Genomic DNA, 115,343 nt, shown 5'->3' with positions numbered 1-115,343 from the left:
AGCGGCCCTTTCCGTCGCCTATTGGCCCCAGCGGTTCGGCCTTCCGCGGCGTTGGATCCTGTCAGCGGCGCTCATGGCAATACTGGCTGTGCTGCTGCTGGTGCCGTCCTCACTGGCAGGCATGGTGGTGGTCCTGCTCGTCCTGGGGCTTCCGGTGGGCCCGGTCATGGTCACGGTCTTCGCGGCCGGCGGCGTGTTGGCGCCGGCAGGCCGGCTGGGCACGGTCATGACTGCTTTAGCCAGTGGCATTGTGGCGGGCACAGCGCTCGGCTCCTCCATCGGCGGCCATCTTGCAGAGGCCGGCGGCCATCCCGCAGCCTTCGTTGTTCCTGTCTGTGCCGCCGCGGTGCTGGCGCTGCTCGGAGCAATTGCCGCGTGCCTCCTGCGGGACCGGACTGCAGGAAACTGAGTCCTGGCGCTAGGCGAGCTGGCGCTCGATCCGGGCGGCGCTTTCGGCGAGCGCCGCCCCCACCGTTTCCGGATCATGGGCAGAACGGATATAAACGACGGCGAGCGCGGCCGGACGTCCGCCAGGCACCCGGACGGGGGATGCCAGTGAGGACACGCCGGCGATGACTTCGTCGTGGCTGGCTGAGTATCCCTTCGTTCGGGCCTCGCCCGCCTCCGGGCGGTAGGGGACGCCCGTGTTCAGCCGGTCCCATTCCGCTTCGGTAAGCGCTGACTGGATGGCGATGCCGGGTGCTCCGGCGTTGACCGGGTGCCGGGTGCCTGGATGCTGCGCAACCGTTGCCCCTGAATGCCTTGGCTCCACCGTGACCAGGGTGATGCAGTCGTGGTGGTCCCACACGGCCACGAAGGCCGTCATGTCGAGGGTATTGGCGAGGTGGGTCAGCTCGGGCAGCGCCGCGGCCTGGAGGTTCCGCGAAACACCCCGCGCCAGGACGGCCAGTCCGGGCCCGGGCTGGACCTTGCCGGCATCATCCCGCACCAGGAGTGAATGGTCTTCGAGGGTACGCAGGATCCGGTAGGCCACCGAGCGGTGCACCCCCATGGCATCGGCCAGCTCGGCAATGGTCAGCGGTCCGGGGGCGGCCGCGAGGATTTCAAGGGCGCGGATTCCCCTGGACAGCGTCTGGGAGGGAGAAGCCTGTGCCTGCGCTGCTCCGGCTGGGGCTGCGGCGGTGGGAGTCATGGTTTCCATCCTAGGTGGCGTGCCGCCGGGTGCAGCGATCTGTGGGTTTCCCGGAGCTGACCCGGTCTGTTCCGGAATGTGAATCGCAAGTTCCAATATAGAACTGAGGTCAGGCAAGCGTCCAACGCACAAACTTCACGCCTGGCGTGTCGCCCCTCACATTTTCGTAGTACCCTCTAACTAACTGACCGTTCTGTCGGTAATACTGAAGGCGTCCAGGCGGCCCAGCTGCCACTAAACAATGGAGTTTCGATGACCACACCGTCCAAGGTGGACACCCTTGCCGGCCCCAGCACACGCCGGGAGGAACGCAAGGTCCTCGCCGGCACCCTCGTGGGAACCACCATCGAGTGGTACGACTTCTTCATCTTTGCCCAGCTGACCGCAACTCTGCTGTCACCGCTGTTCCTGGCACCGTTGAACGAATCCAACCCCGGCCTGGCCCAGATTCTCTCCTTTGCCCTGATCGGCATCAGCTTCCTGTTCCGGCCGCTCGGCGCCGTCGTGGCCGGCCACCTGGGCGACCGGCTGGGACGCAAGGCCATGCTCGTCTTCACGCTGGTCATGATGGGCGCCGCCACGGCGCTTATCGGCATGCTGCCCACGTACGCCCAGATCGGTGCGTGGGCACCGGTCCTGCTGATCCTCCTCCGGATCGCCCAGGGCTTCTCAGCCGGCGGCGAATGGGGCGGGGCCGCGCTGATGGCTGTTGAGCACGCGCCCCTGAACAAGCGCGGCCTGTTCGGTGCCTTCCCGCAGATTGGCGTTCCGGTGGGCATGATCCTGGCCACCGGCCTGCTGTTCTTACTCAACAGCAGCATGTCCAGGGAAGACTTCGCCGCCTGGGGTTGGCGGATGCCGTTCCTGCTGTCCATCGTGCTGATCGTGGTGGGCTACCTCATCCGGCGGGCCGTGGCCGAGAGCCCGGTCTTCCAGGAAATGGCCGCCCGCAAGGAGGAAAGCAAGGCGCCCCTGGGCGAACTGGTCCGCAGCCACAAACGCCCGGTGCTCTATTCCACGATGATCTTCATCGCGAACAACGCCGCTGGCTACCTGCTGATCGCGTTCTTCATCTCCTACGCCACCCGCATTCTGCAGATGCCCGCCCCGCCGGTCCTCCTTGCCACCACCCTGGCCTCCTTCGGCTGGCTGATCTTCACGATGGTGGGCGGCTGGCTGTCGGACCGGATCGGGCGCGTCAAGACCTTCCTCACGGGCTATGCCATCATCTTCGCCTGGATGATCCCCATGTTCGCACTGATCGACACGAAGGACATCCTGCTCTACGGCGTTGCACTGTTCGTCCTCACCATCGGCCTGGGCCTCTCCTACGGCCCGATGTCCGCCATGTACGCCGAGATGTTCCCCGCCAACGTGCGCTACTCGGGCATCTCCATCGGGTACGCGTTCGGTGCGATCCTGGGCGGCGCCTTCGCGGCGACCATCGCCGAGTTCCTGCTCCAGGTCACCAAATGGGCGGGCTCCATCGGCATCTACATCATGGTCCTCTGTGTCATCTCCGCCATCGGCGTGCTGCTGGCCAAGGAGACCAAGGGCCGGCCGCTGGGAGTCAGCCACCACCACTAATCCCCATCGTCCCCCTGGTCTCGCTTCGCTTCGGCCAGGGGACCGGGGCGGCGTGGCCCATTCGGCAGCAGGCCCGGACCGGTTCGGTCCGGGCCTGCTGTTTGCGCGTTCCGGTCTTTCTTGCTCCGGGCGCGCCTACGACTTCAGGAAGCGGATGGCGTCGTCGTCAGTCAGTTGTTCGAAATGCCGGTAGAAGCTGCCCACCGCACGGAACTTGCCCGGCAGATGAAGGCACAGCACGGCGTCGCAGACCCGCTCCACGGATGCTTCGGCATCGATCGAACCTACCGGGGCAGCGGCAACCACGGCGGCCGCGCCGCCCTCGCGGACTGCCTCGACGGCGGCGCGCATGGTTGCGCCGGTAGCCAGGCCGTCGTCCACCAGCACCACTGTCTTGCCTGCAACGTCATGGTCCGTGCCGGGGTACAGGTCCACGCGGCGGAGCAGTTCGGCACGCTCGCGCTGCTCCACCTCATTTAGCCACTCACGGCGGACGCCGTGCTCCAGGACGCGGTCCAGGAGAGGCTTGTTGATGAGCCGGACGGTACGGCCGCGTGCCCAGGCCAGTGCTCCGTAGGCTGTCTCCTCGTGTCCCGGGATGCCGAGTTTGCGAACCAGCACCGTTCCCAGCGGAAGGTAGAGCGCCTTGGCGGCGGCGGCAGCCACCGGGATCCCGCCGCGGGCCAGGCCCAGGACGAGGGTGTCCGGCCGTTCCCGGAATTGGGGAAGTACCGCGGCCAGGCGCTCGCCGGCCTCCGTGCGGTCTTCGAAACGCGTACCCATCTGCTCCTCCAGGCTTCCCTGCACCTGGTTTCAGCCTACCGCCAGCCCCTGCGGGAAGGTGCACGGGAGGATGGAATGGAAGACCGGACCCTACACCGACAGGAAGGCGATGGCGGCCTGCTTGAAAGCCCTGCTGGTGACAGCGTTGGTGTGGTTGCGTCCCGGCAGGACCAGCTGCTCGGCCGTTGAACCGGCACTTTCGGCCAGCTGGGCGAGCTTTGGAAGACTGGCGATCCTTTCATCCTGGTCGCCTGAGACCAGGAGCACCGGTACGTGGGGGACCGCTTCGGAGGGGTCGTAAGGCTCGGCCTTTATGGCTTCCACCAGGGAAAGCAGGGCGAAAATGTTGTTGCTGGGCAGCAACAGGGCCATCTTCAACAGCCGAGCCGTGGATTCGTCAGCAATCGGGGTGCCGTCGGCCAGGTAGTCCTGGGCCGCCACGAGGTCGAACTCGGCCAGCGGGTCGGCGGTGTTCGGTCCGCCCAGGACCAGCCGGTGGACAATCTCCGGCTGGGTGGCGCCAAACTCCCAGGCGAGCCGGGAACCCAGTGAATACCCCACGATGTCTAGTCCGCTGGAAGGGTCATCCGCCTGCAGGGGCCGCACGCCGGCGTCGAACGCTGCCTGGAGCAGGTCAGCGCGGATCCTGCTGGGGGAGTAGGAATCGCGGTCTTCGGGCGCGCCGCTGCGGCCGTGCCCTGGCAGGTCCACAGTGATCACCCGGCGTCCTGCCTGCAGCAGGGAGGACACCCATCCGGTGTCTTCCCAGTTGAGTTTGGACGAGGAGGAAAAGCCGTGCAGCAGCAGCACAGGCCGGAGCCCTGCGTCGTCCGCGGGTTCGTGCACCCCCACATACAGCTGCGGGTCGGTGCCCTCTACGGTGTGCGTTTGCTGTTGGCCGGTGTGCCTGCCGCTCATGGTCCCAGTCCTCGTCAACTCATGCGGCCGGGAGGACCCGGCGCGTCGGTGCCTGGCATCACTCTACCTGCCCGGCCGGGACGGACGTGCGGCGCGTAAACCGGGCCCCCAGCGCGCAGGCAAGGGCGATCCCGGCGATCAGCGCAAACGTGCTGAAGAGCTGCACGCGGCTGCTGTCGGCGCTGAAACCGACGGCAAAGATCAGTCCCAGCAGTACCAGGCCCAGAATGGTGAGCCCCGGGAAGCCCCTCATCCGCAGGGGAAGGTCGGTGCCGTCCCGGTCCGCCCGGCGGCGCAGCACCAGCTGGGACACCAGTGCGCTGCCCCACACCACCAGGCACGTGGACCCCACGAGCTGGAAGAGGGCCGGAAGGATCCGCTCCGGAAACAGGAGTTCCAGGACCGTGGCGATGAAGCCGAAGGCCACGGAAACTGCGACCGCCAGCATGGGCACGCTTGCACCGCCCAGCCGGGCCAGGACACGCGGTGCCTCCGCCCGCTCCGCCAGCGAGTACACCATCCGCGACGCGCCGTACAGGTTTGCGTTCAGCGCGGAGAGGAGGGCGACGACGGCCACCAGCGTAATAGCGGTTGCGGCACCCGGGATGCCGGCAACGTCGAGGACGCCGGCAAAAGGCGAGGCCAGGCCTTCCGAGCCGGCCGGAAGCACGGCGGCGATGACAAACACGGAACCGATGTAGAAAACCAGGATGCGCCACACCACGGTGCGGATGGCCCTGCCCACGCTGCGTTCGGGGTCTTCGGTTTCCGCCGCTGCTACCGAGACGATCTCCGTGCCGCCGAAGGCGAATATCACCACGAAGAGCGCTGCGGCAATGCCGCCCAGGCCCTGCGGGGCGAAATCTGTGGTGAGGTTCGACAGGCCTGGCGATGCAACGTCAGGCAGGATTCCAAGGAGGAGTGCGGTGCCCACCATCAGGAACAGGACGATCGCGGCGACCTTGAGGATGGCAAACCAGAACTCGAACTCACCGAAGTTCCGGACACCCGCCAGATTGATGCCGGTGAACACCACCATGAACACCAGTGCCAGCGCCCAGGCCGGGATGACCGGCCATACGGAAAACAGCAGCCCTGCCGCACCAAGGGCTTCGGCAGCGATGACCACCACCAGTTGCAGCCACCAGAGCCAGCCGATGGTGGCTCCCGCGGTCCTGCCCAAGGCCCTTTCGGCATAGACGGAGAAGGCCCCGCTGTTCGGGTTCGCCGCCGCCATCTCACCGAGTGCCCACATCACCAGGATGATGAGCGTCCCTGCCACCAGGTAGGAAATCAGCACGGCGGGGCCTGCGGCCTGGACGCCGGCACCGGAACCCAGGAACAGCCCGGCCCCGATGGCACTTCCCAGCCCCATCATGGTGAGCTGGCGGGGTTTCATGCTGTGGCCGAGGTGCTTTTCCGGGCGTGCCGGGGCGGACTTCGTCGTCATGAGAATGAACCTTCTTGGGGTCTGGGCGTTTGATCCTCTTGGGACCACTCGAATTTACCGCCTGGTTACCGCGCGGCTGAACTTGCGCCCTGCCCGTGCTCGCGTCGGCTCCCGCCACGCCGGCGGACTGCGCCGGGATCCCGCCGCCGGACACATTTCCTGTTTGTGCCCCGCTGGCCGTAGAATGAGTTATGGTCAAGGTGACCATAACTAGAGCCCCGGCAGGGGCCGGACCGGCACCAGGAGGTGGACGCGTGTACTACAGCTCAGCTAACGTCTCGGAGCGCCGTGCCGCGCCGCCCTTGCTTGCCATCTCCACCGTAATTTTCGCGCTCCGCCCCAGCGAAACCTCCGGGCGGCCCACCCTGTGGCTGCCGCTGGTGCGCCGCATCCGCGAACCCTTCAAGGGGCTGTGGGCACTGCCGGGCGGACCCCTCAGCCACGACGAGTCCCTGCAGGACGCTGCCTCGAGGAACCTCCGGGAGACAACCGGCCTGGCCCCCAACTACCTGGAGCAGCTGTACGCCTTCGGCGGCCTGCACCGCTCACCCAGCCAGCGCGTGGTCTCCATCGTCTACTGGGCCCTGGTCCAGCCGACGGAAGCGGCGCTGGCGGACGTTTCGGAGAATGTGCGGTGGTTTCGGGCCGACCGCCTCGGTGACCTGGCGTTCGACCATAACGCCATCGTCGACTACGCCCTCTGGCGCCTGCGGAACAAGCTGGCCTACGGCTCGGTGGCTTACCACCTCCTGGGCGAGTACTTCACCCTCGCCCAGGTGCGCGAGGTTTACGAGGCCGTGCTGGACCGCCAGCTGGACCCCGCCAACTTCCGCCGCCAGCTCAAATCCACCCCCGAAATCGAAGAAACAGACCAATTCCTCCAGGGCGGTAAACACCGCCCGCCCCGCCTCTACCGCTTTACCGGCCGGCCCGGCCTTGACCCAGACAACAGGAGCACAGCATGAGCAGCGTCAACACAGCAATCCAGCTGATCACACGTGAACAGGCCGAAAAAGGCGCAGCCGCCAAAGGCAGCACCTGCAGCCCCGCCCTCGCCAAGGGCCCCTGGGACTACGACCTGGCCGAGGCGCTCGCGGGGATCCCCGCCTACGGCCCCGGAGCCTCCAGCGCCGACGTCGCCCCGGCAGCCACTCCCCGCCAGGGACAGCTGCCCGATGAGTACAAGCTGGCCAGCGACGCCGAGCTCGCGGAACGCATCCTCGCCGCCAAGGCAGCACTGGGGGAGCGGGCCGTCATCCTGGGGCACTTCTACCAGCGGGACGAGGTGGTCCGGTTCGCGGACTTCGTGGGCGACTCCTTCCAGCTCGCCAACGCCGCCCTGACCCGGCCCGATGCGGAGGCGATCATCTTCTGCGGCGTCCACTTCATGGCCGAAACCGCCGACATCCTCTCCAAGCCCGACCAGGCCGTCATCCTGCCCAACCTCGCCGCGGGCTGCTCCATGGCGGACATGGCCGACGCCGATTCCGTCGCCGAATGCTGGGAACAGCTGGAGGAGATCTTCGGCACCGAGCCCGACGCCGACGGCCGGGTTCCGGTCATTCCCGTCACCTACATGAACTCCTCCGCAGCCCTCAAGGCTTTCTGCGGCGAGCACGGGGGCATCGTCTGCACCTCATCCAACGCCAAGACCGTCCTGGAATGGGCCTTCCAGCGGGCGCAGCGGGTCCTGTTCTTCCCCGACCAGCACCTCGGCCGCAACACCGCGAAGGCACTGGGCGTGCCGCTGGAGCAGATGCCCATGTGGAACCCCCGCAAGGACCTGGGCGGCAACGGGGAGCAGGCGCTGCTGGATTCCCGGGTGATCCTGTGGCACGGGTTCTGCTCAGTGCACAAGCGGTTCACCACCGCCCAGATCGACAAGGCACGCGCCGACTTCCCCGGCGTCCAGGTCATCGTCCACCCTGAGTGCCCCATGGAAGTGGTGGACGCCGCAGACTCAGCCGGTTCCACCGACTTCATCAAGAAGGCCATCGCGGGCGCCACTGAGCCCACCACTTTCGCAATCGGCACCGAGATCAACATGGTGAACCGCCTGGCCGCAGAGTACCCGCAGCACACCATCTTCTGCCTGGACCCCGTCATCTGCCCCTGCTCCACCATGTACCGGATCCACCCGGGCTACCTCGCCTGGGTGCTTGAGGAACTGGTTGCCGGCCGGGTGGTCAACAGGATCACCGTGGATGACGCCGTGCAGGCCAATGCCCGGACCGCGCTCGAGCGCATGCTCGCCGCCAGGCCATAGTGGAACGGCGGCGGAACGTGGCTGCCCGGGTAACGGACGTCCCCGGGTTCAGCGCAGGAAAGCCCGCACGGCGGCGGCTGATCGTCGTCGGAAGCGGCATTGCCGGCCTGTACGCCGCCCTCCTGGCGGCCGACGCCGGTGCTGACCCTGTCCTGGTGACCAAGGGCCGGCTGGACGAGAGCAATACCTGGTTCGCCCAGGGCGGGATCTCGGCCGTGCTTCCGGACCCGGCGCCAGGGGACACCGTTGCCGCCCACATCGCGGACACGCTGCAGGCCGGGGCCGGGCACTGCAATGAAGAAGCGGTCCGGCTTATGTGCACGGAAGCCCGGCTGGATATCGCAGGGCTGCGGCGTTTCGGCGTCCGCTTCGACATGGGGGACGACGACGGCCCCGCCCTCGGCCTGGAAGCGGCCCACAGCGCACCGCGCATCCTCCATGCAGGCGGTGATGCCACCGGGGCAAGGGTTGCCGAAGCGCTGATCCGTGCCGTCCTGGCAGCGCAGGCGGAAGGAAACCTCCTGGTTCTGACCGGCGCCTACGCCACAGCCTTGCTGCAGGATGGAAGCGGCAGGGTAAGCGGCCTGGAGTACCTGCAGAACGGCCGCACATCCAGCATTGAGGGAGACGCCGTCCTGCTGGCCACCGGGGGCGCCGGCCAACTGTTCGCCCAGACAACCAACCCAGGCGTGGCCACCGCCGACGGCCTGGCGCTCGCCGTGCGCGCCGGGGCTGCCACCGCCGACCTCGAGTTCTTCCAGTTCCACCCGACGTGCCTGGTCGCAACCGCCACGCACCAGCCCGCCACCCTGTCGGGGCCGCTGCTGATCTCGGAGGCAGTCCGCGGGGAAGGTGCCATCCTGGTGGACGCCAGCGGGCGCCGCTTCATGCGTGCCTACCACCCCGACGCGGAACTCGCCCCGCGCGACGTCGTCTCGCGCAGCATCGCCCTGCACCTGGCCAAGCTCGGCGACCCCAACGGCCACGTCTACCTGGACGCCCGGGTCATCGAGGAAACCCGGGGTGCGGGTTTCCTCGAGCGCCGCTTCCCCACCCTTACCCGGAAGACCCGTGACGCCGGCATCGACTGGACCCGCGAACCGGTGCCCGTGGCACCCGCGGCCCACTACTGGATGGGCGGGGTAGCCACCGATCTTTCCGCCCGCACCAGCATCCCGGGGCTCTATGCCGCCGGGGAGGTCGCCTGCACAGGGGTCCAGGGGGCTAACCGCCTGGCCAGCAACTCCCTCCTCGAAGGACTTGTCTTCGGCCGGCGCGCTGTTGAAGCCTTCCTATCTGGTGATGACGACGGTGCCTGGGTGGCGCCCGCCGGCACTCCGCCGCGTACCGTCCCGGCTGGGAGCCGGTTGTCCGGCTTCGGCGTGGGAGATGAGCCGTTCTCCCGGGATGCTCTGCGCCGGTTGATGACTTCCCATGCCGGGGTTCTCCGCAGCGGGGAGCTGTTGGCCCAGGCGGCGGCAACCCTGCAGGGGTGGGCCTGCGCCGTTTCTCCTGGAACTGTTGATGCCGGCGGGCAGCCCGACGCCGTAGCCGCGCACGAGGACCGGAACCTGCTGCTGGCTGCCCGGCTGCTGGCCGCGGCCGCGCTGGACCGCCAAGAATCCCTTGGTGCCCACTACCGCAGCGACAGCCCGCCTGATGCCGCAGACATTTCCCTAGACACTTTCTCATTCCGCCCGAAAGCGAGCCTTCTCCATGAGTGAAAACCTGGTGGCCGATCCGGCCGCCCCCGCCCGCCGGGCGTCCGGCCTGACCCTTCCCGCCGCACCCGTCCGGGAGATCCTGGAACGCGCCTTCGCCGAGGACGCACCCGCCGGCGACATCACCTCGCAGCTGCTCATTCCCGACGGTGCACGCGCCACGGCGGTATTGAACGCCCGCGTTCCCGGCGTCCTGAGCGGGGCAACGGTGTTCCGCGATGCCATGCAGCTGGTGGATCCCGGCATCGACGTTGAATTGCTGGTGGCGGACGGGGAAAGGTTCGACGCCGGCACCCACCTCGCCCGGGTCAGCGGCCCCGCCAGGTCGGTGCTGCTCGCGGAACGTGTTGCGCTCAACCTTGTCCAGCGGATGTCCGCTATCGCCACCCGGACCGCCGAGTTCGTGCAGCTCACGGAGGGCACGCGGGCACGGATCACCGACACCCGCAAAACCACTCCGGGACTGCGGATCCTCGAGCGCTTTGCCGTGCGCTGCGGCGGCGGGGCCAACCACCGCTACAGCCTTTCGGACGCCGTTCTGGCCAAGGACAACCACCTGGCCGTCATGACCGGCGGGGACCCCGGCAAGCTCACGGAACTGCTGCTCGCGGCCAAGGCCCAGCTGGGGCACACCACCCACTTCGAAGTGGAAGTGGACCGGATGGACCAGATCGAACCCGTCCTGGCGGCAGGGGTGGACACCATCATGCTGGACAACTTCACCATCGACGGATTGAAGGCCGGCGTGGCCATGGTGGCCGGACGGGCGCAGGTGGAAGCGAGCGGAAACGTCAACCTCCATACCGTCGCCGCGATCGCCGCCACGGGAGTGGACGTGATCTCCGTCGGTGCCCTGACGCACACCGTCGCCGCCCTGGACCTCGGCCTGGACGTGGAACTGACCATCGGGTGAATGCGCCATGATCTTCCTTGACGCCGCCGCAACCACCCCCGTCCGCCGGGAGGTGCTCGAGGCAATGTGGCCGTACCTGACCGGAGAGTTCGGCAACCCCTCCAGCCACCACACACTGGGGGAATCGGCCGCGCGGGCGCTCGCCGGCGCCAGGGCCTCCGTGGCCGCTGTGCTTGGCTGCCGGCCCGGGGAAGTGACGTTCACGTCCGGGGGGACCGAAGCGGACAACCTGGCTGTGAAGGGCATTGCCCTGGCCCGGCAGGCCGCAAACCCTGCCATGAACCGGGTGGTGGTCAGCGCCGTCGAACATCCCGCAGTGGAGGAATCGGCCAGGTACCTGGAACGTTTCCACGGCTTCACGGTGGATGTGGTGCCCGTTGACAGCACCGGCCAGGTCACGCCGGAGGCGCTTCAGCAAGTCCTCCGGCCTGAAACAGCGCTGGTCAGCGTGATGTATGCCAACAACGAGGTGGGCACTGTCCAGCCCATTGCGCCGCTTGCCGCATTGGCCGGGGAGCGCGGCATCCCCTTCCACACCGACGCCGTCCAAGCGGCGGGCTGGCTGCCGCTGGACACTAAGGCACTCGGCGTGGACGCCATGAGTATCTCCGGTCACAAGCTGGGTGCCCCCAAAGGGTGCGGCGTGCTGTTTGTCCGTAACCGCACCAGGGTGGAGCCGGTCATTCACGGTGGCGGGCAGGAACGGGGCCGCCGCTCCGGGACAGAGAACGTTGCCGGAGCGGTTGGCCTGGCCACAGCCCTGGCGCTGTCCCAGACCTGCCAGCAGGATCAGCAGGCGAAGGTCACGGCGTTGCGGGACATGTTCATCACAGCTGTGCTGTCCGCCGTCCCCGGGGCTGTCCTGACCGGCCATCCCACGGACCGGCTCCCGTCCGTCGCCTCCTTTTGCTTCCCGGGCACGAGCGGCGAATCTGTGCTCCTGGAACTGGAACGACGCGGCGTGGTGTGCTCAAGCGGTTCAGCGTGTGCCGCCGGTTCCGATGCACCGTCACCCGTGCTGACTGCCCTCGGCATCGCCGCGGATGTTGCCCGGACGGCTGTCCGGTTCAGCTTTGAGGCCTCCATCATGGCGGAGGACCTGGACGCCGCCGCAGCAGCGGTCGGTTCCGCCGTCACGAGGGTGAGGGCCCTGGGCGCGGGCTGACGTTCCGCGACGGGCGGCGGGGTGTCAGCAGCCGGCGGCTTTCAGTAGAGCTCGCCCACGGGGATCTCCACGGCCAGCCGGTTGGCCGGGCCCGGCAGCGGACACGCCCACGCTTCGTTGTAGGCGCACGACGGGTTGTAGGCAAAGTTGAAGTCCAGCACGAAGGCCGCATCAGGGCCACTGCCCTGGACACCGTGGAAGGCCCCCTTGATGGTGTCCAGCAGATACCTGCCGGAGCCATAGCTGCCGCCCGGCTGGCCGGCGGTCGCGTCCCGGAACGGCACGAAGATGCCGCCGCCGTACCCATGCACCTTCCACACCGCGAGCTGCCCCATCTCCGGCAGGTCGAACGTGCCCAGCCGGATGAAGTGGACCACGCCGTCAGTCCCCGTGTCCACGGTCATCTCCCGGCCGGCACCTTCCTGCGTCAGGGGAACATGGAAACGGTAGATGGGGTCGTAGTCGGCCGTTTTAAGCCCCGAGAACAGCGCTTTGCCTTCGCCGGTAAGCGCTGACGCCGGATGGGTGGCAAACATCAGGTCCCGCTGGTGCCGCCAATAGGAATGTGCCTCCGCGGGATTGTCTGCGGAGATCTTGCGGACGTTTTCGTACAGGGCAAAGGTCCGCAGCCGCCAGTCAGCGATGTCGACGGCGGAAATGTCCGCGGGGTTATCTTCGGCCGTGCCGTGCTGTTCCGCCATAGCACCCAGCCTAGTCCCCGGCGCCCCGTGCCTGTCCGAAGGCGACACGCCCTGCGGGTGCCCGCACCCGGCAGAACCCGGGCCGGCAGGAAACACCTGCGGAAAACACCCCGCCACCCACGGCCCCGGGCGGGGCAGCGCGGCTAGGCTGGCTCCATGAGAGGCAAGGCACCGATTCCAGTCCTGTCCCGGGCTTCCCTGCTGGCCGCCGTCGTCGTCCTGGCCGGATGCGCAGATCCGCAAGGGAACGGTCCTGCCTGGACGGCCCAGCCTGAAATCACGTCCGGGCCCGCCGGTGCCACCAGCGGCAACCCGTCACCGGCACCTGCCTCCGGTGACCCTTCCGCCACCGCTTCAGGGCAGACCCCGGCAGCCACGGCGTCTGCCTGGAAGACCTTCTCGGACCCGGGCAAGACCGTAAGCTTCGAGTTGCCGCAGGACTGGATTGCCCAGTCCGTGCCGCCCGGGGAAGGCACCCTGCCCGGCGCACTGAAGATAGAAGTAAAGAAGCCCGACGGCACGTTCATGGCCGCCCTGCGGACGGGACTGCCGCCGTCGTCCAGTGAATGTCCGGACGGCTCACGCCGGGCGTATACCGTGATCAGCAGCGTCCCCGTGGAGGTCTCCGCCCAGGGCGGAGAGGGAACTATCCCGCCCCGCGTGGTCTTCCGGGTGATCCAGGGCTACAAGTACTTCGGCTCCTACGGCATCACGAACGTGGTTGGCGGCGCAGGCAACCAGGCATGCGAGCTCCGGAACATCGTGCGCGGACCGGCCGGCAAGGGGGACTGGTCCTTTGGCGACCTGGTGTCGCTGAAGGCGCTCGCCCTGACGAGAAGGTGGCCCCTGCCAAGGCATTCGACACCCTCGGCCAGGCGGCGGAGTACGCGGGCGACAGCCCCGACTTCGCCAATGTCCAGCGGATGCTAATGTCTCTGGAGATCAAAAACTAGTCCCGATGCCGGGTCCTACAGGTGCCAGGCAAGACGGCGGCTTTTCCTTCCCACGCCGACACCCCCGGAGATTCATGGAACGCTCTGTTTCCGCACGCCTGGCCTTCCGCACTGTAGCCAACACCAAGGTGGCCATGGCTGTCGCAGTGGCGCGGAACAGCGGCTACTCATCCTTCGAAGAATCCCTGTCCGTCATGGCCGGCGGGGAAGAGGTCCCGCTGACCGAGATCGGCGACAACCACGGCGGCCGCTTCCACTACATGGAGTTCCGTGAGCCCTCCGAGGTAACGGTCGAGTACACGGCCACGGTGGCCGGCAGGGGGGAACCGGAGGAGCCCGGCCTGGCCGACCGCATCCGCTACGTCCGTCCCAGCAGGTACGCGGAATCGGACCGGCTGCTGCCCACCGCCTACGCCGAATTCGACAACTTCTCCGGCGCCGACCTGCTGCATGCGGTGCGCAACTGGGTCCACGGCGAACTCCGCTACCTGAGCGGCTCGTCCCGCGGCACGGACGGCGCCGTGGAGACACTCCTCAGCAGGCGCGGCGTGTGCCGGGACTTCGCGCACCTGGCCATCGCACTGCTCCGGTCGAAGGACATCCCGGCCCGGCTGGCGGCTGTGTACGCCCCCGGCCTCAGCCCCATGGACTTCCACGCCGTGGCCGAGGCGTACATCGACGGCGCCTGGCACGTCATCGACCCCACGGGGCTTGCCCCGCGCGAGTCGATGCTGCGCATCACCGCCGGCCGGGACTCCTCCGATACCGCTTTCCTCTCGACGGTGGGCGGCAGCCTGGTCCTCAACCAGCTGAAGGTCACCGCCGTCGTCAACGGCGACCTGCCGGTTGAGGACGCCAGCAGGCTGGTGCAGCTGGGCTAGCGTTTCCCCAGCGACTCCCGGAGCTTGTCCGTCAGGCGCCGAAGCTCCTTCTGTTCCGCCGGGGTCAGCGCGGGACCCACCAGCGCGGAAATGTCGCGCACATGCTCGCGGCCGATCTCCTTCTGGAGTTCCCGCCCTTCGTCCGTGAGTTTGAGTAGGATTCCCCGGCCGTCGTCCGGTGCGGGCGTACGGGCCACCAGCCCGCGTTTCTCCAGCCGCTCCACCAGCCGGCTCAGGCTGGACTGGCTCAAAAGGACGTTGTCATTGAGCTCGTTGAGCCGCAGCCAGCCGGACGGGCAGCGGGAGAGCGTGAACAGGACGTCATACTCATTCACCGCCAGCTTCCGGAAGGCCGGGCCCGACTGCAGCTTGCGCATGACAGCCACCTGGGCCCGGAACAGCGACTCCCAGGTCTCCGCCGCCAGGCGGACGGGCGATTCCGATCCTCCGCCAGCCATCACGCCTCCGCAGACGTCTTCTCGGCGTCCCCGGAAGCCAGCAGCGCGGCCGCGCGGGCTGCGTGCGTCGGCGGCTCGGGGACATGGGCGGGCTTGCGGGCAGCGTACTCCTTGCGCAGGACGGGCAGGACTTCCTCGCCGAACAGGTCCAGCTGCTCCAGCACGGTCTTGAGGGGCAGGCCAGCATGGTCAATCAGGAACAGCTGCCGCTGGTAGTCGCCGAAGTATTCGCGGAAGGTCAGGGTCTTTTCTATGACCTCCTGCGGGCTGCCGACCGTGAGGGGCGTCTGTGCGGTGAAGTCTTCCAGCGACGGTCCGTGCCCGTAGACGGGTGCGTTGTCGAAGTAGGGCCTGAACTCGCGCACTGCATCCTGCGAGTTCTTCCGCATGAAGAACTGGCCGCCCAGGCCGACGATCGCCTGGTCCGCCTTGCCGTGCCCGTAGTGCTCGTAGCGCTCGCGGTAGAGGCCGATCAGCTGCTGGTAGTGCTCCTTCGGCCAAAAGATGTTGTTGGCGAAGAAGCCGTCACCGTAGTAGGCGGCCACTTCCGCGATCTGCGGGGTGCGGATGGAACCGTGCCAGACGAAGGGGGCGACGCCGTCGAGCGGGCGGGGCGTGGAGGTGAAGTTCTGCAGCGGGGTGCGGAACTTCCCGGTCCAGTTCACGGTGTCCTCGTCCCAGAGCCGACGGAGCAGGCTGTAATTTTCGATGGCCAGCTCCACACCATCCTGGATGTTCTTCCCGAACCACGGGTACACCGGTGCTGTGTTGCCGCGGCCCAGGACCAGGTCCACCCGGCCGTCCGCGAGGTGCTGGAGCATCGCGAAGTCCTCGGCGATCTTGACGGGGTCGTTCGTGGTGATCAGCGTGGTGGCCGTCGACAGCGTGATCCGCTCGGTCTGCGCAGCGATGTAGGCGAGGGTGGTGGTGGGGGAGGACGAGAAGAAGGGCCGGTTGTGGTGCTCGCCCAGGGCGTAGACATCCATGCCGATTTCTTCGACCTTCCTGGCGATGGCAACCGAGGCCTTAATCCGCTCATTCTCGGTGGGGGTGCGGCCCGTGGTGGGGTCCGTGGTGATGTCGCTGACGCTGAAAACACCGATCTGCATGATGTGCCTTTCCGTTCCTGGACTTGCTGGCTTGGTTTGAGTGTAAACCAAATTAGATGCATTTGCATCTATCGCGGGGTACAACACAGCAATGCGAAGAATATTCCCTGTCCTGGTCGGGGCTACCCGGGGGATGCGCGGCGTCCGCTGCCCTTTGGCACCACACCGGTGGTCCAGTCGTTGAATTCATCATCCACGTGGGTTGCAACGGCGAACTCAGGGCGCTCCTGCAGCTCCCGGAGCAGTGCCTTCTTCTCGCGCCGGCCCTCCACCAGCCGGTACAGGACCGGCACCAGGACGAGCGTCAGGGCAGTGGAGGAGACCAGCCCGCCGATCACCACCACGGCCAGCGGCTGCGAGATGAAGCCGCCGCCGCCCGTGAGGCCCATTGCCATGGGGGTGAGCGCAAAGACCGTCGCCAGTGCAGTCATCAGGATGGGCCGGAGGCGCTGCCGTGCTCCGTGGGTGATGGCGTCGGCAACGCTCATCCCCGGCCTGCCGTCACGCGGCTGGCGGTACTGGTTAATGAGGTCGATCAGCACGATGGCGTTGGTGACAACAATGCCCACCAGCATGAGCATGCCGATCAGGGATGGCAGGCCAAGCGGGACGCCCGTCACCAGCAGCAACGCCACTGCTCCGGTGGCCGCAAAGGGAACGGAGACCAGCAGGATCAGCGGCTGGACCAGCGACTTGAAGGTGGCCACCATGATCACGTAGACGATGGCGATTGCCGCCAGCAGGGCCAGGCCAAGCTGCCGGAAGGATTCCGCCTGCTGCGTGGTTGCGCCGCCAATTTCGGCCGTCACCCCTGGCGGCAGCTGCACATCGGACAGCCGCTTCTGGACTTCGGCGCTGACGGCACCCAGGTTGGAGCCCGACGGCGTCACTGACACGCGTGCGGTCCGCTGGCCATTGCTGGCGGTGATGGAGACGGGAACGTCCACCTGTTCCACGGAGGCGATGCTGCCCAGCGTCAACGGGCCGCCGGCTCCGGGCAGCGGGATGTTCCGGACTGCGTCGATGCTGGTGAACCGGGTGCCTTGGCCGATCTGCACTGGGAAGTCATCGGTCTCGATCCGGACTTCGCCGGCGGGAATGGGACTGATCGTGGACGCGAGTACTCCGGCCACCTGTTCCTCGTTCAGGCCTGCCGCCACCGCCCTTGCCCTGTCCACTTTCACTTGCACGACGGGCTGGGTGGCGGCAAGGTTGGTCGCCACCTCGCTGCTGCCCGGGACACCGGCCATGGCTGAAACCATTGCGTCGCTGGCTTCCTGGAGGTCGGCGGTGCTGGCGGCCTTGAGGGTGATGTCCACCGTGGAGGACGTGCCAAACCCGCCCTGCTGGGTCCCCACGGAAACCTTGCCGGAGTCCGGCACCCTGGCCAGCACGGAACGTACGGTGTCCTGCAGCTTCACCTGGTCCGCCTTCTCGTCGGTCACCACCGTGAACGTCGAATTCGAGGATCCGGTGGAGATGAGGGCGGCGAACCCGGCCTGGGCGTTGCCGGACGTCACCTGGACGTCCCTGACGCCGTCGATACCGCGGAGCACCTCCTCAAGGCGGACGGCAGCCGCGCTGGTGTCCGCCAGGCTGGTTCCGGCCGGGAGTACCTGGCGGACCGTCAGGCTGTTCTGGCCGGAATTGCCCAGGAGGTTGGTGGCCAGCAGCGGAGCCATGGCAGCGGTTGCGCCGAGCACCAGGACCGCCGCCACCAGTGTGATGACGGGGTGTTTCTGCGTTGACGTGAGGATGGGCAGGTAGCCCCGCTGCAGCCGGCTTCGCTGCTCGGCTTCCTGTGCCTTAGCCCGCGCTTCGGCCGCAAATGCCCGCGCCGTGGGTGAATCCGCCTGTAGCCTTCCGGGCGCCGCGCCGGTATTCCGGAGGAACCAGTAGGCCAAGACGGGAACGATGGTCAGTGAGACCAGCAGCGAGGCCAGGAGCGCCATGGTGACCGTGAGGGCGAAGGGCCGGAACAACTCCCCGGCCAGCTCGCCTACGAAGGCAATGGGGAGGAACACGGCAACAGTGGTCAGGGTGGATGCGGTGATGGCACCGGCTACCTCCCTGATGGCGGTGAGGATGGCCGTGACCTTCTCCTCCCCGTACGTGAGGTGGCGCTTGATGTTCTCGATGACAACAATCGAATCGTCCACCACCCGGCCGATGGCGATGGTGAGCGCACCGAGCGTCAGGATGTTCAGCGAGTAGTTGGTGGCGGACAGCCCGATGAACGTGATCAGCAGGGACAGCGGAATGGAAACCGCGGTCACCAGGGTGGAGCGGGTGGACATCAGGAACACGAGGATGATGGCCACTGCGAAGCCCAGTCCCAGCAGGCCTTCTACGGTCAGGTCCTTGATGGATTTTTCGATGAACGGTGCCTGGTCGAAGACCGGGGTGAACTTGGCGTTGGCGCCCAGTTCGGCCTCCAGGTCGTCCAGCACATCCCGCACAGCGTGCGAGATGGCCACCGTGTCACCCTCGGGTTTCTTGGTGACCGAGACCGCAAGGGTTTCAGCGCCGTTGGTACGGGTGATAGACGTCCGCTCGTCGTCCTGCAGCGACACATCCGCAACGGAGCCAATCGTGGCCGCACCCTTTACTCCCGACAGCGGAAGCGCCTTGATGGCATCGAGTGAATCCACCGGGCTGCCGATCTGCAGGGAGAGCGTCCTGCCCTGGTCCTCCAGCGTTCCGGCCGGCACCAGTGCACCGTTGTTCCCGAGGGCATCCCGGATGGAGGTGATGCTGGCGCCTGCGGCAGCCATAGCGTCAGGGCGGGGAAGTATCTCGATGTGCTGGCTGGCCCCGCCGGTGACGTCGGCGCCCCGGACACCGTCGATCTTCTGCAGCCGTGGCACACTCAGCCGCTGCAGGTCGGCATTGAGCTCGCTGAGCGGTTTATCCGAGGACACAGCCAGGAAAACGATGGGGAAATCGCTGATGCTGCCGGCAATGGCCTGCGGCTGGACGTCCTCCGGCAGGGACCTTTTGGCGTTGGAGATGGCGCGGTCGATCTGGGCGCGCGCCCGGTCCAGGTTCGAACCGTAGGTGAACACCATGGTTATCTGCGAGACGCCGTTGCGCGACGTGGAGGAGGTGGACTCCAGCCCCTCCACGCCGTTCAGCGCAGTCTCCAGCGGCCCGCCCACCTGCTTGTCCACCACCTCCGGGGAAGCTCCAGGCATGGCAGTCAGCACGGTGATCTGCGGGAACTCAATCGAAGGAATAAGCTCCTGCTTCAGCGACGACATGGTGATCACGCCAAAGACGGACGCAAAGACAGTGATCAGTGCGATCAGCGCCCGGTTCGCCAGGGAAAGGTGGGCCAGCCGGAACATCGCATGAACTCCTGGAGGATTGAGGAACTGGTGCGGTGCCGCTGGTGCCGGCCGGCGGTCCTGGCGGGATCAGCGGCCGGCGGAAACGCTCTCCAGCTGGAGGGACTTGGCGGTTGCCTGCTCCAGCGCGATGGCGAGGTCCGGATTCTCATCCAGCTTCACCCCGTAGCCGGGCATCATGTCCTTGAGCTTGGACTGCCAGCCCTTGAAGTTCTTCGGGAACGTCTTCTGCAGCAGTTCGATCATGATGGGAACAGCGGTCGATGCTCCAGGGGACGCACCAAGGAGCGCACCGATGGAGCCGTCACGTCCGGCGATCACTTCAGTACCGAATTGCAGGACACCGCCCTTGTTCGGGTCTTTCTTGATGATCTGTACACGCTGGCCGGCGGTGATCAGTTCCCAGTCGCCGTCCTTGGCTTCAGGGTAGTACTCGCGAAGTGCCTCCACCTTTTCCCCGTGGCGCTTGGCCACTTCCTTGATCAGGTAGGCGGTGAGGTCCATGTTGTCCTTGGCAACGGCGAGCATGGGGATGATGTTGCTTGGACGGATGGACAGTGGAAGGTCCAGGTAGGAGCCGTTTTTGAGGAAGTTGGTGGAGAACCCGGCGTAGGGGCCGAACAGCAGGGAGCGCTTGCCGTCGACGTAGCGGGTGTCAAGGTGCGGGACGGACATCGGCGGAGCGCCCACGGACGCCTGGCCGTACACCTTGGCGCTGTGCTGCGCCGCAATGGTTTCGTCGGTGCAGCGGAAGAACTGGCCGGACACGGGAAAGCCGCCGTAGCCCTTGCTTTCCGGGATTCCGGAGGCCTGGAGCAGGTGGAGGGCGCCGCCGCCGGCACCGACGAAGACGAACTTGGCGTGGATCTTGCCGTGTTCGCCGGACTTCGGATACTTCAGCGACAGGTTCCAGCCGCCGTCGGAAGCGCGCGAAATTCCCGTGACGTCATGGCCGTAGTTGATTTCGACGCCGTTGTTCCCCAGGTAGGTGGTCAACTCGCGGGTCAGTGCCCCGAAGTCGACGTCGGTACCTTCGGCGGCACGCGTGGCGGCAACGCGCTGCTTCGGGTCGCGTCCCTTGACGATCAGGGGTGCCCACTTGGCAATCTGGGCGTGGTCCTCGGAGTACTCCATGCTCCTGAACAGGGTGTGGGGCTTCAGCGCCTCATACCGGGTCTTGAGGAAGCGGGCGTGGTCCTCGCCGATCACGAAGCTCATGTGCGGCACAGTGTTTATGAAGCCCTTGGGTGAACCGATCAGGTTCTGGTCCACCAGGTGCGACCAGAACTGCCGGGAGAGCTGGAACTGTTCGTTGATGAGCAGCGCCTTGGCCGGGTTCACTGAGCCGTCTTTGGCTGCAGGGGAGTAGTTGAGTTCGCAGAGGGCGGCGTGGCCCGTTCCGGCGTTGTTCCACGGGCCCGAGCTTTCCAGGCCGGGCTGGTCCAGCCGCTCGAACAGGGAGATGGTCCAGTTCGGCTCCAGCTGCTTGAGAAATGCCCCCAGGGTGGCGCTCATAATGCCGCCGCCGATCAGGACGACGTCGGCATGTGGGGTCTTGGAAATGAAGGTCACGATCAGTCTCCGATTGCAGCGGCTCTGGCTGTCACAGAATATCCCCGGGCAGCCGACATACTGAAATTGGAACGGCCCGTCAAGGCTTTAGTTGCACCTTCGTGAAAACTTCATTTAAGACCGGTGACGCCGGGTAGCTCAGCACCCGGTCTGACAGGGCCAGCGCGGAGATGGGGAAGGCGATGGGGACAGCCGGAACGGTGGCCGCGATCTGGGCATTAATGGTGTGATATTGCTCATCCCGCTCCTGGCCCTCCGGCATGCTCCGGGCACGGTTGATCTTCGAAAACACCTGCGGATCCTGGTAGCCGAACTCGCCGTTCTTTTCGCCGAACAGGGGGCCCACGAAGTTGTCGGCATCGGAGTACGAGCCGTTCCAGCCGAGGAGGTGGAGGGCATGGTCACCGGGTGACTGGACCTTCTGGAGGTAACCTTCGGACCATTCCACCGGAACCGGCCGGATGTTGAGTCCCGCCGCGGTCAGCTGCCGGCTGAGCTCGGCATAAACCTTCTCGGGCGTTGGCAGGTATGGCCGTGTCACGTTCAGCGGGTAGTAGAACTTGAGTTCCTCGCCGGCGTAGCCGCCCTCTTTAAGGTATTCCTTGGCTTTGGCGGGATCGTGGCCCAGTTCCGGGGCGTCGTTGTTGAAGCCGCTGATCTTCGGCGGGACAAACTGCGTTGCCTTGGCAGTGTTGTCGATGAAGAACTTGCGGATCAGCGTTTCCTTGTCGATCGCCATTTCGATGGCCTGCCGGACCTTCTGGTTCTGCAGCACCGGAACGTCCTGGTTGATGCCCACGTACATGACCGAGAACGGATCGCGCTGGACGATCTGCTTTCCGCGCTTGACCAGTTGGTCAAAATTGCCCACGGTCACGGCGTCGTAACCGTCGATTTTGCCGTCGAGCAGGGCCTGGAGCCGGGTCTGCGGATGGTTGTAGGCCAGGAAGTTGATGGTGGCAATCTGGCCCCTGTCTCCCCAGTAGGCTTTGTTGCTCACCAGAGTGACGCTCTCTGCGTCCCAGGAGCCCAGGCTGAACGGCCCGGTGCCCACCGGGTTCGTGCCGAAGACGGACAGCGGGGGACCGCCGCGGTTCTGGTTGAGGATGTCCGCGGTGCCGGAAGCCAGGGCGGCCGGCGATGCCATGGCGAACGCGGGCAGGGTGAGGGCCTGGAGGAATGCCGTGAACCGCTGGGTGAGATCGATCCGTACCGTGTCCTCGGAGAGGGCGGTGCAGCTCTTGAAGATGGACAGGTCGGGCTCATCCGAGTGGGCTTTGAAGACTCCCTTGAACGAGCTGCCCGGGGCCTGCCGGCGCAGATCCGCGGGGAAGGCGAACCACCGGTTAAAGTTGAAGCAGACGGCGTCGGCGTTGAACGGGGTGCCGTCGTGAAAAGTGACGCCGGCGCGAAGCGTGAAGGTATAGGACCGGCCTTCGTTGGACTCGCTCCACTCCGTGGCCAGAAGGGGTGTTGGCTTGCCCGTGGTCTGGTCAACACCTACCAGTCCTTCGAGGATCTGCCGGGTGATGCGCTGTGACTCCACGTCACTGGAAAGGGCGGGATCGAGTCCCAGGGGCTGTGCGGCCGTGCCGAAATTGAAGGTGGCCGTGGGCTCCGGAGGAGTGGTGGCGCTGGGCGATCCCGACGACGGCGAGGGGGAGGGTGCGGCCGTGCACGAGGCGGCGCCCAGTGCCAGGAGGGCGGCGCCGGCCGTTAGGACCGTCCGCCGCGATGGACTGCTGGGCACTCGTGGATCACCTCTGGATATCGCCGGCTCCGCCGCTTGCGGGCCGGAAAGCCCAGTCTAATTGACAGGCCGGCGGGACCCGGAAAGGCTGCTGCCCCTTGGACGCACAGGCGCCGGGCACCGCGTGTCGCGGTGCCCGGCGTCCCGGATCGTACTGGCTGTGCTGGTATCCGCTGCCTACTTGGGCATCAGTACCGAGTCGATCAGGTACACGGTGGCGTTCTTGGTCTGGACGCCGCCGCAAATCACGTTGGCCCCGTCAACCTTGAGCGCGTCACCGCTGCCGCTGACGGTGACCGTGCCGCCCTGCACTGTTGCATGGGTGCCTGCGATCTTGTCGGGGGCGATCTGGCCGGGGACGACGTGGTAGGTGAGGATCTTGCTCAGGAGCGCGTCGTCGGTCTTCAGTGTCTCAATCGTGGCGGCATCGATCTTGGCGAAGGCCTCATCCACCGGGGCGAATACGGTGAACTCGCCGCCGTTGAGCGTATCCACCAAGTCAACCTTGGGGTTCAGTTGCCCGGAGACAGCCGAGGTGAGGGTTGTCAGGATCGGGTTGTTTGAGGCGGCAACAGCCACCGGATCCAGGGCCATCCCCTCAACCGAGCCGGCGCCGGTAGGAACCTGCTCCGCGTAGGCCGCGCAACCTGGTCCCACCAGGTTGCCTGCAGGGTCCATGGCCGCGGCGGACGGACTTGCCGACGGGGAGGCCGCCATGCTGGAGGCGGCCGCGGACGGGACTTCAGCCGGAGCGGAGGATCCCGTGGTGGTGCCGGACCCGCCACAGGCGGTCAGGCCCAGCAAAGCTGCAGCGGCAACGCCTGCGACGCTGAAGGTTGTGCGCGTGATTGTCTGCATTTCAGTTCTCCTTGGATCTTGGCTTCTGCGTGCCGCGTACGGATGTCCACGGCGTCGGCCTTGTCTGGCTTGCAAGCACCTGCCCCAGGCTGGTGTCTCACTGGCTATTCGGTTGGTGCGCAGAACCGGATGGGTGAATCCAGGAAGTTTTTCGGTGGCGGACGACAATCCTGTCGCTGTGGAAGTACAGGCGCAGGGGTCAGGACACCGGATAAATACAGAAGATCCCCCGGTGCCGGACCGGGGGACCTTCTGTATGTGATGTGCGCAAGGGGGGACTTGAACCCCCACGCCCGAAGGCACAGGAACCTAAATCCTGCGTGTCTGCCAATTTCACCACTCGCGCATGGCCGCCCTGCCGGAGGACGCAATCCCAGTATCTACAAAGAATTCCTAATAGCAGTACCGGAAATACGTACGACGGCGGATGGCAGTTTTCATTGTAGCGTTGCCGGCGGCTTGGCCGGGCCAGGCGGTAAAAGGCTCAGGCGTCAAGCTTCAGGTCACGGCGCAGCTTTGCAACGTGGCCGGTAGCGCGGACGTTGTACTGGGCCAGCGAAACCTTGCCGTCAGGGTCCACCACGATGGTTGACCGGATCAGGCCCTGGTAGGTCTTGCCATAGTTCTTCTTTTCGCCCCAGGCGCCATACGCCTCCGCCACCGCGTGGTCCTCGTCCGCCAGCAGTGGGAAGGTGAGTTCCTCCTTGGCCGCGAATTTGGCCAGCTTTTCCACCGGGTCAGGCGAGATTCCCAGGACGTCGTACCCCGCGGACTGCAGCGAGGCAAGGCTGTCACGGAAGTCGCACGCTTCTTTGGTGCATCCGGGCGTGGAGGCTGCCGGGTAGAAGTAGACGATAGTGTGGCGGCCGTTGCCGGGGGACAGGCTGACGTCCTTGCCGGTGGAATCTTTCAATGTGAAGGCAGGCGCTGTAACGCCGGTAACGAGTCTGTCGGCCATTGTTTTTCTCCTAGTTGCAGGCGGGACACAACAGCCTAGTAAGGGCGAGGGGCCGGTGCTAATCCGCACTTGGCTATACTTGCTGCTATGCCTGATATGGAGCACTGGCCCACGGGACGCCTCTTGTCCACTGCTGCGCGCCTCGTAGAACACTCATGGAACGAAAAACTTGGTGCCATCGGTCTCACGCATGCAGGCGTCATAGCCATTGAGGTTTTGGCCGCCCAGGGACCCATGACCCAGGCACAGCTTGCCCAGTTCGTACGCGTCCAGGCGCAGACCATGGGCAAGACCCTTAGCCGGCTCGAATCCCACGGTCACATCGTGCGCGTCCGCAGCACTTCCGACCGCAGGAGCCACGTAGTGTCCCTCACCGAACGGGGCAAGGAAGCGGCTGCTGCCGCCGTCGAGATGGAGCGCTCTGTCCTCGCCTCTGCGTCCATTGACCCTGAAGTCCTTCGCCAGGAACTCAAGGCCGTGGTCCGGGAACTCGCAAGCCAGTTCGGCACCGTGCCCAGCAACGCGTCGGCCATCATGGAGAATTCACCCTAGGTACGTTTGGCCGTCGGCCGGCCTGGAGAGATTGGCGTGAAGGCAGTTGACTAAACTGCCTTCACGCCTTTTTTAGGCGCTGCCCGCAGCGTGGAGGGCAAAACAAAACAACCCCCGGCTTGCGCTTCCGCAAGCCGGGGGTTGTTTTCCCAATGGTGCACCCCCCGGGACTTGAACCCGGAACCCATTGATTAAGAGTCAATTGCTCTGCCAATTGAGCTAGAGGTGCATCTTTTTGTTTCGATCAGGCGGGCTTTTTCTTTCCCGTTGATCTCCGCAACGACATGAAACTCTACACGAACTTTTGGTGCATGTGAAATCGGGCCTTGCGGTGGAAGGTGGCTCATGCCGGCGGCGGCAAAAGCGGCGGGAAATCAAGGGTTTTCCCCGATTATCAGGCCCGGGCACCTGTCCCAAGGCGTGTCGGATGCTGCCCGCACCAGCCCGCGCCTTCGTGTGAATTGGACCACAGGCCAACCCTGCTGCCGGTGGACCCATAGCTGCCGGTCAGGGACAGTTGCTACAGGCGCTTCCGCCGGGGCGCCCGGAAACCTGCCGCCTCCGCGTGGGCTGCAGACTCAAACCAGACGTCGGCCCTGATTTCCCCGTAGTCGGGGTGCCCTTCCTCGTAGAAGACCATTGCCCCGGCATCGCCCTTAACGCCGTACCCAGCCGGACCGCTGCCGTCGGCGCCCGCTGCGGCCGAGCCCGCTCCATAGGGTTCCGCGGCGGCGAGATGGCCGGCAGCATCCGGTTGGGCACCCGGGCCGGCTCCTGCCTCCCGGCGGTGTTCCGGCATGTCGTGGCCAGTCCCGGTCTCAACAAGGGCCGAGGAATGTGTCCGGTCAAGCGTTTCGGCTTCGGCCGCGGTCTCCGGGATGACGGCGCCGGCAGTGCCTGCAGCTTCGGCCCTCTCGCCGGCGGCGCCGTGCCGGGCTGGAGAATCAACCCCGGTGGCACGTGCCGGTGCCGGGGCGCCGCCGTCGTCACCTTCTTCCACAGCGGCGGTTTCAGCCCCCGGAAGGGTGGGGGCATGCGGTTGTGTGTACTCGGGATGGTGGACGGGGTGTGTGGCCTCCCCGGCAGGATTTTCAGTTTGCCCTTCAGGCTCTGCCGGGATTGCTGCATCCGGTCGGGCGTGTGATGCCGCGGCCGCGCTTGGGCGGGCGGGGGAGGAGCCGCCCGCTTCTGACCACTGGGTTTCCCATTCGGCCTGGTCCTGCTGCCGGCGGTCGTCATGCGGTGCCGCACTGGCGGCTTCCTGGATTACAGCTGCCTGGCTGTCAGGCGCTTCAGCGCTCGAGCCCTCCCTTGTCCGCTCCTGCCGGGGCGCTTCACGAGGGGCCGGTTTCCCTGCCGGTTCATCGTGGACAGTGACTGGTGCCGCAGGCTCAGCGGGACGGCCGAAACCAGCGGCAGGCGCGATGCCCGTTGTGCCTTCGGCCTCGGCGGACGCGGCGGCGCTGCCTGAGGACAATGCCCCGTCAGCCCGCGGAGCCTCGGTGGCTGCCGATCCCTGGGGTGGCTTTTGCGAGTTGCTGCGGTTCAGCAGCCACCACACGATGCCCACGACCACAACAATCAGAATGACCCAGAAAACTGTATCCATGGCTAACCCTTCATTCCGGATGGCAAGGTGTCCTGCCCCCGACGCTACGTGGGGTCCCCAATGCTGTCCAGATTTTCAGTTGTCTGAAAGCTGCAGCGGTAAAGGCCGGGAAAGTGGTAGACGGCAATGCGGCCGGGCATCGCACAGAACACGTGGTCTCGGCATATGGGCCGACAGTCCACTATCTGGAGGAAATATTCCCTATTTTGGGCCCATAGGGGTCCCTACGGTCCTTCCGACCCCGATCAGAGCCATAGACTTTCACCTATGAGTGACACCACCCAGATCGCAACCGAGAATAAGCCTGATATCAAACCCCGGAGCCGGGTCGTAACCGACGGAATCCACGCTGCACCGGCACGTGGCATGTTCCGGGCGGTCGGCATGGGGGACGACGACTTCGCGAAGCCCCAGGTTGGTGTCGCGAGCTCATGGAATGAAATCACTCCCTGCAACCTCTCCCTGAACCGGCTGGCGCAGGGCGCCAAGGAAGGCGTCCATGCCGGCGGTGGATTCCCCATGCAGTTCGGGACCATCTCGGTCTCCGACGGCATTTCCATGGGTCACGAAGGCATGCACTTCTCCCTGGTTTCCCGGGAAGTCATCGCCGACTCCGTTGAGACAGTCATGCAGGCTGAACGCATCGACGGTTCCGTGCTGCTGGCCGGCTGTGACAAGTCCCTTCCCGGCATGCTGATGGCTGCCGCCCGCCTGAACCTCTCCAGCGTCTTTCTCTACGCAGGCTCCATCATGCCCGGCTGGGTCAAGCTGGAGGACGGCTCCGAGAAGGAAGTCACCCTCATCGACGCCTTCGAGGCGGTGGGCGCCTGCGCCGCCGGCAAGATGAGCATGGAAGACCTGACCCGCATCGAAAAGGCCATCTGCCCGGGTGAAGGCGCCTGCGGCGGCATGTACACAGCCAACACCATGGCCTGCATCGGCGAGGCCCTCGGCATGTCCCTGCCCGGATCGGCCGCACCTCCCTCGGCAGACCGGCGTCGTGACGAATTCGCGCGCAAGTCCGGCGAAGCGGTGGTCAACCTGCTGCGCCAGGGCATCACTGCCCGCGACATCATGACCAAGAAGGCCTTCGAAAACGCCATCGCCGTCACCATGGCCTTCGGCGGATCCACCAACGCCGTCCTGCACCTGCTGGCCATCGCCCGCGAGGCGGAGGTGGAACTGACACTGGACGACTTCAACCGCATCGGCGACAAGATCCCGCACCTCGGTGACCTGAAGCCGTTCGGCCGCTACGTGATGACCGACGTCGACAAGATCGGCGGCGTCCCCGTGATCATGAAGGCACTGCTCGACGCCGGCCTGCTGCACGGCGACTGCCTCACCGTGACGGGCAAGACGGTGGCCGAGAACCTCGATGCCATCAACCCGCCGGACGTGGACGGCAAGATCCTGCGCGCACTGGACAACCCGATCCACAAGACGGGCGGGATCACCATCCTGCACGGCTCACTGGCTCCGGAAGGGGCCGTCGTTAAGAGCGCCGGCTTCGACGCCGACGTCTTCGAAGGCACTGCCCGCGTGTTCGAACGCGAACAGGGTGCCCTGGATGCGCTGGACAACGGCCAGATCCAGAAGGGCGACGTGGTGGTCATCCGTTACGAAGGGCCCAAGGGCGGCCCCGGCATGCGCGAAATGCTCGCCATCACCGGCGCCATCAAGGGCGCCGGACTGGGCAAGGACGTCCTGCTCCTTACCGACGGCCGGTTCTCCGGCGGCACCACGGGCCTGTGCATCGGGCACGTAGCGCCGGAAGCAGTCGACGGCGGCCCCATCGCCTTCGTCAAGGACGGCGACCGGATCCGGGTGGATATCGCTGCCCGCAGCTTCGACCTGCTGGTTGACGAAGCCGAGCTCGAAGCCCGCAAGGCGGGCTGGGAGCCGCTGCCGGCGAGGTACACCAAGGGTGTCCTGGCCAAGTACGCCAAGCTGGTGCACAGCGCCAGCACAGGCGCATACTGCGGATAATACCCAAGTACCTCAAGCCTCCGGCGGTGGACGCGACCGCCGGAGGCGACAGGGCTTAATAAGGGCTGATCCCGGGGCCCGGGGCGGACGGCGCTCGCCCGGAGGTTCGGGGTAGGATCAGCACGTGGACAATGACGTCCACATGGTGAGATCGGGTAGTGGCGCGTTGACACCCATCCCACCAGAGGGAAAACTGAACGCATGACTTTCGTTACCAGCTGCGCCGCTGCAGATGCAGTCGTCGTCCTTACCAAGCGCGTGGCACTATAGCCTCGTCTGGTAACGAACCGTCACGCGCAAACCCCTCGAAGAGCCGCCAGGCTGAGGGGTTTTTTTATTTCCCGCAGTTTCCATGAACCACAGATGATCCCCAAGGAAGAGTCCGATGAGCAAAGGATCGCCGATCAGCCCCTCGCTGTTGGCTACCAAGTCCACTGGAGCCACCAAGGCTCCGGAACGCGCCGACCGGACGGCTGACCATGCCGCCGCCGTCGCCGACCTTGCTGCCGCCTCTCCTGTCATTGGGCCGAACAACGTTGTACCCCCAACGGTCATGACCGGCTCGCAAGCTATTGTCCGCTCGCTCGAAGAACTCGGCGTCGACGATATTTTCGGTTTGCCTGGTGGAGCGATCCTGCCCACCTACGACCCCTTGATGGCCTCCACCATGAATCACGTGCTGGTCCGTCACGAACAGGGAGCCGGCCACGCCGCGCAAGGCTACGCCATGGTCACCGGACGGGTTGGCGTCTGCATCGCCACCTCGGGTCCGGGTGCCACCAACCTCGTTACCGCGATCATGGACGCCCATATGGACTCCGTGCCGCTGGTGGCCATCACCGGCCAGGTGTCCAGCGGCGTGATTGGCACCGACGCTTTCCAGGAAGCCGACATCGTGGGCATCACCATGCCCATCACCAAGCACTCCTTCCTGGTTACCGACCCCAACGACATCCCGCACGTCATGGCCGAGGCATTCCACCTCGCATCCACCGGCCGTCCCGGCCCGGTGCTGGTGGACGTTGCCAAGGACGCGCAGGTGGGCCAGATGACCTTCTCCTGGCCGCCCAAGGTTGACCTGCCCGGCTACCGCCCTGTTACCCGGGGCCACAACAAGCAGGTGCGCGAGGCCGCAAAGCTCATCGCCGCTTCCACAAAACCCGTCCTGTACGTGGGCGGCGGCGTGGTCAAGGCGCACGCCAGCGCCGAACTGCTGGCCCTCGCAGAGGCCACCGGTGCACCCGTGGTGACCACGCTGATGGCCAAGGGTGTCTTCCCCGACTCTCACCCCCAGCACGTGGGCATGCCAGGCATGCACGGCAGTGTTTCCGCCGTCACCGCCCTGCAGCAGGCCGACCTCCTGATCACCCTGGGGGCAAGGTTCGACGACCGCGTCACCGGAGTGCTCAAGACGTTCGCGCCGATGGCCAAGGTCATCCACGCCGACATCGACCCCGCGGAAATTTCCAAGAACCGTACAGCCGATGTCCCCATCGTGGGATCGGTCAAGGAAATCATTCCGGAGCTGACGGACGCGGTGCGGGGGCAGTTCGACGCGACCGGCGCGCCGGACCTGACCACCTGGTGGGCATTCCTGAACAACCTCAAGGAAACCTATCCGCTTGGCTGGACCGAACCCGAAGACGGCCTGACCGCTCCCCAAAAGGTCATCGAGCGCATTGGCGCCCTCACCGGCCCCGAAGGCGTATACGTGGCCGGCGTGGGCCAGCACCAAATGTGGGCTGCGCAGTTCATTAAGTACGAGCGTCCGCACGCCTGGCTTAATTCGGGCGGTGCCGGAACCATGGGCTATGCCGTTCCGGCGGCCATGGGCGCCAAGGTGGGGGAGCCGGACCGGGTGGTCTGGGCCATCGACGGCGACGGCTGCTTCCAGATGACCAACCAGGAACTGGCCACCTGCGCCATCAATAACATCCCCATCAAGGTTGCCGTCATCAACAACTCCTCGCTGGGGATGGTGCGCCAGTGGCAGACCCTCTTCTACGAAGGCCGCTATTCCAACACCGACCTCAACACCGGACATGACACCGTCCGCATCCCCGACTTCGTCAAGCTGGGCGAGGCCTACGGCTGCGCCTCTTTCCGCTGCGAACGCGACGAGGACATCGACGCCACCATCCAGAAGGCCCTGGAGATCAACGACCGCCCCGTGGTCATCGATTTCGTGGTCAGCCCCAACTCAATGGTGTGGCCGATGGTGCCCGCCGGCGTGAGCAATGACCAGATCCAGGTTGCCCGCAACATGACCCCCGAATGGGAAGAAGAGGACTGACCATGAGCCGCCACACCCTGTCCGTCCTTGTCGAAGACAAGCCCGGCGTCCTGACCCGCGTCGCGAGCCTCTTTGCCCGCCGTGCCTTCAACATCAATTCCCTGGCCGTCGGCCCCACCGAAGTGCCGGGCATCTCCCGCATGACGGTGGTCGTCGACGCCGACGGCGACCTGATCGAACAGGTCACCAAGCAGCTCAACAAGCTGATCAACGTCATCAAGATCGTTGAGCTGACCTCCGAATCTTCCGTACAGCGCGACCACATCCTGGTTAAAGTACGTGCGGATGCCGCAACACGTCTGCAAGTGACCCAGGCCGCAGACCTGTTCCGCGCCTCAGTGGTGGACGTGTCCACCGACTCCGTCGTCATTGAGGCGACCGGCCACCCCGAAAAGCTCACGGCACTGCTTTCCGTGCTGGAGCCCTTCGGTATCCGCGAAATCGTGCAGTCCGGCACCCTGGCCGTTGGACGGGGATCCCGCTCCATGAGTGACCGGGCGCTGCGTTCCGCCTAGGCACCTGCCCAGGCATGCGCTCCGCCCGGAACCGCAAGCACCACACCACCTATCTACCAAAAACACTCAAGAGGAGTTACGCAAGTGACTGAAATGTTCTACGACGACGACGCCGACCTGTCGATCATCCAGGGCCGCAAGGTAGCCATCGTTGGCTACGGCTCGCAGGGCCACGCCCACGCCCTCAACCTGCGCGATTCCGGCGTCGAGGTTGTCATCGCCCTGCAGGAGGGTTCCAAGTCCAGGGCCAAGGCCGAGGACGCAGGCTTCACCGTGAAGAATGTCGCCGACGCCGCCGAGTGGGCCGACGTCATCATGATCCTGGCGCCGGACCAGCACCAGCGCTCGATCTACAACGAGTCCATCAAGGACAAGCTGGCCCCGGGCAAGGCCCTGGCTTTCGCCCACGGGTTCAACATCCGCTTCGGTTACATCCAGGCACCGGAGGGCGTTGACGTCATCCTGGTTGCCCCGAAGGCGCCCGGCCACACCGTGCGCCGCGAATTCGAAGCCGGCCGTGGCATCCCGGACATCATCGCCGTCGAGCAGGACGCCTCCGGTTCCGCCTGGGAGCTGGCCAAATCCTACGCCAAGGCCATCGGCGGCACCCGCGCCGGCGTTATCAAGACCACCTTCACCGAGGAGACCGAAACGGACCTCTTCGGCGAGCAGTCCGTCCTGTGCGGCGGCGTGTCCCAGCTGATCCAGTACGGCTTCGAAACCCTGACCGAAGCCGGCTACCAGCCGCAGATTGCCTACTTCGAGGTGCTCCACGAGCTCAAGCTCATCGTTGACCTCATGTGGGAAGGCGGCATCGCCAAGCAGCGCTGGAGCGTCTCCGATACCGCAGAGTACGGCGACTACGTCTCCGGCCCGCGCGTCATCACCCCGGAGGTGAAGGAAAACATGAAGGCCGTCCTGGCCGACATCCAGTCCGGCGCCTTCGCCAAGCGTTTCATCGAGGACCAGGACAACGGCGGCATCGAGTTCAAGGAGCTGCGCGCCAAGGCCGAGCAGCACCCCATCGAGGCTGTTGGCCGCGAACTGCGCTCCCTGTTCTCCTGGCAGCAGCAGGACGTGGACTACGTGGAAGGCTCCGCAGCCCGCTAAGGCTGCCGGTGACTTAACCCTTATCAAGGGCTACGTTGAGGCCGGGTTCACACTTAACAATGTGAGCCCGGCCTTTCCGTCGGCCTAGACTTGTTCCATCCCCAGGACTGCAACGCAGAGGATCAGCCGTGTCAAAACCCGTAGTACTGCTCGCCGAAGAACTTTCCCCCGCCACCGTCGAGGCCCTTGGCCCGGACTTCGAAATCCGCCAGACCGACGGCGCCGACCGTTCCCAGCTGCTCTCGGCGATCAGTGACGTTGACGCCATCCTGGTCCGCTCCGCGACCCAGGTCGACGCTGAGGCCATTGCCGCTGCAAAGAACCTGAAGGTCATCGCCCGGGCCGGCGTGGGGCTGGACAACGTTGACATCAAGGCCGCCACCCAGGCCGGCGTCATGGTGGTCAATGCCCCTACCTCCAACATCGTGTCCGCTGCTGAACTCACCGTAGGCCACATCCTGAGCCTGGCCCGCCACATTCCGCAGGCCAGCGCCGCCCTCAAGGACGGCGAATGGAAGCGCTCCAAGTACACGGGCATCGAACTGTTCGAAAAGAAGATCGGCATCATCGGCCTCGGCCGGATCGGTGCCCTGGTTGCCGCCCGCCTCAAGGGTTTCGACACCAAGATCCTCGCGTACGACCCCTACATCACCTCTGCCCGCGCCGCGCAGCTCGGCGTCCAGCTGGTCACCCTGGATGAGCTCCTGGCCCAGTCCGACTTCATCACCATCCACATGCCCAAGACCCCGGAGACGGTGGGCATGCTCGGCGCGGATGCCTTCAAGAAGATGAAGAACACCGCCTACGTGGTCAACGTGGCACGCGGCGGCCTGGTGGACGAGGAAGCACTCTTCACTGCCTTGCAGGACGGCGAAATCGCCGGCGCCGGCGTTGACGTGTTCGCCAAGGAGCCGAGCACCGACCTTCCGTTCTTCAAGCTGGACAACGTTGTGGTCACCCCGCACCTGGGTGCCTCCACCGACGAAGCCCAGGAAAAGGCGGGCGTCTCCGTAGCAAAGTCAGTGCGCCTGGCCCTGGCCGGGGAACTGGTTCCGGACGCCGTGAACGTGGCTGGCGGCGTCATCGCCCCCGATGTGCGCCCGGGCATCCCGCTGATCGAGAAGCTGGGCCGTATCTTCACCGCCCTGACCCACGATTCCCTGACCCAGTTCGACGTGGAGGTTGCGGGCGAGATCTCATCGCTCGACGTCAAGGTCCTGGAGTTGGCAGCCCTAAAGGGCATCTTCGCCGACGTCGTGACCGAGCAGGTGTCCTACGTCAACGCCCCGGTCATCGCCGAGCAGCGCGGCATCAACGTCCGCCTGATCACCACTCCGGAAACCGAGTCCTACCGCAACGTCCTGACACTGCGCGGCGCCCTCAGCGACGGCAGCCAGATTTCCGTGGCCGGCACCCTGACCGGGCCCAAGCAAATCCAAAAGCTCGTGGGCATCAACGGCTTCGAGGTTGAAATCCCCATCAGCGAGCACGTCGTGGTGGTGGGCTACACCGACCGGCCCGGCGTCATCGGGACCATTGGCCACATCCTGGGCATGAACAACATCAACATCGCCGGCATGCAGGTTGCCCGCCACGACCAGGGCGGCCAGGTCCTTGCGCTGCTCACCGTTGACAGCTCAGTGCCGCAGCAGGTCCTTGACGCCATCAAGGCCGGCATCGGCGCCGAGATGGTCCGGGAAGTGGACCTGGAGGACTAGCGAACCCCAAAGACTGGGAAACGCCGTACCGACGGCCGCCGCCCGGCGTGTCCTGGCGGGGCCACATAAGATTGGCCGGTCTGCTTACAATGGCTTGGTCCTGGTTCAGGACCGGGCCGGCAGGCCGGCCAATATCTTTTGCACATCCGTCCGTAGTCGTCCATGTCCGCCGCGGGCGGGCACGAATGTGCGCACGCAATCCAGGTTTCAGGGAGTTCCATGAACGCCGTCCAGAGGTTCATCAGAAGCAGGGTGCTGCTGTTGACCGCTGCCATTCTGATCGCAGCTATGTGCTTGTCGGTCCTCGTCCAAAGCCAGTCGCAGGCTGCACTCAACCGGACCGTGGATGAAAATTCACGGGGCCTCTACGACGTCCTGGTCCAGGCCAAGGCGCCCGCGGGAGCGCTGCTGCAGCCCGAAATCGCCAACGGTACCGGTGGCATCAGCTTCGAGCAGTTGGAGTCGATCAAGAAGCTGTCCGGCACCTCTGTGGCCGCACCCATCAGCCTGGTCTCCCGCGTGACGCAGAACCTGGAAGCCCCGCGCCTGGACGCCATGGATTACCTCGGCTACAACGCCGGGCTCGCCGGCACCGCCACCGCAGACCAGGCGGCGGGTGCCACGGCCCCGGACAAGTGGCCCGCCGCCGAATCGGTGCTCAGCGACGGAACCAGGAAGTACCGCCTCACGGCCAGCGCGGTTAGCTCCGACGGCGTCTCCGAACAGACATTGTTCAAGTCCACAGCCGAGGGAACGCTGGGCAAGGCGAAACTTGTGGAAGAACTGGCCGCCGGCGGCAGCAGCATCCGGATCGCAGCACCCGAAGGCGAAACAGGCATCAAGTTCCCCGCCCCTGCCGGCGGGTCCGAGCACAACCTGTTCAACCTGTCCGTGTCCCTGCCCCTCGCCCCCGAGGTCACGGAATCAGTGGTGGCCGTGGATCCGGCGGCGGAACGTGCGCTGCTGGGTTCCGCCGGCGACTTCCTGGCCCCGCTCGAAAAGGCGCCGCCCGCCGACGCCCGTAACGCCGGAGCCATCGGCCGCTACTTCGAAGGCCTGTTCACCAACGGTATCGGCCTTGACCAGCTGGAAGAAGGACCGGACTTCCTGGGCGTCAAGCTCAAGTACTGGGCCCCCCTGATGACGCAGTACCAGCAGGCAAAGCGCAACGGCCAGCTCACCGCTGACTCCCAGGCGATCCCGCTGATCGTGCGCTCGGGCACCTCGCTGGACCTGAAGTACAACGTGAAGATCGAAGAGATTGACGACGCCGGCAAAGTGGTCAAGGACGTCGGCACCGTCTCCCGGTCGCTGGACAAGGATTACCTGCCGTTCGTTTCCAAGGATCCGTTCGTGCTGTCATGGCCCGGTTCCACCGACCATTCATCCCTCCTTGGCGCCACCGGCAACTTCAACCAGGGCCTTTACACCCCTGCCACCTGGAGCACGGACTTTGCCGCGGCCCCGAAGTACAGCGACGGCGAGGCTGCGGCCAACGGCGCTGTGGAGAAGTCGGCCGTTCCCGGGGAGTGGGTCACCGTTAATCGCCTGCCGGAGAAGAGCGCCAACGGCACGCCGGTGGACCAGACCCAGCGCGAACCCGTGGACGAGCGCTCCTACCGCGAGAACCTGGCCACGGGGGAGCAAAAGGCAGCAGCCCCGCTGGCCATGGTCTACGGAACCTTCGATCCCGCCGCCGTGGCCGAGGCCGCTGGCGACGTCAACAAGCTGCCCCTTGGCGGTTACGACCCCACTCCGTTCACCCTGGTCAAGGACGCCGAAGGCAAGGATGTGCCGGCCACGCAGCTTGAGCCGTCCCTGAGTGCGACCGGCCTCGCCAGCCAGTCCGCAGGTGCCATTACCGACTACTACGGGCTCGCCGCTGCCCGCGGCTACACCGACAACGCAGCCGTCATCGACGCCGTCCGCGTCCGCGCCAAGGCGCCGGGAAGCTGGAAGGAAGCCCAGCCGGAGGTTGAGAAGCTCGCCGGCGAAATCCGGGCCATGGGCCTGGAAGCCACCGTCGTCGCCGGCTCCGCGCGTGAGGACGCCAGCATCTTCGTCCCCGGCTATTCCAAGGACGACGCCGGCAAGGAGTCCGCGCTGGGCACGGTCCAGCAGTCCTGGGTGCGGCAGAACGCAGCCGAAGCCGTGACGGGCTCGCTGTCCGGAACCAACGTCACCCTGCTCTTCCTGACCCTGTGCGGTGCTGCGCTGCTGACGGGGGCATCAACCGTGAGCTACATCCGCAAGCGGCGCAGCGAGGCCGGCACCCTCCGGGCCATGGGATGGACGCAGCGGCGGATCCGGAGCTGGGTGCTGGAGGAATTCGGCGTCGGCGCGGTGCTGCTGGCTGTTGCCGGCCTCGTCCTGAGCCTGGTCAGCTGGAGCCTGGCCACTGCCCTGGTATGCGCTGCCGTCCTGGTGCTGTACGTCGGCGCCGCGTTGTTCGCCGCGCAGCAGCTCCGCCACCGCGACGTGATCGACCAGGAGCCGCAGCACGACGAGCGGCTCATTCCGGTGGACTCGCCTTTGACGTTCGCCAACCGCCAGCTGGGCACCAACAAGTTCAACACCCTGGCCCTGGCTGTGGCCGTGGGCGTCTTCGGCGCCGCGGTAGGCGGGTTGATCGCGTTGCTGATCGACATCCCGCGGGCGGCCGGAGCGAGCGCCCTGAGCGGGCTTGCCGCTGCCAGCGTGGCCCTGCCGAGCATCCTCCTGGCGCTGGCTGGCGTGCTGGTTGGCCTGGTGCTGACCCTCGTGACGGGCAGGTTCGAGCTGAACGCCAAGCGGCAGTACCTCAGCATCCTTGAGGCAATGGGGTGGAACCCGGATATGCTCCGCCAGGTACGCCTGTTCGAAAACGCGCTCGTGGGAACCGTGGCCCTGCCGCTGGGCGTGCTGGGCGCCCTGGGCATCGGCCTCCTGCTGGCTCCTTATGCCGCATTGTGGGCGGGCGTCGCCGGCCTTGTGGCTGTACTTTGCTGGATACCGATTGCAACGAAAGTGGTCCAATGACAAACCCGACCAATGTCCAGCGGAGCCGCAGGAGCGGCTCCGGCGAGGTTCCCCTGCAGACCCGCGCCAATACCATCGTCAAGGCGGCTGACCACGCCACCCCGCTGGAACTGAGCGACATCACCATCCGCTACGGCGGCGGCAAGGGCGGTGCTGAGCCGGTCAGCGTGGTGGAGGGCTTCGACCTGACGCTGCACGCGGGCGAGATGCACTGCGTCGCCGGCCGAAGCGGCTCCGGCAAGACAAGCATCCTCACCGTGGGCGCGGGACTTACGCTGCCGACGTCGGGCCGCGTCTTCTGGGAAGGCGATTCCCTTGAGAGCATGGGAGACGACGAAATTGCCGACCGCCGTCGTGCCCTCATCGGCTACGTCGACCAGGGTGGCGCCCTGATCGACGGCATGAGCGCCCTTGAGAATGTCCTCCTGCCCGCAGTTCCCGACGGCGAAGTTGACCAGCGCCGGGACATGGCCAAGGACCTCCTGGACCTGGTTGGCCTTGGCCGCCGCATGCGGCACCGTCCGGCGCAGCTGTCCGGCGGTGAGCGCCAGCGGGTGGCCATTGCCCGCGCGCTGATCCTGGGCACCAGGGTCCTGGTCGTGGATGAGCCCACAGCCAGCCTGGACCGCGCGTCCGCCAACCGCATTATCAGCATCCTGAAAGACACCACGTCCGATGGCATTGCCGTGCTGGTTGCCTCACACGACCACGAACTGGTCCGGCTCAGCGATACCCTGACTGAACTGATCTAGCCCGTCCCTCCGCACCGAAGGTAACTGTCCGCACGTGACTGCTTCAGAGAAAACGCCGTTCTACATCACCACGGCCATCACCTACCCCAACGGGGTGCCGCACATCGGCCACGCCTACGAGTACATTGCCACGGACGCCATGGCGCGCTTCAAGCGGTTGGACGGCTATGACGTGATGTTCCTGACCGGCACTGACGAGCACGGAATGAAGATCGCCCAGACGGCCGAGAAGGAAGGCATCACGCCCAAGGAGCTGGTGGACCGGAATGCAGAGGTCTACAAGGCGGCACACGCCGCCCTGGGCATCACGTACGACCGCTTCATCCGCACTACGGACGCCGACCACTATGCGGCATCGCAGGCGATTTGGAAAAAGATGGAAGCCAATGGCGACATCTACCTGTCCAAGTACGAGGGCTGGTATTCCGTCCGTGACGAGGCGTTCTACGGCGAAGACGAAACCGTGGTCAAGGACGACGGCGTGCGCTACTCGAAGGAAACGGACACCGAGGTGACGTGGACGGCTGAGGAGAGCTACTTCTTCAGGCTGTCCGCCTACCAGGACAAGCTGCTGGCGCTCTATGAGGCGCAGCCGGAGTTCGGGGCCCCGCAGTCGCGGTTCAACGAGGTCATCAGTTTTGTCCGCCGCGGGCTGGAGGACCTGTCCATCAGCCGCACCACGTTCGACTGGGGCGTGCCGGTCCCGGGCAACGACAAGCACGTCATGTACGTCTGGGTGGACGCCCTGACCAACTACCTCACCGGCGTGGGCTACCCCGACGTTGATTCCGAAAGGTTCCGGAAGTACTGGCCTGCCGATGTCCACATCATCGGCAAGGACATTTCCCGGTTCCACGCCATCTACTGGCCCGCGTTCCTGATGAGTGCCGGGCTGGAGCTGCCCAAACGGGTGATGATCCACGGATTCCTGCACAACAACGGCGTCAAGATGTCCAAATCGCTGGGCAACGTGGTGGCTCCGTCGGACTTCGTGGCGCAGTACGGCCTGGACCAGGTGCGGTTCTTCTTCCTCCGCGAGGTCCCCTTCGGCGCCGACGGAAGCTACAACCATGAAGCCATCGTGGGCAGGATGAATTCGGACCTCGCCAACAACTTCGGAAACCTGGCCCAGCGGTCCCTGTCCATGGTTGCCAAGAACTGCGGCGGCGCCGTTCCCCGGCCGGGGGAGTTCACTGCCACCGATACGGCCCTCCTCGAGCAGGCCGGGGGACTCCTGGAAGCTGCCCGTGCCGCGTTCGGGAAGCAGGAATTCAGCCGTGCCCTCGAAGCCATCTGGGCCGTGCTGGGTGACACCAACGCCTACTTCGCCGACCAGGCACCGTGGGTCCTGCGGAAGACCGACGTCGAACGCATGAACACCGTGTTGTACGTGACGCTTGAGGTGCTGCGGATCGTGGCCATCCTGGCCCAGCCGGTGATGCCCGCCGCCACGGGGAAGCTGCTGGAGAGCCTGGGCCAGCCCGACGGCGAAGCACGGCAGTTCTCCGCCATCGCCACTCCCATTGCCGCCGGCACCGCCCTTCCGGCACCCGCTCCAGTCTTTCCGAAGTACGAGGAGCCGGCGGAGGCATAAAGTGCTGGCCCGGGCCCTGCCTGCCCGGGCCAGGCGCGCCAAAAGCACGTAGTGTGCCGCTTCCCAATATGAGTACTGGCTACTGGAGATTCACCGGGGTACTCAACATAGCCTGTTGCTGTTAGCAAACTGATGATTCGCATCTGGGAGAACCGTCGCCCCGATGCCGTCTGTTTGCCTTTTTAATGTCGTCACCCGGGGCGCCGTTTTCCTGGACGTTTTTCGTCAGTTTGAAGCAGACGAAGGACGGAGACGGAAAAATGAAACGGATCCTTGCCGCACTTGGGGTTACAAGCCTCGCGCTCCTGGGTGCTTCGGGCCCCGCATTCGCTACGGATGACCCGCCCGGTGGAGGTGAAAAGATCACCATCTGCCACGCCACGGGATCGGCGACCAACCCGTACGTGCCGGTGACCATCAACCTCAACGGGCTTAACGGCCACGTTGGGCACCAGCACGAAGAGGACATCATTCCCGCCAACAACGGGAAGGTCCTTCCCGGTGGCCAAAACCTGGACAAGGTGGACTGGTGGAACGCAGGCTGTGCCAAGCCGGGCGGAAATCCGCACCATCCACCGCAGGACAAAGACAAGGACAAGGACAAGGACAAGGACAAGGACAACGACAAGAAGATCACCATCTGCCATGCCACTGGTTCGGACAGCAACCCCTACGTGGTCATCACCATTGCACTGCAGGGACTTAGCGGACATGCAGGGGCCCACCACCAGCACAGCGAAGACATCATTCCGCCGAACAGCGGGAAGGTGATTCCTGCCGGCCAGAACTGGACAGCTGAAGGCCAGGCGACCTACAACAACGGCTGCGTTCCGGTGAAGACGCCGCCGGTAGTCCCGCCGGTTCAGCCTCCGGCGGTCGTGCCTCCGGCGGTCGTTCCTCCGGCACCGCCCGCGGGCGCCGTGGTGCCCGGCCCCAAGCCTGCCGGTGCTGTTCCCGGCGGCGCCGGCGCAGTTGCGGCGAACAACCAGGGCTTCAACGTGCAGACGGCCGTGGCTGACAACCAGGACCCGGGACTTGCTCCCTGGCTCGGCGGTGTTGCAGCTGTGCTGCTCGCCGGCGCTGCCATCGCAGCCCGGCAGTCGTCAGGCGGTGCAGCCCTGGGCAAGCACCTCAAGTAGGGCACCGGCTGCCGTTCCCGCGGCAGCCGGCCTAGGAACGGGCGAGGCGCCGTGCGGGACATTGGCACGGCGCCCTGCTCCCGAGAGGTATCCAGATGAACGGACTTTCCTCAAGAGAACCTGACGAGGACACCTCCGCCCGGCCAAGCGGTCTGGCGGACCACCTGTCACGCGTGCGGCTCCTCACCGCCGCCGGCCTGCTGGCTGGCCTGGCATGCATCATGGTGCTATTGCTGCCGTCCCTGGCAGGACCGGGCGGACGTGCCCCCCATCCAGGCGGCAGCCCGCCGTCGGCTTCCGCCACCCCGTCGCCGCCGGCATGGTCAGGCACGAATGCCGCCGAACCCTCCGCCGTGCCGCCGTCGCACATCCAAACCCCCGCCGGACCGCCGGCAGCGCCGCCGCAGCACCTCGTGTATCCCGCGGCCGGCATCGATGTGGTGGTCCATCCCCTGGACCCCACTGCGGAGGACCGGGAACGCCAGACCATCGTTCCGCCGGCGACGATGGACGGGTACTGGCTCACACCCTATGGCGTACCTGGAGCCGGTTCCACCAACACCACGTACATCGTGGGCCACAGCTGGCAGGACCAGGAGGCACCGTTCAACCGCCTCAGCACCAACGCCGCTGCCGGTGACCTGCTGACAGTGGAAACCTCAGCTGGTGAACTGACATACCGGGTGGAGTCCGTCACCACCTACGTGAAATCCGGCCTGAAGGACAGCCCCATCTGGGCGGTGGCGCCGAACAGGCTGGTGCTGGTTTCCTGCTACACGGATGATCTCTGGGGAACCAATGTGGTCGTCGTCGCCTCGCCCGCATAGTGAGACGGCTTGACCAGCATATGGATGACTTGGCTACCCTGAAACTATGAGCGCATCCTCCATCGATCTGGCAGTTATACCCGGTGACGGCATTGGCCCCGAGGTCATCGCCGAGGCAGTCAAAGTCCTGGAAAAGGCTGTCGCGGCGGAGGGTGTGGAGCTCAACCAGACCCACTACAAGCTCGGCGCGGAGCACTGGCTGGCCACGGGGGAGACCCTGCCGGACGAGGTCCTCGCCGACCTGCGGACCAGGGATGCCATCCTCTTTGGTGCGGTGGGTGCCGCACCCGGCGATACCCGCATCCCCTCAGGCATTATCGAGCGCGAGATGCTCCTGAAGCTCCGCTTCAGCCTGGACCACTTCGTCAACCTGCGGCCGTCGCGGCTGTACGGAACTGTGGGCAGCCCGCTGGCCAACCCGGGAACCATCGACTTCATCGTGGTCCGCGAAGGAACCGAAGGCCCGTACGTGGGAAACGGCGGCAGCCTGCGCGCCGGCACCCCCCACGAGGTGGCCACCGAGGTATCCCTGAACACCGCGCACGGCGTGGAGCGAGTGGTCAGGGACGCCTTCCGCCGCGCCAGCGCCCGGGAACGCAAGCACGTCACCCTGGTCCACAAGCACAACGTCCTGGTCTACGCCGGGCATCTGTGGAAGCGCACGGTCGAGGCGGTGGCCAAGGAATTCCCGGAGGTCACCCACGACTACCTGCACGTGGACGCCGCAACCATCTTCATGGTCACGAATCCGTCCCGCTTCGACGTAATCGTCACCGACAACCTTTTCGGTGACATCCTCACCGACCTGGCCGCCGCCGTCACCGGAGGCATCGGCCTGGCCGCATCCGGCAACATCAACATGGACCGCACCGCGCCGTCCATGTTTGAACCGGTCCACGGCTCAGCCCCGGACATCGCCGGGCAGGGCAAAGCAGATCCGACGGCCGCCATCCTCTCCGCCGCGCTCCTGCTTGACCACCTCGGCTACACCGCCGCGGCCCGCAGGATCGAGGCAGCGGTGGTAGCCGACGTCGAGAAGCGGGACGGCGGCGTCCGCAGCACCAGCGCGATCGGCGACGCGATCGCCGCCGGGCTCTAACCCCCGCGCCGAGGCTTCCTGCATCGGGCGTAAGCTTGTCTCGAATCACCAAATGCCGCCCTGCCGTTCAGTGCTGAACCCGGGGCGGCCGATCGTGGAGGAACCATGACCCAGACTGCCCACGGCGTCGAATTCAGCCAGCAGCCCTCGGCCAACCCGAAGTCTGCTGAAGAGCGTGCAGCCATCCTGGCGAACCCGGGATTCGGCAACTACTTCACCGACCACACCGCCATCGTCGACTACAGCGTCGACGAGAACGGCAACGGCGGCTGGCACAACCCCCGGGTGGAAGCCTACGGACCCATTTCCCTGGACCCGTCGGCTGCCGTGCTGCACTACGGGCAGGAAATCTTTGAGGGGCTCAAGGCTTACCGCCACGCGGACGGCTCGGTATGGACGTTCCGTGCAGAAGCCAACGCCGCCCGCCTGAACAAGTCCGCGCGCAGGCTCGCCCTTCCCGAGCTTCCGGCCGAGTACTTCCTCGGCGCCATCCGCGAGCTTGTGGCTGCCGACAAGGAATGGGTCCCGGACGGTGACGGCGAGTCCCTGTACCTGCGCCCGTTCATGATTGCCACCGAAGCATTCCTGGGCGTGCGTGCCGCGCGTGAGGTTTCCTTCCGGGTGATCGCCTCGCCGGCAGGCAACTACTTCGGCGGGGAGCTCAAGCCCGTGTCCATCTGGATTTCCCGGGAGTACGCCCGTGCAGGCCGGGGCGGCACCGGTGCAGCCAAGTGCGGCGGAAACTACGCCGCCTCGCTCATCGCGCAGCAGGAAGCCGAAGCCAACGGCTGCAAGCAGGTGCTGTTCCTGGACCAGCTCAACGACAACGCCGTCGAAGAACTGGGAGGCATGAACGTGTTCTTCGTCATGAAGGACGGCTCGCTCGCCACCCCTGCGCTCACCGGAACCATCCTTGAAGGCGTCACCCGGATGTCCGTCATCCAGGTGGCCAAGGACATGGGCCGCGAGGTCGCCGAACGCAAGATCACCCTGGACGAGTGGCGCGACGGCGTCGCGTCCGGCGACATTGCCGAAGTCTTTGCCTGCGGCACCGCGGCCGTGATCACCCCGATCGGTGTGCTGAAGGACGCAACGGAGTTCATCGGCTCCGAAGACGCGAAGGCGGGGGAGACCACCATGGCCATCCGGGAGAGGCTGCTTGGCATCCAGACCGGCACATCCCCGGACACCCACGGCTGGCTGACCCGCCTGGCCTGAGTCAGGATGAATCTCCGAGAGTGACGACGGCGCCTGCCGGGCTTCTGCCCGGCAGGCGCCGTTTGGTTTGCAGGGGCAGGGCGCCGCGGATCCTAAGCCTGTTGGCACAACAGGGCCTTGGAGCCCAGGTCTTGCGGGCAAGCCAAGGAAAGACCCGGCGACGGCGCTTCAGCGTTGGCGAGGAGTTCTGCAAGGGTTGTTGCGCTGCTCATTTTCGGTTCCGGCTTCCTGGTCAAGTGGCGTGACTGTCCCCGGTCGTCAACCCTGGCCGTCAGCCCTTCTATTCCGGCGGGAGTCTATGGGCCCGGGCTGCGGACATTCGGCCGTCGATGCAAGGATGGGGCAGTGACTTCAGATTCCGGCCCCAAACTGCAGCGCAGTTCAGCACTCACACAGTTCATTCTTGCCCCCAATCCCGGTCCCATGAGCCTGGACGGGACAAACTCGTACGTCCTCCGGGCAGCCGGCCATCCGTCAGCTGTCATCGTTGATCCCGGCCCTTCCAACGAAACACACCTGCTAGCCTTGGCGCAGGCCGGAGACGTGGAACTGATCCTCGTCACGCACCGGCACGCGGACCACACCGCGGGCTCGGCCCGGCTGCAGGAACTGACGGGCGCCCCGGTCCGTGCCGCGGACCCTGCCCACTGCCACGGCGCCGGAGAACCCCTCCGGGACGGTGAACTGATCCACGCGGCAGGCCTGGACATGACGGTCCTTGCCACCCCCGGCCACACGTCGGATTCCCTCTGCTTCCACTTGGCTGGCGACGGCGCCCACGGCTCGGTGCTGACCGGCGATACGATCCTGGGCAGGGGCACCACCATGCTTGATTTCCCGGACGGCACACTGGGCGACTACCTCGCCACGCTGGACAGGCTTGAGGCACTCGGACCCGCCACCGTCCTGCCGGCTCACGGCCCGTTGCTTCCCTCGCTGGAGGCCGTTGCGCGTGAGTACCGCCTCCACCGGCAGGAGCGGCTCGGCCAGATCCGTGAGGCGCTCCGCCTTCTGGGCCGGGACGCAACCGTCGGTGAGGTGGCCGACGCCGTCTATGCCGACGTCGGACCTTCCGTCCGCCGCGCCGCTGAAATGTCCGTTGCTGCCCAGTTGCACTACCTGCGCGAAGAGGCCGGGCGGCAATAGGCCGCACGCCGGCACCGGCCGGGCGCTGGCCAGCCGGAGCGGAACGGTAGGGTAGGGACCATGCGTATTGCCAGGTTTGTTGTCGATTCTGATCCCCTCTACGGAGTTGTTGAAGGTGCTGCGGGCAGTGAGGAAATCACGGTCATCCACGGAGACCCCTTCTTCAACGGTGTTGAGCGCACGTCCGTCCGCCACAAGCTGGAGGACGTCCGGCTGCTGGCGCCCATCATTCCGCGCAGCAAAGTCATTGGCGTGGGGCGGAACTTCGTGGAGCACGCACATGAGCTTGGCAACGAGGTGCCCGTACAGCCGCTCCTGTTCCTGAAGCCCAACACCGCCGTCGTGGGCCCCAACGATCCTGTGGTGCTGCCGGAATTTTCCGAGGAAGTCTCGTTCGAGGCGGAACTGTGCGTGGTCATCGGCCGGATCTGCAAAGACGTTCCAGAAGACCGCGTGGACGACGTCATCTTCGGCTACACCTGCGGCAACGACCTCACGGCCCGCGACGTCCAGAAGACCGACCTGCAGTGGACGCGGGCCAAGGGCTTCGACACCTCAGCCCCGCTGGGACCGTGGATCGAGACCGACCTGGATACCGAGGACCTCCAGATCCAGGGGCGGCTGAATGGCGAAGTGCGCCAGGACGGCAGCACCAGCCAGATGATCCGCGGGGTCCGCGAACTGGTGTCCGTGGTCTCGCAGGCCTTCACCCTACTGCCCGGCGACGTCATCATGACGGGCACCCCGGCGGGGGTGGGCCTGGTTAACGCGGGGGACCGCTTCGAGGTGGAGATCGAAGGAATCGGGCGGCTCTCCAACCCGATCGTCCGCCGCTGACTCCAGGCGGCGGGCGAAAGACCGGGGGCGGCCAGGCGGTAAAGTTGAAGCCACTATGACTACAGCTTCTGCACCGCCTGCTGCCTCCATCCCGCCCGTCACCGCCGAGACACCCGTCCGGGTCCGCTTCTGCCCGTCGCCAACGGGAACCCCGCACGTCGGCCTGATCCGGACGGCCCTGTTCAACTGGGCCTACGCCCGGCACACCAAGGGCACCATGGTGTTCCGGATTGAGGACACCGACTCGGCGCGGGACAGTGAGGAGAGCTACCACCAGCTGCTGGACGCGCTGAAGTGGCTTGGCATCGACTGGGACGAGGGTGTGGAAGTCGGCGGACCGCACGAGCCGTACCGGCAGTCCCAGCGCAGCGACATCTACCAGGACGTCATCAAGCGGCTCCGCGACGGCGGACACATCTACGAGTCCTTCTCCACTCCGGAGGAGATTGAGGCCCGCCACCGTGCAGCAGGACGCGACCCGAAGCTGGGCTATGACGGCTTCGACCGGCATCTGACCGAGGAGCAGCTCGCCCAGTACAAGGCTGAGGGCCGCGAGGCTGTGCTTCGTCTTCGGATGCCCGACGAGGACATCACCTTCAACGACCTGGTCCGCGGCGAAATCACCTTCCGCGCCGGGTCCGTGCCGGACTTCGCCGTAGTGCGCGCCAACGGTGCCCCCCTCTACACCCTGGTCAACCCGGTGGACGATGCTTTGATGGGCATTACCCATGTGCTGCGCGGCGAGGACCTGCTCAGCTCCACGCCACGGCAGATCGCGCTGTACCGCGCCCTGCATGCGGTGGGCGTTGCCAAGTACATGCCGGAGTTCGGCCACCTGCCCTACGTCATGGGCCAGGGCAACAAGAAGCTTTCCAAGCGCGACCCCGAGTCCAGCCTCTTCCTGCACCGTGAACGCGGCTTCATTCCGGAGGGTCTGCTCAACTATCTCTCGCTGCTGGGCTGGTCGCTCAGCGCCGATGAGGACATCTTCACCGTGGACCAGCTCGTGGAGCATTTCGATATCCACGACGTCCTGGGCAACCCGGCCCGTTTCGACCTCAAGAAGGCCGAGGCCATCAACGGAACGCACGTGCGGATGCTTCCTCCCGAGGTGTTCAGGGAGCGCCTTGCGCCTTACCTCCGTGCCGCTGACCTGGTGGGGGAAATCCTGACCGACCGCGAGGAGGAAATCCTCACCGAGGCGGCGCCGCTGATCCAGGAGCGCATCACCCTGCTGGGCGAGGCCCCGGAAATGCTTGCCTTCCTTTTCAAGCCGGACGATGCCATCGACATTGCCGACGACGCCCGCAAGGGCCTGCCCCAAAACCTGGAAGAAGTCCTGGATGCGGCCATCACCGCGCTTGAACCCGTGGATGACTGGACCCCGGATAACATCCAGACGGCACTCAAGCAGGCGCTCGTGGAGGACCTGGGCATCAAACCGCGCCTCGCATTCGGTCCGGTCCGTACTGCCGTGTCCGGCCGGCGGATCTCGCCGCCGCTGTTTGAGTCCATGGTGATTCTGGGCAAGGAATCGTCCCTGCGCCGGCTCCGGGCCTTCCGCGGCTGATGACTGTTCCCGGCAAGGCGCGCGGCGTCCTGGAAACACCCTTCGGGACTGTGCGGGGCGTGCTCTTCGACATTGACGACACCCTGGTTGACCTCGAATATTCGATGACCACTGCCTTGCGGGAGGTCAGCGAACACCTCCTGCCCGGCCTGGACCAGGCCGGGTGGGAGCGGTTCGGCCGCATTTTCACCCACGAGACCACGCACTACTACGACCAGTACCTTGCCGGTGAGCTGACGTTCAACGAGCAACGCCTGCTCCGTGGCCGTGCGGCACTGGGCCACTTCGGCGTGGAACTGGCCGACGGTGAGGAATCGCACCAGTGGCTCAGCGACTACATGGAGCGGCAGCCTGCGTACGTCAAGCCTTTCCCCGACGTGCTGCCGCTGCTCGACATTCTGGACAGCGCGGGCGTCCCCTACGGGGCGGTCAGCAACAATGTGCACGACTATCAGCGCGCCAAGCTGGACAGCGCCGGCCTGGAGCGCGTCGCGCGGCTGGTGGGAACGGACACTCTCGGTGTGGCAAAACCCAATCCCGCGATCTACCTTGAGGGCGTCCGGCTCCTGGGGACGGCTGCCGCCGAAACGCTTTACGTGGGGGACAACCGGCTGCTGGACGCGGAGGGTTCGACGGCGGCCGGCCTGCTGGGCGTTTGGCTCAACCGGACCGGGGAACGGGTCGAGGGTTTCGCCGGCGGCATGGTCGCCTCCCTGGATCAGCTGGTCAGCCAAGTCACACCCAACGGATTTGTGCGAGCCGAAAGTCTCGGGTAAAGTAATTTCTCGTGCTGAGGCGCACGGAGCAGGGTGAATGCCCTGAAAACCGGCCCGAAAGTGACATTGGGATATGGTGTAATTGGCAACACTACGGTTTCTGGTACCGTCATTCTAGGTTCGAGTCCTGGTATCCCAGCTCTGGTCTGAGCATCGGTTTTCCGGTCCCGGAACGGAAGGTTTCAAACGGTCTGCCGATTTGAAACCAAAGCGAAGTGTGTGAAACAATCACTGAGCTTGACCAGCGGAAACGCTGGCAGGAAGTACACGGCCCCATCGTATAGCGGCCTAGTACGCCGCCCTCTCACGGCGGTAACGCGGGTTCGAATCCCGCTGGGGTCACCAACGAATGGTCCCGGGCACAAGCCCGGGACCATTTCTGTTTCCTCCTCAACTCCGAATTCGGCGGCTCACGCGGGTCCTCCCCGCAGAACGGACTATTCCCCCTTTCCTTTCACGGGGAGTTGACCATTAGTAGGGGAACCAGCCTGCCCCGCATGCCTGGGACCCGTGAGCTGGCATGATGTTGGTGTGACCTCCCGGAACGAGCACGACGACCTCAACCAGCCGGAGCGGACCGCGGAAGCGGTGGCGTTGCTGGAAAGTGTGCGGAGCGCTCTTGCGGACGTCACTTTGCCCCTGGCCCTGCCCGGTGCCGGCCACGCCCGGCTTGACGCGGCCAACGCACTAAGCCAGCTGGATGACTACATTCTTCCGCGTTACCGCAGCCTGGACGCCCCGCTGCTCGCGGTCGTCGGAGGTTCCACCGGTGCCGGGAAGTCAACCCTTGTAAATGCGCTCGCAGGCCATCCGGTAACCCGGGCAGGGGCAATCCGGCCCACCACCCGCCAGCCCATCCTGCTGCACAATCCGTCGGAGGCAGCCTGGTTCGAGGGACAGCGTGTTCTTCCCGGCCTTAGCAGGATCCGCGGGACCCTGGCAGGGGCCCAGGGTCCCGCCGCCCAGTCAGGGCCAACTCCTGACGCCGCACCGTCGTCGTCCCTTGTCCTGCTGGCAGATCCGGCCGTTCCCGCCGGGATCGCCCTGCTGGACGCGCCGGACGTGGACTCCATCTCGGACGAAAACAGGAAGCTCGCGGGGCAGCTGCTGGCGGCAGCCGACCTCTGGGTCTTTGTCACCACGGCCAACCGGTATGCCGATGCCGTTCCCTGGAAACTGCTGCTGGACGCGGCCGGACGGGACATCATGGTGGCGGTGGTGCTGGACCGGGTGCCGCCGGGTGCGGAGGCTGAAGTCAGCGAGGACCTGCGGTCGCTACTGGACAGCGAAGGCCTGGGAGCTGCGCAGCTGTTTATCATCCCCGAGACCGCGCTGGATTCGCTGGGCATGCTGCCGGGTGGAACGGTCAGTCCGCTGGCCGCATGGCTGGAGAACCTCGCCGCCGATACTGCTGCCCGTTCCGCTGTTGCCCGGCGGACCCTGAACGGTGCAATCAGGACACTGGCCGCCCGGGTTGCCGCCATAGCCCTGGCCTCAGCCGAGCAGCAGCGCGCAGCCGCCAGCCTTGAATCCGCCGCCGTGTCCGCGTACAGGGACGCGGGAAAACGCATCATGGACGCCACCAGGGACGGCGCGCTCCTCCGCGGCGAAGTCCTCGCGCGTTGGCAGGACTTCGTGGGCACCGGCGAGTTCTTCCGGGCGCTGGAACAGAACGTGGGCCGCTTCCGGGACCGGCTTGGCGCCTTCTTCCGCGGCGAACCCCCTCCCGCCGTGCAGGTGGAGGCTGCCATCGAGACAGGCCTGCAGGCCGTGATCCTGGACGAGGCAGCCAACGCTGCGGAGGAGACCGACCAGCGCTGGCGGTCCGATCCGGCAGGCCGGCAGTTGCTGGGCGGCGACGACCTCTCCGGCACGGACGCGGGTTTTGCCGAGCGTGCTGCCGCGGAAATCCGCGCCTGGCAGGAGGCACTGATGGAGCTCATCCGAACCGAGGGCCAGGGCAAAAGGACGCAGGCGCGGTGGCTGTCCTTCGGCATCAACGGCCTCGGCGCTGCACTGATGATCGTGGTGTTTTCGATGACGGCGGGATTGACCGGCCTGGAGATTGGTGTTGCCGGCGGAACCGCCGTGATTGGCCAGCGGCTGTTGGAAGCCGTGTTCGGCGAGGACGCCGTCCGCCGGATGGCCGACAAGGCGCGCGAGGACCTCGCTGCCCGCTGCGAGCATCTGCTGCAGGAAGAGCAGCAGAAGTTCCTGCGCCGGCTGCCGGAAACCGGTGACGCCGCGGACCGCTTCCTCACCGCGCAGTCCGATGCCCTGGTCCGGCTGGCAGGCAGCGCGTGAGCCGGCACACCGGTGCCCGGGAGTCCTCCCGGCTGGACGGCCGGCTCCAGGCGCTCAACGATGCCCGGGAACTCGGCGAGGGCGTCCTTCCCGATGAGTCCCTGCAGAACGTGCTGGCTGTCCTGGACAGGGCAACTTCCCGCCGGTCACTGTCCGCGGACCACACCGTGGTGGGCTTCTTCGGTGCCACCGGCAGCGGCAAATCCTCCCTGTTCAATGCGGTCAGCGGCAAGGAAATCGCGACGGCGGCCGCCCGCCGCCCCACAACATCGGAACCTCTGGCCGGTGTCTGGGGAGCAGACGGCAGCGAGCCGCTCCTTGACTGGCTGGAGGTCCGCAGCCGCCATCACGCAGCGGCGGTGGATGGCTTCGCCGACGACGGGACAGGCCTGATCCTGCTGGATTTGCCCGACTTTGACTCGACCCGGGAGGCCAACCGCCAGGTGGTGCAGCGGATGGTGGGACTGGTGGACGTCCTGGTGTGGGTCCTGGATCCGCAAAAGTATGCAGACGCGGCAGTGCACAACGGCTTCCTCGCGCCGCTGGCATCCCATGGTGCCGTCACGCTCGTGGTCCTGAACCAGGTTGACCGGTTGCCTGCACCGGACGTGGAGCCGGTGCTCGAATCCCTCCGGGGCATCCTGGCCCGTGACGGCCTCGGCCAGGTGAAGGTGCTCGCAACTTCCGCTGTGACAGGTGCCGGTGTGGACATGCTGCGGGCCGCCATCCGCGCCGTTGCCGTACAGCGCAAAGCCCAGTCGCAGAGGCTGGCGGCCGACATCACCAAGGCAAGCCAGGACCTGCGGGCAGCCTCGGGGGAGGGGGAGGCCGCCGGGGCGGGGACCGCGGCGAAGTCCAGGCTGGCAGATGAACTGGCAGCGGCCGCAAACGTGCCGGTTGTAGTCGGTGCCGTTGCCCGTTCCTACCGCCTGGAATCCGTGCGCCGGACCGGTTGGCCCGTGACACGTTGGCTCGCCAGGTTCCGCCCGGACCCCCTCCGCCGGCTCAATTTGCGCAGCAACACCCCGGCGGAGCTGAACCGGACGTCACTGCCGCCTGCCGGTGCACCGGAGCGTGCCCGGACGGACGCCGCCGTGCGCACTTTCGCGGACGCCGCCAGCGCGGGCGCGCCCGGGCCGTGGCGTGCTGCCATCAGGGGCGCCGCCCGGGAAGGCCGTGACCGGCTGCCGGACGCACTGGACCAGGCCATCGCCGGAACGGACATCGGCGCCAACCGCAAGTCGTGGTGGTGGGGCATCTTCAACGTGGCGCAATGGCTGGCATTGCTAACGGTGCTGGGCGGGCTCGGCTGGCTCGGCGTGCTGGCCGGCCTGGGCTACTTCCAGATGCCAGTGCCCGAGGTGCCGCGCGTGGAGGGCTGGCCAGTGCCTACCTTGATGATCGCCCTGGGAGTGGTGCTGGGGATCTTCCTGGCCATCACCGGCCGCTTCATCGCGGCCGCCGCTGCCAATGCCAGGGCGGCGAGGGCGCGAAAGCGGCTAAAGAGTGCCGTAGCCCTCGTGGCAGAGGATTTGGTCGTGGAACCGGTGGAGACGGTGGTCAGCCGGCTGGCCGCCTTCAATGCAGCCCTGCGAAGCGCGGGGAAAAGCTAAGGAAACGGCTGGCACCCCGCCTGGTCCGCCCAGTCCTACCCGTCCGCTGGCTCAAGCGCGGCGGCAGCGTCACGTACCTTGATGAGCGTCCGAAGGTTGCGCGTGGTGGTTGCCGACTTGAACTTTGCTTTTGCCGTGATCTTGCTGAAAGGGCTGTCCAGAGTTCCGCCGGCAGGCGCCAGCCAGGCCAGGGCTTCCGGACCGAGCCGTAGTTGCTGGGCGCCCTCAAGTGCCGCGCCCGCCGCGTCCAGGTCATCAAGCACCGCGACGTCCGAGGACAGGGTCACGTAGGTATGGGTGCTCTTGTCATCCTCGGGATAGGGACAGGCGGCCACCAGTTCGGCCAACCGGGCTGAATCCAGGACAACGACCCAGGCCTCATAGCCGAAAACCGCGCGAAGGCACTGTTCACATTCCTTCTTGACGGCGCCGGCATCGAGGGTACTGGTGAGCACCACGTTTCCGCTGGCCAGAAGTGTCCTGGCGTCGGGAAAGCCGCAGGTCTTCAGGGCATCCCTGAGGTCCGACATCCTGATGTTGATCCCGCCCACATTGATGCCGCGGAGAAACACTGCATAGCTGCCCATGGCCACAGCCTAGCGTCCGGACCGGCGCCGGACCGGACACGTCAGTCGTTGTTTTTCCGGAGCGCCTCGGTGAGGATCCGGGCGGCGTTGCACACCACTTCCGCATGGAGCCGGCCGGGCTGGCGGGTGAGCCGCTCGATGGGACCGGAAATCGACACTGCAGCAATCACGCGGCCGGAAGGTCCCCTTACGGGTGCCGAGACTGAGGCAACCCCAGGCTCACGTTCGCCCAGGCTCTGGCCCCAGCCCCGCCGTCGTACGCCCGCCAATACCGTTGGCGTGAAGCGTGCCGACTGCAGGCCCTCCAGCAGCCGGTCGTGGTCCTCCCAGGCGAGCAGGACCTGCGCCGCCGATCCTGCCTTCATGGACAGCTGCGTGCCGACGGGAATGGTGTCGCGAAGGCCGATGGGGCGCTCGGCGGAGGCCACGCACACGCGCCAGTCACCCTGGCGGCGGAAGATCTGGGCACTTTCGCCGGTGGCGTCGCGCAACTGCATGAGCACGGGTCCCGCGGACGCGATCAGGCGGTCCTCGCCTGCGGCCGATGCCAGCTCGACGAGCCTGCTGCCCAGGACGAAGCGGCCCTGGATATCCCGGCTGACCAACCGGTGGTGGACAAGGGCCAGGGCAAGGCGATGGACCGTGGGCCGGGCCAGGCCCGTGGCTGCCACCAGCTGCGCCAGCGTGGTGGGGCCGGCCTCCAGTGCATCAAGCACCTGGGCCGCTTTATCAATGACACCGACTCCACTAGAATTGTCCATGTAATGATATTGCCGTCTCAATATCTGAGATGCAAATCTTTCGGCTGGCGCAGTATGAAGCCGTCCTGATTCAGTTAAACCAATCAGCCAAACAGCAGTGAAGGGAGATGGCCATGGCAAAGACATTGGCCGAGAAAGTCTGGGACGCACACGTGGTGCGCAAAGGCGACGGCGACGGAGCCAACGCCCAGCCCGACCTTCTCTTCATCGACCTCCACCTGGTCCATGAGGTCACGTCCCCGCAGGCGTTTGAGGGCCTGCGGCTCGCCGGACGCAAGCTCCGCCGTCCGGACCTGACCATCGCCACGGAGGACCACAACACTCCGACGCTGGACATCGACAAGCCTATCGCCGACCTGACCAGCCGCACGCAGATCCAGACCCTGCGCAACAACTGCGCCGAGTTCGGTGTCCGGCTGCACAGCCTGGGCGACGCCGAACAGGGCATCGTCCACGTCGTGGGTCCGCAGTTGGGCCTCACCCAGCCTGGGATGACGGTGGTATGCGGCGACTCCCACACCTCCACGCACGGTGCTTTCGGTGCCCTGGCCATGGGTATCGGAACCTCCGAGGTGGAGCACGTCATGGCCACCCAAACGCTCTCCCTGAAGCCGTTCAAGACCATGGCGATCAATGTCGAGGGAACACTGCGTCCGGGCGTCACCGCAAAAGACATCATCCTGGCGGTCATAGCCAAGATCGGCACCGGCGGAGGCCAGGGGTACGTCCTTGAGTACCGCGGCTCGGCGATCCGCGCGCTGTCCATGGAAGCGCGGATGACCATCTGCAACATGTCGATCGAAGCCGGTGCCCGTGCCGGCATGGTGGCTCCGGACGAAACCACCTACGCCTACATGAAAGGCCGCCCGCATGCGCCCGAGGGCGCGGACTGGGATGCCGCCGTCGAGTACTGGAACACCTTGAGGACCGACGACGACGCCACCTTCGACGCCCAGGTGGACCTGGACGCCGACACGCTGGAGCCCTTCGTCACCTGGGGCACCAACCCCGGCCAGGGCGTCTCGCTGTCCGAAGCGGTGCCCTCGCCGGAGGACTTCGGCGACGAGAACGCCAAAGCCGCCGCCGAGCGCGCCCTGCAGTACATGGGGCTGGAGGCGGGCACGCCGATGAAGGACATCCGCGTGGACACCGTCTTCCTTGGTTCCTGCACCAACTCCCGGATCGAGGACCTCCGCGCAGCGGCGGACATCATCCGCGGCCGGGAAAAGGACCCGAAGGTCCGCATGCTAGTGGTGCCCGGCTCCGCGCGGGTCCGCCTGGAGGCCGAGGCTGAGGGCCTGGACCGCGTGTTCAAGGACTTTGGTGCCGAGTGGCGGTTCGCCGGCTGCTCCATGTGCCTGGGCATGAACCCGGACCAGCTGGAACCGGGGGAGCGCTGCGCCTCCACCTCCAACCGCAACTTCGAAGGACGCCAGGGCAAAGGCGGCCGCACCCACCTGGTTTCGCCTGTGGTGGCAGCCGCCACGGCCGTCCGGGGCACGCTCAGCTCGCCGTCCGACCTTGAACCGGCGCCCGAACCCGCAGCCATCCGCACCGACGCAGCCTAGGACACACCATGGAAAAGTTCACCAAGCACACCGGCATCGGCGTCCCGCTGCGCCAGAGCAACGTTGACACGGACCAGATCATCCCCGCGGTCTACCTCAAGCGGATCACCCGCACCGGCTTCGAGGACGCGCTCTTCTCGGCCTGGCGCAAGGACCCTTCCTTCATCCTGAACCAGGAGCCGTTCAGCGCCGGATCGGTGCTGGTGGCCGGACCGGATTTCGGCACCGGGTCATCGCGGGAACACGCGGTGTGGGCGCTCAAGGACTACGGCTTCAAGGCGGTCCTCTCTTCCCGGTTCGCCGACATATTCCGCGGCAACTCCGGCAAGCAGGGACTCCTGGCAGCGCAGGTGGCGCAGGACGACATCGAACTGATCTGGAAAGAGCTGGAGAACGCTCCCGGCACTGAGGTCACGGTGGACCTGGAGTCCAAGACGGTGGTCTGCGGCAACATCGTCGCACCGTTTGATATTGATGATTACACCCGCTGGCGCCTGCTCGAGGGCCTTGACGACATTGGCCTTACCCTGCAGCACGAGGCGGACATCACGGCGTACGAAGCGACCCGGCCCGCTTTCAAGCCGAAAACCCTGCCGGCCCGGCTTTCCTAGCCCTGCCCATAGCCGCCATCCGCAGTGCCCGGGCCCCGCGACACCCCGTCCGCGGGGCCCGCGTATTTCGGTTCGGTAACACGACCTCCTATGCTTGGGTGGAGCCTTTGCAAGGACTTGGGGCGAGTAATCGTGAGGAAACCGGTATATGAGTAGTGTTCTGACAATCCGCGGGGGAGTACCGCTTACAGGCCGCGTCAGCGTCCGGGGGGCAAAGAATCTGGTTCCCAAGGCGATGGTGGCGGCGTTGCTGGGCAACGAACCGTCGGTGTTGCGGAACGTTCCGGAAATCAAGGATGTGGAGGTGGTCACATCCCTCCTGCAGTTGCACGGCGTCACCGTCGTCAAGGACCCGGTAAACGGCGACCTTACCCTTGATCCCAAGGATGCGAAGACTGCGCCGAGCACGGCGATTGACGCCCACGCAGGCGATTCCCGGATTCCCATCCTCCTCTGCGGGCCCCTGATCCACGCGATCGGCGAGGCTTTCATTCCTGACCTGGGCGGCTGCAAGATCGGCGACCGTCCCATCGATTACCACCTGGACGTCCTGCGCCAGTTCGGTGCCGTGGTGGAAAAGCGCCCGGGCGGGATCCACATTTCAGCACCCAAGGGACTCCACGGCGCCAAGATCTCACTGCCGTACCCGTCCGTGGGGGCCACCGAGCAGGTGCTGCTCAGTGCTACCCGCGCTGAAGGCATTACCGAACTCTCCGGCGCCGCCACTGAACCTGAGATCATCGACCTCATTGCCGTGCTGCAGAAGATGGGCGCCATCATCAGCGTCCAGACCGACCGCACCATCCGCATCGAGGGCGTCCGTGACCTTGGCGGTTACAACCACCGCGCCCTCTCCGACCGCAACGAGTCCGCCTCATGGGCCTCCGCAGCCCTGGTCACGCGCGGCGACATCTTTGTTGAAGGGGCTTCCCAGCGGGACATGATGACCTTCCTGAACACCTACCGCAAGGTGGGCGGCGGGATGGACATCGGCGAGGACGGGATCCGCTTTTACCACCCGGGCGGGAAGCTTAATCCGCTGGTCCTGGAAACGGACGTCCACCCCGGCTTCATGACCGACTGGCAGCAGCCGCTGGTCGTGGCGCTCACGCAGGCGGAGGGCGTGTCCATCGTCCATGAAACGGTCTACGAGAACCGCTTCGGCTTCACCGACGCCCTGATCAGGATGGGTGCCAGCATCCAGGTGCACAGGGAATGCCTGGGCAGCGTCCCCTGCAGGTTCGGGCAGCGGAACTTCCTGCACTCGGCAGTGATTTCCGGGCCCACCCAGCTGAAGGGAACCGATATCGACGTACCGGACCTCCGCGGCGGCTTCAGCCACCTGATCGCGGCGCTGGCAGCGACCGGCACCTCCCGGGTGACGGGCATCGACATCATCAACCGCGGGTACGAGCGTTTCACCGAGAAGCTCGCCGGACTGGGCGCGGATTTCGACATCACCATCACGAAGTAACGGGACGGACCGTGAAGGAATCGGCCAAAAGCAGGGCCACATTCGTGTTCATCGCCACCGTTGCCCGGCCGCTGTTGAACCTCATGATGGACAAGAAATGGGAAGGAACCGAGAAACTTCCCTCCGGCGGGTTCATCGCTGCTCCCAACCACTGCACCGAGATTGACCCATTGGTGGTGGGGCACATGCTGTACAACCAGAAGAGGGCGCCGCACTTCCTGGCAAAGGCCGGGCTCTTCAACGTTCCCGGCCTTGGCTGGCTGCTGCGGGCCACCAAGCAGATCCCGGTGGAGCGTTCGACGGCGGGAGCGAACCGCTCGCTGCAGGTCGCCCAGGAGGTTGTCGCTGAGGGCGGGGCGATCATCATCTACCCCGAAGGCACCCTGACACGTGATCCGGACCTTTGGCCAATGAAAGGCCACACCGGTGCGGCCAGGCTTGCCCTGGAAGGCGGAATTCCGGTGGTTCCCATTGCGCACTGGGGTGCGCACGAGGTCTTTCCGCGCTACGGCAAGCGGTTCCACCTGTTTCCGCGGAAGAAGTCGCGCGTGGTGGTAGGGGACCCGGTTGACCTCAGCGCGTTCTCCGGCCGGCCGCTGGACAAAGCCACCCTGGGTGCAGCCACTGAGGCCATCATGGACGCAATCACCGGCCTCCTGGCGGACCTCCGGGGTGAGGAACCGCCCGCCGAACGCTGGGATCCCGCACGGCAGCAGCAGGCCAAGCACGGGCGTTTCGTTGAGCGCCGGCAGCAAAACCAGCATCCCGGCAACGGGACGGATGCCCCGTGACCTTGAACGGGAACATGACGGGTTCGGCCCGTTCCGTGGCCGTGCTCGGCGCCGGATCGTGGGGAACCACCTTCGCGAAGATCCTGGCCGACGCTGCCATTGCCGCGGGGTCCCCGCGCGCCATCAGGGTGTGGGGCCGGCGGGCTGAAGTAGTTGACCAGATCAACGGCATCCACCGCAATGAGCAGTACTTGAAGGACATTGAGCTTCCCCCAGCCATCACGGCGTCCACGGACGTCCGCGACGTGCTCAAGGACGCTGACCTGGTGGTCCTGGCGGTGCCGGCCCAGTCCTTGCGGCCGCAACTGCGCGAGTGGAGGGACATGATCGCGCCAGGGGCCGTCGTCGTGTCCCTCATGAAGGGACTCGAGCTCGGCACCGACGCCCGGATGAGCCAAGTCATCCAGGAGGAGCTGAACCTGCCCGACGGACGCATCGCCGTCGTCTCCGGTCCCAACCTTGCGATGGAGATCGCCCGTGAGGAGCCCACCGCTTCGGTGGTGGCCTGCGCGGAAGCGGACGTTGCCGGTTGGCTGGCAAGGAGTTGCACTGCGCCGTACTTCCGGCCGTACACCACCTCTGACGTGGTCGGCGTTGAAATTGGCGGCATCGTCAAGAACGTTATTGCATTGGCGGTGGGCATCTGCGAAGGCAAGCAGATGGGGGACAACACCAAGGCGTCGGTCATCACCCGCGGACTCGCGGAAACCTCCCGCCTTGCCCTCGCGCTGGGCGGTGACGCGAAGACCATGGCCGGTCTCGCCGGCCTGGGTGACCTCGTGGCCACGTGCTCGTCACCGCTGTCCCGGAACCATACTGCTGGCCGGCTCCTGGGCCAGGGCCTCACGCTTGAGGAAGTGGGCCAGAAGATGACCCAAACAGCCGAAGGCATCAAGTCAGGCCAGGCCGTGCATGAACTGGCCGGCAAACTGGGCGTCGACATGCCCATCACGGCCGCCGTTGTGGCCGTACTGGCCGGCAAGTTGTCCGTTGACCAACTCGGGCCTGTCCTGCTGTCCCGGGAACTGAAACCTGAAGGCGATTACTGACCATGTCCCATGACGACCTGACCGCAGGGAAGCGCGCCAAGCCCCGGGTTGCGGTACTTTTCGGCGGCCGCTCCAGCGAACATGCCGTGAGCTGCGTGACCGCGGCCGGTGTCCTCGGCGCCATCAATAAGGACAAGTACGAGGTGATTCCCATCGGAATTGCCAAGTCGGGCCAGTGGGTGCTGGCCCCGGCTGATACCGGCCAGTGGTCGCTTGCCGCGTCGTCGCTGCCTGAAGTGGCGCCGTCAGCGGAAACCGTTACCCTCGCCCAGATCGGCGGAGAGCACCAGCTGATCCTGGCAGCACCCAACGAAGTGCCGCGGGAACTGGGAACCGTTGACGTGGTCTTTCCGTTGCTGCACGGACCGTTCGGTGAGGACGGCACCATCCAGGGACTCCTGGAACTTTCGGACACACGCTACGTGGGCGCCGGGGTCCTGGCCTCCGCGGTAGGCATGGACAAACACTTCATGAAAGTGGTCTTCGAGGCTGCCGGCCTGCAGGTTGGCCCGTACATCGCGGTCACCGACCGGCAGTGGCGCAAGGACGCTGAAGCCGTCCGGAAACAAGTGGACATGCTGGGGTTCCCCGTTTTCGTCAAACCCGCACGTGCCGGTTCGTCCATGGGGATATCCAAGGTGGACTCCCTCGAACAACTGGACGCCGCCATCGAGGCGGCGCGCCGGCACGACCTCAAGCTGGTCATCGAAGCGGGCATCGCCGGCCGCGAGATCGAGTGCGCGGTGCTGGAGGGGAGGGGCACCGACGCTCCCCGGACGTCAATGCCGGGGGAGATCTCCGTGGCCGGCGGCGGCCATGAGTTCTACGACTTCGAGGCAAAGTACGTCGAGGACGGTGCCGCAGCCCTGAGCTGCCCCGCCGACATCCCCGAGGAAGCCATCGCCCGGGTCCGTGAGCTGGCCGCGGTGGCGTTTGACGCTGTGGGCGCCGAGGGCCTGAGCCGGGTTGACTTCTTCTACACTTCCGAAGGCGAAGTGATCATCAACGAAATCAATACCATGCCGGGTTTCACACCCAAGAGCATGTACCCGCAAATGTGGGCCGCTTCGGGGCTGAGCTATCCGGACCTGATCGATGAGCTCATTTACCTTGCGCTTAACCGGAAGACTGGCCTGCGCTGACAGCCTCGCAGGAGGCCCTGCAGGGAGCTTGCCGCATGGTCTCCTATTGGCTTTGTGGAAGGTTCTGCAGCTCTTCCTGGCCCACGCAATTCCGGCTGGCCGGCACCTTGCCGGCCGAGGCGGCAAGATCAGCCAGCACCGTAGCGGAGCTGATCTTGTCGGGGTCCATCAGGATCTCGGTGGCCGGTTCACGGCCGTAGGTGGTCAGCGTCCACACAGGGTCGCCTTCCTTGATGACCCAGTCGATGCCGTTCACGGTCACGCAGCGGTCGGTCGTCGGCCCGGGCACGTTGACGCCGCAGCGAAGAATAACCAGGGAGGGGTCGCCCCAAGCCGCGGTTGCCTGGCTGTTTGTCTTCCGCAACCGTGCTTCTCCGATCACGTCCGGCAATGACACCATCATGGGTGCGCAGGCAGGATTGGCAGCATCTTTGGCGGCGGCGACGTCCACGGCGGGAGAACACCCTGCCAGGGAGAAGACAGCAAGGCCTCCGATTAGTGCCATCCTGGCGGTGCGGGCAGGCAGGGGAAGCTGGGGACGGTGCATCTGTCCAGCCTAACGCTGCAGTCGAAGCCCGGATGCCGTTAGCCCAATCTCCCGCCGGGACGGCGGAAGGCATGGCTGGTTCAGCGAATGCGGGCCGCCCTTATAAGCTGTTTCCATCATGAGAAAAATTTCGGACGTCGTGCTGCCCCCGGTGACGCACCAAGGGAAGCGATCATCTGGCCCCTTGCGGTCAGGAATCATTAGGTCCGCTGTCTATGTGGTGGCCCTTATCACTATCAGTTTCATCGCGTGGTTCCGGCTTCCCGAAATTTCGCGAGGTACTTTATGGGCCGAGGATGCCGCAGTATTCTTGCAGGAGACGATAACTATCGGTCCATGGGCGAGCATCGGCGAACCCTACGCGGGGTATTTGCATACAATTCCTCGGATCGTTTCCGCAATTGCCTACTCCCTGGCTCCCATCGAGTCTTATGCATGGCTGATGTCTTTTCTCAGTTGCGTAGTGGTGGCATCTATATCAGTGGCGTGTTACGTCCTGTCAGGAAAGATGTTCCACCAGCGGAGTTATCGATTGATGATCGCGCTGGTTCCCGTGCTTGTTCCCATCGGGCCCCTTGAAGTACTCGGGAACGCGGCGAACCTCCACTGGTATCTACTATGGTTTTGCCCTTGGTTGCTGATATTCGAGCCGCGGGGCTGGGTTGGCCGCTCGGCGCTGTTCCTGGCGGCACTGCTTGCCGCAACTACAGAAATTATCGCCGGAATCTTCCTGCCGCTGGCAATCTGGGCAATTGTCAGGCGCAAGGATTTCTGGGCTCCGGCCGGTTTGATAGTAGGGCTTGGGCTTCAGTTTCTGGCCACTGTGCTTAATCCGCGCTACGCGGAAGCGCCCCGGCTCGATGCGGTGGAGCCCTTGTCGGTGTTTTACGGCTTCCTGCTGCAGGCTCTCGGTTCACTGTGGGAAACCGATTCCGCTGCCATGGGAAAGAACGTGGCCAGCTATGGGGCCTTGGCCGTCGCAATCCCTGCAGTCATTGTCTTTGGGCTTCTCGCATACGTGCTGGTCTTTGGGGACAACCGGTGGCGGGCAATTGCACTGTATTCCTTTGGGGCTGCGGTGGCCTGCTGGACTGCAGCCGTATTACTGAATCCCACACCGGAGTCCGACTTTGCCAACTTCACTAAGGAAGACTGGCTCTCACAATTCACGTTTTTCCGTTACGCCGCTGCGCCCTCCATGTTTCTGCTTGCCCTTGTACCGGTGGCATGCGCTGTGGCTGAGGCCAGAGGGCTCATCGCTGCGAACAGGACAAGATACTGGGCGCCCATAGTGTTGGCAGTTTTCATTTCGACCAGTTACCTCCAGGCTTCCTCGGTCCGACAATCAGGTCCGGAATGGGCACCAAAGGTAGGAACCGCAAAGGAACAGTGTGCAGGAAACCCCTCTTTGCCTGCGGCGGTTATTCCCGTGGCTCCGGGACCTTGGCAGGTCACCGTCCCGTGCACAGTGCTGATGAGCAGGTAAATGATGACCGCGCAAACGGGAATGTCAGGGCCGCGCTGTAGCGTGCTGGCATGTCCGCAATACCCCTAATGCATCCAGATATCGGCCGCCCCGGTGGCGCGCTGCCCGAACAGTCACCGGCCGTAGCAGGGCTCTCAGAGACAGAGTTGCTGGCCAGGATCTTCCCCCGGCTTTCAATGGGCACCACCCACACTGCAGCCACGCTCCTCGGCCCGGGAGACGACGCTGCCGTGGTTGCCGCACCTGATGGAAGAACTGTCGTCAGCATCGATACCCAGGTGGAGGACCAGGACTTCCGCCTTGTCTGGGCCAACGGCTACCGCACCACGGGCTATGACGTGGGCTGGAAGGCAGCAGCCCAAAACCTCAGCGACATCAATGCCATGGGAGCAAGCGCAACATCCATGGTTGTGAGCCTCACGCTCCCGCCGGACACCCCGGTCACCTGGGTTGAGGGCCTGGCGGACGGGCTGACCGCCGGCATCAGGGAACTCGGGGCGGACCGCTGCTCGGTGGCAGGAGGCGACTTGGGGCGGGGGCGCGAAATATCCGTTACGGTGGCAGTCCTGGGCACGCTCGACGGCGGCACGGCAGTTCTCCGCTCCGGTGCGCTGCCGGGGGACGTGCTGGCGCTGGCGGGAACCGCGGGCCATGCCGCCGCGGGCCTGGCACTTCTTGAGTCGGACGTGGCTGTGGATCTTCTCAGCCCGGAAGAGCGCCGGTTCCTGGACCTGCAGTGCAGGCCACGCCCGCCATTGTCCGCAGGTCCCGCTGCCAGGGCGACCGGCGCCACCGCCATGCTGGACGTCTCCGATGGCCTGGTGCGGGATGGCCGGCGGCTGGCGGTTGCCAGCAACGTGGCTGTCGACCTCGATCCGGAACAGCTGGCGCGGCTGGCGGCGGTCCTGCAGCCGGCCGCTGATCTGCTCGGAGGGGACGCAAGGGCATGGGTCCTGGACGGCGGAGAGGACCACGGGCTGCTCGCCACATTCCCTGCCGGGATTCAGCTGCCTCCCGGATTCACTGCGATAGGCTCGGTACAAGCACCGGGAATCAGTGAAGTCCCGGGCGTCAGGATTGCGGGCCGGTCCGCGGACACCGGGGGATGGGATCACTTTGCACACTAAGGTTGCCGCCAACGCGCAAGCGATGAAGAGGTGGTTGGGCAAGGCTGAAACTGCCCTGGGCAACCACAGCGACCGACTGAACGCCATCAATATCTTCCCGGTGGCCGACGGTGACACCGGAACAAACCTCTACCTGACTGTGCGGGCCGCGGCGCGCTCCCTGACGGCCGGCGGGGACCAGCCCGCGCAGATGGACGTTGGCGCAGTCCTGGCCACCGCCGGCCAGGCAGCATTGGAAGAGGCGAGGGGAAATTCCGGGACGCTGTTCTCCGTGTTCCTCTGTGCCGCCGCGGAGCCCCTCGCAGGTCACACCCGGCTGACCTCCACATTGCTGGCAGCAGCTCTCAACCGGGCACAGATCCGTGCCTGGTCCGCCCTGAGCGATCCCGTGCCGGGCACCATGCTCTCAGTGATGGAAGCCGCAGCGCGCGCGGCGGCTGCGGTGGACGCCGGGCAGAACGGAGACGACAGCAACCACGCCCTGGGCCTTGCCCTGGACGCTGCCGTTGAGGCGGCGCTCGCCGCCGTCATCCAAACCGAGAACCAGCTGGATGCCCTGACTACGGCGCATGTGGTGGACGCGGGAGGCGTTGGGATGCTCCTGGTCCTGGATTGCCTCCGCTCAGCAGTCATGGGCCAGGAGCTCCAGAGCGAACTTCTCGACGGCCTGCACGGCTACGACGTCGCCGACCCGCACATCCACACCAGCATGCCGGACGACGACGGCGTGGAGGTCATGTGCACCATCAACCTTTCACCGCTGAACGCCGCAACGCTGAGGCAACGGCTGGACGAAATCGGCGAGTCGGTCATCATGAGCCAGGTGGGCAGCGGCTCAGACGCCGACGGGAACTACCGGTGGCGGGTACACGTCCATGTTCCCGATCCTGATCCTGCCGTCAACATCATCCGCTCGCTCGGCGAACCGTCGCACATCAGCATCAGCGAACTCGCGGTGCCGCGGGACCCTGGCACCGACGCAGTAAATACCGCAGGGCATGAACGCTGAGCTGGACCTGGCCCTGGAACGCCGGATCGGTAAACGTTCCGCCGCCGTCATCGAAAAGCACCTGGGCATCACCACGGTGGCGGAACTGCTGAACTACTTTCCCCGCAGGTACATGACGCGCGGGGAGCTGACACCCATCAGCGAGATCCCGCGCGATGAGGAGGTCACACTGATCGCCAGGGTGCTGTCCAGCAGCACCCGGACCATGCGCGCACGGAAAGGCACCATCACCGACGTCGTGATCTCAGACGATGATGGGCAAGCCGGGCTGCGGATCGTGGGCGGCACCGACTACCGGGGTAAAGTCCCCGGCACGCTCAAGATCAGCTTCTTCAACGGGTACCGGGCAAAGACCGAACTGCTGCCCGGCAGGCGGGCTCTCTTCTCGGGAAAGGTCACCAGCTTCAAAGGCTCCCTGGGCCTGACCAACCCCGACTACCATGTTTTGGACGAGGACCCTTTCTCCACCGTTGGGCAGGACGCAGGCAAGCTGGCGGCCATGCCCATCCCCGTCTATCCGGCTACTGCAAAGCTTCCCAGCTGGAAGATCCAGCAGGTCGTCACCGCGTTGCTCGAGACTGCGGACCTCGCGTCGCTGCCGGACCCTGTCCCGGCAGCTGTCGCGGGGAGGGAGGGCTTCCTGCCTCTCGACCAGGCGTACCGGCTGATCCATGCGCCCGAGTCGGCGGAGGACTGGAAACAGGCCAGGGAGAGGCTCCGGTATCAGGAGGCGCTGGTGCTGCAGTCAGCACTGGCGCGGCGCAGGGCCCAGCTTGCGTCCGAGGAGGCCACCGCGCGGCGGCCCGTTCCTGACGGTATACAGGCTGCTTTCGACCGCAGCTTGCCCTTCACCCTGACCGATGGCCAGGCCACTGTCGGAAAAACGCTCGCAGCGGAGCTGGCGCGGGACACTCCAATGAACCGGCTGCTGCAGGGCGAAGTGGGCTCCGGCAAAACCGTGGTGGCCCTGCGGGCGATGCTGCAAGTTGTTGACGCGGGGGGACAAGCGGCACTTCTGGCTCCCACGGAGGTCCTTGCAGCGCAGCATTATGAATCCATCCGCCGCACGCTCGGTCCGCTCTCCCGCGAAGGACTGCTGGGCGGGTTGGGAGGACCGGACGGACCATCCGTCCAGGTCACCCTGCTGACCGGATCCATGCCCACGGCGGCGCGCAGGCAGGCGATGCTTGATGCAGCGTCCGGAACAGCCGGAATTGTCATCGGTACCCATGCCCTGCTCAGTGACAACGTGTCCTTCTATGATCTCGGCCTGATCGTTGTGGATGAGCAGCACCGCTTCGGCGTGGAGCAGCGCGATGCACTCCGTGCCAAGGCCCGGAAGCCCCCGCACCTGCTGGTCATGACCGCTACCCCCATTCCGCGTACCGTGGCCATGACTGTCTTCGGTGACCTTGAAACGTCCATCCTCGACGAACTGCCCAAGGGCCGGGCACCTATCACGACGCATCTGGTGGGACTCGCGGAGAACCCTGCCTGGGCTGGGCGGATCTGGGCACGGGCGCGGGAAGAAGTCGACGCCGGCCACCAGGTGTACGTCGTCTGCCCCAAGATCGGTACCGACGACGACGGCGACTTCAGCCCCGGGGAAGCGGAACCGCCGGGGCTTGAATCGGACGATGACGCACGGGAACTCGCCTCGGTGACAGCCGTCGTCGAGCACCTGCTGTCGGAACCGTCCCTGTCTGGGGTCCCGCTGGCTCCGCTCCATGGCCGCCAGGAGCCCGAGGTGAAGTCAGCCACGATGGCGGGCTTCGTGGACAACAGCGTCAAACTGCTGGTCTCCACCACCGTCATCGAGGTGGGTGTGGACGTGCACAACGCTACGCTGATGGTCATCCTGGACGCGGACCGGTTCGGCATCTCCCAGCTGCACCAGCTCCGCGGGCGGGTGGGCCGGGGCGGCCTGCCCGGAACCTGCCTGCTGGTCACCGCCCTCGAACCAGGGCATCCCAGCCGCCGAAGGCTGGAAGCGGTGGCCGCGACCACCGACGGCTTCGTTCTGTCGCAGGAGGACCTGAAGCTGCGCCGGGAGGGTGACATCCTTGGCGCCTCCCAATCGGGGGGGCGTTCCACGCTGAAACTGTTGCGCGTGCTGGAGCACGAGGACGTCATAGCGCGTGCCCGGGAGGATGCGCAGGACATCGTGGCGGGGGATCCCTTCCTGTCCCGCCATCCGGAGCTGGCGGACGCGATTGACAAGTACCTCAACCCGGAGAAGGAGGCGTTCCTTGAGCGCGGATAGCAGGGAGGCCGTAATGACCGTCAGCGGATCCAGGAGGAGCGAATGAGCAGGATCATCGCCGGTGCCGCCGGCGGCACACCTTTGTCGGCGGTTCCGGGCTCCTTGACCAGGCCCACCACGGACCGCGTCAAAGAAGCGCTGTTTTCACGCCTCGATGCTTTCGATGTCATTGCCGGCGCCCGGGTGCTGGATCTTTACGCCGGATCCGGTTCGCTGGGGGTGGAAAGTGGCAGCCGGGGAGCCCAAACGGTGGAACTGGTGGAATCGGATGCCAAGGCAAGCGCTGTCTGCCAGCGGAACGCCGACCTCCTCAACGGCGTCCTGGGCCGCAAGGCAGTTACCGTGCACAGGTCCAAAGTTGAGCCGTTCCTGGACCGCGCCGCGCCCGACGCCGCCTGGGACCTGATTTTCCTGGACCCGCCGTACCCCCTTGAGGAGGTGGCGTTGTCGGCCGTGCTGCAGAAACTCGCTCCGCACCTCGCGCCGGCTGCGGTTGTGGTGGTGGAGCGGTCGTCCCGCTCCCCGGAGCCGGACTGGCCCGGCAGCCTGGCCCGGTTTGCCGAGAAGAAATACGGCGAGACCAAGCTGTGGTTTGCTGAGCCGTACGTACCGGACGCGATTGCCGGCGAGGACATTCCAGTGGTGGCGGAACCGGAAGGATCGGGGACGTAGCCTTCACCTGGCAGTGCGACCGCCGGCGTCGGGTCCGCGGTCATCCCGCCAGGGGGTCCAGATCCACTCCGGTCAGCACCTTGGCGGGGTGCGGGCCGCGGGCGGCGAGTTCCACGGACCACTCCTTCGGCCATGGAACCTGGGTGCCGGCCAGGATGATATTCCCCGGGTACCGGCCCTGGAACATACCCGCTTCGGCGAAGGCCGCCACATCAGCCATGGCTTGCCGCATCGCCGTCACCTGGCTGCGGACCAGCGCCAGGCCTGGCTCGTCGCCCACGTTGACAATCAGCACGCCCCCGGGGCTTAGCCTTTCCCGCGCCTCCCGGTAGAACCCGGTGGTGGCGATATGGGCGGGGGCTTCGGGCCCCGAAAAGATGTCCAGGATAACGACGTCGAACGTGGGTTCCGTCCCAAGCCCGCCGAGTGCGTCCCGGGCGTCTCCCGTGATGGTATGCAGGTCCGTTCCTTCGGGCAGTGGCAGCTGCCGCAGGACAAAGTCGAGCAGCTCGCGCTCCAATTCCACGGCATACTGCACCGATCCGGGCCGCGTTGCCTGGATGTAGCGGGCCAGCGTCAACGCACCTGCACCCAAATGCAGCGCCCGTATCGGTGCTCCAGGAGGCGCCGAAAGGTCCACCAGGTGCCCGATCCTGCGAAGGTACTCGTAGAAGATCTCTTCCGGGTGGGCAAGGTTGACGTGCGACTGCTCCGAACCGCCGATGCTCAGCACGTAGCTGCCCTCAATGAAACTGTCAGGCTCAATGGAGGCGTGCTGACCTGTGCTCCGCAAGAATCTGGTGGTATGGCCTGTACTGCGGGCGGACATCAGAGCCTTTCACTCAGCATTGCCAGCCTTCCGGCCGCTTCTTCGAGGACGTTGGTCTTCTTGCAGAAGGCGAAACGAAGCAGGCTGCGTGTGCGCTCCGCTCCTGCGGGATGGCAAAATACGGGGACCGGTATGGCAGCCACACCGACCAGAGCGGGGAGCCGCCTGGCCAGGTCCACCGAGTCGCTGATGCCCAAGGGAGCCGTATCCACAATGATGAAGTAGGTGCCCTGTGGGGAAAAGACATCAAACCCGGCGGCCTGCAGGCCGGCGCTGAGGATGTCGCGCTTGTGCTCCAGGTCTGCTGCGATGCCGTTGTAAAAGGCATCCGGCAGGGCCAACCCGGCGGCAATGGCTGACTGGAAAGGCGTCCCGGAGCTGTACGTGAGGAACTGCTTCACCGTCCGTGCTGCCGCGACAAGTTCTTCCGGACCGGACAGCCAGCCGACTTTCCAGCCAGTGAGCGAGAACGTCTTACCGGCGGACGATATAGTGACGGTCCGCTCTGCGGCGCCGGGCAGGCTCGCTACCGGTATGTGCCGGACGCCGAACGTCAGGTGCTCATAGACCTCGTCCGTGACGATGATGCTGTCGTACTTCTGAGCGAGCTCCACAATCCGCTGCAGCACGTTCCGAGGGAAAACAGCCCCGGTGGGATTGTGGGGATTGTTGAGTAGCACCACCCGGGTCCGCCCGCTGAAGGCGGATTCCAGGACGGCCAAGTCAGGAAGGAAGTCCGGGGCCAGCAGCGGTGCCGTCACATGCCTGGCACCGCTGAGGCCAATCACAGCACCGTAGGAATCGTAAAAGGGTTCGAAAGTCAACACTTCATCGCCGGGGCCGGCGAAGGCAAGGACGGAAGCCGCGATCGCTTCCGTCGCGCCGGTGGTGACGATCACCTCTGTGTCAGGGTCGGGCGTCAGCCCGTAGAAGCGCTCCTGGTGGGCTGCCACGGCGTTGCGCAGTTGCGCGATGCCCTTGCCCGGGGCGTACTGGTTTGCCCCCGCTGCGATCGCGGCCCGGGCGGCCTCGCGGATCTCCAGCGGACCATCCTCGTCCGGAAAGCCCTGGCCCAGGTTGATGGCGCCGGTCTGTACGGCCAAACCGGTCATTTCCTCGAAGATGGTTACGCCCAGGCCGCCGTCGGGCGCCAGCAGGTTGGCGCCGAGCGCTGTGCGCTGCCAAGGGGCAGGCGCGGTGGAAAGTTCCTGTCGGGGATGCATCCAGTCATGGTATCCCGGGCTTTTCATGGGGTAGGTTCGGAGCATGAGACGAGCTGTCTGCCCAGGATCCTTCGACCCCATCCACAACGGCCATCTTGAGGTTATTGCACGGGCTGCCGGGCTCTTTGATGAAGTCATCGTGGCCATCTCCACCAATTACGCCAAGAAGTATCGGTTCAGCCTGGATGAGCGGCTGGAGATGGCGAGGGAAACCCTTGCCTCGCTCAAAGGGATTGTGGTTGAGCCCATAGGGGAGGGCCTGCTGGCGGAGTATTGCCGCCAGCGGGGAGTCTCGGCAATTGTGAAGGGGCTCCGGTCGTCCTCGGATTTCGACTACGAGCTGCCCATGGCCACCATGAACCGCCAGTTGAGCGGCGTGGAGACGGTGTTCCTGCCGGCCGAGGCGCACTACGTCCACCTGTCCTCGACCCTGATAAAGGAAGTGGCCGGACTGGGTGGCAGCGTGGCCGAGTACGTGCCCAGGTCTGTCCAGCGCCGGATGCTCCCGGGCGAGCCTGCACAGGATCAGCAGCCGAAGCGGTAGGCTTGTCCGGTACTTCCGCGCCTCCGGCACGCCGGTTTGAGTCCCTGTGGCTCTTCAGGCTAAAATGGTACGTCGGTCATATGTTCAACAGGAGTTCTCATTAAACGAGATGCTGGTTCGCCCTTGGTGTTCGATGTCAAGGATCTCGGGCGCAGCCCGGGTAGCATGCGGACGCTGAAGGAACATGTACCCGCACCAAGTGATCTTGGTGTGCCGCTCATTGGTGTTCAGGAAGGCTCGGATGTCGAGCTGGATCTGAGACTTGAGGCCGTACACGAAGGAATTCTGGTATCAGGAACTGCGCTCACGGAAGTAACCGGTGAGTGCGGCCGATGCCTGGATCCCCTTGCGTATGACCTTGAGGTCAATGTGCAAGAACTTTTCTTCTACGAAGGTGCTGTGCTTTCGGACGAAGAAGATGATGAAGAGCAACGTCGAGTCGAGCACGATCTAATCGATCTTGAACCGGTGTTGCGGGACGCGGTTATCACCATGCTGCCGTTCCAGCCGGTGTGCCGGGAAGACTGCCAGGGCCTTTGCTCCGAATGCGGAGTTCGCCTGGAAGACGAGCCGGGGCACCACCACGAGGTCCTGGATCCTCGCTGGGCTGCCCTAGCTGATATGGCTAAGCCTGACCGGCAAAATTGATTTGTACGTGTTTGTCTAGAGAGAAATGAGTTAGCCGTGGCTGTTCCCAAGCGGAAAATGTCTCGCTCGAATACCCGCGCCCGCCGCTCGCAGTGGAAGGCGACCGCCCCCCACCTGGTGAAGACCGTTGAGAACGGCCAGGTTACTTACAGCCTGCCGCACCAGGCGAAGGTCGTTACCGACTCTGCTGGCACTGCGCTGTTCCTTGAGTACAAGGGCCGCAAGGTCGCTGACGTCTAATCGGCCATTCAGGCTGACCAGATGTCTTCAACTGAAGAGCTTCTGAAGCGTCTCGGTGTCTCTATTGACGCCGGGACGCTTCGTCTTGCGCTGACACACCGTTCCTATGCCTATGAGAACGGCGGCATCCCCACCAACGAGCGGCTTGAATTCCTGGGCGACTCCATCCTGGGCTTTTCCGTAACCGATGCCCTCTACCGCGACAACCCGGACCTTCCTGAGGGGGATCTGGCAAAGCGGCGCTCAGCTGTGGTTAGCACCCGCGCGTTGGCGAACATTGGGCGCAGCCTCGGCATTGGCGACTACATCTACCTTGGGCAGGGCGAAAAGCTCACCGAAGGCAAGAACAAGGCCTCCATCCTTGCTGACACCATGGAAGCGCTGATCGGCGCCACCTATGTGTCGAACGACATCGAGACTGCGCGCCAGCTGGTCATGCGCCTGATCGGACCGTTGCTCAAGGACGCGGCTGTGCTGGGCGCCGGTACCGACTGGAAAACCAGCATTCAGGAGCTTGCCGCCAGCCGGCAGCTGGGCACCATCCACTACGCGGTGGACGGTGCGGGTCCGGACCATGCGCGGACCTTCACGGCAGTCCTGAACATTGGCGGGACAGCTTACGGAAAGGGCTCCGGCCATTCCAAGAAGGAAGCGGAACAGGAAGCGGCCGCCGACGCCTGGCGTGTCCTTTCCGGCGCGGGTCCCACTAACGTGGCCGGCAAATCAGCTGGTTCCGTCGCCGCGAAGTAGCCATGCCCGAACTCCCCGAGGTGGAAGTGGTGCGCCGCGGCCTGGTGAGCTGGGTCCGTGGCCGGACCATCGAGTCCGTTGACGTCCTGGACGCCCGGTCCATCCGCAGGCACGCCCTGGGATCCGAGGATTTCATCGGAAACCTTGAAGGCGCAGTGGTGGCGGACGTCGTGCGCCGGGGCAAATTCCTGTGGATGCCGCTGCTGGACAAGGCCGGTAGCCAAAACCCGGAGCTGCCGGGAACCTCCAGTAGCCCTGCGGTGGCCCTCATGGCGCACTTGGGGATGAGCGGGCAGCTGCTGATGCAGGACCGGGGGGTGCCCGATGAAAAGCACCTCAAGGTCCGCTTTCGGCTCAGCCACAGGAACGGCATGCCGGAACAACTGCGGTTTGTGGACCAGCGGATCTTCGGTGGATTGTTCGTCACGGCGATGATCCCCACTGACGACGGCGGCCCGGGCGGCCTCGCGGAGTCGCCCCTCCCGCTGATCGCCGAAGAGGCCTCGCACATAGCCCGGGATCCGCTGGACCCGGCATTCTCCTTCGACCTTTTCTACCGCCGGCTCCGCAAGCGCAAGACCGGTCTCAAGCGTGCTCTGCTTGACCAGGGTCTGGTCTCCGGCATCGGCAACATCTACGCTGACGAAGCCTTGTGGGCTGCCCGGCTGCACTACGCCCGGCCCACCGACACGCTGCGAAGAGGCGAAGCCGAAAGAGTCCTCGAAAGCGCACGCAAGGTCATGCTCGACGCCCTTGCTGCAGGCGGAACCAGCTTCGACTCCCTGTACGTCAACGTCAACGGTGCCTCCGGCTACTTCGACAGGTCCCTCAACGCCTATGGGCGCGAAGGTGAGCCGTGCAAGCGGTGTGCCGCAGCGGGAATACACGCCACGATCCGCAGGGAACAGTTCATGAACCGCTCGTCCCACACCTGCCCGGTCTGCCAGCCCCGCCCGCGCAACGGGCGCTGGTAACTTGCATGTAGTCAGGTGCGTGCGGGTTGTTCGCCCGAAAAGGCGGGAAAGATGTGGGTATCCACGTATTGCTCACATATGTCTGGTGACAGACTGTGGCGATGGAGGCGCCAGGAACAGAAACCACCGAAACCGTTAGCGGGCACACACATGCTGGGCACCCGGCATGATGGTGAAGCGCATCGTCGTCGCTGCTGCAGTAGCCGCCGCCATTCTTGCCGGCTCAGCGGTAGTCCTCGACAATATGGCGACTGAGCGGCCCGACCCTGCCGCCAGGGACCACTCCACTCTTCCCCCTGGCCCTCACGGCGTCCCCGGCCCATCGGCCACGGACGGACCGGTTCCGGCTTCCGGTTCGGCCGGCCCCGGGACCGGAACACCTGCGCCCTCCGCGGCCGAGACCCAGGCACCCCAGACTGGACGCAGTGAAAACCGTCCGCTTGAAGTCCTGCCTCCGATAACCTCCACGCCCGCCGGATTGCCCATGCCCGCGCCTCTGGCGTCTTTAGTGACAGCCCCGCTTCCGGCTCCCGCTTCAGCAACCGGTGAGATTGTTACAGGCTTTCCTTCGCAAGTGCTTTCCTTTCCTGACGGAACGGTACTGGCTTTCACAGGTGTGAGCTCCAGCGGTGACGTTTTGCAAGCCACGGCTGAAGGGATAGTGGAAGTAAGCACTGACAAGGTGGCCGGACACTTTCAGCAATCCTTACTGACCTTCGGATTTCGGTCAGATGAGGCTTCGGCACCAGAAGGACAACGGGCGCTTCGGCTGACCCGCGGCAAGGACTCTGTGACCCTTACCCTGTACACCACGGTGACGGGCAGCACGCGCTTTTCGTTGCTGGGTAACTTTCATGCGGGAGCGGTTTCGTAGCCATGTACATGTCACTATCCGATCGCCAAGGCGGAAAGAAGGACAGTCCGGAGCCTACAGCAGCCAGTGCCTCGGACCGTGACGCGCGCTTTAAGCTGTCACCGGTCATCCTCTGGCTTGGCGCAGTGAGCATGGCCACCGATATCTCGTCAGAATCCGTCGCTGCCGTGCTTCCCCTGTACATCACTGGCTTCCTCGGACTTTCCGTCGTTGCCTTCGGCATCATCGATGGCATCAACCAGGGCGCGAGTGCCTTGGTCCGCATCGCGGCGGGGTGGGCTTCGGACCGGGCGGGACGTCCCAAACTGGTAGCCCTTGCCGGTTACGGGCTGTCCATGCTGGCACGGGTGGGCTTCATTTTCGCAGGGGGTTTTTGGTCTCTTGCCGCCGTCGTAACTGGTGACCGAATCGGCAAGGGTGTGAGGACCGCCCCGCGGGACGCGCTGATTACGACGGCGGCCCAGCCACAGTACCTGGCGCGGCACTTCGGTGTTCACCGGATGATGGACAATATTGGCGCCGCGGCCGGCCCGCTGATTGCCTTTCTTATCCTCATGTTCATTCCAAGTGGTTACAGTACGGTGTTCGTTGTATCGCTGGCGTTTGCCGCCATCGGGGTGGCCGCATTGGGTTTGGTGGTCCCGGACCTCCGGACCCGCACGTCGGGTGCCGGGGGGAAACCGTTGGAAAAGCGCGCCGTCCCCGCCAAGCGCTGGCGCCGCAGGTTTCCGGCGGTGCGGTGGTCGTGGTTCCGTGAGCCTGGATTGGGACGGCTGCTCATCGTGTCCGCCATGCTTGGGGTCCTCACAGTGGGTGATGGCTTTATCTACCTCGTATTGCAGGACAGGGATGCCTTTGCAGTCCAATGGTTTCCCCTTTTATACGTGGGAACGAACGTTGCCTTCCTTGCTTTGGCTGTTCCCATGGGCCGCCTGGCTGACAGGTACGGGAAAGGAAAGGTTTTCCTGGTTGGCCACATTGCACTGCTGGCTTGCTATCTTTCTGCAGCGGCACCGATGACAGGGCTCGGTGCCACCTTGCTTTGCCTGGCACTGTTGGGGGTCTTTTACGCGGCTACTGATGGTGTCCTGGCAGCGTTCGCCGCCCAACTCGCTCCGCCTGACAAGCTGGCCACCGGCATCGGAGCAGCACAGACAGTAGTGGCCCTGAGCCGAGTGGCTGCGTCAATGGCCTTCGGGGTGCTGTGGTTTGCCGTGGGCGCGTCAAATGCGATGGTCATCGTCGGTGTCCTGCTTGCCCTGGCGATCCCCGCATCCTATCTCCTCCTTCATTCCGCCCAGCGGCGGGCGGTGCTTCTATGACGGAAGGGGCAGGCGACGCCGGGGGGCGTCTGAGGTGGGTCGTTCTTGCCCTGGTGGCAGGCCTCTTTCTGTCCGGCGCAGGCTTTTATGCCTTCAGTGCTTTTCAGCGGTTCCAAGACCGCAACACTGGCAAGCCCGGCGTTGAAGTGACCAGCAACAACGGGCCCCTTCCTGGCGGCCCCTTTGTCCTTTTCCGCAATACAGCCCCCGGGCAGGGATACGGGATGACTGCGACAGTTCCGACTGCAGCACCAGGCAGCCCGAGGAGCTTGAGCGGGACACCCTGCGACAGAGTCTACGGATCGGCTGGGAACGTTGTATGCCTGCAGGTAAAACGTGGGCTCGTGACCAGCTTTGAAGCGTCCCTTTATGGGCAGGACTGGCAGCAACTCCACACCTGGAGCCTGCCGGGCGTGCCCAGCCGTACAAGGCTGAGTGCAGACGGGACGCTGGTTGCAACCACAGTCTTCGTCACCGGACACTCCTATGCCGGTTCAGGGTTTTCTACCGAGACCGTAATCACGCGTGTGGACAGCGTTGCGGAACGGCATAACCTGGAGGACTTCGCACTGTCCGTGAACGGGGAACCGGTTACGGCGTTAGACAGGAACTACTGGGGCGTCACCTTTGTTCCAGGCGAGCCCGATGCCTTCTATGCCACAGCTGCCTCATCCGGGCGCAACTGGCTTGTACGGGGCAGCATTTCCAAGCGGACATTGACGGCAGTCCATGACGGCGTCGAATGCCCGTCAATATCACCTGATGGCACACGCATCGCGTTCAAGAAGGTCACCGGCGGAGGCATTAGTCCGCGTTGGAACATTGCCGTACTTGAGCTGTCCAGCGGACAGGTGGCGGTCCTTGGGGAGAACCGGAGCGTTGATGACCAGGTTGAGTGGCTCGACGACGAAAACCTGTTGTACGGACTGGCGCGGGACGGCGAGCCCGGTAACAGCGATATCTGGCGGATCCGGGCTGACGGAACCGGAAGCCCCGAGGTGTATCTCGAACACGCGTGGTCACCGGCGGTTATTCGCTGACCTGCTGCCTGCCTCGCGCCACTTGGTTTGCCATAGCGGGAGCGGCTACCCCTTTCGCGGTGGGTGTGCCGGAATCGAAGCCGGAGGCCTGTTGGATGACGGTTATCCGCGGAGACGGTAAGGCCCGTCACGGACAGTGCCGGATGCAACCAGGCGGGACCTGACAGGGTCGGCTACAGTACCGGAGAAAACACCACGTCGACGAAGTAGTTGGTGGAATTATCTGTGCGGTTGGGGACTGCGGATCCGGATCCGTAACGGAACAAACCATTCCTTTTGCCGGGAGCAGTCAGGTAGCCGGTGGTGTGGTCCTTGGTGAAGAAGGCCGGAGTGTAGGAATAGCGGCCCACCGGCGCATTATACGAAACGACGTACTCGGTGTCAGGAGTGAGGCGGACAGGGGAGGTCAGCACGGCCGTCTGCCAGCCGGCCGCCGTTTCATTGCTGAAAGCGACGCGCGCAAGGCGAACGCCTGATGAGTCCCACAAAGAGCCGAAGTGGGATCCTGAGTTGGTGAGTGCCCCCTTGTAAAAGCGTATGGCGGTGACCTGGCCCGCCCTCGAGGTCCTGAAGGCTGCACCAAGTTCGATGGCCCTGGTCTCAGTGGACGTGGCCACAGCGGGCGTGAGCGCTGCGAAAAGGGACTGCCCGGCAGGATTTGCGGTGGTGAACTGCCAGCTGGTCGGCGGCAACACCGCCCCCTCTGTAGAGGTGACGTTTACTGCGCGCACCAAGATTTGTGCGTTGGGGGGCAACATATCCGCCGGTGTAAGAGTGATTGTCCGACTGTCAGCGGATAGGGCGGAAACTCCAGCCACCACTGCCCCGGAAATGAGTATTTCAAGGGCCGATTCATTCCTTGCAGCCGTAGACAGGGTCATGGACGGTTTCGCGTCCCGGGCAACATTGACGGCACCCGGTGCGGGGGACTGTGCCGTAACGATGAGGGGCGCCGCGGGAGCTGTTGCAGTTCCGGCAAAAACAACGTCGACGAGGTAGCTGGTGTTGGATCCGTTGGAAGGGAAAGCAGCGCCGCCGGTGAAGGCGCCGGAGCCTTCGGTGGTGCGCAGTGGTCCGCTGGTGAAGCCGGTGTTGAAGCCGCCTGGGGTTGCGGAGTAGGTGCCGGTGGGTGTGGTGTAGGCGGCGACGTATTCGGTGTTGGCTGTGATGGGGACGGGTTGGCTGAAGGTGCCCGTTTGCCATCCCGCGGTGGTTTCGTTGGTGAAATTGATGGTTGCGAGTTGTTGGCCCGCGGCGGTGAAGAGTGTGCCGGTGTGGGTTCCGGTGTTGCCGGCGGCTTTGTAGAAGCGGATGCCGGTGATGTTGCCGTCGGCGGAGCTGGCGAAGCGGACACCGAGGGTGAGTGGTACGCCGTCTTTGACTTCCATGATGGTGGGGGTGACGGTGTCCTGGTAGAGGGTGCAGGGGCAGGTGCCTTCGGTGCGTGGTTCAGGCACGGTGGTGAAGGTCCAGGTGTTGCCGGCGCTGAGTTGTTGTTCCGTGGTGGAGGTTGCTGTCAGCGTCGCGGTGTACGTGGTGGAGGTGGCCAGGGCGGCCGTTGGCGTGAAGGTGACCTTGCCGGTGGCGGCGTCGTAGGTGGAGGTGCCTGTCACCGGGTTGGTGCCCGGGCCGGTGAGTGTGAGTTTTACTGTTGATGCGGTGGCAGGCTTGGACAGGACCACGGAGACCGGGCTGTCCAATGCCACGCTGGACGAGCCTGCCAGCGGGGAGTGGCTCACACCGACGAACGGCGGGTCAGCCTGCTGGAAGACGACGTCGACGAGGTAGCTTGCGTTCGACCCGTTACCAGGGAAGGTGCCGGAGTAGGTGAAGGCGCCGGAGCCTTCGGTGGTGCGCAGTGGTCCGCTGGTGAAGCCGGTGTTGAAGCCGCCTGGGGTTGCGGAGTAGGTGCCGGTGGGTGTGGTGTAGGCGGCGACGTATTCGGTGTTGGCTGTGATGGGGACGGGTTGGCTGAAGGTGCCCGTTTGCCATCCCGCGGTGGTTTCGTTGGTGAAATTGATGGTTGCGAGTTGTTGGCCCGCGGCGGTGAAGAGTGTGCCGGTGTGGGTTCCGGTGTTGCCGGCGGCTTTGTAGAAGCGGATGCCGGTGATGTTGCCGTCGGCGGAGCTGGCGAAGCGGACACCGAGGGTGAGTGGTACGCCGTCTTTGACTTCCATGATGGTGGGGGTGACGGTGTCCTGGTAGAGGGTGCAGGGGCAGGTGCCTTCGGTGCGTGGTTCAGGCACGGTGGTGAAGGTCCAGGTGTTGCCGGCGCTGAGTTGTTGTTCCGTGGTGGAGGTTGCTGTCAGCGTCGCGGTGTACGTGGTGGAGGTGGCCAGGGCGGCCGTTGGCGTGAAGGTGACCTTGCCGGTGGCGGCGTCGTAGGTGGAGGTGCCTGTCACCGGGTTGGTGCCCGGGCCGGTGAGTGTGAGTTTTACTGTTGATGCGGTGGCAGGCTTGGACAGGACCACGGAGACCGGGCTGTCCAATGCCACGCTGGACGAGCCTGCCAGCGGGGAGTGGCTCACACCGACGAACGGCGGGTCAGGGTACTGCACCAGCACGTCCACCAGGTAACTGGTCGACGAACGCGAACCTGGGAAGTCAGTGGAGTAGGAGTAGGCGCCGGCATCCGGGGATGCCCGCAGGTTGCCCGCGCTGAGCCCTGGGCCAAATCCGTTCACAGTCGCCGAATAGGAACCGGTTGTGGACTTGTAGGCCACAACGTATTCAGTATTGGCGTCCATCGCTACCGGCTGGTTGAAATAGGCAGTCTGCCAGCCCGATGTGCTCTCATTCGCGAAGGTCACGGAGGCCAACTGCTGGCCGCCGGCGGTAAAGAGGAACCCGGTGTGTGTGCCGGTGTTGCCGGCGGACTTGTAAAACCTGACTCCCGTGACGGTGCCGCTGGCTGTGCTGGAGAACCGTAGGCCAAGGGTGAGTGGCACGCCGTCACGGATTTCCTGGATACCTGGGGCCACTGAGTCGTCGTAGAAGCTGCACGGGCACGTTCCGGGCGCCGGAGGCGACACGACCGTGGTAAAGGACCAAGTACCCCCGGATGTCAGTGATCCCCCGCTTGATGCCGTGGCGGTCAGCGTTGCCGTGTACTTTGTTGCCAGCGAAAGCGCGGAACCGGGAGTGAATGTTACCTTGCGGGACAGTGGATCATAGGCCGTTGTGCCGGCCACGGAGGTCCCGTCGGCGGCGTGGAGCGACAAGCTGACGGTCGCAGCAGCCACGGGCTTGGAGAATACGGCCCCCACGGTGGTGGCTTGGGGGACGCTTGAAGAGCCGTCAAGTGGCCACTGGCCGCCGGCCGTCAGGGGAGTGTTGTCGGTGGTGTCAAAGACAGCGTCCACGAAGTAGTTGCCGTTGCCGAAACTGTTGGTGGGAAACGTGTCCGGTCCGCCGTACACGCCTGCCGGTTCACTCCCGAAGCCGCCGGCAACCGTCAAGGGCGGTTCGGTGAAACCGAAACTCGCCCATTGGTAGTCCTTAATCGCATAGCCGCCGTTGGGTGCCTTGTAGGAAACCGTGTACTTGGTGCCGGCAGATACGGCGACGGGCTGCGGAAACAACACCTTTTGCCAGCCGGACGCCGTCTCGGAAGTGAAGGTCGCTGTAGCCAGCCGCTGGCCTGCCGCATCCCACAGTGAACCCGTGTGCGTTCCAGTGTTGGCGGTGCTCTTGTAAAACCTGACCCCCGTGATGAAGCCGTCCACTGTCGGGGTGATCTTCATGCCCAGCTCATACGCACCGCGGTCCTGGGAATCAGGTACTGCCGGCACCTGCTGGCCAAAGACTGTATAAGGCCCGGGCACCTGGACGTTGCGGGTGGTGGTTGCTCCAATGTTGGCGCTGTCATCGATGGCACGGGCCCGGAATGTGGACGTTGTCAGGCCTGTCTGGACGTAAGTGTAGGTCCAGTTCTGCTTGCCTTGCGCCGGATGCCAGGACTTGCCGCCGTCTGTGGAAACTTCGACGCCGGCCACTACTCCGCCGGAGTCCGCCGCCGTTCCTGTGGCGGTAACGCTGGTGCCGTGCGGGATACTTGCACCCTCGGCGGGTGAGCTTATGGAAACTGACGGTCCGGTGGCGTCAGTACTGGGCGTTGCCGCTGCCAGGGCCGGGTCCCGCGTTCCCGGCTGTGCGCCCATGTCGGCAAGCAGATTGATTTGGGCCTGTTGAATGCGTGGGTCCGCCGCCGCGCCGTCGCCGTCGTGGACCTGGTCCAACCCCCAGGTCCATTGGACGGTTCCGGCGCCAAAAACGAGCGCTCCACTCGCTGCCCGGTAGAGCGTCAGATTGTGGGTAGTCGTTCCGGGCCGGACTGTGTTGCCGAAGTCTTGAAGGTATTGGGTCGTCGGACCGGTGGTCGTGGACAGGCGTATCAGCCCGGCTGGCCGGAATCCGTTGTCCAGGTCCTCATCAGATTCGTAGCCGACGGTGTGTGGTGCCAGCGCCGCCGATGTACCTGCTGCCAGGGAAGCCAGGGAGGTATTCCTCCACAGCCGGGTTTTGCCTTCGGCAGCATTAACGGTAATTGGCAGGTCTGTGTAATTCGACATGTAGATTGTCCCCGTCAGTGCGTTTTCAGGCAGCCCCCCTCCGTTGGCCGGCGCAGAATACCGCGGATCCCGCCAGGTACCGGTCCATTCCGTGCTGGGGTCGATCTTCCCGTTGGACCAGGTCTCCTTATAGGAGGTGATAGTCCTGTGCGCGGCACCGTCCACGGGTGAGGGCTCGTAGCGGGTCCGCCAGTACATCTCATTACCCGACAGGAACTGCAGGTTCACGCCGGCGTCCCGGGCCGCCTCAACATTGCTTCGTTGTGTCCCGGACCAGTACTCGTCGTGGCCCACGGACAAGAAGACCTTGTGGTTGCGCAGGAGGGCTCCGCTGCGGTCCGTGTCGAGACCGCTGATGTAGCTGACGTCGTAGCCGTTCTTTTCCAGGAACCTGACGAGTGGATATTCATTGCTGAAGTAGAAGTCCCTTCCCTCGGAATCACCGCGGGTGGCAAAGGGCCGGTTGTAGCTGATCTTGTAGGCACGGCCGTTGTAGGCTCCCTGGTAGAAGTCTGCGCCGCCGTAAGTGTTGTACGCCTGCCACGTCGTATCTGCAGTCTGGAAGACGATGTCGGAACGGCTGCTGTCATTGCGGACGATAAAGGTGATGTGGCTCTGGCCTCCGGTGTCTGACCGTGTCAGCAAGGCAATGTACACCCCCGAAACAGCAGCGGACGGAACCTGCCATGTGGCTGATACTGCCCAGGTCCCGCAGTCATAGAGTTCAGTGGTGTTGTCCGAAAGGCATTGGGGCTGCTGCTGGCGCAGTACGGACGGGGTGACGTCTGCGATCCTCCGCGCACCCAGGCCCTGGTACCAGCCCGTCCGGTAAATCCTGATCGAGTAATTGGTGGCACTTGTGTCGATCTTGAATTTGACGGCTTGCCCGGCATTGGTGCTCATCTCAGTGGCGAACCCCTGGATGGAGTGGTCTCCGGCACCGTCAATGTCCCATTCCGACGGCGGGCTGCCCGGTTTTGAGTTTTCGCATGCGATCGGGTTGATCAGTGGAGCACATGGGTCGGCAGCTGCGGCGTGGTTAAGGAATGCTGCCGGCAATCCGACTGGAAGCAGCGCAGTTACCAGCGCGATGGCGAGCGGGATAACGAGCCGGCGAAGGGCTGTCAGTGGTCGCTGAGCGGGGGAAGCGGGCATGTGAACTCCTGATTTGGGTGCCGCGACAATCGCGAAATTGGCGCGGGATTCTGTCTCCCCGAGCCCTTGCCGCTCCCCCCGAAGCGGCCAAACCAAGATATTCAGTTGTCCTGCGGCCGATCGTGGAAACCGCCCATCCGCGCTGACTGCACCAACAGCGGATCCGGCTATGGATGGAACCGGTCCGAAAACCCGTCTGAGACCACCAAGCCAAGCGGTATCTAGCAACCTGTACCTGCGAGCTTAGGCGGCCCCAAAACAGCCCACAAGGAAGACGTGGACGTTGGTGGAAAAACCCGCAGAAGTGTGTGGAAGTCCGCAAATCCAACCGGCGCCTGTAATACCCAGTAAATTTGGGAGTGCCAAGCAGCAGCTGCAGCCACTCAGGAGATCCGAAAAGCCTTGCACCTCAAAAGCCTCACCGTCCGGGGGTTCAAGTCCTTTGCGTCCGCCACCACCTTCGACTTCGAGCCGGGGGTTACTGCGGTAGTCGGCCCCAACGGTTCCGGCAAATCCAACGTGGTGGACGCCCTGGCGTGGGTCATGGGCGAGCAGGGCGCCAAGACCCTCCGCGGCGGCAAGATGGAAGACGTCATTTTCGCCGGCACATCCGGCCGCCCGCCCCTGGGCCGCGCTCATGTGTCCCTCACCATCGACAACACCGACGGCGCCCTGCCCATCGAATACAGCGAAGTCACCATTTCCCGGACCCTGTTCCGCACCGGCGGATCTGAATACGCCATCAATGGCGCGTCCTGCCGCCTTCTGGATATCCAGGAGCTGCTCTCCGACTCGGGGCTTGGCCGGGAAATGCACGTGATCGTGGGGCAGGGCCAGCTGGACCGCGTCCTTCACGCCACGCCGGAAGACCGGCGCGGATTCATCGAGGAGGCTGCCGGCATCCTCAAGCACCGGCGGCGGAAGGAACGGACCGTCCGCAAGCTTGAGGCGATGCAGGCAAACCTGCAGCGACTCACCGACCTTACTGCGGAAATCCGGCGTCAGCTCACACCGCTTGGTAAGCAGGCCGAAGTGGCCCGGCGAGCGCAGCGGGTCCAGTTCGATGTCCGCGACGCACGCGCCCGGCTGCTGGCTGACGACCTGGTCCAGCTGCAGCTTGCCCTTGAGCAGGACGTGGCGGATGAAGCGGCCCTCAAGGCGCGGCGGACCGTCGTCGAACAGGGCCTGGAAGCCGGTCGGCGGCAGCAGGCAACGCTTGAGCAGATGGCAGCCGAGGCAACCCCCAAACTCAACGCCGCCAGGGACACCTGGTACCGGTTGTCCTCTTCCCGGGAGCGCCTTCGGTCCCTCGGATCGCTGGCCCGCGAACGCAGCCGCCTGCTTGGCTCCGCCGATGCCGCCCCTTCCTCCGGACGGGATCCGGAACAGCTGGAACGGCAGGCTGCCCGGGTGCGGGAGGAACTTGCTGAACTCGAGCGGACCATTGTGGACCGGCGGGCCGCCCTGGAATCGGCTGCTGCGGCCAAGGCAGCTGCCGAGAGAGCGGCCTCGGCCGAGGACCAGCGGCTCACAGCCCAGCTGCGCGCCGCGGCTGACCGGCGGGAGGGGCTGGCACGGCTGGCGGGCCAGGTGGCGGCAGCCAGGTCCCGGGTCGAATCTGCGCAGGCTGAATTGGGCAGGCTCCGTGAATCGCTGGCCGCCGGGGCGGAACGCCGCGCCCGGGCGCAGGAGGAGTTCGCCGCCCTGGAAAACCAGGTGGCGGGAGTGGAGGAGGGCGAGGAATCGCTCGACGCCGACTACGAGGCCGCCGCTGCCGCCCTGGACGCCGTCCTTGAGGAAATTGCCCGGCTCAAGTCGGAGGTCAACGAGGGAATCCGGAAGCGTGACGCCCTGGCGGCCCGCAGGGATGCGCTAAAAGTGGGCTTGGACCGCAAGGACGGTGCCCGCCATGTCCTGCAGTCCCGCATCGCCGGCGTCCATGGCAGTGTCGCCGGGGAACTGGCGGTGGAACCGGGATACGAAACTGCCATCGCGGCCGGCCTTGGGGAGGCCTCCGATGCCGTCTTGGTGCAGGACGCCGAAACCGCCGCCGCCGTCCTGCAGCTGCTTAAGGACGACGACGCCGGCCGGGCGTCGTTGCTCCTTGCGTCCGCGGCCGCGACAGACCGGAAAGACACGGACACGGCAGACCTGCCCGCCGGGGCTCACCGGGCCGGGGACCTGGTTGCCGGCAGCGGGCCGTACCTGGCCCTGGCCAGGCACCTGCTGTCCCGGACCGTCATCGTTGCCGATATCGAAGCGGCAGCAGCACTCGCGTCCGCCCGGCCCGGGCTCAGCACCGTGACCCGGGCGGGGGACGTTTTTACCGCGGTTTCTGTCACCGGAGGCTCCGAAAAGGCGCCATCGCTGCTCGAAGTCCAGGCCGCCGTCGACGACGCCGACAAGAAGCTTTCCGCGGTCACTGCCGGCATTGAGCAAAACAGGTTTGCCCTGGCCGGGGCGGAAGCACGGCGCACCGAGGCGCAGGAACGGGCCGACGCGGCCCTTGACCGGCTGCACGAATCGGATGCCCGGCTGGCAGCCGTGGCGGAACGTTTGGGCCATCTGAACTCCGTACTCCGCAGCGCCGTCGGCGAAAGCGAACGGCTCGCAGCGTCGCTCGCCCGGGCCGAAGCCAACGTGGCGGCGGAGGAGGAAGCGCTCGCAGCCGTCGCCGCACGCCTTGCCGCGGCCCAGGAGGCGCCCGTGGAGCAGGAACCGTCCAGTGAACAGCGCGATGCCCTGGCCCTGGCGGCATCTTCCGCCCGTGCCGCGGAGGTGGAGGCACGGCTGTCGCTGCGCAGCGCCGAAGAGCAGCTCTCGGCTACCAGGAACCGGGTTGCGTCACTGGAACGCGCGGCTGCCACCGAACGCCGTGCGCGGGAGGAAGCGGCCGAACGTGCCAGGCGCAGGCGCGTCCAGGCCAAACGGGCAGCGGCAGTCTCTGCCGCCGTGGAACTCGCACTCAGTCTTGTTGACGTCTCCGTCGCACTGGCCGTCCATGAACGCGACCTCGCGGAAGAGAACCGGGAGCAACGGGAGCAAGGCCTGAAGCAGGTCAGGAGCGCCAACGAAACCTTGGCTAAAGAACTCGCCGAACTCACCGACAACGTCCACCGTGACGAACTTGCCCGCGCCCGGCAGCGGGCGCGGATCGAGGCTCTGGAGACCCGCTCCATCGAGGAACTCGCCATCACCCCGGATGCCTTGGTCCAGGACTACGGGCCGCACGTGCCGGTTCCCGTGGCGGCGGAGGAGGGCACCGACAAATGGGCAGCCCTCCGCGCCCCGGTCGATGCCAGCGGGGAGGAAATCCGGGAAGGCGTACCGTTCAACCGGTCTGAGCAGGAAAAGCGGCTTCGGAAAGCCGAACGGGACCTTGCCAGCCTCGGCAAGGTGAACCCGCTGGCGCTTGAGGAATTCGCGGCCCTGGAGGAACGCCACCAGTTCCTCAGCACGCAGCTTGAGGACCTCAGGGCAAGCCGCAAGGACCTGCTCGACATCATCAAGGAAGTGGACCTTCGGGTCCAGCGTGTCTTCACAGAGGCGTTTGAAGACACGCAGACCCAGTTCGTCAGGGTCTTTGAGCGCCTCTTTCCCGGCGGTGAAGGGCGCCTAGTCCTCACCGACCCCTCGGACATGCTCACCACCGGCATCGACGTCGAGGCCCGCCCCGCCGGCAAGAAGATCAAGCGGCTTTCGCTGCTGTCCGGCGGCGAACGCTCCCTGACAGCGGTGGCCTTGCTGGTGGCGATCTTCAAGGCCCGCCCGTCACCTTTCTATGTGATGGACGAGGTGGAGGCGGCACTGGACGACACCAACCTGGGCCGGCTCATCACCATCTTCGAGGAACTGCGGGAGTCCAGCCAGCTCATTGTCATCACCCACCAGAAGCGCACCATGGAGGTGGCGGACGCCCTGTACGGCGTCACCATGCGGGGCGACGGCGTCTCCACCGTGATCAGCCAGCGCCTTCGCGCAGAGGTGTAGGCACAGCGCTTCCGCCGGTGTTGCGGCACGTCAGCGCCGCTGGGGTGTGCCCAAAGCGGCCGCCGCGTTTGTGAGAAGCTAGGGGAGTGAATGACATCCTTCCCATAATTCTGTCCATTGTTGCTGCCCTGGCGGTTATCGGCGGGCTGATTCCTGTCCTGTTGAAGACTCGGAAGAACATCACCCAATACCCCGGGACGCGCGACGCCAATGATCCCGAAGTGCAGTCCGGCGGCAGCACGCTCGTAGATGACCGCCCGGTCCCGGCGGCGAAAGCCCCTGCCGGCGCGGACACGGGGGACGTGGACACAACCACTGTTCCGGACGATGCAGCCGGGCTGGAAGTCATCCCGGTAGAAACCCCGCTGCCCGTGGCGGGCCGCCTCATCCGCCTGCGGGAGCGGCTTGTCCGCTCCAACAACATCATGGGCAAGGGCCTGCTGGCGCTGCTCTCCAGCGACAAAATCGACGAGAACGTCTGGGACGAAGTCGAGGAAACCCTCCTGCTGGCAGACCTTGGCACCGAACCCACGATGCAGCTGGTGGACTCCCTGCGCGAGCGGGTCAAAGTGCTCGGCACCCGGACACCTGATCAGGTCAAGGCGCTGCTGCGGGAAGAACTCATCAAGCTCGTGGATCCCGCCATGGACCGCAGCCTCAACGTCCAGCGGCATGCGGACAAGCCGGCGGTCATGATGGTGGTGGGTGTCAACGGCGTGGGCAAGACCACCACCGTGGGCAAGCTTGCCCGCGTCCTGGTCGCCGAGGACAAGGACGTCCTGCTGGGTGCTGCGGATACGTTCCGTGCCGCCGCCGCCGAGCAGCTGGCAACCTGGGGCCAGCGCGTGGGCGTTCCCACGGTGAAGTCGGATATCGACGGCGCCGACCCGGCCTCGGTGGCCTATGAGGCCGTCAAGGCGGGTATCGACCAGGAAGTCGACGTCGTCATGATCGATACCGCCGGCCGCCTTCAAAACAAGGTTGGCCTCATGGACGAGTTGGGCAAGGTCAAGCGCGTGGTGGAAAAGCTTGCCGAGGTGGACGAGGTCCTGCTTGTCCTGGACGCGACCACCGGCCAGAATGGCCTGAACCAGGCGCGGGTCTTTTCCGAGGTGGTCAACATTACGGGCATTGTCCTGACCAAGCTGGACGGGACGGCCAAGGGCGGCATCGTCGTCGCAATCCAGAAGAGCCTTGGCGTTCCCGTGAAGCTGATCGGGCTGGGTGAGGGAGCAGACGACCTCGCCCCGTTCGAGGCCGAGGCTTTCGTTGACGCGTTGCTGAACTAGCCGCGGGCCGCCCGGCCAGCCGAAGCCGGCCGGGCACTGGCCGGACCTTAGGACTTAGCCGGCCGGAGGGTCTCACGCGTGGCCAGCCACGTACAGGCCGCCACCAGCATGATGCCGCCGGTGACGCCGAAAGCCCAGCCGAAACCCAGGCGGTCAGCGAGCACGCCTGCCAGGACCGGCCCCACGATTGCACCGACGTCGGACGTCATCTGGTAGACCGCAAGCACCTTGCCGCCGGACCGCCCGTTGCCGACGACATCAGCGATGGCGGCCTGCTGCGCAGGTCCAAAGAGTCCTGAACCGACCCCGGCAAGCGCCGATGCGGCAAGGAACCACAACAGGTCCTGGGTGAAGCCGATGCCGGCCGTTGCGAGGCCTGCCACCAGCAGGCCCCAGATCATCATTGGCTTGCGGCCCAGGCTGTCCGCGAGCCGTCCCGAGAAAGTCAGGGCCGCCGCATTTCCGCCGGCGAAGACCGCCAGGGCCAGCCCCGCCGCTTCCGGCCCGGAACCAAAGGCAGCCGCCGCGAACAGGGGAACGGTGGCCATCCGGACCCCGAATGTCGCCCACCCATTGGCGAAGCTGGAAAACAGCGCTGACCTGTAGGCCCCGGTGGCCAGGGCTTCCCCGAACGGCATGTCCGGTGCCTTCTGCTGTCCCTCGGTGGCCCCGCGGCGCTGATGGCTCAGCTGCGTCTGGACCACGACGGCGGCCACCACCAGCGCGGCGGCGTAGGCCAGGAACGGGATCCGGAGTCCGAAACCGGCCAGAAGGCCACCCACGATGGGCCCGCAGACGTTGCCGATCAGGAATGCGGACGCGTAGGCGCCCGAAACACGGCCCCGGCTCTCCGGCGGTGCCAGCCGCACCACCAGTGCCATGGATGCGACCGTGAACATCACCGACCCTGCACCACCAAGCCCGCGGAAGAGCAGCAACTGCCAGTAGTCGGCGGCGAACGCGCAGGCCGCCGTGGATGCGGCGACGATCAGCAGCCCCGCGACGTAGACAGGCCGTTCTCCCAGCCGGCCGATGAGCGTGCCGCCGGCCGGCGCAAAAATGAGCCGCATGAAAGCGAAGATGGCCACGATCACGGCAGCTTCGGTGTTTCCCACCCCGAAGGTCGTGGCGAATTGGGGCAATACGGGCGCAACAAGCCCGAATCCGAGCGCAATCAGGAACGCTGCAACCAGCATCACCTTGATGTCACGCGGAAGCTTGTCGTTCCGCGGCCGGAGGCGGGCCAAGATCCTTGACGTGGCGCCGCTCACACGGGGTGCTGCAGTCATAAAGCAAAGTTCCTTGCGCAGAGGTTAGCCGGGATCCGGCGGGAGTGGTGAAACACAACCGTAACAACCCCGATATGCACCATTTACTTCCGGGAGGTTCTTGTAACAGGCCGGCAATCTAAATCCTCTCCGGGCGAAACACGCCGCCGACACACTTTTTACAGGACGCAAAAAGGCGTTGGCAGGCGGAGAACTCCGCATGATTCGGATGAGAGAGGACGTGCACCATGGAACTTACCGCAGGTCACGTATGGCTCATGGTGGCGGCAGCACTCGTGCTGTTCATGACACCAGGTCTGGCATTTTTCTACGGCGGCATGACCCGCGCCAAGGCAGCACTGAACATGATGATGATGAGCTTCATCTCCATCGGCATGGTCGGCGTTGTCTGGGTGCTCTGGGGCGCGTCCATGAGCTCAGGTGAAGGCTTCCTGCAGATCGTCGGCAACCCGTTTGCCACGTTCGGCCTGGAGGGCATCGACACTCCGGACGGATTGATCAAGGTCGGCTACGCAGCCACATTCGCCATCATCACCGTGGCCCTGATCAGCGGCGCGATCGCCGACCGGGCCAAATTCGGTGCCTGGAGCGTCTTCGTCCCGGTCTGGGTCACCCTGGTGTACTGCCCGCTTGCCTACATGGTGTGGGGTGGTGGACTGTTCGGCCCCGAAGGCGCGGTAGGACAGGCCCTCGGTCCCGCGATTGACTTCGCTGGCGGCACGGTGGTCCACATCAACGCAGGCGTGGCGGCACTGGTGCTGGTCCTCATCATCGGCAACCGCAAGGGCTTCGGGAAGGATCCCAACCACCGCCCGCACAACATCCCGTTCGTCATGCTCGGCGCTGCCATCCTCTGGTTCGGCTGGTTCGGCTTCAACGGGGGCGCCGCAACCACTGCGGAACAGGGCGGCCTCATCTGGGTCAACACGCTCGCCGCTCCTGCCGCCGCCATGCTCGGCTGGCTTGTTACGGAGCGCATCCGTGACGGACACCCCACTTCCCTCGGTGCTGCTTCCGGCGTGGTCGCCGGCCTGGTCGCCATCACCCCGGCATGCGCGAACGTCAGCCCTGTCGGTGCCCTCGGCCTCGGCATCGTAGCCGGCGTGGCCTCCGCCCTCGCCGTTGGCCTGAAGTTCCGCTGGGGCTTCGATGACTCGCTCGACGTCGTCGGCGTCCACCTCGTCTCCGGCATCATTGGCACAGTGGCCCTGGGGTTCATCGCACTTCCCACGGACGGAGTTGGCGGCGGCCTCTTCTACGGAGGCGGGATGACCCAGATGTGGGCGCAGCTCGCAGCCGCCGGCATCGCCATCGCCTACTCCGCGATCCTGACAGCCATCATCGCGCTTGCCATCCACAAGACCATGGGCTTCCGGGTCTCGCAGGAACAGGAAACTGTGGGTGTGGACCTCAGCCTGCATGCCGAGACCGCCTACGAGTTCGGTGTGGGCGGACACGGTGGAACCTTCCAGCCGCTGCACGACATGATCACCGGCAAGAACCAGCAGGAATCCGCTGCCCAGCCGGCACCGGCTGCGCAGAAGTCAGAATCAGCAACAGGCAAGGAAAGCGTGGGGGCATGAAACTGATCACTGCAATCGTCAGGCCGGAAAAGCTCGAAGCCATCCGGGAAGGACTGGAAGCCTATGGCGTACAGGGCCTGACGGTCAGCGCGGCCAGCGGTTACGGCCGGCAGCGCGGCTACACGGAGGTCTACCGCGGCGCGGAGTACAACGTGGACCTCCTGCCCAAGATCCGGGTGGAGGTGCTTGCCACGGACGAGCAGGCGGATGACATCCTGGACGTGATCATCGCCAGCTCCAACACCGGCCGCGCCGGTGACGGCAAGGTATGGACCGTGGACGTATTCGAAGCCGTCCGGGTCCGGACAGGTGAGCGGGGAGTGGCGGCCATCTAGGACACGCAGCCCCTGGCAGTTGCCAGCAGGAAAGCGGGCGGGGAAACCGAAAGGTTTCCCGCCCGCTTTCCTGTGCCTTTGCCCTTAGCAGCACCTCTATGCGAGCCGCCAGCGTTTTACCCGGGCCGCCCGGCGGTGGGCCACGCTGCGGGTCCGGCCGATCCGGCGTCGTACTCCCCAAGCGGCACGTCGCCGCGCTGCCAGGCGGCCAGCACCGGCTCAACGATCCGCCAGCAGTCTTCAGCCGTGTCACCCCTGACAGAGAGCAGCGGGTCACCGGTCAGCACACCCTCAAGGACCTCTCCGTAGGGAAGGAGTTCCGATGCGCTGAGCTCCGTTTCGAGGGTCGCCCGGCTGAGGCTGAATATGTCGCCTGGACCGTTGACGTCGAGGTCGAACTGGAGGGTATCCGGACCAAAACCGATCCGCAGCTGGTTGGGCGAGTCGACTCCCGTGAATCCCTCGGGAAGATGCGGTACCGGCCGGAAAGTGACAACAGCTTCCTTCCGTTTGGCACCCAGCGCCTTGCCCGAACGGAGGATGAAGGGGACGCCTTTCCACCGCCAGTTGTCGATCCCCACCTCGATCTCGGCGAGGGTCTCCGTCCCGCGGTTCGGGTCCACTCCCGCTTCCCCGGCATAGTCAGGCACCTCTTTCCCCGCCACAGTCCCTGCTGTGTAGCGCGCCCGCCGGCTGGAGGCCGTCAACGGTGCGCTGACGCTGCTGGCGCGAAGGACGGCGGAGATGGCGTCGCGAAGGTCGCGCTCACGGATGGTGGCGGGAGGTTCGATGGCCATCAGCGCCATGATGTGCAGGAGGTGGCTTTGGATCATGTCCCGGAGGGCTCCCGCCCCGTCGTAGTAGCGTGCCCGCCCCTCCAGGGCGAGGTCCTCGTCGAAGATGATTTCCACTTTTTCGACGTGGTTCCGGTTCCAGACGGGCTCCAGGAAGTTGTTTGCGAACCGCAGGCCCAGGATGTTCAACACCGTGGCCTTGCCGAGGAAATGGTCCACCCGGTGGATGTGGTCTTCGGGGACCAGCCGCACCAACGTCCGGTTCAGGGAACGGGCAGAATCCTCACTTGAGCCAAACGGCTTCTCCATGGCCAGCCGCGTGCCGGGCGGGACATCCTCAGGCCGCAGGGATTCGCAGGCAAGCTGGCTGACCCTGGGCGGAAGGGCGAAATAGACGGCAACCGGCCCTTCGAGGCTGGCCAGGAGAGCGGCAAGGGCGCCGCCGGCAGTGACATCAAGCTGGTGGTAGACCGTTTCCTTTTCCAGCGCCTTAAGTGCATCCCGGCCCTCGGCACCGGCGCCTTCGGACGCTGCCGCAAAGGATGACTGCACCCGTTCCCGCCACTGCTCCGGCGTCCACGCATCCGATCCTGCCCCGACGAGCCGGAGCCCGGCCGCGCGGCCATTGGCCACGAGACGCGCGAGCCCGGGCAGGAGCAGCCGGCCGGTCAGGTCGCCGGAGGCGCCGAGGATGAGCAGGGTTTTTACAGTTGTTGGGCTCGTCATTTTGCCAGCATGCCATCTGGCCGGCCCGACTTGGTACCCTAGATAGTCGAGTCCCGATCATCTCCTGAAAGAAGTGCACGGCGCGTGTTCAATTCACTGTCTGACCGGTTGACAGCAACCTTCAAGAATCTCCGCGGCAAAGGCCGCCTCACCGAGGCTGACGTCGATGCCACAGTCCGCGAGATCCGCCGCGCCCTGCTGGACGCGGACGTTGCCGTTCCCGTTGTCCGTGAATTCACCGGGCGGGTCCGCGAACGTGCCCTGGGCGCCGAGGTGTCCGCAGCGCTGAACCCCAGCCAGCAGATCGTCAAGATCGTCAATGAGGAGCTGCAGGAGATCCTGGGCGGCGAGACCCGGCGCATCCGCCTGGCCAAGAGCGGCCCTACCATCATCATGCTGGCCGGACTGCAGGGTGCCGGTAAGACCACCCTCGCCGGCAAGCTCTCCAAGTGGCTCAAGTCCCAGGGCCACAGCCCCATGCTGGTGGCCTGCGACCTCCAGCGCCCCAATGCCGTCACCCAGCTCCAGGTGGTCGGCGAGCGGGCCAAGGTGCCGGTCTTCGCTCCCCACCCGGGAGCCACGTCCACCGAACTCGACCGGCCGGCAGGGGACCCCGTGGCGGTGGCCCGCGCCGGCGTCGAGGAAGCACGGCAGAAGCTGCACGACGTCGTCATCGTCGACACCGCCGGACGCCTCGGCGTCGACGCGGACATGATGGAGCAGGCGCGCCAGATCCGCCGGGCCATTGTGCCGAATGAAGTCCTGTTCGTCATTGACTCCATGATCGGCCAGGACGCCGTGAACACCGCGCTCGCCTTCGATGAGGGCGTCAACTTCACCGGCATCGTCCTGTCCAAGCTCGACGGCGATGCCCGCGGCGGTGCCGCCCTGTCCGTCGCGTCAGTCACGGGCAAGCCGGTCATGTTCGCCTCCACGGGCGAAGGCCTGGATGATTTTGAGCTGTTCCACCCTGACCGGATGGCCTCGCGCATCCTGGACATGGGTGATGTCCTTACGCTCATTGAGCAGGCCGAAAAGTCCTGGGACAAGGAAGAAGCAGCCCGGATGGCGAAGAAGTTCGCCGACCAGGAGGACTTCACCCTGGAGGACTTCCTCGCCCAGATGCAGCAGATCCGCAACATGGGCTCAATGAAGAAAATGCTCATGATGATGCCGGGCGCCCAGAACATCCGCCAGCAGCTGGAGCAGTTCGACGAGCGCGAGATCGACCGCGTGGAAGCCATCGTCCGCTCCATGACCCCGCACGAGCGCCTGGCTCCCAAAATCATCAACGGTTCGCGCCGCGCCCGCATTGCGCGCGGTTCCGGCGTGCACGTCTCCGAGGTCAACGGACTCCTGGAGCGCTTCGCCCAGGCCCAGAAGATGATGAAGAAGATGGCACAGGGCGGCATGCCGGGCATGCCCGGGATGCCAGGCCTGCCCGGTGCCGGCAGCGGGGCGCGGAAGAACGCCAAGAACGCGCCGAAGAAGAAAGCGAAGTCCGGCAACCCGGCCAAGGCAGCCCAGGAGCGGAAGGACGCCGAGGCACGCCGGGCCAACGCCGCGAAGGCGCTGCCCACCGGCGCCGCCTTCGGCCAGCAGCCCGGCGACTTCGACCCCTCCCAGCTGAACCTGCCCAAGGGCTTCGACAAGTTCCTCGGCAAGTGACAGCTTCCCCATCCAAGTAGCAGCAGGTGTCGTTCTGAGCCCTCAAAACGACACCTGCTGCTACTGACATGGGTTGTCGGTGCCGTGGAATAGGGTTGGGACATGTTCAAGCAGAGGGTAGTGTTCGTGCACGGCGCCGGAAGCTTCGGTGCCGCGGCATGGCCGCGCCAGCACGGCATGGCGCTGTCCTACGACGCACTGTTCCTGCGCCGCCACGGCTTTGACCCGGAGGCGGAACCTGTCGAGTCCTCATTCGCGGCAGACACCGCCATCGTGCTGCGGTCCCTGGCCGATGACGGACGGGGCGCCGCCGGCGGACACGTGGTGGCGCATGCCCAGGGTGCCATCGCGGCCATGATGGCCGCCGTCGAACGGCCGGACCTCGTCTATTCTCTGACACTCGTGGAACCCGCCTGCCTGTCACTGACGGCGGAACTGCCGGCCACCGCGGCCCACATTAGGCTGATGCAGCCGCTGCTCGAGGTCCGCCACCAGCTCAGCGATGACGATTTCCAGCGGGAGTTTGTGCGCCGGGTGTACGCCACTGACCTGCAGGAACCGGCCACCGCGGAGGAGAAGCGGTCCGCCAGGCGCCTCCGGCTGCAGGCGCCCTCATGGGAGGCGCCGCTGCATATCGTTCCGGGCGTCCCCACCCTGGTCCTGACCGGGGGCTGGGAACCCCTGTACGAGGAAATCGCCGGCTACCTCCGCGAAACCGGAGCCGTGCACCGCGTCTCTCCCGGAGGGCACAGGCCCCAGGACTCCGCGGACGGGGACCGGACCATCCGGTCCTTCATCAGAGACGTCAGCAGGGCCCAGCCTGCCCGCGCGTCCTGACCCGCGCAGGCCCGGGCTTCCCCTCCGCCCGGCCGGCCCCCAATAGCCAGCCGGACGAAAGGGAAGGCTTCTATGTGGAGATACTCTCGGGTAGCCGCAGCTCCGGCAGGTAAACCCTGCCTCCCGAGGCCATGAATTCCTGGCTCTTCTCCCGCATGCCGCTTGCCATGTCCGCCAGGGCTGCCTGCGCTTCCGCGGAGCCGTACTCATCCCGGATGTCCTGGCTGATCCGCATGGAGCAGAACTTGGGTCCGCACATGGAGCAGAAATGGGCCGTCTTGGCCGGCTCCGCGGGCAGCGTCTCGTCATGGAAAGCCTCGGCGGTCACCGGGTCCAGCGACAGGGCGAACTGGTCCCGCCAGCGGAACTCGAAGCGGGCCTTTGACAGTGCGTCATCCCGTTCGTGAGCGCCGGGGTGGCCCTTGGCCAGGTCTGCGGCGTGCGCTGCAATCTTGTAGGTAATGACTCCCGTCTTGACGTCGTCCTTGTTGGGCAGGCCCAGGTGTTCCTTTGGAGTCACGTAGCAGAGCATCGCCGTGCCGTACCGGGCGATCTCCGTGGCGCCGATGGCTGATGTGATGTGGTCATAGCCGGGCGCTACGTCGGTAACCAGGGGACCCAGGGTGTAGAACGGGGCGCCCTTGCACAACTCCTGCTGGCGCTCGACGTTTTCCCGGACCAGGTGGAAGGGAATGTGCCCCGGCCCCTCCACCATTACCTGGACGTCGTGTTCCCAGGCGCGCTGCGTCAGTTCCGCGAGCGTGTCCAGTTCCGCGAATTGCGCGGCGTCGTTGGCGTCCGCCGTTGCTCCGGGCCGCAGGCCGTCTCCCAGCGAAAACGCCACGTCGTACCTGGCGAAGATCTCACACAGCTCGTCGAAGTGCGTGTAGAGGAAGTTCTCCTGGTGGTGCGCCAGGCACCAGCCGGCCATGATTGATCCGCCCCGGGAGACGATGCCGGTGACCCGGTTGGCAGTCAACGGCACGTAACGGAGCAGGACGCCGGCATGGACGGTCATGTAGTCCACACCCTGTTCGCACTGCTCGATGACAGTGTCACGGAAAATTTCCCAGGTTAGCTTGTTGGCCTCGCCGTTGACCTTCTCAAGCGCCTGGTAGATGGGAACCGTACCGATCGGCACAGGGGAGTTGCGGATGATCCATTCCCGCGTTGTGTGGATATCGTCACCGGTGGAGAGGTCCATGACGGTGTCCGCGCCCCACTGCGTGGCCCATTGCAGTTTGTCCACTTCTTCGGCTATGGAGCTGGTCACGGCGGAGTTGCCGATGTTGGCGTTGATCTTCACCAGGAATGCCTTGCCGATGATCATCGGCTCCGACTCCGGGTGGTTGATGTTGCTGGGGATGATGGCGCGGCCGGCGGCCAGTTCGCTGCGGACCAGCTCCACATCGCAGTTCTCTCGCAGGGCCACAAAGCGCATCTCGGGGGTGATGATGCCCTGCCTGGCATAGTGCATCTGGGTCACGGTCCGGCCTTCGACGGCGCGGCGGGGCACCGGCTGCGCACCCCTCCACTCAGCGGAGGCTGCACCGCGGCGCACAGCCGAGCGGCCGTCGTCGAGCAGGTTCCGGCCCCTGCCGCTGTACGCTTCCGTATCTTCCCGCGCCGCGATCCATGCGGAGCGGAAGGGAGGCAGGCCCATCACCGGATCGCTGCCCGGGCCGGCGGTCCGGTAGGTACGGAAGGGCTCGTTGACTTCCCCATTGGGTGACGGTTCCAGGGAAATCTCCGTCACCGGAACCCGGATTCCGTTAGCCGTGTCTTCTATGAAGGCCAACGAATGCGACGCCAAAGATTGGGTAACAGGTTCCGCGGGCTTCTCACCAGGCAGGGCTGTCCCTGGCTGGTTTCGGGTAGGGCTCAGCTGTTCATTTGGTGTACTCAAGGAATACTCACTTCCTTCGCCGGCATTACCCGGACAGGTTCGACGGTCGCAGGCTGCATCAGCCCGATCTCAGCCCCTGCAGGGGCACCCGTGTGGTCAGGAACGAAGCTACCACAGCCGCTCCGGAAGCCCTTGTCATATTGGCAGTGCTAGCCTGACTGGCGACGAAAAGGGTGCCGGATGCCGAAGATCATCGAATTCAGCGGGCCAGTGCTGACTGCACCGGACAGCGAACACCGGGGCCTGTGGTCAGTGGACGGGAAACTCACGTTCGCCCGCCCGCAGCAGGCACCGGACCGCGTGCTGGACGGCTGGGTGCTGCCGGGCCTGGTGGATGCCCACTGCCACATCGGGCTCGGGCCCGGCGGGCCGGTGGATGCTCCAACCGCGGCCGCCCAGGCCCGGGCAGACCTGGCGGCGGGCACGTTGCTGGTGCGCGATGCCGGTTCACCGGCAGATACCCGGTGGATGCAGGGAGGCCGGGACTTTCCGGTGCTGATCAGGGCCGGACGCCACGTTGCCCGCACCCGCCGATACCTTCGCGGCTTCGCGGACGAGGTGGAGCCGGAGAACCTCGTGGAGGCCGTGCGCAAACAGGCACGCGACGGAGACGGTTGGGTGAAGCTCGTGGGGGACTGGATCGACCGCCGGGCCGGGGACCTGGCACCCTCGTTTCCCGCCGCCGTCGTCCGGGATGCTGTGCAGGCCGCGCACGACGAAGGCTCCCGGGTGACCGCCCACTGCTTCGCGGAAGACACCCTGGACCAGATGCTGGACGCCGGCATTGACTGCATTGAGCATGCCACCGGGCTCCTGCCCCGGCACCTTCCCCGCTTCGCGGAGCAGGGCGTGCCCATCGTCCCCACCCTGGTGAACATCGCCACGTTTCCCGACATTGCCGCCCAGGCGCAGCCAAAGTTTCCGCGCTATGCAGCGCACATGCTTGCCCTGTGGGAGCGTCACCTGGAACGGGTAGGTGAGGCCTACGACGCCGGCGTACGGATTTTCGCCGGCACGGACGCCGGAAGCGTCATCCGCCACGGACGGATCGCCGACGAGATCTTCGCCTTGCATTCCGCCGGGCTTCCCATGCCCGCAGCGCTGGACGCAGCCTGCTGGTCCGCACGGGAGTGGCTCGGAGCGGACGGCCTGCAGGAAGGTGCGCGGGCCGACGTCGTCATCTGCAGGGACGATCCGCGTGTCCGGCCGGCCGCAATCCGGAAGCTGGCCCACGTGGTGCTGGGAGGCCGCGTCATCGCCTGAAGAGTTTGCAGGAATTCAAAGGTGCTTGGAATAAATTGAAGCTTCAAGTAATTTTAACTGTGACAGGCCGTCTTATCCGCACGGCCTCCAGCACAGGGAGCGTTCAATGACTGCAGAAGCCACCAGCCAGGATCTTCTTCCCGCCGACCTCGCCATGGGCACCGTGATGCTCAAGGTCGGCGACATGAAGGTCATGACCGATTACTACCAGCGTGCCCTCGGCCTTGAGGTTGTTGCGGAGCAGGACGGCGGGCTCTACCTCGGCCGCCTGCAGAAGCCGCTGGTCCACCTGGCGCCCGCGCCCGGGCTGAATCTTCCGGGCAGGGGAGAGGCCGGCCTCTTCCATACCGCGCTGCTCTTCGAGGACCAGGCTTCCCTCGCCGCCACCATTGCCACCGCCGCCCGGTTCAATCCGCACTCCTTCACCGGCAGCGCGGACCACCTTGTCAGCGAGGCCTTCTATTTCAATGACCCTGAAGGGAACGGCATTGAGCTGTACTGGGACAGGCCGCGCAGCAACTGGTCCTGGAACGGCACGGACGTGGTGATGGACAGCCTGGCACTTCCACCGCAGCGCTACCTTGAGCAGCACCTCACGGAGGAATCCCTTGAAGGGCAGCGCCACACCGCTGCCGGCGTGGGCCATGTCCACCTCCAGGTGGGTGACGTGCAGTCCGCCCGCGACTTTTACGTCGGAATTCTCGGCTTCGAGAAAACCGCGGGCTGGCACGGTCAGGCCCTCTTCGTGTCTGCCGGCCGCTACCACCACCATATGGCCATGAATGTCTGGAACAGCCGCGGCGCGGGCCCCCGCAAGGACACGCTGGGCCTGGGCGAGGTCCTCATCGAAGTGCCCACTGGTGACGACGTCGGTGCGCTGGCTGACCGCCTGAAGGTCGCCGGAGTGCCGTCCCGCCACACCGGCGCGGAACTGAGGTTCGAAGACCCCTGGCGGAACAACATCCGGGTGGCAGTGCGCTGACCGCGGCGCCCCCGTATTAGGCTGAAACTGAACGGCCGGGTGCGGGACATGAGCCCGTCCGCCTCACTTTCGACGGAAGAAGGGTACTCCAATGGGCTTCACCGAGATCTTTGTCGCCACCCATGATGCCGCGCTTAAGCGTGCCGGCCTTCTCGACGAAGGCGGCAGCGCGCCGGCCGGCCAGGGGGTGCGGATCCCGGACATCAGCGACTTTGAGGTGGAGCAGCTCGGGGACCTTGCCGGCACCGCCGTGCACGCCGGTGGCGCGGACTACGAACTGACCATGGTCGATGTCACAAGCGATTCGCTGCTTGCTGTCCCACCGGCCATGGTCCGTGCCCTGGCCGACTTGTTGAGCTATGAGACCGAGGGCGAGGGAAACGTCCTCGACGATGTTGCCGAGCAGTGGGCGGCGCAGGACGACATGCCGTTCGATGCTGCCCGGGCGCGGACGTACATCCAGCAGCTGGCCGAACTGGCCCGCGGTATCGACGATTCGGAACGAACGGGACTCTACGTCTGGTCCGCCTGAGCGTTTTAGCGGGCCCGTCCCCGGCCCGGACCGCGTCAAGTCGAAATCGCGGCGCTCATCTGGCACAATAAACAGGTACTCGATCTGCGCGGCCCCTCTCTCCGCGTCCGGATCCTGTCCTTCGAACCCGCAAGTACGGCCCGCCCCACGGGTGCAGAAAACCGGGCTCACCCCCTTTTTCTGAAACAGGAGTGACCACAAAAGTGGCCGTAAAGATTCGCCTTAAGCGCTTCGGCAAGATGCGCGCCCCGTACTACCGCATCGTCGTCGCGGACTCACGCACCAAGCGTGACGGCCGCGCCATCGAGGAAATCGGCAAGTACCACCCCACCGAAGAGCCCTCATACATCGAGGTCAACTCCGAGCGTGCACAGTACTGGCTGTCCGTCGGCGCCCAGCCGTCCGAGCAGGTTGCCGCGATCCTGAAGATCACCGGTGACTGGCAGAAGTTCAAGGGCCTGCCGGGCCAGGAAGGCACCCTCAAGACCAAGTCTGAGAAGGAAGCCTTCGTTGCCCCGGAAAAGGGCACCGTGATCATCCCGGAAGCCATCACCAAGAAGGCACCCAAGTCTGACGCAGCCGAGGCACCGGCCGAAGCAGAGACCACCGAGGCTGAGTAGATTGCTGGCAGACGCGCTGGAGCACCTGGTCCGCGGGATCGTTGATTCCCCGGACGACGTCAAGGTCAGTTCGAAGAGCAACCGCCGCGGGGATACCCTCGAGGTGCGTGTTCATCAGGATGACCTCGGACGGGTGATCGGCCGCCAGGGCCGCACGGCACGCGCACTGCGCACCGTTGTTGCAGCTCTGGCCGGCGGCGAACCGGTGAGGGTCGACGTCGTCGACACCGACCGCCGCCGCTGAGCGCACGGCAACACCAGTTTTGCTCCGGCCCCTCCACCGCCAGGTGGAGGGGCCGGAGTCTTTTCCCGAACAACCGCTTTGAATTAACCAACCCGAACAGAGGAACACATGCAGCTTCAGGTGGCCCGCATCGGCAAGCCCCACGGCATCCGTGGTGAAGTCACGGTCCAGGTCCTGACCGACGCTCCTGAGGACCGCTTCGTCCCCGGCACCGAATTCGTGGTTGAGCCGGCTTCCTCCGGCCCCCTGACCGTCAGCAGCGCACGCTGGAACAAGGACATCCTCCTGCTCGGGTTTGAAGAGGTGGCCGACCGGAACCGGGCGGAGACGTTGCGCGGGGCCAAGCTCTTCGTCGAAACCGGGGACCTGGACGAGGACGGCGGCGAAGGCTGGTACGAGCACGAACTGGTCGGCCTCGAGGCCCGGATTGGCGACACTGCTGTCGGTAAGGTCAGCGCCCTCAACACCATGCCCGTCCAGGACCTGCTGGTGGTCACTACGCCGGATGGCGGGGAAGTCCTCATCCCGTTCGTGGAACAGATTGTGCCCGAGGTGAACATCGAGGAGGGGTATGTGCTCCTCACCCCGCCGGACGGACTCTTCGAGCTCAACTCCGAGGATGCCTCCTCCGAGCCCGAAGGCAAGGCCTGATGCGGATCGACGTCGTCAGTATTTTCCCGGAGTATCTTGCACCGCTGGAACTCTCACTGATCGGCAAGGCGCGGCAGGACGGGATCCTGGACCTCCACGTCCACGACCTCCGCAGGTTCACCACCGACAAGCACCGTTCCGTGGACGACACCCCCTACGGCGGAGGTGCGGGCATGGTCATGAAGCCCGAACCGTGGGCGCAAGCCCTTGCCGCCGTGGCCGGGGAGGGTCCGGAAGGGGCCGGCAGGCCGGTGCTCATCGTCCCCTCACCGGCGGGTGAGCGGTTTACGCAGGCGCTGGCCTATGAGCTTGCAGAGGAAGACCACCTCGCCTTTGCCTGCGGGCGCTACGAGGGCATCGACGAGCGCGTGATCGAGTGGTCCCGCGAGCACTTCGACGTGCGTCCGGTCAGCCTGGGGGATTATGTCCTGAACGGCGGTGAAGTGGCCGTCCTGGCCATGGTGGAGGCCATCGGGCGGCTGCTGCCCGGCGTCGTCGGCAATCCGGAATCGCTGGTGGAGGAGTCCCACTCCGACGGACTCCTGGAATACCCCGTTTACACAAAGCCCGCCGTCTGGCGGGACCGCGCCGTGCCGGCCGTGCTGCTCAGCGGCAACCACGGCAAGATCGCACAGTGGCGCCGCCACGAGCAGTTCCGCAGGACGGCGTCGCGCCGTCCGGACCTGCTGGAAGGGTTCGACGCCGGAAGCCTGCCCCGTGCCGACCGCGCCGAGTTGCAGGGCCTGGGCTACGACGTCGTTGACGGGAAGCTCGTCCGCCGCCCGGACGCCGCGGACGGCAAGCACGACTGACGGTGCACCCTTCCGTCCCGCCGGGCGCGGATTGGCTGTAACCGCTCCGCTGTGGCAAAATTAACCCTTGTGTCTGCTGGGCCAGCGCCTGCCACAGGGGGAGCGAAGCCAACAGCCTGACAACCGGCCCCGTCAAGAATGGGGGTGGCCGGGCCCACTTAGCTTTTGGCAGTATTTCCGGCGCTACCTGCGCAGGGCATTGCTGCCGTGATCCCAAAGTGAATGACCTGTGGCGTTCACCAGGAGTGCAATCATGCATATTCTCGATTCCGTAGATGCAGCTTCGCTGCGCACCGATGTTCCCGAGTTCCGCGCGGGTGACACCCTCAAGGTTCACGTGAACATCATCGAAGGCAAGAACTCCCGCGTCCAGGTGTTCCAGGGCTTCGTCCTGGGCCGCCAGGGTGACGGCGTCCGCGAGACCTTCACGGTCCGCAAGGTCTCCTTCGGTGTCGGCGTTGAGCGTACCTTCCCGGTACACTCCCCGATCATCGAAAAGATCGAGGTTGTCACCAAGGGCGACGTCCGCCGCGCAAAGCTTTACTACATGCGTGCACTGCGCGGTAAGGCTGCAAAGATCAAGGAAAAGCGCGACTTCAGCACCGCCAAGTAAGTCCTTTTCCGGACATACGAAGGCTGGGCCGCAGCCGTATCCGGCCAGCGCCGGAGCCACTAAGCACCAGCGCCAGGATACGGACCGTGGACCAGACAAAACGCCAGCCCGCCAGAATGGGCTGGCGTTTTGCGTTCCTGGCCCTTCTCCTTGCTGTCGCCGTCAGCGGCCTTGTCCGGTCCCTGTGGATAGACGTCTATTTCATTCCGTCCGAATCCATGGAGCCCCTGCTGGAGGGCGGAGACCGGATCCTGGTCTCCCGGACCGACTTCCAGGCCGAGCCGATTCAGCGGGGTGACATCGTTGTGTTCGACGGCAGGGGTACCTTCGCGCCGCTCAACAGCGGCAAAGGCCCGATTGTGGACACCGCAGCTGGCATCACCCAGTGGCTTGGCCTCACCGGCAGTGACACCACCTACGTCAAGCGGGTCATCGGGCTTCCCGGAGACACCGTGGCCTGCTGCAATGCGGCTGGGAAGATCACTGTCAACGGTGAGCCTCTCGATGAACCATACGTCTTCGACGGAGATGCCCCCAGCACCCGGAAGTTCACCGCAGTGGTCCCGGACGGACGGTTGTGGCTGATGGGGGACCACCGCTCGCTGTCCGCCGACTCCCGCAGCCTGCTGGGCGCACCCGGGGGCGGCATGGTGCCGATGGAACGGGTTATCGGACGTCCGGTCCAGATCATCTGGCCCCTTGATAGATTTGCTGCAGTACCTCGACCGCCTGCGGCGGAACCAACCCCAGAGAACGGACAGTAGATGCCCGAGAACCACGCGCGGACACCGGAACCGCGCCCCGACGGCGCTTCCGATACCGCGGCCGGCCAGGCCGCAGGGGGAGCCGTTCCGGGCCAGGAAACGCCTGCACCGGGGCAGGCGGAAAGCCGCTCCGCAGCGAAGGCTGCCGAAAAATCGGCCGGCAGTCCGGTGTTCGCCTGGCTTAAGGAGGTTGCCACCGTCGTGGTGATCGCCGTGGTGCTCTCCTTCCTGATCAAGACCTTTCTCTTCCGGGCCTTCTTCATCCCGTCGGAATCCATGGTGAACACCCTTGATGTCGATGACCGGATCTTCGTCAACCTCCTCGTGCCCGAGCCGTTCTCCCTCAGCCGCGGCGACGTTGTGGTCTTCCGTGACACCAAGGGCTGGCTTCCTCCGGTAGAGGAGAAGGTCCGCGGGCCGTTCACCTGGGTGCAGGACGGCCTGACATTCGTTGGGCTCCTCCCTGACAATTCCGAGCAGCACCTTGTCAAACGGGTCATCGGGTTGCCGGGCGACCACGTGGTCTGCTGCGATGCCGGCGGTAAACTGACCATTAACGGGACCGCCCTCGACGAAAGCTATGTGAACCCGGCCGAGGTCCCGCAGGTCCGGAACTTCGACGTCATTGTTCCCGAAGGGAAGGTGTGGGTGATGGGCGACAACCGGAACCACTCCGCCGACTCGCGGGCCCACATGGATGCCGACGGCGGCTTCATCGACCTCGACGATCTTGAGGGCAAGGCGGCGGTCATTGCATGGCCCCTGAACCGGGTCACCACCCTGGACAACTACCCGGACGTGTTCCGGAACGTACCGGCGGCCCCCTGACATGTCCCCGGCACTCAAGGCGAACCCGGCGGCAACCGCGTCGGCCCGCACCCGTTCCGGCTCTCCGAAAGTATCCGCAGGCCGCGCCAAAGCGCCCACGCTGGGGCACGAGCGGTCCTTCCGGACGCAGGGCGTGCGCTACCTCGCAGGAGTGGACGAGGTGGGGCGCGGCGCCCTGGCCGGCCCCGTGAGCGTGGGTATAGCCGTTGTCGACCTTGAGCGCCAAAAAAGCCTGGCCGGGGTTCGGGACAGCAAACTCCTGGCACCTGCCGAGCGGGAACGCCTTGAGCCACTGGTCCGCCGCTGGAGCGTGGCCTCAGCGGTAGGGCATGCCACCGCGCAGGAGATTGATGCGTTTGGGATCATGGCCGCGCTGCGCCTGGCCGGAACCCGCGCCTGGTGTGAGGTCCTCGCTTCCGGGGTTACCCCGGACCTGGTGCTGCTGGACGGCAACCACAACTGGCTTTCTCCGGCGGAGCAACTGTCCCTGTTCGAGCCCGTTGCGCTGGAAGCGGCCTGCCACGCCCCGGTGCACACCAAAATCAAAGCGGACATGCAGTGCCTGAGTGTTGCGGCGGCCAGTGTCATCGCCAAAGTGGAGCGGGACAGGACCATGCGGCAGCTGCATACCGAGTACCCCGACTTTGGCTGGGACATTAACAAGGGTTATGCCACGGCGCTGCACCGGGACATGCTCCGCGCCGCCGGCCCCACGCCCTATCACCGCGTGAGCTGGCGGCTGCTTGGCGGCGAGCTCCTGGACGGGGAGGGTGCCGACGGGGATCCGGCCGACGAAGAAATCCCCGGCATGGAGGAATCCGCTGCGGGCTGATCCCTGCATGCTCCGGCGGTTGCTGCGGCGAAGATGGTGCAAGATGGAAGCATGAGTGCCGAGGATCTTGAAAACTACGAAACCGACATGGAGCTGCAGCTCTACCGTGAATACCGCGACGTCGTCGGACTGTTCAGCTATGTTGTCGAGACCGAACGGCGCTTCTACCTGGCCAACCACGTAGATCTGCAGGCCCGCAGCGCGGACGGTGAAGTCTACTTCGACCTGACACTGCAGGACGCCTGGGTATGGGACGTTTACCGCTCCGCACGGTTCGTCAAGAGTGTCCGTGTCCTCACGTTCAAGGACGTCAACGTGGAGGAACTTCCGCGCAACGAGGAACTTGCCATGCCCAAGGACGTGGACCTGGGCAACTAGCTCCCGAGCGGTTGCCGCACTTTCCCTCCACACCACCGCCGTATTCACATAGGGCCCGGCCGCCCTGTCCGCCGTAACCTCCGCCGCGCACGCTGGTTGCGGAGGTAGAAATGAAATCCAAAGACCTGTTGGGCCGGCACGGTGAGGAGCTCGCCGCCGGGTACCTTGAGTCGCTGGGCATGCTGGTGGTGGAACGCAACTGGCGCTGCCCGGAAGGCGAAATCGACATCGTCGCCCTCGATGGTGACGCCCTGGTCATCGCGGAAGTCAAAACGCGGCGTTCCCTTGACTATGGCCACCCGTTTGAGGCGGTGGGTCCGGAAAAGCTCTCGCGGCTGCACCGTCTCGGTTCGGCATGGTGCCGGGACCGGGAGTTGCGGATGCCGCTGCGGCGGGTGGATGTTATCGCCGTCGTCGATGACGGCAGAGGCCTCCCCGTGGTGGAACACCTCAAGGGGGTGGGCTGAGTGGCGCTCGGCCGCACGTATTCGATTGCCCTGGTTGGGCTGAGCGGATACATGGTTGAAGTCGAGGCGGACATAGGACAGACTCTCCCGGCTTTTGTCATCCTCGGGCTGCCCGACGCTTCACTGAACGAGGCCAGGGAGCGGATCAGGTCCGCGGCGAAGAATTCCGGGATCCCGCTCAGCCGGAGGAAAATCACCGCCAACCTGATTCCGGCCTCGCTCCCCAAACGCGGTTCCGGCTTCGATTTGGCAGTCACCATGGCCGTGCTCCGGGCGGCCAATGACATCAGGCCCACCGGGCGGACCGTCTTCATCGCTGAACTGGGGCTGGACGGCCGGCTCCGGCCGGTCCGCGGGATACTTCCCGCGGTCATGGCTTCGGTGCAGGCAGGATACCCCGACATTGTGGTGGCGCAGCCAAACCTCGCTGAGGCCGCCCTGGTTCCGGGGGCGAACGTGCGCGGGTACCGGACCCTGGCCCGGCTGGCACTGGACTTTGGCGCGGATCCCCAGGAGCTCGCGCTCGACTTCGAACCCGACGACCAGGAAGATGTCGGCGACGCGGCCGCCGATTCCGCACCCTGCCCCGATATGGCAGACGTGTCGGGGCAGGCCGACGCACGCCGGGCACTGGAGGTCGCAGCTGCCGGCGCCCACCACCTGCTGCTGACCGGCCCGCCCGGTGCCGGCAAAACGATGCTCGCGGAACGCCTGCCCGGCCTGCTGCCCGATCTTGGCGACCACGAATCCATGGAGGTCACCGCCATTCACTCGCTGTGCGGGCTCCCGTCATCATCGGTACAGCTTCTTCGGCGGCCGCCGTTTGAAAGCCCCCACCATTCGGCCACGGCCGCTGCCATCATTGGCGGTGGATCGGGACTGCCCCGGCCGGGGGCTGCCTCGCGCGCACACAGGGGAGTGCTGTTCCTGGACGAGGCGCCCGAATACGAGCGCCGGGTCCTGGATGCGCTGCGGCAGCCCCTGGAAAGCGGTGAGCTGGTGATCCACAGGTCGGCAGGCACCGCAGCTTATCCCGCTCGCTTTCAGCTTGTGCTCGCAGCCAATCCCTGCCCCTGCGGCAAGGCTTCCGGCAAGGGGCTCGAGTGCACTTGCACACCCATGATGCGGCGACGGTACCTCGCCAGGATGTCGGGGCCACTGCTGGACCGGGTGGACATCCAGCTGCAGGTCGAACGGGTTTCGCTTGCCGAGTTCGGGCAGTCCGGGGTTGAGGAGGACACCGCATCTGTTGCCCGGCGGGTGCGGGATGCCCGCTTCCGGCAGTTCGAGCGGCTGCAGCCATTCGGACTGGAAACGAATTCCCAGGTGCCGGGCCGGATCCTGCGTGGTGAACTGCGGCTGGAGCCGGCGGCAACCCGTATCCTCGACCACTCCCTGGAACGTGGCGTCCTCACCGCGCGCGGCTACGACCGGGTACTGCGTCTGGCTTGGACGCTTGCCGACCTGGGGCAGCGGGAAAGGCCGGCCACCGACGACATCGGACAGGCACTCGGACTGCGGCAGGCTGCGGCGGCCGCGGCATGAAGGAAACATCAATGGACCAAGATCGTCTGGCACGTGCCGCGCTGTCACGGCTGATGGAACCCCAGGACGCCGCAGGCCTTGCACTCGTCCGCGTCGCGGGCGCAGTAGACGCCCTCGGCATCGCCACAGGTGAGTTGAAGCCAGGGCCTGATTTGGAGCGGGAGATCACCGCCCTCCTCGCGGAGAGTGGACCTGCGACCAGCTGGGCCGGGCTGTCCGCGGCCCGGAAACGGTGGCAGCCCCGGATCCCTGACCTTGCGCCGGAACGGGACCTTGCGACCATGGCGCGCCTGGGCGGACGGCTCATCACGCCGTCCGACGCGCTATGGCCCGGCCAGTTGGCAGACCTTGGAATACAGGAGCCCATCTGCCTTTGGTGGCGTGGTCATGAACAGTTCCTTCCTGCCATGGACACCTGCATTGCACTGGTGGGGTCGCGGGACAGCACCAGCTACGGGGCCTCGGTTACGGGTGACCTCGCCTACTCGCTTGCCCAGCGGGGATTCACCGTGGTGTCGGGCGGCGCCTATGGCATCGACGCCCATGCCCACCGGGCGGCGCTGGCCGGAGGCTCGGGCGCTGTGCCCACAATTGCGGTCATGGCGGGCGGCGTGGACCGGTTCTATCCGTCCGGGAATGAGGATCTTTTGCGGGCCGTCGCAAACCAGGGTGCTGTACTCGCGGAGGTTCCTCCGGGGTCTGCCCCCACACGCTATCGGTTCCTGCAGCGCAACCGGCTGATTGCGGCCCTGTCGGCCGTAACGGTCGTGGTGGAGGCGCGCTGGCGCTCCGGGGCCCTCAACACTGCCCACCACGCTGAGACCCTCGGCCGTGCGGTCGGCGCTGTTCCAGGTTCGGTTCACAGCGCCAATTCGGCAGGATGCCACCGGCTGCTGCGGGATGGGGGAGCCGTCTGTGTTACCGACGCCGCAGAAGTCGCCGAGCTGGCTTCGCCGAGCGGCACGGCCCTGCCCGAACAGCGGCACGGCGACGCCCAGGTGCAGGACGGCCTGACCCTCGAGGATCTGATCCTGCTGGACGCGTTGCCGTTGCGGTCCACCACGTCCGTCGAGAAGCTCTCGGCTGTGGCAGGCCTGGGGCAGGACTCGGTGCGGGCTGGTCTTGGCAGGCTGGGCCTGCTCGGACTGGCTGTTTCCGAGCGTGGCGGCTGGAAACGCGGCAAGGCTTCAGCCTGAGGTGGGACGGAATCGCGGGAGGCGTTGGCGGGCACGTACCGTGTCAGCCTGCGGTTCGGCGCCAGCAGCTGAGACAGTATAGGAGTGGAAAATGAGGAACTGCCCCCGGGACTCAACCAGGCCCTGGACGCGTTCGCGGGCTACCTGTCGGGGGAGCGTGCCGTGTCTGCCCACACCCGGCGCGCGTATCTGGGAGACCTCCGCAGCCTCCTGGCACATGCAGCATCGGAAGGTGCCACCGGGCTTCAGGATCTTGAGCTGGGAACTCTCCGCCGCTGGCTGGGCGCCCAGAGCCAGTCCGGCGCCGCCCGGGCAACCCTTGCCCGGCGATCCGCCACAGTAAGGGCCTTCACTGCCTGGGCCCTGCGGGAGGAGCAGATTGCAGTGGACCCGGCGCTGCGGCTGAAGGCGCCGAAGCGGGAACAGTCCCTGCCCGGCGTCCTGCACAGTTCCCAGCTGACCCGGCTGCTGGCACAGCTGGGCGAATCGGCGGCCGAAGGCGCACCCCTGGCTATCCGCGACCGCGCCATTGTGGAACTCCTCTACGCCACGGGCGTGCGTGTGGGTGAACTTGCCGGCCTGGACATCGATGACCTGGATCCTGACCGGCGTACACTGCGGGTCCTGGGCAAGGGCAACAAGGAACGCACCGTCCCCTACGGTGTTCCTGCAGCAGTGGCGGTAGATGACTGGCTGCGCCGTGGCCGGCCCGTGCTTGCCCGGGACAACAGCGGCCCGGCACTGTTCCTGGGAGCCCGCGGCCGCCGGGTGGACCAACGGCAGGTGCGTGAACTGGTGCGCCGGCTCTTCGAGGCATTGGGCGATACCTCAGCCTCGGGACCCCATGCCCTCCGCCATTCGGCGGCAACGCATCTGCTCGACGGCGGGGCGGACCTGCGCGCAGTGCAGGAAATCCTGGGGCACAGCAGCCTGGCAACGACGCAGATCTACACGCACGTTTCGGTTGACCGGCTGCGGAAAAGCTACCAGCAGGCCCACCCCCGCGCTTGAATTCACGGTGGGCGAATCGCACTGGCGTAATTCTGCGGGGTACGGCACAATAAGAGTCACGTCCGGCAACTTTCAAGTAACGCTTGAAGCCCCATGGGCTGACGGCGGTGCGTAAAGTCCGGACTGTGCATATCTGAATAACAGGCAGGAAGGTTCGCGGAGCAGGGCACAGCAGTTCATCCAAGCAGAGGTCGTTGGGGAAGACGTACCTAGAGCTATGGAGGATGGAATGTCTGTTGCAATGACCCGCGGTGTGCTTTTCGTTCACTCGGCCCCTACGGCCCTGTGCCCTCATGTCGAGTGGGCCATCGGTTCCGTCGTGGACAAGCGGACGGATCTTGAGTGGACCCCTCAGCCTGCCGCGCCCGGAATGTTTCGTGCCGAATTGTCCTGGACCGGGACACCCGGCACCGGGGCCAAGTTGGCGTCCTCACTCCGCGGCTGGGCGCATCTGCGCTTCGAGGTGACGGAGGAACCGAGCCAGGGGGTGGATGGCGGCCGCTGGTCCCATACCCCTGAGCTGGGTATTTTTCATGCCATGACGGACGTGCACGGCAACATCATGGTGTCCGAGGACCGCATCCGGTACGCATACGAGTCCGGAGCAGGTGACCCTGCAGCCGTCTACCATGAGCTGTCGCTTGCGCTTGGTGAGGCTTGGGATGAGGAGCTGGAACCATTCCGGCACGCCGCGGAAGGCGCTCCCGTACGTTGGCTCCACCAGGTGGGCTGACCGCCGTCGTACTTCCTTTCCGGTCACTGAACCGGCACAACACTCCATAGCACAAGGGGAGGCCCCGCCATCCGGCGGGGCCTCCCCTTGTGCTCCGGGCCCGCCCGTCGGGATGTCAGATGCTGCGGACGGCGACGACGGCGTTGTGGCCGCCGAAGCCGAAGGAGTTGCTGAGTGCGACGATGTTTCCGGCGGGCAGGTCGCGGGCGGAAGTAACAACGTCGAGCGGGATCTCCGGATCCTGGTTTTCGAGGTTGATGGTCACGGGCGCCTTGCGCTCGTAAACGGCCAGTACGGTGAGTACCGCCTCGACGGCTCCGGAGGCGCCCAGCAGATGGCCCATCTGCGACTTGGTCGCGGAGACAGCCACGTTGTCTACATGGTTGCCCAGGGCCGCGCGGAGGGCGGTGTATTCGGGCTTGTCTCCGACGGGCGTGGAGGTGGCGTGGGCGTTCACGTGAACCACGTCCTCCGCCTGGATCCGGCCGTCAAACATTGCGGCCTTCAGTGCACGGGTCGCGCCCAGGCCTGCGGGGTCCGGCGCCGTGATGTGGTAGGCGTCGGCGGTGACGGACGTGCCGGCGAGTTCACCGTAGATACGGGCTCCGCGGGCCAGGGCGTGCTCCTCAGCTTCAAGGACCAGTGCGCCTGCGCCTTCGCCCATGACGAAGCCGTCGCGTGCAGTGTCGTAGGGGCGGGATGCGCCCTCGGGATCGTCATTGCGCCGGGACAGGGCCTGCATGGAGGCGAACGCCGCCAGGGGCATCGGGTGGATGGCTGCCTCGGCGCCGCCGCACATCACCACGTCAGCCTTGCCGGAACGGATCAGGTCGAGGCCAAGGTGCATGGCCTCGGTGCCGGACGCACAGGCGGATACCGGGGTGTGGGCACCGGCCCGGGCGCCAAGGTCCAGGCTCACGGCCGCGGCAACACCGTTGGGCATCAGCATGGGAACGGTCATGGGCAGGACCCGGCGGGGGCCTTTTTCCTTTAGCGTGTCCCAGGCATCCAGCAGCGTCCACACGCCTCCGATGCCGGTTGCGAAGGCAACCGCCAGGCGATCCTTGTCGAACTCCGTGATGCCGGAGTCAGCCCAGGCCTCCCGTGCTGCGATAACGCCAAACTGGGTGGAGGGATCCATCCGCTTGGCCTCGACCCGGCTGAGCACGTCGAGGGCCGAGGTGCTGCACCGGGCTGCGAAATGGACGGGAAGCTCGTACTGGGCAACCCAGTCGTCCTCCAGGGTGCGGGCACCGGAGACCCCCTTGAGCGCGTTGTTCCACATCGTGGGAACGTCGCCGCCGATGGGCGTGGTGGCACCCAGACCGGTAATGACCACTTTGCGTGTCATGGGATCACTCTTTCGTCGGTGGGGAATCCGTCTCCGTTCCCGGAGGGTCCCGCATGTTGAGGGCCGGCTCAGGCCGGGTGAAGCAAGATGGCAGAAAATGCGGCGGGGCTGCCGGTCCGGTCATCCGGACCGGCAGCCCCGCCAAGCCGAACGGGGAAAGCCTGGACTAGGCCTGCGCTCCGGCGATGAAGCTGACAGCGTCGCCAACGGTCTTGAGGTTCTTGACCTCTTCGTCCGGGATGCGCACGCCGAACTTCTCTTCAGCGTTCACCACGATGGTCATCATGGAGATGGAGTCGATGTCCAGGTCCTCGGTGAAGGACTTGTCCAGCTCCACGGACTCGGGGGCCAGGCCGGTTTCCTCGTTGACGATTTCAGCCAGGCCGGCCAGGATCTCTTCGTTGCTAGCCATTGATGGCTCCTTTTCTTGTTTTGCCGGCAGGGGCTGCCGGAAATGGTTCAGGCCGCGGGTGCGGCCCCTTTGGGACGTTCCTAGGGAAGGACAACTACCTGTGCGCCGAAAACCAGCCCGGCGCCGAAGCCGATCTGCAGCGCCAGCCCGCCGCTGAGGCCGGGGTTTTCCTGAAGCAGGCGGTGCGTTGCCAGCGGGATGGAGGCCGCGGACGTGTTGCCGGCGTCGGCAATGTCCCGTGCCACTGTAACCGTCTCCGGCAGCTTCAGCTTCTTCACCATCTCGTCGATGATGCGCATGTTCGCCTGGTGGGGGATAAAGGCCACCAGGTCTTCGGCCTGCACGCCTGCTGCGTCAAGTGCCTGCTGTGCAACCTTGGCCATTTCCCAGACGGCCCACCGGAAAACGGTCTGGCCGTCCTGGCGAAGTGTGGGGTACAGCTCCTGGGCCTCTTCAAGGAGTGCGAGGTCCCCGGTGGAGTCGGACTGGCGGGCTGCCATGCCCAGGTCACGGACATCCAGGATGGAGCGGGTCATGCCGATCGCGTCCCACTTGCTGCCATCCGAACCCCACACCGAGGGTGCGATGCCCGGAGTCTCGGACGGCCCGATCACCACGGCGCCGGCACCGTCGCCAAGCAGGAAAGAGATGGTGCGTTCCCGGTTGTCGATGACGTCGGAGAGCTTCTCCGCGCCGACCACCAGGACGTACTTGGCCGTTCCGGAGCGGACCAGGGCGTCGCCCTGGGCGATGCCGTAGCAGTAGCCGGCGCACGCGGCGGAAATATCGAAGGCGGGTGCCGGTGTGGCCCCCAGGCGGTCCGCCAGGCTGGCTGCAGCCGACGGCGTGGCGTAAGGGTGGGTCACGGTGGAAACAATGACGGCGCCGAGGTCCGAGGCCTGGATGCCGGCCTTCTCCATCGCCTCACGGGCAGCGCCCTCGGCCATGTCGATGACACTGACGTCAGCCTTGGCACGGTGCCGCGTGACGATGCCGGTCCGCTGGCGGATCCACTCGTCAGAGGAGTCGATCCACTGGCACACGTCCTCATTGGTGACGATGACGTCCGGCCGGTAGGCGCCCAGGCCCAGGATGCGGGTGTGCTCCTGGATGGGAGCCTGTTTCAGCGTGGGAACGCTCATGCGTTGCCCTCCAGTTCTGCGAAGAGAGCCAGGGCGGTGGACAGATCGTCGGGGGTCTTGACTGCAACGGTTCTGACGCCCGGCATGCCGCGCTTTGCCAGGCCGGCGAGCGTTCCAGCGGGGGCCAGCTCGATGACGCCGGTGACGCCCCGCTGGACCATGGCCTCCATGCACAGGTCCCAGCGGACCGGGCGTGACACCTGCGCGATGAGGCTGTCGACGGCGGCAGGGCCTTCGGTGACTTCGCCGCCGTCGTAGTTGGACAGCAGGGGAACGGCTGGGGCCTGCGGCTTCAGCTTCGGCTCAAGGGCCTTCAACGCACTGACTGCAGGGGACATGTGGCTTGTGTGGAAGGCGCCGGCGACCTTTAGCGGTATGACCCGCGCCTTGGCGGGAGGGTTGTCAGCGAGAGCCTGGAGCTGTTCGAAGGTCCCGGCGGCTACGGTCTGGCCTGCGCCGTTGACGTTGGCTGGGGTGGCGCCGGACGCTTCGATGGCTGCCAGGACCTCGGCCGGTTCCCCGCCCACCACGGCGCTCATTCCGGTGGGAGTGACGGAGGCTGCCGCGGCCATGCTGTTGGCACGCTCGCGCACGAACGTCATGGCTTCCTGCTCGGTCAGGACGTTAGCCAGGGCGGAGGCGGTGATTTCACCGACCGAGTGTCCGGCCAGGATCACCGGCAGCGTGCTCAGCTCAACGTCGAAGAGCGATGTTGCGGCCACGAGGCCGGCAGCCACGATCAAGGGCTGCGCTACCGCGGTGTCCTTGATGGTCTCCTCGTCGGACGTGGTTCCATGAGCGATGAGGTCGATACCGGCGATGTCGCTCAGGGAGGCCAGTTGGCCCGCCACCGGGGGCAGTTCCAGCCACGGGGCCAGAAAACCCGGGGTTTGTGAGCCCTGTCCAGGGCAGACTATTGCAAGCACGTAACCAGCTTTCCAAATTACTGTGTGATCCAGCGGTGTTTGTCCGCACCAAGCTCACGGGGTCAGGTTGTAGGAAGTCTACAACGGGTCAGGGCTGATTCCGCGACGGTTGACGTTCTGTGGCGGCTTTGGGCGGCGCCGAAAGACGGCCCACCACGAGCGCCGCCTGCAGGACAAAAGCCTCCCGGGGAAGGAGTGGGTCCCAACCTGTCACGTCGCAGACGCGCTTCAGCCGGTACCTCACCGTGTTGGCATGGACAAAGAGTTCGCGCGCCGTAGCCTCGAGCGAATGGCCCAGTTCAAGGTAGGTGCCAAGGGTTTCCACCAGGCCGTTGGATGCAGCCAGCAGGGGCCGGTAGATGTTCTTGACGAGGGAGCGCCGTGCGGCGTCGTCGCCGGAGATGACACGCTCAGGCAGCAAGTCGTCCGCGGCCACGGGGCGGGGTGCGGACGGCCATGCCTTGGCGGCGGTGAGGCCCGCGAATGCCGACTGCGCCGAGCCGCTGGCTTCCAGCAGAGAGCCTGCCTCGGGCCCGTAGACGACGGGCCCGGGCGCGAACATGTCACTGAGTTTCACGTAGGCGGTTTCCCGGTCCTGGAGGCCGCCAAGGATGAGGATCAACCGGTCGCCCTGGATGCCCACCAGCGCGTCTTCGGCGTAGCGCCCGGCCATGCGGCGCAGTTCGCTGACGTAGCTGGCACTGGGCTCGGAGGGCGAGTTGCCCACCATTACCGTGAAGCGCTCCTGCGCTTTCCATCCCAGTGCGGCGATCCTGGAACGCAGGGCGTCGGTGTTTTCGCCGCGAAGGATGGCGTCCACGATCAGTGCTTCCAGCCGGGTGTCCCAGGAACCACGGGATTCCGCGGCGCGGGCGTAGACGTCAGCGGCGGCAAACGCCACCTCCCGGGAATAGCGCAGGACAGCTTCGCGCAGGGACGGCTGGTCTGCCTCCGGGGCAATGACGGGGACCTGGTCTTCCACCACCTCCACCACAATCCGGATTAGCTGCAGTGCTTTTTGCAGGCTGATGGAACGGGTCAGCTCCGTGGGTGCCGTGCCGAAAACGTCCGTGAGGATCCATGACGGCGAGCTCGGCCGTTCATACCAGGTGACGAATGCTGCGATGCCGTTTTGTGCCACCATGCCCAGCGCCGACCGTTCGTCCGAGCTCAGCCGGCTGTACCACGGAAGCGACTTTTCCAGTTCCCGCAGGGTGGTGGTAGACAGCTGTCCGACGTTTGCCCGCAACTTCTTGAGGGTTTCCGACTTCTCCGGAGTGACCTTGGGCTCGGCCGGTTTGCGCTTCGCGGACGGGGTGGCAGGTGCTGGCATTCTTTGAGCATACGGGCAGCGGGCGGCAACCTCCATTTGTGCGAAGGCTACAATCCGCTTTGTCGTGCATCACACGTTCTGCGCGTGCCCCGCAACGGACGACGGCGGCCCCCACCTTTCGGAGGGAGCCGCCGTCGTTGCTTCTAGCCGGGACAGTTAAGCCTCGCCTCCGGCGTTGCCGGTGGTTCCGGCGTTCACGTTGTGCAGGCGGTACTTCTCGATGGCCTTGACCGGAGCCTGGGCGTCCACTTCGCCGCGGCGCGCCAGCATTTCAAGGGCGCGCACCACGATGGAGTGGGTGTCGTTCTTGAAGTAGCGGCGGGCTGCTGCGCGGGTGTCCGAGAAGCCGAAGCCGTCGGCGCCGAGGGTGGCGTATTCATTGGGGATGAATTGCCGGATCTGGTCGGGGACGGCCTTCATGTAGTCCGAGACCGCGACGACGGGGCCGGTGGCGCCTTCGAGTTGCCGGGTGACGAACGGGACCCGGGCGGGCTGTTCGGGGTTGAGGAAGGCTTCTTCTTCGGCGGCGAGGCCGTCGCGCCGGAGTTCGTTCCAGGAGGTGACGGACCAGACGTCGGCGGACACGGACCAGTCCTCGGCGAGGATCCGCTGGGCTTCCAGGGCCCAGGGGACGGAGACGCCGGAGGCCAGGATCTGCGTGCGGGGCCCGTCGATCTTGGCGGGCTGGAGCAGGTAGATGCCCTTGAGCACGCCCTCGATGTCCAGTTCCTCGGGTTCGGCCGGCTGCAGGATGGGTTCGTTGTAGACGGTGAGGTAGTACATCAGGTTCCGGTCGGCGGATTCCGGGCCGT

Annotated in this window: 97 protein-coding genes, 4 tRNA genes and 1 riboswitch (1 of these 102 running past the window's edge); of the genes, 71 read left to right on the top strand and 30 right to left on the bottom strand. The window is 65.5% G+C overall.

Annotation, left to right across the window (positions count from 1 at the left end):
- Nucleotides 1-409: the 3' end of an MFS transporter gene (locus AC5RUU_RS13945; RefSeq protein WP_493975795.1), read on the top strand. The gene continues 971 nt to the left of window position 1, outside the view; only the last 409 of its 1,380 coding nucleotides appear in the window; its start codon lies off the left edge, out of view; it ends in the stop codon at nt 407-409.
- Nucleotides 410-418: 9 nt separating this feature from the next.
- Here the strand turns inward: AC5RUU_RS13945 and AC5RUU_RS13940 are convergent, their stop codons facing one another.
- The gene (locus AC5RUU_RS13940; RefSeq protein ID WP_493975794.1) at nt 419-1,153 is read right to left on the bottom strand and encodes an IclR family transcriptional regulator; all 735 of its coding nucleotides are present in this window, start codon (nt 1,151-1,153) and stop codon (nt 419-421) included.
- A 252-nt stretch (nt 1,154-1,405) separates the two neighbouring features.
- Between AC5RUU_RS13940 and AC5RUU_RS13935 the strand changes: the two genes are divergently transcribed.
- Nucleotides 1,406-2,740 (top strand): MFS transporter, encoded by a 1,335-nt coding sequence (locus AC5RUU_RS13935; RefSeq protein WP_493975793.1) that lies wholly within the window; start codon nt 1,406-1,408, stop codon nt 2,738-2,740.
- A 135-nt stretch (nt 2,741-2,875) separates the two neighbouring features.
- Here the strand turns inward: AC5RUU_RS13935 and AC5RUU_RS13930 are convergent, their stop codons facing one another.
- The 3 genes from AC5RUU_RS13930 to AC5RUU_RS13920 all read right to left on the bottom strand — a co-directional run bounded on the left by AC5RUU_RS13930 (nt 2,876) and on the right by AC5RUU_RS13920 (nt 5,891).
- Complete coding sequence (locus tag AC5RUU_RS13930) at nt 2,876-3,523, bottom strand: phosphoribosyltransferase (RefSeq protein ID WP_493975921.1); 648 nt, start codon at nt 3,521-3,523, stop codon at nt 2,876-2,878.
- Between the two features lie 90 nt (nt 3,524-3,613).
- Entirely contained in the window at nt 3,614-4,441 is an 828-nt protein-coding gene (locus tag AC5RUU_RS13925) for an alpha/beta fold hydrolase (RefSeq protein WP_493975792.1), read from the bottom strand.
- A 58-nt stretch (nt 4,442-4,499) separates the two neighbouring features.
- Nucleotides 4,500-5,891 carry an amino acid permease gene (locus AC5RUU_RS13920; RefSeq protein ID WP_493975791.1) on the bottom strand — a complete coding sequence of 464 codons (1,392 nt, stop codon included), beginning with the start codon at nt 5,889-5,891 and terminating at the stop codon, nt 4,500-4,502.
- A 254-nt stretch (nt 5,892-6,145) separates the two neighbouring features.
- Here AC5RUU_RS13920 and AC5RUU_RS13915 point away from each other — a divergent pair, with 254 nt between their 5' ends.
- From AC5RUU_RS13915 to AC5RUU_RS13895, 5 genes are read left to right on the top strand one after another with little or no spacing between them, the layout of a single operon-like run.
- Entirely contained in the window at nt 6,146-6,856 is a 711-nt protein-coding gene (locus tag AC5RUU_RS13915) for an NUDIX hydrolase (protein ID WP_493975790.1), read from the top strand.
- Entirely contained in the window at nt 6,853-8,157 is a 1,305-nt protein-coding gene (nadA, locus tag AC5RUU_RS13910; protein ID WP_493975789.1) for a quinolinate synthase NadA, read from the top strand. The genes AC5RUU_RS13915 and nadA overlap by 4 nt, the downstream gene beginning before the upstream one ends.
- Nucleotides 8,158-8,174: 17 nt before the next feature.
- The gene (gene nadB, locus AC5RUU_RS13905; protein WP_493975788.1) at nt 8,175-9,881 is read left to right on the top strand and encodes an L-aspartate oxidase; all 1,707 of its coding nucleotides are present in this window, start codon (nt 8,175-8,177) and stop codon (nt 9,879-9,881) included.
- Nucleotides 9,874-10,791, top strand: a complete 918-nt coding sequence (nadC, locus tag AC5RUU_RS13900; RefSeq protein ID WP_493975787.1) for a carboxylating nicotinate-nucleotide diphosphorylase — start codon at nt 9,874-9,876, stop codon at nt 10,789-10,791. Before nadB ends, nadC begins: the two co-directional genes overlap by 8 nt.
- Nucleotides 10,792-10,798: 7 nt before the next feature.
- Nucleotides 10,799-11,956 carry a cysteine desulfurase family protein gene (locus AC5RUU_RS13895; RefSeq protein ID WP_493975786.1) on the top strand — a complete coding sequence of 386 codons (1,158 nt, stop codon included), beginning with the start codon at nt 10,799-10,801 and terminating at the stop codon, nt 11,954-11,956.
- Between the two features lie 41 nt (nt 11,957-11,997).
- Here the strand turns inward: AC5RUU_RS13895 and AC5RUU_RS13890 are convergent, their stop codons facing one another.
- Nucleotides 11,998-12,657, bottom strand: a complete 660-nt coding sequence (locus tag AC5RUU_RS13890; protein WP_493975785.1) for a DUF1684 domain-containing protein — start codon at nt 12,655-12,657, stop codon at nt 11,998-12,000.
- Between the two features lie 156 nt (nt 12,658-12,813).
- Between AC5RUU_RS13890 and AC5RUU_RS13885 the strand changes: the two genes are divergently transcribed.
- Together AC5RUU_RS13885 and AC5RUU_RS13880 are read left to right on the top strand one after the other, a co-directional pair.
- On the top strand, nt 12,814-13,587 hold the full coding sequence (locus AC5RUU_RS13885) for a hypothetical protein (protein ID WP_493975784.1): 774 nt from the start codon (nt 12,814-12,816) through the stop codon (nt 13,585-13,587).
- A gap of 97 nt (nt 13,588-13,684) precedes the next feature.
- Nucleotides 13,685-14,491, top strand: coding sequence for a transglutaminase-like domain-containing protein (locus AC5RUU_RS13880; protein ID WP_493975783.1), 807 nt, complete (start codon nt 13,685-13,687; stop codon nt 14,489-14,491).
- Here the strand turns inward: AC5RUU_RS13880 and AC5RUU_RS13875 are convergent.
- From AC5RUU_RS13875 to bcp, 8 genes are all read right to left on the bottom strand, one after another.
- On the bottom strand, nt 14,488-14,949 hold the full coding sequence (locus AC5RUU_RS13875) for a MarR family winged helix-turn-helix transcriptional regulator (RefSeq protein ID WP_493975782.1): 462 nt from the start codon (nt 14,947-14,949) through the stop codon (nt 14,488-14,490). The genes AC5RUU_RS13880 and AC5RUU_RS13875 overlap by 4 nt on opposite strands.
- Nucleotides 14,949-16,058, bottom strand: a complete 1,110-nt coding sequence (locus AC5RUU_RS13870) for an LLM class flavin-dependent oxidoreductase (RefSeq protein ID WP_493975781.1) — start codon at nt 16,056-16,058, stop codon at nt 14,949-14,951. The genes AC5RUU_RS13875 and AC5RUU_RS13870 overlap by 1 nt, the downstream gene beginning before the upstream one ends.
- A gap of 122 nt (nt 16,059-16,180) precedes the next feature.
- The gene (locus AC5RUU_RS13865) at nt 16,181-19,405 is read right to left on the bottom strand and encodes an efflux RND transporter permease subunit (RefSeq protein WP_493975780.1); all 3,225 of its coding nucleotides are present in this window, start codon (nt 19,403-19,405) and stop codon (nt 16,181-16,183) included.
- 69 nt (nt 19,406-19,474) lie between these two features.
- Nucleotides 19,475-20,977 carry a malate:quinone oxidoreductase gene (locus AC5RUU_RS13860; protein WP_493975779.1) on the bottom strand — a complete coding sequence of 501 codons (1,503 nt, stop codon included), beginning with the start codon at nt 20,975-20,977 and terminating at the stop codon, nt 19,475-19,477.
- Nucleotides 20,978-21,056: 79 nt separating this feature from the next.
- The gene (locus tag AC5RUU_RS13855; RefSeq protein WP_493975778.1) at nt 21,057-22,727 is read right to left on the bottom strand and encodes an ABC transporter substrate-binding protein; all 1,671 of its coding nucleotides are present in this window, start codon (nt 22,725-22,727) and stop codon (nt 21,057-21,059) included.
- A 177-nt stretch (nt 22,728-22,904) separates the two neighbouring features.
- Nucleotides 22,905-23,585: a fasciclin domain-containing protein gene (locus tag AC5RUU_RS13850; RefSeq protein ID WP_493975777.1), complete on the bottom strand. Its 681-nt coding sequence runs from the start codon at nt 23,583-23,585 to the stop codon at nt 22,905-22,907.
- A gap of 264 nt (nt 23,586-23,849) precedes the next feature.
- Nucleotides 23,850-23,931 (bottom strand) — tRNA-Leu (locus AC5RUU_RS13845).
- A gap of 138 nt (nt 23,932-24,069) precedes the next feature.
- Entirely contained in the window at nt 24,070-24,543 is a 474-nt protein-coding gene (gene bcp / locus AC5RUU_RS13840; protein WP_493975776.1) for a thioredoxin-dependent thiol peroxidase, read from the bottom strand.
- Between the two features lie 96 nt (nt 24,544-24,639).
- Here bcp and AC5RUU_RS13835 point away from each other — a divergent pair, with 96 nt between their 5' ends.
- On the top strand, nt 24,640-25,095 hold the full coding sequence (locus tag AC5RUU_RS13835) for a MarR family winged helix-turn-helix transcriptional regulator (protein ID WP_493975920.1): 456 nt from the start codon (nt 24,640-24,642) through the stop codon (nt 25,093-25,095).
- A gap of 153 nt (nt 25,096-25,248) precedes the next feature.
- Here AC5RUU_RS13835 and AC5RUU_RS13830 read toward each other — a convergent pair.
- Both AC5RUU_RS13830 and AC5RUU_RS13825 read right to left on the bottom strand, forming a co-directional pair.
- Nucleotides 25,249-25,324 (bottom strand) — tRNA-Lys (locus AC5RUU_RS13830).
- A gap of 291 nt (nt 25,325-25,615) precedes the next feature.
- Complete coding sequence (locus AC5RUU_RS13825) at nt 25,616-26,704, bottom strand: sunset domain-containing protein (protein WP_493975775.1); 1,089 nt, start codon at nt 26,702-26,704, stop codon at nt 25,616-25,618.
- A gap of 267 nt (nt 26,705-26,971) precedes the next feature.
- Here AC5RUU_RS13825 and ilvD point away from each other — a divergent pair, with 267 nt between their 5' ends.
- From ilvD to AC5RUU_RS13725, 20 genes are all read left to right on the top strand, one after another.
- A complete protein-coding gene (gene ilvD, locus AC5RUU_RS13820) occupies nt 26,972-28,693 on the top strand; it encodes a dihydroxy-acid dehydratase (protein WP_493975774.1) in 1,722 nt (573 codons plus the stop codon).
- A 385-nt stretch (nt 28,694-29,078) separates the two neighbouring features.
- The gene (locus tag AC5RUU_RS13815) at nt 29,079-30,986 is read left to right on the top strand and encodes an acetolactate synthase large subunit (protein WP_493975773.1); all 1,908 of its coding nucleotides are present in this window, start codon (nt 29,079-29,081) and stop codon (nt 30,984-30,986) included.
- 2 nt (nt 30,987-30,988) lie between these two features.
- On the top strand, nt 30,989-31,501 hold the full coding sequence (gene ilvN / locus AC5RUU_RS13810) for an acetolactate synthase small subunit (protein ID WP_050054685.1): 513 nt from the start codon (nt 30,989-30,991) through the stop codon (nt 31,499-31,501).
- Nucleotides 31,502-31,585: 84 nt separating this feature from the next.
- Nucleotides 31,586-32,611, top strand: a complete 1,026-nt coding sequence (gene ilvC / locus AC5RUU_RS13805; protein ID WP_493975772.1) for a ketol-acid reductoisomerase — start codon at nt 31,586-31,588, stop codon at nt 32,609-32,611.
- 128 nt (nt 32,612-32,739) lie between these two features.
- A complete protein-coding gene (gene serA, locus AC5RUU_RS13800) occupies nt 32,740-34,329 on the top strand; it encodes a phosphoglycerate dehydrogenase (RefSeq protein WP_493975771.1) in 1,590 nt (529 codons plus the stop codon).
- 219 nt (nt 34,330-34,548) lie between these two features.
- Nucleotides 34,549-37,347, top strand: a complete 2,799-nt coding sequence (locus AC5RUU_RS13795; protein WP_493975770.1) for an ABC transporter permease — start codon at nt 34,549-34,551, stop codon at nt 37,345-37,347.
- Nucleotides 37,344-38,099 (top strand): ABC transporter ATP-binding protein, encoded by a 756-nt coding sequence (locus AC5RUU_RS13790; RefSeq protein WP_493975769.1) that lies wholly within the window; start codon nt 37,344-37,346, stop codon nt 38,097-38,099. The genes AC5RUU_RS13795 and AC5RUU_RS13790 overlap by 4 nt, the downstream gene beginning before the upstream one ends.
- Before the next feature lie 34 nt (nt 38,100-38,133).
- On the top strand, nt 38,134-39,693 hold the full coding sequence (gene metG / locus AC5RUU_RS13785) for a methionine--tRNA ligase (protein ID WP_493975768.1): 1,560 nt from the start codon (nt 38,134-38,136) through the stop codon (nt 39,691-39,693).
- A 260-nt stretch (nt 39,694-39,953) separates the two neighbouring features.
- Entirely contained in the window at nt 39,954-40,832 is an 879-nt protein-coding gene (locus AC5RUU_RS13780) for a hypothetical protein (RefSeq protein WP_493975767.1), read from the top strand.
- Nucleotides 40,833-40,927: 95 nt separating this feature from the next.
- Nucleotides 40,928-41,659: a class F sortase gene (locus AC5RUU_RS13775; RefSeq protein WP_493975766.1), complete on the top strand. Its 732-nt coding sequence runs from the start codon at nt 40,928-40,930 to the stop codon at nt 41,657-41,659.
- 46 nt (nt 41,660-41,705) lie between these two features.
- Nucleotides 41,706-42,758, top strand: a complete 1,053-nt coding sequence (locus AC5RUU_RS13770; RefSeq protein ID WP_493975765.1) for a 3-isopropylmalate dehydrogenase — start codon at nt 41,706-41,708, stop codon at nt 42,756-42,758.
- A 105-nt stretch (nt 42,759-42,863) separates the two neighbouring features.
- A complete protein-coding gene (locus AC5RUU_RS13765) occupies nt 42,864-43,976 on the top strand; it encodes a branched-chain amino acid aminotransferase (RefSeq protein WP_493975764.1) in 1,113 nt (370 codons plus the stop codon).
- Nucleotides 43,977-44,321: 345 nt separating this feature from the next.
- Entirely contained in the window at nt 44,322-45,122 is an 801-nt protein-coding gene (locus tag AC5RUU_RS13760) for an MBL fold metallo-hydrolase (RefSeq protein ID WP_493975763.1), read from the top strand.
- Between the two features lie 60 nt (nt 45,123-45,182).
- Nucleotides 45,183-45,959: a fumarylacetoacetate hydrolase family protein gene (locus AC5RUU_RS13755; RefSeq protein ID WP_493975762.1), complete on the top strand. Its 777-nt coding sequence runs from the start codon at nt 45,183-45,185 to the stop codon at nt 45,957-45,959.
- Between the two features lie 55 nt (nt 45,960-46,014).
- A complete protein-coding gene (gene gltX, locus AC5RUU_RS13750; RefSeq protein ID WP_493975761.1) occupies nt 46,015-47,529 on the top strand; it encodes a glutamate--tRNA ligase in 1,515 nt (504 codons plus the stop codon).
- A complete protein-coding gene (locus AC5RUU_RS13745) occupies nt 47,529-48,305 on the top strand; it encodes an HAD family hydrolase (RefSeq protein WP_493975760.1) in 777 nt (258 codons plus the stop codon). The genes gltX and AC5RUU_RS13745 overlap by 1 nt, the downstream gene beginning before the upstream one ends.
- Before the next feature lie 67 nt (nt 48,306-48,372).
- Nucleotides 48,373-48,444: transfer RNA gene (locus AC5RUU_RS13740), tRNA-Gln, on the top strand.
- Nucleotides 48,445-48,574: 130 nt separating this feature from the next.
- A tRNA-Glu gene (locus AC5RUU_RS13735) sits at nt 48,575-48,650 on the top strand.
- A gap of 186 nt (nt 48,651-48,836) precedes the next feature.
- Entirely contained in the window at nt 48,837-50,609 is a 1,773-nt protein-coding gene (locus AC5RUU_RS13730; protein WP_493975759.1) for a dynamin family protein, read from the top strand.
- Nucleotides 50,606-52,222 (top strand): GTPase, encoded by a 1,617-nt coding sequence (locus tag AC5RUU_RS13725; RefSeq protein ID WP_493975758.1) that lies wholly within the window; start codon nt 50,606-50,608, stop codon nt 52,220-52,222. Before AC5RUU_RS13730 ends, AC5RUU_RS13725 begins: the two co-directional genes overlap by 4 nt.
- 35 nt (nt 52,223-52,257) lie before the next feature.
- Here the strand turns inward: AC5RUU_RS13725 and AC5RUU_RS13720 are convergent, their stop codons facing one another.
- A complete protein-coding gene (locus AC5RUU_RS13720; RefSeq protein WP_493975757.1) occupies nt 52,258-52,809 on the bottom strand; it encodes a DUF1697 domain-containing protein in 552 nt (183 codons plus the stop codon).
- 41 nt (nt 52,810-52,850) lie between these two features.
- The gene (locus AC5RUU_RS13715; protein ID WP_463934024.1) at nt 52,851-53,570 is read right to left on the bottom strand and encodes an IclR family transcriptional regulator; all 720 of its coding nucleotides are present in this window, start codon (nt 53,568-53,570) and stop codon (nt 52,851-52,853) included.
- 113 nt (nt 53,571-53,683) lie between these two features.
- On the opposite strand from AC5RUU_RS13715, the gene leuC reads away from it, so the two are divergent.
- The 6 genes from leuC to AC5RUU_RS13685 all read left to right on the top strand — a co-directional run bounded on the left by leuC (nt 53,684) and on the right by AC5RUU_RS13685 (nt 60,205).
- On the top strand, nt 53,684-55,138 hold the full coding sequence (gene leuC / locus AC5RUU_RS13710; RefSeq protein WP_493975756.1) for a 3-isopropylmalate dehydratase large subunit: 1,455 nt from the start codon (nt 53,684-53,686) through the stop codon (nt 55,136-55,138).
- An 8-nt stretch (nt 55,139-55,146) separates the two neighbouring features.
- Nucleotides 55,147-55,749 carry a 3-isopropylmalate dehydratase small subunit gene (gene leuD, locus AC5RUU_RS13705; RefSeq protein WP_493975755.1) on the top strand — a complete coding sequence of 201 codons (603 nt, stop codon included), beginning with the start codon at nt 55,147-55,149 and terminating at the stop codon, nt 55,747-55,749.
- A 148-nt stretch (nt 55,750-55,897) separates the two neighbouring features.
- Nucleotides 55,898-57,223 carry a UDP-N-acetylglucosamine 1-carboxyvinyltransferase gene (murA, locus tag AC5RUU_RS13700; protein WP_493975754.1) on the top strand — a complete coding sequence of 442 codons (1,326 nt, stop codon included), beginning with the start codon at nt 55,898-55,900 and terminating at the stop codon, nt 57,221-57,223.
- 11 nt (nt 57,224-57,234) lie between these two features.
- Nucleotides 57,235-58,014 carry a lysophospholipid acyltransferase family protein gene (locus tag AC5RUU_RS13695; protein WP_493975753.1) on the top strand — a complete coding sequence of 260 codons (780 nt, stop codon included), beginning with the start codon at nt 57,235-57,237 and terminating at the stop codon, nt 58,012-58,014.
- A 14-nt stretch (nt 58,015-58,028) separates the two neighbouring features.
- Entirely contained in the window at nt 58,029-59,063 is a 1,035-nt protein-coding gene (locus AC5RUU_RS13690; protein ID WP_493975919.1) for an NAD(P)H-dependent glycerol-3-phosphate dehydrogenase, read from the top strand.
- 2 nt (nt 59,064-59,065) lie between these two features.
- Entirely contained in the window at nt 59,066-60,205 is a 1,140-nt protein-coding gene (locus AC5RUU_RS13685) for a D-alanine--D-alanine ligase family protein (protein ID WP_493975752.1), read from the top strand.
- Between the two features lie 43 nt (nt 60,206-60,248).
- Here AC5RUU_RS13685 and AC5RUU_RS13680 read toward each other — a convergent pair whose 3' ends face one another.
- Nucleotides 60,249-60,752 carry a DUF3515 family protein gene (locus tag AC5RUU_RS13680; protein WP_493975751.1) on the bottom strand — a complete coding sequence of 168 codons (504 nt, stop codon included), beginning with the start codon at nt 60,750-60,752 and terminating at the stop codon, nt 60,249-60,251.
- A gap of 442 nt (nt 60,753-61,194) precedes the next feature.
- Between AC5RUU_RS13680 and AC5RUU_RS13675 the strand changes: the two genes are divergently transcribed.
- The 5 genes from AC5RUU_RS13675 to rsmD all read left to right on the top strand — a co-directional run bounded on the left by AC5RUU_RS13675 (nt 61,195) and on the right by rsmD (nt 67,309).
- Nucleotides 61,195-62,238, top strand: a complete 1,044-nt coding sequence (locus AC5RUU_RS13675) for a hypothetical protein (protein ID WP_493975750.1) — start codon at nt 61,195-61,197, stop codon at nt 62,236-62,238.
- Nucleotides 62,239-62,306: 68 nt separating this feature from the next.
- Entirely contained in the window at nt 62,307-63,365 is a 1,059-nt protein-coding gene (thiL, locus tag AC5RUU_RS13670) for a thiamine-phosphate kinase (protein WP_493975918.1), read from the top strand.
- A 22-nt stretch (nt 63,366-63,387) separates the two neighbouring features.
- Nucleotides 63,388-64,374, top strand: coding sequence for a DAK2 domain-containing protein (locus AC5RUU_RS13665; RefSeq protein ID WP_493975749.1), 987 nt, complete (start codon nt 63,388-63,390; stop codon nt 64,372-64,374).
- Nucleotides 64,364-66,637, top strand: a complete 2,274-nt coding sequence (locus tag AC5RUU_RS13660; protein WP_493975748.1) for an ATP-dependent DNA helicase RecG — start codon at nt 64,364-64,366, stop codon at nt 66,635-66,637. The genes AC5RUU_RS13665 and AC5RUU_RS13660 overlap by 11 nt, the downstream gene beginning before the upstream one ends.
- 42 nt (nt 66,638-66,679) lie before the next feature.
- A complete protein-coding gene (gene rsmD / locus AC5RUU_RS13655; RefSeq protein ID WP_493975747.1) occupies nt 66,680-67,309 on the top strand; it encodes a 16S rRNA (guanine(966)-N(2))-methyltransferase RsmD in 630 nt (209 codons plus the stop codon).
- 40 nt (nt 67,310-67,349) lie between these two features.
- Here rsmD and AC5RUU_RS13650 read toward each other — a convergent pair whose 3' ends face one another.
- Both AC5RUU_RS13650 and AC5RUU_RS13645 read right to left on the bottom strand, forming a co-directional pair.
- Entirely contained in the window at nt 67,350-68,138 is a 789-nt protein-coding gene (locus tag AC5RUU_RS13650; protein ID WP_493975746.1) for a spermidine synthase, read from the bottom strand.
- Entirely contained in the window at nt 68,138-69,361 is a 1,224-nt protein-coding gene (locus AC5RUU_RS13645; protein WP_493975745.1) for an aminotransferase class I/II-fold pyridoxal phosphate-dependent enzyme, read from the bottom strand. The genes AC5RUU_RS13650 and AC5RUU_RS13645 overlap by 1 nt, the downstream gene beginning before the upstream one ends.
- A 43-nt stretch (nt 69,362-69,404) precedes the next feature.
- Between AC5RUU_RS13645 and coaD the strand changes: the two genes are divergently transcribed.
- From coaD to AC5RUU_RS13610, 7 genes are all read left to right on the top strand, one after another.
- Nucleotides 69,405-69,905 (top strand): pantetheine-phosphate adenylyltransferase, encoded by a 501-nt coding sequence (gene coaD, locus AC5RUU_RS13640; RefSeq protein ID WP_493975744.1) that lies wholly within the window; start codon nt 69,405-69,407, stop codon nt 69,903-69,905.
- Nucleotides 69,906-70,028: 123 nt separating this feature from the next.
- Nucleotides 70,029-70,553, top strand: a complete 525-nt coding sequence (locus tag AC5RUU_RS13635) for a YceD family protein (protein ID WP_493975743.1) — start codon at nt 70,029-70,031, stop codon at nt 70,551-70,553.
- 36 nt (nt 70,554-70,589) lie between these two features.
- The gene (rpmF, locus tag AC5RUU_RS13630; RefSeq protein ID WP_009356569.1) at nt 70,590-70,793 is read left to right on the top strand and encodes a 50S ribosomal protein L32; all 204 of its coding nucleotides are present in this window, start codon (nt 70,590-70,592) and stop codon (nt 70,791-70,793) included.
- A gap of 21 nt (nt 70,794-70,814) precedes the next feature.
- The gene (rnc, locus tag AC5RUU_RS13625) at nt 70,815-71,543 is read left to right on the top strand and encodes a ribonuclease III (RefSeq protein WP_493975742.1); all 729 of its coding nucleotides are present in this window, start codon (nt 70,815-70,817) and stop codon (nt 71,541-71,543) included.
- A 2-nt stretch (nt 71,544-71,545) separates the two neighbouring features.
- On the top strand, nt 71,546-72,517 hold the full coding sequence (mutM, locus tag AC5RUU_RS13620) for a bifunctional DNA-formamidopyrimidine glycosylase/DNA-(apurinic or apyrimidinic site) lyase (RefSeq protein WP_493975741.1): 972 nt from the start codon (nt 71,546-71,548) through the stop codon (nt 72,515-72,517).
- A gap of 876 nt (nt 72,518-73,393) precedes the next feature.
- Nucleotides 73,394-74,713 carry an MFS transporter gene (locus AC5RUU_RS13615; RefSeq protein WP_493975740.1) on the top strand — a complete coding sequence of 440 codons (1,320 nt, stop codon included), beginning with the start codon at nt 73,394-73,396 and terminating at the stop codon, nt 74,711-74,713.
- 344 nt (nt 74,714-75,057) lie between these two features.
- Nucleotides 75,058-75,753: a TolB family protein gene (locus AC5RUU_RS13610; protein WP_493975739.1), complete on the top strand. Its 696-nt coding sequence runs from the start codon at nt 75,058-75,060 to the stop codon at nt 75,751-75,753.
- A gap of 173 nt (nt 75,754-75,926) precedes the next feature.
- Here AC5RUU_RS13610 and AC5RUU_RS13605 read toward each other — a convergent pair whose 3' ends face one another.
- Nucleotides 75,927-81,479 (bottom strand): DUF4082 domain-containing protein, encoded by a 5,553-nt coding sequence (locus tag AC5RUU_RS13605; RefSeq protein WP_493975738.1) that lies wholly within the window; start codon nt 81,477-81,479, stop codon nt 75,927-75,929.
- Nucleotides 81,480-81,881: 402 nt separating this feature from the next.
- Between AC5RUU_RS13605 and smc the strand changes: the two genes are divergently transcribed.
- Together smc and ftsY are read left to right on the top strand one after the other, a co-directional pair.
- A complete protein-coding gene (smc, locus tag AC5RUU_RS13600; protein ID WP_493975737.1) occupies nt 81,882-85,469 on the top strand; it encodes a chromosome segregation protein SMC in 3,588 nt (1,195 codons plus the stop codon).
- Between the two features lie 86 nt (nt 85,470-85,555).
- Nucleotides 85,556-86,758: a signal recognition particle-docking protein FtsY gene (ftsY, locus tag AC5RUU_RS13595; RefSeq protein WP_493975736.1), complete on the top strand. Its 1,203-nt coding sequence runs from the start codon at nt 85,556-85,558 to the stop codon at nt 86,756-86,758.
- A gap of 47 nt (nt 86,759-86,805) precedes the next feature.
- Here the strand turns inward: ftsY and AC5RUU_RS13590 are convergent, their stop codons facing one another.
- Nucleotides 86,806-88,047 (bottom strand): MFS transporter, encoded by a 1,242-nt coding sequence (locus AC5RUU_RS13590; RefSeq protein ID WP_493975735.1) that lies wholly within the window; start codon nt 88,045-88,047, stop codon nt 86,806-86,808.
- A 227-nt stretch (nt 88,048-88,274) separates the two neighbouring features.
- Here AC5RUU_RS13590 and AC5RUU_RS13585 point away from each other — a divergent pair, with 227 nt between their 5' ends.
- The gene (locus AC5RUU_RS13585) at nt 88,275-89,630 is read left to right on the top strand and encodes an ammonium transporter (protein ID WP_493975734.1); all 1,356 of its coding nucleotides are present in this window, start codon (nt 88,275-88,277) and stop codon (nt 89,628-89,630) included.
- On the top strand, nt 89,627-89,965 hold the full coding sequence (locus AC5RUU_RS13580; protein ID WP_255768384.1) for a P-II family nitrogen regulator: 339 nt from the start codon (nt 89,627-89,629) through the stop codon (nt 89,963-89,965). Before AC5RUU_RS13585 ends, AC5RUU_RS13580 begins: the two co-directional genes overlap by 4 nt.
- A gap of 116 nt (nt 89,966-90,081) precedes the next feature.
- Here the strand turns inward: AC5RUU_RS13580 and AC5RUU_RS13575 are convergent, their stop codons facing one another.
- Entirely contained in the window at nt 90,082-91,485 is a 1,404-nt protein-coding gene (locus tag AC5RUU_RS13575; RefSeq protein ID WP_493975733.1) for a glucose-6-phosphate dehydrogenase, read from the bottom strand.
- Nucleotides 91,486-91,569: 84 nt separating this feature from the next.
- On the opposite strand from AC5RUU_RS13575, the gene ffh reads away from it, so the two are divergent.
- Nucleotides 91,570-93,153: a signal recognition particle protein gene (gene ffh / locus AC5RUU_RS13570; RefSeq protein WP_493975732.1), complete on the top strand. Its 1,584-nt coding sequence runs from the start codon at nt 91,570-91,572 to the stop codon at nt 93,151-93,153.
- Nucleotides 93,154-93,255: 102 nt separating this feature from the next.
- Nucleotides 93,256-93,990: an alpha/beta hydrolase gene (locus AC5RUU_RS13565; RefSeq protein WP_493975731.1), complete on the top strand. Its 735-nt coding sequence runs from the start codon at nt 93,256-93,258 to the stop codon at nt 93,988-93,990.
- A gap of 70 nt (nt 93,991-94,060) precedes the next feature.
- Here AC5RUU_RS13565 and thiC read toward each other — a convergent pair whose 3' ends face one another.
- A complete protein-coding gene (gene thiC, locus AC5RUU_RS13560; RefSeq protein ID WP_493975730.1) occupies nt 94,061-95,896 on the bottom strand; it encodes a phosphomethylpyrimidine synthase ThiC in 1,836 nt (611 codons plus the stop codon).
- Nucleotides 95,891-95,998, bottom strand: a riboswitch (TPP riboswitch). Its footprint overlaps the gene before it by 6 nt.
- 78 nt (nt 95,999-96,076) lie before the next feature.
- Here thiC and AC5RUU_RS13555 point away from each other — a divergent pair.
- The 17 genes from AC5RUU_RS13555 to AC5RUU_RS13475 all read left to right on the top strand — a co-directional run bounded on the left by AC5RUU_RS13555 (nt 96,077) and on the right by AC5RUU_RS13475 (nt 109,367).
- Entirely contained in the window at nt 96,077-97,159 is a 1,083-nt protein-coding gene (locus AC5RUU_RS13555; RefSeq protein ID WP_493975729.1) for an amidohydrolase family protein, read from the top strand.
- Nucleotides 97,160-97,265: 106 nt separating this feature from the next.
- Nucleotides 97,266-98,141 (top strand): VOC family protein, encoded by an 876-nt coding sequence (locus AC5RUU_RS13550; RefSeq protein WP_493975728.1) that lies wholly within the window; start codon nt 97,266-97,268, stop codon nt 98,139-98,141.
- 91 nt (nt 98,142-98,232) lie between these two features.
- The gene (locus AC5RUU_RS13545; RefSeq protein ID WP_493975727.1) at nt 98,233-98,673 is read left to right on the top strand and encodes a hypothetical protein; all 441 of its coding nucleotides are present in this window, start codon (nt 98,233-98,235) and stop codon (nt 98,671-98,673) included.
- A gap of 203 nt (nt 98,674-98,876) precedes the next feature.
- A complete protein-coding gene (gene rpsP, locus AC5RUU_RS13540; RefSeq protein ID WP_493975726.1) occupies nt 98,877-99,293 on the top strand; it encodes a 30S ribosomal protein S16 in 417 nt (138 codons plus the stop codon).
- 1 nt (nt 99,294) lies between these two features.
- A complete protein-coding gene (locus AC5RUU_RS13535) occupies nt 99,295-99,537 on the top strand; it encodes an RNA-binding protein (protein ID WP_009359302.1) in 243 nt (80 codons plus the stop codon).
- A gap of 108 nt (nt 99,538-99,645) precedes the next feature.
- Nucleotides 99,646-100,188, top strand: a complete 543-nt coding sequence (rimM, locus tag AC5RUU_RS13530; RefSeq protein ID WP_493975725.1) for a ribosome maturation factor RimM — start codon at nt 99,646-99,648, stop codon at nt 100,186-100,188.
- On the top strand, nt 100,188-101,000 hold the full coding sequence (gene trmD, locus AC5RUU_RS13525) for a tRNA (guanosine(37)-N1)-methyltransferase TrmD (protein ID WP_493975724.1): 813 nt from the start codon (nt 100,188-100,190) through the stop codon (nt 100,998-101,000). The genes rimM and trmD overlap by 1 nt, the downstream gene beginning before the upstream one ends.
- A 253-nt stretch (nt 101,001-101,253) precedes the next feature.
- Nucleotides 101,254-101,613: a 50S ribosomal protein L19 gene (gene rplS, locus AC5RUU_RS13520; RefSeq protein WP_009359303.1), complete on the top strand. Its 360-nt coding sequence runs from the start codon at nt 101,254-101,256 to the stop codon at nt 101,611-101,613.
- An 86-nt stretch (nt 101,614-101,699) separates the two neighbouring features.
- Nucleotides 101,700-102,377, top strand: coding sequence for a signal peptidase I (gene lepB / locus AC5RUU_RS13515; RefSeq protein ID WP_493975723.1), 678 nt, complete (start codon nt 101,700-101,702; stop codon nt 102,375-102,377).
- On the top strand, nt 102,378-103,205 hold the full coding sequence (gene lepB, locus AC5RUU_RS13510) for a signal peptidase I (protein WP_493975722.1): 828 nt from the start codon (nt 102,378-102,380) through the stop codon (nt 103,203-103,205).
- Nucleotide 103,206: 1 nt separating this feature from the next.
- On the top strand, nt 103,207-104,037 hold the full coding sequence (gene rnhB, locus AC5RUU_RS13505; protein WP_493975721.1) for a ribonuclease HII: 831 nt from the start codon (nt 103,207-103,209) through the stop codon (nt 104,035-104,037).
- Nucleotides 104,038-104,088: 51 nt separating this feature from the next.
- Nucleotides 104,089-104,415, top strand: coding sequence for a DUF2469 domain-containing protein (locus tag AC5RUU_RS13500; protein ID WP_009359307.1), 327 nt, complete (start codon nt 104,089-104,091; stop codon nt 104,413-104,415).
- Nucleotides 104,416-104,525: 110 nt separating this feature from the next.
- Nucleotides 104,526-104,882 (top strand): YraN family protein, encoded by a 357-nt coding sequence (locus AC5RUU_RS13495; RefSeq protein WP_493975720.1) that lies wholly within the window; start codon nt 104,526-104,528, stop codon nt 104,880-104,882.
- The gene (locus AC5RUU_RS13490; protein WP_493975719.1) at nt 104,883-106,427 is read left to right on the top strand and encodes a YifB family Mg chelatase-like AAA ATPase; all 1,545 of its coding nucleotides are present in this window, start codon (nt 104,883-104,885) and stop codon (nt 106,425-106,427) included. It abuts the gene before it with no gap.
- An 11-nt stretch (nt 106,428-106,438) separates the two neighbouring features.
- Nucleotides 106,439-107,623, top strand: a complete 1,185-nt coding sequence (gene dprA / locus AC5RUU_RS13485) for a DNA-processing protein DprA (protein WP_493975718.1) — start codon at nt 106,439-106,441, stop codon at nt 107,621-107,623.
- 84 nt (nt 107,624-107,707) lie between these two features.
- Entirely contained in the window at nt 107,708-108,634 is a 927-nt protein-coding gene (locus AC5RUU_RS13480; RefSeq protein WP_493975717.1) for a tyrosine recombinase XerC, read from the top strand.
- A 229-nt stretch (nt 108,635-108,863) separates the two neighbouring features.
- Nucleotides 108,864-109,367: a DUF3145 domain-containing protein gene (locus AC5RUU_RS13475; RefSeq protein WP_493975716.1), complete on the top strand. Its 504-nt coding sequence runs from the start codon at nt 108,864-108,866 to the stop codon at nt 109,365-109,367.
- Between the two features lie 115 nt (nt 109,368-109,482).
- Here AC5RUU_RS13475 and AC5RUU_RS13470 read toward each other — a convergent pair whose 3' ends face one another.
- From AC5RUU_RS13470 to AC5RUU_RS13445, 6 genes are all read right to left on the bottom strand, one after another.
- Nucleotides 109,483-110,718, bottom strand: a complete 1,236-nt coding sequence (locus tag AC5RUU_RS13470) for a beta-ketoacyl-[acyl-carrier-protein] synthase family protein (RefSeq protein ID WP_493975715.1) — start codon at nt 110,716-110,718, stop codon at nt 109,483-109,485.
- A 166-nt stretch (nt 110,719-110,884) separates the two neighbouring features.
- A complete protein-coding gene (locus AC5RUU_RS13465; protein WP_489320246.1) occupies nt 110,885-111,130 on the bottom strand; it encodes an acyl carrier protein in 246 nt (81 codons plus the stop codon).
- A gap of 80 nt (nt 111,131-111,210) precedes the next feature.
- Nucleotides 111,211-112,272, bottom strand: coding sequence for a beta-ketoacyl-ACP synthase III (locus AC5RUU_RS13460; protein WP_493975714.1), 1,062 nt, complete (start codon nt 112,270-112,272; stop codon nt 111,211-111,213).
- Nucleotides 112,269-113,198 carry an ACP S-malonyltransferase gene (locus tag AC5RUU_RS13455; RefSeq protein WP_493975713.1) on the bottom strand — a complete coding sequence of 310 codons (930 nt, stop codon included), beginning with the start codon at nt 113,196-113,198 and terminating at the stop codon, nt 112,269-112,271. Before AC5RUU_RS13455 ends, AC5RUU_RS13460 begins: the two co-directional genes overlap by 4 nt.
- A gap of 88 nt (nt 113,199-113,286) precedes the next feature.
- On the bottom strand, nt 113,287-114,531 hold the full coding sequence (locus AC5RUU_RS13450) for a PucR family transcriptional regulator (protein WP_493975712.1): 1,245 nt from the start codon (nt 114,529-114,531) through the stop codon (nt 113,287-113,289).
- Between the two features lie 156 nt (nt 114,532-114,687).
- Nucleotides 114,688-115,343 (bottom strand): transketolase-like TK C-terminal-containing protein (locus AC5RUU_RS13445; RefSeq protein ID WP_493975711.1); only part of this gene is annotated, 656 nt, incomplete at its 5' end.

It is taken from the genome of Arthrobacter sp. K4-10C (assembly GCF_059090085.1).
The sequence above is the reverse complement of the archived record's forward strand: the minus strand, read 5'-3'. Positions and strand labels throughout refer to the sequence as shown.

What these genes read in the sequence shown, in the direction of transcription:
- lepB (WP_493975722.1), top strand. Translation starts at nt 102,378, where the DNA reads ATGCCCGAGAACCACGCGCGGACACCGGAACCGCGCCCCGACGGCGCT.
- bcp (WP_493975776.1), bottom strand. Translation starts at nt 24,543, where the DNA reads ATGGCCGACAGACTCGTTACCGGCGTTACAGCGCCTGCCTTCACATTG.
- AC5RUU_RS13880 (WP_493975783.1), top strand. Translation starts at nt 13,685, where the DNA reads ATGGAACGCTCTGTTTCCGCACGCCTGGCCTTCCGCACTGTAGCCAAC.
- AC5RUU_RS13645 (WP_493975745.1), bottom strand. Translation starts at nt 69,361, where the DNA reads ATGCATCCCCGACAGGAACTTTCCACCGCGCCTGCCCCTTGGCAGCGC.
- AC5RUU_RS13850 (WP_493975777.1), bottom strand. Translation starts at nt 23,585, where the DNA reads ATGCAGACAATCACGCGCACAACCTTCAGCGTCGCAGGCGTTGCCGCT.
- AC5RUU_RS13565 (WP_493975731.1), top strand. Translation starts at nt 93,256, where the DNA reads ATGTTCAAGCAGAGGGTAGTGTTCGTGCACGGCGCCGGAAGCTTCGGT.
- AC5RUU_RS13875 (WP_493975782.1), bottom strand. Translation starts at nt 14,949, where the DNA reads ATGGCTGGCGGAGGATCGGAATCGCCCGTCCGCCTGGCGGCGGAGACC.
- AC5RUU_RS13715 (WP_463934024.1), bottom strand. Translation starts at nt 53,570, where the DNA reads ATGGACAATTCTAGTGGAGTCGGTGTCATTGATAAAGCGGCCCAGGTG.
- AC5RUU_RS13675 (WP_493975750.1), top strand. Translation starts at nt 61,195, where the DNA reads ATGTCTTTTCTCAGTTGCGTAGTGGTGGCATCTATATCAGTGGCGTGT.
- AC5RUU_RS13605 (WP_493975738.1), bottom strand. Translation starts at nt 81,479, where the DNA reads ATGCCCGCTTCCCCCGCTCAGCGACCACTGACAGCCCTTCGCCGGCTC.
- AC5RUU_RS13870 (WP_493975781.1), bottom strand. Translation starts at nt 16,058, where the DNA reads ATGCAGATCGGTGTTTTCAGCGTCAGCGACATCACCACGGACCCCACC.
- AC5RUU_RS13930 (WP_493975921.1), bottom strand. Translation starts at nt 3,523, where the DNA reads ATGGGTACGCGTTTCGAAGACCGCACGGAGGCCGGCGAGCGCCTGGCC.
- dprA (WP_493975718.1), top strand. Translation starts at nt 106,439, where the DNA reads ATGGACCAAGATCGTCTGGCACGTGCCGCGCTGTCACGGCTGATGGAA.
- AC5RUU_RS13470 (WP_493975715.1), bottom strand. Translation starts at nt 110,718, where the DNA reads ATGACACGCAAAGTGGTCATTACCGGTCTGGGTGCCACCACGCCCATC.
- mutM (WP_493975741.1), top strand. Translation starts at nt 71,546, where the DNA reads ATGCCCGAACTCCCCGAGGTGGAAGTGGTGCGCCGCGGCCTGGTGAGC.
- AC5RUU_RS13690 (WP_493975919.1), top strand. Translation starts at nt 58,029, where the DNA reads ATGACGGGTTCGGCCCGTTCCGTGGCCGTGCTCGGCGCCGGATCGTGG.
- AC5RUU_RS13680 (WP_493975751.1), bottom strand. Translation starts at nt 60,752, where the DNA reads ATGCACCGTCCCCAGCTTCCCCTGCCTGCCCGCACCGCCAGGATGGCA.
- AC5RUU_RS13550 (WP_493975728.1), top strand. Translation starts at nt 97,266, where the DNA reads ATGACTGCAGAAGCCACCAGCCAGGATCTTCTTCCCGCCGACCTCGCC.
- AC5RUU_RS13925 (WP_493975792.1), bottom strand. Translation starts at nt 4,441, where the DNA reads ATGAGCGGCAGGCACACCGGCCAACAGCAAACGCACACCGTAGAGGGC.
- rnc (WP_493975742.1), top strand. Translation starts at nt 70,815, where the DNA reads ATGTCTTCAACTGAAGAGCTTCTGAAGCGTCTCGGTGTCTCTATTGAC.
- nadA (WP_493975789.1), top strand. Translation starts at nt 6,853, where the DNA reads ATGAGCAGCGTCAACACAGCAATCCAGCTGATCACACGTGAACAGGCC.
- AC5RUU_RS13865 (WP_493975780.1), bottom strand. Translation starts at nt 19,405, where the DNA reads ATGTTCCGGCTGGCCCACCTTTCCCTGGCGAACCGGGCGCTGATCGCA.
- leuC (WP_493975756.1), top strand. Translation starts at nt 53,684, where the DNA reads ATGGCAAAGACATTGGCCGAGAAAGTCTGGGACGCACACGTGGTGCGC.
- AC5RUU_RS13545 (WP_493975727.1), top strand. Translation starts at nt 98,233, where the DNA reads ATGGGCTTCACCGAGATCTTTGTCGCCACCCATGATGCCGCGCTTAAG.
- AC5RUU_RS13615 (WP_493975740.1), top strand. Translation starts at nt 73,394, where the DNA reads ATGTACATGTCACTATCCGATCGCCAAGGCGGAAAGAAGGACAGTCCG.
- AC5RUU_RS13940 (WP_493975794.1), bottom strand. Translation starts at nt 1,153, where the DNA reads ATGACTCCCACCGCCGCAGCCCCAGCCGGAGCAGCGCAGGCACAGGCT.
- AC5RUU_RS13745 (WP_493975760.1), top strand. Translation starts at nt 47,529, where the DNA reads ATGACTGTTCCCGGCAAGGCGCGCGGCGTCCTGGAAACACCCTTCGGG.
- gltX (WP_493975761.1), top strand. Translation starts at nt 46,015, where the DNA reads ATGACTACAGCTTCTGCACCGCCTGCTGCCTCCATCCCGCCCGTCACC.
- AC5RUU_RS13770 (WP_493975765.1), top strand. Translation starts at nt 41,706, where the DNA reads ATGAGCGCATCCTCCATCGATCTGGCAGTTATACCCGGTGACGGCATT.
- rimM (WP_493975725.1), top strand. Translation starts at nt 99,646, where the DNA reads ATGCAGCTTCAGGTGGCCCGCATCGGCAAGCCCCACGGCATCCGTGGT.
- AC5RUU_RS13475 (WP_493975716.1), top strand. Translation starts at nt 108,864, where the DNA reads ATGTCTGTTGCAATGACCCGCGGTGTGCTTTTCGTTCACTCGGCCCCT.
- rsmD (WP_493975747.1), top strand. Translation starts at nt 66,680, where the DNA reads ATGAGCAGGATCATCGCCGGTGCCGCCGGCGGCACACCTTTGTCGGCG.
- AC5RUU_RS13835 (WP_493975920.1), top strand. Translation starts at nt 24,640, where the DNA reads ATGGAGCACTGGCCCACGGGACGCCTCTTGTCCACTGCTGCGCGCCTC.
- AC5RUU_RS13765 (WP_493975764.1), top strand. Translation starts at nt 42,864, where the DNA reads ATGACCCAGACTGCCCACGGCGTCGAATTCAGCCAGCAGCCCTCGGCC.
- AC5RUU_RS13720 (WP_493975757.1), bottom strand. Translation starts at nt 52,809, where the DNA reads ATGGGCAGCTATGCAGTGTTTCTCCGCGGCATCAATGTGGGCGGGATC.
- AC5RUU_RS13920 (WP_493975791.1), bottom strand. Translation starts at nt 5,891, where the DNA reads ATGACGACGAAGTCCGCCCCGGCACGCCCGGAAAAGCACCTCGGCCAC.
- AC5RUU_RS13935 (WP_493975793.1), top strand. Translation starts at nt 1,406, where the DNA reads ATGACCACACCGTCCAAGGTGGACACCCTTGCCGGCCCCAGCACACGC.
- AC5RUU_RS13555 (WP_493975729.1), top strand. Translation starts at nt 96,077, where the DNA reads ATGCCGAAGATCATCGAATTCAGCGGGCCAGTGCTGACTGCACCGGAC.
- AC5RUU_RS13780 (WP_493975767.1), top strand. Translation starts at nt 39,954, where the DNA reads ATGAAACGGATCCTTGCCGCACTTGGGGTTACAAGCCTCGCGCTCCTG.
- AC5RUU_RS13895 (WP_493975786.1), top strand. Translation starts at nt 10,799, where the DNA reads ATGATCTTCCTTGACGCCGCCGCAACCACCCCCGTCCGCCGGGAGGTG.
- AC5RUU_RS13790 (WP_493975769.1), top strand. Translation starts at nt 37,344, where the DNA reads ATGACAAACCCGACCAATGTCCAGCGGAGCCGCAGGAGCGGCTCCGGC.
- rplS (WP_009359303.1), top strand. Translation starts at nt 101,254, where the DNA reads ATGCATATTCTCGATTCCGTAGATGCAGCTTCGCTGCGCACCGATGTT.
- AC5RUU_RS13815 (WP_493975773.1), top strand. Translation starts at nt 29,079, where the DNA reads ATGAGCAAAGGATCGCCGATCAGCCCCTCGCTGTTGGCTACCAAGTCC.
- AC5RUU_RS13755 (WP_493975762.1), top strand. Translation starts at nt 45,183, where the DNA reads ATGCGTATTGCCAGGTTTGTTGTCGATTCTGATCCCCTCTACGGAGTT.
- coaD (WP_493975744.1), top strand. Translation starts at nt 69,405, where the DNA reads ATGAGACGAGCTGTCTGCCCAGGATCCTTCGACCCCATCCACAACGGC.
- AC5RUU_RS13575 (WP_493975733.1), bottom strand. Translation starts at nt 91,485, where the DNA reads ATGACGAGCCCAACAACTGTAAAAACCCTGCTCATCCTCGGCGCCTCC.
- AC5RUU_RS13660 (WP_493975748.1), top strand. Translation starts at nt 64,364, where the DNA reads ATGAACGCTGAGCTGGACCTGGCCCTGGAACGCCGGATCGGTAAACGT.
- AC5RUU_RS13590 (WP_493975735.1), bottom strand. Translation starts at nt 88,047, where the DNA reads ATGACTGCAGCACCCCGTGTGAGCGGCGCCACGTCAAGGATCTTGGCC.
- AC5RUU_RS13825 (WP_493975775.1), bottom strand. Translation starts at nt 26,704, where the DNA reads ATGGATACAGTTTTCTGGGTCATTCTGATTGTTGTGGTCGTGGGCATC.
- AC5RUU_RS13885 (WP_493975784.1), top strand. Translation starts at nt 12,814, where the DNA reads ATGAGAGGCAAGGCACCGATTCCAGTCCTGTCCCGGGCTTCCCTGCTG.
- AC5RUU_RS13650 (WP_493975746.1), bottom strand. Translation starts at nt 68,138, where the DNA reads ATGTCCGCCCGCAGTACAGGCCATACCACCAGATTCTTGCGGAGCACA.
- rnhB (WP_493975721.1), top strand. Translation starts at nt 103,207, where the DNA reads ATGTCCCCGGCACTCAAGGCGAACCCGGCGGCAACCGCGTCGGCCCGC.
- AC5RUU_RS13685 (WP_493975752.1), top strand. Translation starts at nt 59,066, where the DNA reads ATGTCCCATGACGACCTGACCGCAGGGAAGCGCGCCAAGCCCCGGGTT.
- AC5RUU_RS13450 (WP_493975712.1), bottom strand. Translation starts at nt 114,531, where the DNA reads ATGCCAGCACCTGCCACCCCGTCCGCGAAGCGCAAACCGGCCGAGCCC.
- AC5RUU_RS13665 (WP_493975749.1), top strand. Translation starts at nt 63,388, where the DNA reads ATGAAGAGGTGGTTGGGCAAGGCTGAAACTGCCCTGGGCAACCACAGC.
- AC5RUU_RS13500 (WP_009359307.1), top strand. Translation starts at nt 104,089, where the DNA reads ATGAGTGCCGAGGATCTTGAAAACTACGAAACCGACATGGAGCTGCAG.
- AC5RUU_RS13890 (WP_493975785.1), bottom strand. Translation starts at nt 12,657, where the DNA reads ATGGCGGAACAGCACGGCACGGCCGAAGATAACCCCGCGGACATTTCC.
- trmD (WP_493975724.1), top strand. Translation starts at nt 100,188, where the DNA reads ATGCGGATCGACGTCGTCAGTATTTTCCCGGAGTATCTTGCACCGCTG.
- ilvN (WP_050054685.1), top strand. Translation starts at nt 30,989, where the DNA reads ATGAGCCGCCACACCCTGTCCGTCCTTGTCGAAGACAAGCCCGGCGTC.
- AC5RUU_RS13495 (WP_493975720.1), top strand. Translation starts at nt 104,526, where the DNA reads ATGAAATCCAAAGACCTGTTGGGCCGGCACGGTGAGGAGCTCGCCGCC.
- thiL (WP_493975918.1), top strand. Translation starts at nt 62,307, where the DNA reads ATGCATCCAGATATCGGCCGCCCCGGTGGCGCGCTGCCCGAACAGTCA.
- murA (WP_493975754.1), top strand. Translation starts at nt 55,898, where the DNA reads ATGAGTAGTGTTCTGACAATCCGCGGGGGAGTACCGCTTACAGGCCGC.
- leuD (WP_493975755.1), top strand. Translation starts at nt 55,147, where the DNA reads ATGGAAAAGTTCACCAAGCACACCGGCATCGGCGTCCCGCTGCGCCAG.
- AC5RUU_RS13465 (WP_489320246.1), bottom strand. Translation starts at nt 111,130, where the DNA reads ATGGCTAGCAACGAAGAGATCCTGGCCGGCCTGGCTGAAATCGTCAAC.
- ilvD (WP_493975774.1), top strand. Translation starts at nt 26,972, where the DNA reads ATGAGTGACACCACCCAGATCGCAACCGAGAATAAGCCTGATATCAAA.
- nadC (WP_493975787.1), top strand. Translation starts at nt 9,874, where the DNA reads ATGAGTGAAAACCTGGTGGCCGATCCGGCCGCCCCCGCCCGCCGGGCG.
- AC5RUU_RS13775 (WP_493975766.1), top strand. Translation starts at nt 40,928, where the DNA reads ATGAACGGACTTTCCTCAAGAGAACCTGACGAGGACACCTCCGCCCGG.
- AC5RUU_RS13580 (WP_255768384.1), top strand. Translation starts at nt 89,627, where the DNA reads ATGAAACTGATCACTGCAATCGTCAGGCCGGAAAAGCTCGAAGCCATC.
- AC5RUU_RS13795 (WP_493975770.1), top strand. Translation starts at nt 34,549, where the DNA reads ATGAACGCCGTCCAGAGGTTCATCAGAAGCAGGGTGCTGCTGTTGACC.
- AC5RUU_RS13585 (WP_493975734.1), top strand. Translation starts at nt 88,275, where the DNA reads ATGGAACTTACCGCAGGTCACGTATGGCTCATGGTGGCGGCAGCACTC.
- AC5RUU_RS13460 (WP_493975714.1), bottom strand. Translation starts at nt 112,272, where the DNA reads ATGAGCGTTCCCACGCTGAAACAGGCTCCCATCCAGGAGCACACCCGC.